Below are 115343 nucleotides of genomic sequence, written 5' to 3' on the forward strand. Positions count from 1 at the left end.
TGCGCAGGTCGGCGCGGTCGAACCATTCGCGGCGCTCTTCGGCCGACAACGAAAGCCATTCCTCGACGGTGTTCTGTTTGATCGGCAGCTGCTTCTTCAGCACGTCGAACATCGCCTGATAGCGATCGCGGAACGAGTCGAAGCGATAGCCCAGACGCAGCGCCTCTTTCGGGTCATCCAGGACGCTGGTGTCGGCCAGACCACGGCCCTTGAGCACTTCCAGCAAACCGTTGGGCATGATGCTGTCGAGGCCGGTGAGCTGCGCGTTGTTGCTGCCGCTGCGCAACAGTTTCAAGCCTTCCACCGCGCAGTTGTTGGACAGGAAGAAATAGTTGCCGTCATAGCTCCAGTGCATCTCGGCGGCATGTTCGACCACGCCTTCGATCTCGCTGCGTGACAGATTCAGCGGTACCGAGGCGAGGCTGCGCAGTTCGGTCTTGGTGTACTCGTCGATCACCTGCGCCAACGGCAGGACAAATAGCCGCGAAGGGTATTTGCCGACCAGTCCGTCCCAACTCGACAGCTGCACATCCCCCACGAAGGCGCGGTAGGACAGCACCAGATGTTGATCCAGATCGAGCCGGCAATCCGGGCCGCGCGGGCGCCCCGGTGCACAGATCACCAGCCGCAACATGCTGTGACCCCAGCGGCTGACCCAGTTCTGATTGGCCTCGGCCAGTAAGTAATCGACGGCGTAGACACGCTCCGGATCGACTTGTCCCAATGGTTGCTTGGCGAAGTCGTTGCCGGCGTTCAGAAACGCGAAGGTTTTGGCGCAAGTGTTCGGGGCAGGTGGCGCCCAGCCGAAGTGATCCTTGTAATAGCGATACAGCGCCGGGCGGCGGCAGGCGTAGCTCGGGTCGAGGAGAAAGTACTCCATGTTGACCGCGACGAACTCCTTGGGACTGGAGATTTCGTAGAGGTCGGGGCTGCGGGCAATCTGTCGGTTGTGTTGCTCACGCTCGCCGCGACGGCCGACGTATTGCTGCCAGCCGGCGAGGTCGAGCAATCGCGGGTCATCACTGAGGGTAAAGCGGCGCCCGTTCTGGCCACGGCATTCATCGGGAATGCCGATCAGCCCGGCACTGTTGAAGCGGCGGGTGCAGCGCTGGATCAGCGTGCGCTCGGCGTTTGGCCAGAGGCGCGCGCGGTCATAAATATGGGTGATTTCGTGCAGCACCGTGGCGAGCAGTTCCTGGCGCACCGTGCCGTGGGGGCGATTGGTCTTCTCTTTGGCCGCGCTGCCGTCGGTGAGGCTGGCGAGCAATTTGCGGTTCAGATCGAGTTCGGCGACCAGGGTTGCCTGGCCATAGGCATTGGCGGGCATGTCATCGGTCCAGCCGACATCAATGCGCCGATCCAGCCGCTCGATGAAGCTGGGCGGCAAGGCCTCCATGGCTTCATCGATCAGCGCCTGGCTGGCCTGTTGTTGGGCAGGGCTCAGACCGTCGGTCTTGAGCCGCAATTGCAGGCCGGCGTGGGCGCTGTTGCCAAGCAGCAACAACGCCCCGGCCAGTAGCCAGGCGCCAAGTGACTTCACAGTGCGAGGATGGCTTCGGCGAGAACCTGATCGCTGGCGTCGCGAGCTTCCGGCACGCGAGTGCGCAAGGTGTTGAGGGCGGCTTCCAGGTGCGCGCCACGGATATCACCGTTGCTGGCGACAAAGCTGGCGGCGTCGTCGTGGGCTTCGCGGATGATTTTCGAGTCGCGAATCGACGTGGTGGTATCGGACGTGAAATCGATGGTGCGCTGGGAGGCACGAACGATGATGTTACTGGTGGCTACCAGGGTGTGCGCCTGGGCCAGGTCGGCCAACAAAAACAGGCCAAGGGCGGCAGCAATCAGCGGGCTACGCATGGAACGACTCCGAAGGGCAATGTTAACAAGGGACTGAGATGACTATTGGACGAGAATTGCCTCTGCCAGTTCAAGGTCGCTGACATGAAGTTTCGGCCGGGTTTTACGCAGGTAGTGCAGTGCGGACTCCAGTCGAGCGCCGCGCAATTCACCGTCGCTGGCAACAAACACCGCCGCATCATCGTGGGCGACGAGCAGCAGTTTACGGTCGAACGGCGCGGAAGACACCATGCCGGTCGCCCAGACGCTTACCACGGTGTTTTGCGTGGAGATGTCGAAGGCGTTGGCCGAGGTCGTCCAGCAAGCAGTTAACAATACGGAAGGGATCAGGAATTTTTGAAGAAAAGGCATGGGACTCGGCAACTGTTGGCGAGCCGTAAGGCTAGCGCAACGCCCGGACTAGAGCCAGCGCCGAAATATCGGGACACGACCGGCGTGCCCCGCCATGCCGGACTGCTTAGATAGTCAGAATGGCCTGAGCCAGCTGAGCGTCGGTGGCCTGCAATTGTGGAGCCTGATGACGGATGTGTTCCAGCGCGCTTTCCAGTTTCACGCCGCGGATGTCGCCTTGGCTGGCGACGAAGCTGGCAGCGTCGTCACGGGCAGCGAGCACGATCTTGTCGTCACGGAAGGAAGAGGTGACGTCGGAAGTAGCGTCGGAGGAGGCTTTCAGGGCGCCGACAATCGAGTCGGTGGTCACGATGAAGCTGGTAGCGCTGGCGTTGGCAGCCACGGCCAACAAGGCAGCGGCGCTGAGCATGCGAAGACGGGTCATGGGATAACTCCTGTGGATAAACCGTATAGAGAGGTGGCTCGGTATCTGAGGAGTCAGACGCCATCGGCACAGCATTCGCCACGTACTGAATGGATATTAGGCCGGGATCAACACTTCGGACCAGTGTCTGGATAAAAAACATGTAAGAGCTGCCGAAGGTTGCGATCTTTTGATTGTGGTTTCAGGATCAAAAGATCGCAGCCTCCGGCAGCTCCTATTAATTGTACTGGTTCATATACTTGATTCAGAAACTGTACTTGTATTGGTTTTTGAATGTCCAAAACGACAAAACCCGTCGTGGTTTCCCACGACGGGTTTTGTTTTATTCAATTCGGGTTGCTGGCGGTGGGTCTAACGACCAGAGCCAGCGACGCTACTTAGCGCCAGAACGGCTTGCTCAGCTCTTCGTAGCGTTGTGCTTCGCTGATACCGGCGTCAGCCAGCAGACGCGAATCCAGACGGGCCAATTGGTGGCGGCTGGAGATGCGGCGCTGCCACAACATCAGGTTGGCGAGAACGCGCAGAGGCATGGAAGCCTGGGTTTTTGCAGCTTTGTCTTCGAAGAACAGTTCGGAACTGAGTGTACGTTCCATGGTTGACATCCTTCCGCTTGTGGCGGGATCAGGTAGTGGTTTGACTGGTGCCCATGATCCTCTCGTTTGCCTAGTCTCACTAGATACAGTTCAACTGTATTGTGAGTGACCAGTTAACTGTTTATAGAGGGTGTACGGGTCGAAATTGGGCAAACTGTACCTGTCCGCACTTAAGTGGTGCGTTTGTGCAGATTTCGGAAGGAAGTGTAGGTATTTACTGTAGGAAAAGACCGGTACAGCAGTACAGTTTTTGACGGTATCCAGAATCTCAGGGATGCCGTCGACGCAAACTGTGTTTGCGCCAACGGAACATCTGTGCGAATTACGCCGTCAGCATGCGCCCGGTTTCTTCCAGATTGATGTGCCAGCTCAACGCTTCACGCAGGATGTGCGGGGTGTGACCACCGATTGCACAGGCTGCGGTGAAGTAGTCATCCAGCGCTTGGCGAAAGTCCGGGTGCACACAGTTGTCGATGATCACCCGGGCCCGCTCGCGAGGCGCCAGGCCTCGCAGATCCGCCAGACCCACCTCTGTCACCAGAATGTCTACGTCATGTTCAGTGTGGTCAACGTGGCTGACCATCGGCACAACGCTGGAAATCGCGCCGCCCTTGGCGATCGACTTCGTCACGAACACCGCAAGATGCGCGTTACGCGCGAAATCGCCGGAGCCACCGATGCCGTTCATCATCCGCGTACCGCAGACGTGGGTAGAGTTGACGTTGCCGTAGATGTCGAACTCCAGCGCCGTGTTGATGCCGATGATACCCAGGCGCCGCACGACTTCCGGATGATTGGAAATCTCCTGCGGACGCAGCACCAATTTGTCTTTGTACTTCTCCAGGTTGCCGAACACGTCGGTGTTGCGCCGCTCCGACAGCGTGATCGAACTGCCCGAAGCGAAGCTCAGCTTGCCGGCATCGATCAGGTCGAACGTCGAATCCTGCAGCACTTCGGAGTACATGGTCAGGTCTTCGAACGGCGAGTCGATCAGGCCGCACATCACCGCGTTGGCGATGTTGCCGATCCCGGCCTGCAGCGGGCCGAGCTTGTTGGTCATGCGCCCGGCGTCGACTTCCTGCTTGAAGAAAGTGATCAAGTGATCGGCGATGGCATTGGTATCGACATCCGGCGACGACACAGTGGACGGCGAGTCCGGCTGCTGGGTGATGACGATCGCGACGATCTTCTCCGGCGGAATCGGGATCGCCGTGCTGCCGATGCGGTCGTCGACCTTCACCAGTGGAATCGGCGTGCGCGTCGGACGATACGTCGGGATATAGATGTCGTGCAGACCTTCGAGGTTGGCGTTATGCGCCAGATTGATCTCGACGATCACCTGTTTGGCGAAAATCGCGAAGCTTGCCGAGTTGCCCACCGAAGTGGTCGGCACGATATGCCCCTGCTCGGTGATGGCCACGGCTTCGATGACGGCGATGTCCGGCAACTTCAGTTGCTGGTTACGCAGTTGCTCGACCGTTTCCGACAAGTGCTGGTCGATGAACATCACTTGCCCGGCGTTGATCGCCTTGCGCAAGGTGCTGTCGACCTGGAACGGCATGCGCCGCGACAGCACGCCGGCTTCGGTCAGTTGCTTGTCGAGGTCGTTGCCCAGGCTGGCGCCGGTCATCAGGCTGATCTTCAGCGGCGTGACCTTTGCCCGCTCGGCCAGTGCATGAGGGACGGCCTTGGCTTCGCCGGCGCGGGTGAAGCCGCTCATGCCGACGGTCATGCCGTCCTCAATCAGAGCAGCTGCGTCGGCGGCGCTCATCACTTTGTCCAACAACGAAGGCAGGCGAATACGGTCACGGTACATGTATTTTTATCTCGGGCAGCGAGTAGCAGGATGCGCAGTCTAGTGAATTTGGCTGGTGCCTGTCCCGCTACCAAGGTCGCAAAAGAGGCGTCTATTGCGCGGGTTTCAAGTAAAACACCGTTACTTGATCTGCAACAACGCGGCATATTGTCCGACTGTTTGCGCAAATAAAAACGCCCCGACAGGTCGGGGCGTTTGGTTCAGCAGACGAAAATTACTCGACGGCTTTAACCATGTCTTCGATGACTTTCTTCGCGTCACCGAACACCATCATGGTCTTGTCCAGATAGAACAGTTCGTTGTCCAGACCGGCATAACCGCTGGCCATCGAGCGCTTGTTGACGATGATGGTCTTGGCCTTGAACGCTTCGAGAATCGGCATACCGGCAATCGGCGATTTCGGATCGTTCTTGGCGGCCGGGTTGACCACGTCGTTCGCGCCGAGCACCAGCACCACGTCGGCCTGACCGAACTCGGAGTTGATGTCTTCCATCTCGAACACCTGGTCGTACGGCACTTCGGCTTCGGCCAGCAGTACGTTCATGTGTCCAGGCATCCGCCCGGCCACTGGGTGGATCGCGTACTTCACGGTCACGCCACGGTGGGTCAGCTTCTCGGTCAGTTCTTTCAGCGCATGCTGTGCACGAGCCACCGCCAGGCCGTAGCCCGGCACAATGATCACGGTGTCGGCGTTGGTCAGCAGGAACGTCGCGTCGTCAGCCGAACCGGATTTCACCGGACGTGCTTCCTTCGCACCGGCCGGGCCAGCGTCCACCGTGTTGCCGAAACCGCCGAGCAGTACATTAAAGAAGGAACGGTTCATCGCCTTGCACATGATGTACGAGAGGATCGCACCGCTCGAACCCACCAGCGAACCGGCGATGATCAGCATCGAGTTGTTCAGCGAGAAACCGATACCCGCCGCTGCCCAACCGGAATAGCTGTTGAGCATCGACACCACCACCGGCATGTCAGCGCCGCCGATCGGGATGATGATCAGCACGCCCATCACGAACGCCAGCGCCAGCATCAGCGCGAACGCGGTGAGGTTGCCGGTGAACATAAAGGTCAAACCGAGTGCCAGTGTCGCCAGACCCAGTACCGCGTTCAGCTTGTGCTGACCGGTGAACTGTACCGGTGCACCCTGAAACAGGCGGAACTTGTACTTGCCCGAGAGCTTGCCGAAGGCGATCACCGAACCGGAGAACGTGATGGCACCAATGGCCGCGCCGAGGAACAGTTCCAGACGGTTGCCCGCCGGGATCGCGTCGCCCAGATGCTTGACGATGCCCAGCGACTGCGGCTCAACCACGGCGGCAATGGCAATGAACACCGCTGCCAGGCCGATCATGCTGTGCATGAAAGCGACCAGTTCCGGCATCTTGGTCATTTCAACGCGTTTGGCCATGATCGAACCGGCAGTGCCGCCGACCAGCAGGCCGACGATCACATAACCAATACCAGCAGTGGCCAGCTCAGCGCCGAGCTTATAGATGAGGCCCACAGTAGTGAGGATCGCCAGACCCATGCCGAGCATGCCGAACAGATTGCCACGGCGTGACGTGGTCGGGTGTGACAGGCCTTTGAGGGCCTGGATGAAACAGATCGACGCGATCAGATAAAGCGTCGTGACGAGATTCATGCTCATTACTTCGGCGCCTCTTCTTTTACTTTCGGGGCTTTCTTCTTGAACATCTCAAGCATGCGACGGGTGACCAGGAAGCCACCGAACACATTGACCGCGGCCAGCGCCACGGCGAGGGTGCCCATGGTCTTGCCCAGCGGAGTAACCGTCAGGGCAGCGGCCAGCATCGCGCCGACGATCACGATCGCCGAGATGGCGTTGGTCACGGCCATCAGCGGCGTGTGCAGTGCAGGTGTAACGTTCCAGACCACGTGATAACCGACATAAATCGCCAGCACGAAGATGATCAGGTTGTAGATACCGGGGGAGATAAGCTCTTCCATCGTCTGAATCCCTGCTTAGGCGTTTTTGCGGATGACTTGGCCGTCGCGGCACATCAGGCACGCGGCGACGATGTCGTCTTCGAGGTTGACGTCGAACTGGCCTTCTTTAGTGAAGACCAGCTTCAGGAAGTCCAGCAGGTTGCGTGCATACAGCGCCGAAGCGTCTGCAGCGACTTCACCGGCCAGATTGGTCGGACCGGCGATTGTCACGCCGTTCTCGATCACCACCTGATCGGCAACGGTCAGCGGGCAATTGCCACCCTGAGCCGCCGCGAGGTCGATGACCACCGAGCCCGGTTTCATTTGCGCCACGGTGTCCGCACTCAACAGCGTCGGTGCCTTGCGGCCCGGGATCAGCGCGGTAGTGATGACGATGTCAGCCTGCTTGGCGCGTTCATGCACGGCCTGGGCCTGACGCTGCATCCAGCTCGCCGGCATCGGCCGCGCGTAACCGCCGACACCGACGGCGCATTCGCGCTCTTCATCGGTCTCGTAAGGCACGTCGACGAACTTGGCGCCGAGGGATTCGATCTGTTCCTTCACCGCCGGACGCACGTCGGACGCTTCGATAACCGCACCCAGACGTTTCGCCGTAGCAATCGCCTGCAACCCGGCCACGCCTGCGCCGAGAATCAGCACGCGCGCCGCTTTCACAGTGCCCGCAGCAGTCATCAGCATCGGCATGAAGCGCGGATAGTAGTGAGCGGCCAGCAACACGGCCTTATAGCCAGCAATGTTCGCCTGGGACGACAACACATCGAGACTCTGCGCCCGCGAGGTGCGCGGCGCTGCTTCCAGGGCGAACGCGGTAATCCCGCACTCGGCCATTTTGGCGATGGTGTCGTTGTTGAACGGGTTGAGCATGCCAACCAGCACCGCACCGCGCTGGATCAGCGTCAGTTCGGCATCGCTTGGGGCGACCACTTTGAGAATCAGCTCGGCGCCAAACGCATCGTTGGCACTGCCAATAGTTGCGCCTGCCGCTTCATAAGCACTGTCGACAACGCTGGCTTTAACGCCGGCGCCGGTTTGCACAGTGACCTTATGACCTTGGCTGATCAGCTTTTTAATGGTTTCCGGGGTTGCAGCAACCCGTGTTTCACCGGTCTGGGTTTCGAGAGGAACACCAATGTGCACGTCAAATCTCCTGCGTGATCTTATTGAGTAAACCCAGGCACTTCGGATGGTGCTACTGGGGCGGCCGATCAGCACGATCCCGCTAAATCAGGGCGGGGCGCGGCATTTTGCAGGCGAACTTTATGCCCTTCAAGGGATTATGACGGGTGACGGAAAATTAACTACAAGTCATGCCGTGACCGAATGTCGCATGTGACCGGCTCAATCCCTTGCAGGCCGCGCCTTACAAGGATTCTGGACGAATTTTAAGATTTATCTCATCGGTGACGTGAATGGACCGTAATGAGTCGCGAATGAAGGCTCAAAGCCACGTCGGCAGGCGCTTGTGGGACGTCTGTACGACTTTCGGATACAGTCATTGAATATGCGACAAATACTTATATCTGTAGTGCTTCAGTTTTTCTGACTACGAGGTCAGTTATCCCTGTAAGCCTCTAGCCTTCTAGGCTGTAGCTCTGCGCCTGATTTACCAACCAGTCGCGAAATGCCTTAAGGGACGCCGATTCGACCTTTCGCTCGGGAATCATCAGGTAATACGCCTTGATGCTGGAGAGTGCCTGGGGGTTGGCAATCACCAGACGCTTCTCGGCCAATTCGCGCTGAATCAGGAACGGCGGGATCAGCGCAATGCCCATGTCGTGCATGGCCGCCTGGGCCAGCATGGAGAATAGTTCGTAGCGCGGCCCCGTCATGTCGCGAGGAATGCTCAGATGTTGCGAATTGAACCACTGACGCCAAGCGTAGGGGCGGGTGGTCTGCTGCAAGAGGGGCAGCTCGGCAATCTCTTGCGCTGTCAGCTTTATCGTGTTGCCGAGTAGGGCGGGGCTGCACACGGGCATCGGATTTTCACCCATCAGCCTGTGGGACTCGGTACCGGACCAATCGGCATCTCCGAAATAGATGGCGGCATCGAAGTCGGTGTCGGCGAAGAGGAAGGGGCGTGTGCGGTTAGTCAGGTTGACGGTGACTTCCGGATGTTTGAGCTGGAAATCTTTCAAGCGTGGCAACAGCCATTGGGTGCCGAAGGTTGGCACCACCGCCAGTTCGATCACATTGGCGCCTTGCTGACCCATCACTGACAGCGTGTCGCGTTCGACCGCATCGAGTTGAGTCGCCACCCGACGGCTGTAGGAAAGCCCTGCTTCGGTCAGCTTTACCCCGCGTCGCGAGCGTCGGAACAGTTCCACGCTGAGGAACTCCTCAAGGCTGGCGATCTGTCGGCAAATGGCGCCTTGGGTGAGGGAAAGTTCTTCGGCAGCCTTGGTAAAGCTTTCGTGACGAGCGGCAGCCTCAAAGCTTATCAGAGCAGTTGTGCTGGGGATCTTCCTGCGCATGTACGTCAACCTCACTAAAACATCGCTTAAAAGGCATTCGGCGCCGTTTCGGAGTGAGAAATTAGCACAACAGAATGCGAAATCCTCGTTTGCCGCGACCGCGAACCGCGCCTAGGATCAATGCCACGTCAATTCACCGATTTACGAGGGCACACTCATGGGCGGTAAAGCTAGCTTCAACTGGATCAATCCCCTGCTGCTGGATCAACAGCTCACCGAAGAAGAGCGCATGATCCGCGACACTGCCGAGCAGTTCGCTCAGCAGAAGCTTGCGCCGCGTGTGCTCGAAGCTTTCCGCCATGAGAAGACCGATCCGGCAATCTTCCGCGAGATGGGTGAAGTCGGCCTGTTGGGCGCAACCATTCCTGAACAGTACGGTGGCAGTGGCCTCAACTATGTCAGCTACGGCCTGATTGCCCGTGAAGTGGAGCGTGTCGACTCCGGCTATCGCTCGATGATGAGCGTGCAGTCGTCGCTGGTGATGGTGCCGATCAATGAATTCGGTACTGAAGCGCAGAAACAGAAGTACCTGCCGAAACTGGCTTCTGGCGAATGGATCGGCTGCTTCGGTTTGACCGAACCAAACCACGGTTCCGACCCGGGCGCGATGATTTCCCGTGCACGCAAAGTCGACGGTGGCTACAGCCTGACCGGCGCCAAGACGTGGATCACCAACAGCCCGATCGCCGATGTGTTCGTCGTTTGGGCCAAGGACGATGCTGGCGACATCCGTGGCTTCGTTCTGGAGAAAGGCTGGAAAGGCCTGAGCGCTCCGGCGATTCACGGCAAGGTCGGCCTGCGCGCTTCGATCACCGGTGAGATCGTCATGGACAACGTGTTCGTACCAGAAGAAAACATCTTCCCGGACGTACGTGGTCTGAAAGGTCCGTTCACCTGCCTCAACTCCGCACGTTACGGCATCTCTTGGGGTGCGTTGGGCGCTGCCGAGTTCTGCTGGCATACCGCACGCCAATACACTCTGGACCGCATGCAGTTCGGCCGTCCTTTGGCCGCTACTCAGCTGATCCAGAAAAAACTGGCGGACATGCAGACCGAGATCACTATGGCCCTGCAGGGTTGCCTGCGTCTGGGTCGCATGAAGGATGAAGGCACGGCTGCGGTCGAAATCACTTCGATCATGAAGCGCAACTCGTGCGGCAAGTCGCTGGATATCGCCCGCATGGCTCGCGACATGCTGGGCGGCAACGGTATCTCCGACGAGTTCGGCGTGGCCCGTCACCTGGTCAACCTGGAAGTGGTGAATACCTATGAAGGTACGCACGACGTCCACGCGCTGATCCTCGGTCGCGCACAAACAGGTCTGCAGGCGTTCTATTAATAGGAGAACGACCATGGGCGCGCTGTCGCATCTGCGGGTACTGGATTTATCGCGAGTGTTGGCCGGGCCATGGGCTGGGCAGATCCTCGCCGACCTTGGCGCCGAAGTGATCAAGGTCGAGCGCCCCGGCAATGGTGACGACACTCGCGCCTGGGGGCCGCCGTTCCTAAAGGACGCTTATGGTGAGAACACGTCGGAGGCGGCTTACTACCTGTCGGCCAATCGCAACAAGCAATCGGTGACCATCGACTTCACGCGTCCCGAGGGCCAAAAGCTTGTTCGCGAGCTCGCGGCCAAGTCGGACATCCTCATTGAGAACTTCAAGGTGGGTGGTTTGGCGGCTTATGGGTTGGACTATGAGTCGCTGAAGGCGATCAATCCGGATCTGATCTACTGCTCGATCACTGGCTTCGGTCAGACCGGACCCTATGCCAAGCGTGCCGGTTACGACTTCATGATCCAGGGGCTGGGTGGGCTGATGAGTCTGACCGGTCGGCCCGAAGGGGATGAGGGGGCCGGGCCGGTGAAGGTTGGTGTGGCGCTGACGGATATCCTGACCGGGCTGTATTCGACCGTGGCGATACTGGCGGCGCTGGCTCATCGTGATCACGACGGTGGTGGTCAGCACATTGATATGGCGTTGCTTGATGTGCAGGTAGCCTGCCTGGCTAATCAGGCGATGAACTACCTGACCACGGGCAATGCACCCAAGCGCCTGGGCAATGCGCATCCTAACATCGTGCCTTATCAGGACTTTCCTACGGCCGATGGCGATTTCATCCTTACCGTGGGTAATGACGGGCAGTTCCGCAAGTTTGCTGAAGTGGCGGGTCAGCCGCAGTGGGCTGATGATCCGCGCTTTACTACTAATAAGCTGCGGGTGGCGAATCGTGCAGTGCTGATTCCTCTGATTCGTCAGGCGACAGTCTTCAAGACCACGGCGGAGTGGGTAGCCCAGTTGGAGCAGGCGGGTGTGCCATGTGGCCCGATCAATGATCTGTCGCAGGTGTTCGAGGATCCGCAGGTGAAGGCGCGTGGGCTGGCAATAGAGTTGCCCCATGCGTTGGCGGGGATGGTGCCTCAGGTGGCGAGTCCTATTCGAATGTCGCAAACCCCTGTCGAGTATCGACTTGCGCCTCCTTTGCTGGGTGAACATACCTTGGAGGTTTTGCAGCGAGTCTTGGGTTTGGGCGCGGGTGCGGTGGCTGCACTGAAAGAGGATGGAGTGCTCTGAAGCTCCTTCTATATAGAAGGCTTAGCGTTCCCCTCTATATATGGGGGGGATTTGGTCGTTTCTTGATCGATCTGCAAGTAATTGAAAGAAAAGCGAAATTAGCTGTTGACGGCAGATTCCAGACGTCTATAATTCGCCCCACTTCCGGCGCAGTCGAAACGGAAAACTCCTTGAGATTCAATGAGTTAAGTAGGTTTCGAGAGCGGGTCGCTTCAGTTCATGGGAAGCCTGGAAGGAGTTGAAAGAGCGGTGATGTTTGGCTCTTTTAACGGTTCGATCTTCTCGGTCGAAAGCGGAGAAAAAGAGGTGTTGACAACAGCGAGTAACGCTGTAGAATTCGCCTCCCGCTAACGAGAGATCGGAAGCGCAAGTGGTTGAAGTTGTTGAAGAATTCTTCGAAAACTTCTGAAAATAATCACTTGACAGCAAATGAGGCTGCTGTAGAATGCGCGCCTCGGTTGAGACGAAAGATCTTAACCAACCGCTCTTTAACAACTGAATCAAGCAATTCGTGTGGGTGCTTGTGGAGTCAGACTGATAGTCAACAAGATTATCAGCATCACAAGTTACTCCGCGAGAAATCAAAGATGTAACCAACGATTGCTGAGCCAAGTTTAGGGTTTCTTAAAAACCCAAAGATGTTTGAACTGAAGAGTTTGATCATGGCTCAGATTGAACGCTGGCGGCAGGCCTAACACATGCAAGTCGAGCGGATGACAGGAGCTTGCTCCTGAATTCAGCGGCGGACGGGTGAGTAATGCCTAGGAATCTGCCTGGTAGTGGGGGACAACGTTTCGAAAGGAACGCTAATACCGCATACGTCCTACGGGAGAAAGCAGGGGACCTTCGGGCCTTGCGCTATCAGATGAGCCTAGGTCGGATTAGCTAGTTGGTGAGGTAATGGCTCACCAAGGCGACGATCCGTAACTGGTCTGAGAGGATGATCAGTCACACTGGAACTGAGACACGGTCCAGACTCCTACGGGAGGCAGCAGTGGGGAATATTGGACAATGGGCGAAAGCCTGATCCAGCCATGCCGCGTGTGTGAAGAAGGTCTTCGGATTGTAAAGCACTTTAAGTTGGGAGGAAGGGCATTAACCTAATACGTTAGTGTTTTGACGTTACCGACAGAATAAGCACCGGCTAACTCTGTGCCAGCAGCCGCGGTAATACAGAGGGTGCAAGCGTTAATCGGAATTACTGGGCGTAAAGCGCGCGTAGGTGGTTTGTTAAGTTGGATGTGAAATCCCCGGGCTCAACCTGGGAACTGCATTCAAAACTGACAAGCTAGAGTATGGTAGAGGGTGGTGGAATTTCCTGTGTAGCGGTGAAATGCGTAGATATAGGAAGGAACACCAGTGGCGAAGGCGACCACCTGGACTGATACTGACACTGAGGTGCGAAAGCGTGGGGAGCAAACAGGATTAGATACCCTGGTAGTCCACGCCGTAAACGATGTCAACTAGCCGTTGGGAGCCTTGAGCTCTTAGTGGCGCAGCTAACGCATTAAGTTGACCGCCTGGGGAGTACGGCCGCAAGGTTAAAACTCAAATGAATTGACGGGGGCCCGCACAAGCGGTGGAGCATGTGGTTTAATTCGAAGCAACGCGAAGAACCTTACCAGGCCTTGACATCCAATGAACTTTCCAGAGATGGATTGGTGCCTTCGGGAACATTGAGACAGGTGCTGCATGGCTGTCGTCAGCTCGTGTCGTGAGATGTTGGGTTAAGTCCCGTAACGAGCGCAACCCTTGTCCTTAGTTACCAGCACGTAATGGTGGGCACTCTAAGGAGACTGCCGGTGACAAACCGGAGGAAGGTGGGGATGACGTCAAGTCATCATGGCCCTTACGGCCTGGGCTACACACGTGCTACAATGGTCGGTACAAAGGGTTGCCAAGCCGCGAGGTGGAGCTAATCCCATAAAACCGATCGTAGTCCGGATCGCAGTCTGCAACTCGACTGCGTGAAGTCGGAATCGCTAGTAATCGTGAATCAGAATGTCACGGTGAATACGTTCCCGGGCCTTGTACACACCGCCCGTCACACCATGGGAGTGGGTTGCACCAGAAGTAGCTAGTCTAACCTTCGGGAGGACGGTTACCACGGTGTGATTCATGACTGGGGTGAAGTCGTAACAAGGTAGCCGTAGGGGAACCTGCGGCTGGATCACCTCCTTAATCGACGACATCAGCTGCTCCATGAGCTCCCACACGAATTGCTTGATTCATTGAAGAAGACGATAAGAAGCAGCCCGAAATTGGGTCTGTAGCTCAGTTGGTTAGAGCGCACCCCTGATAAGGGTGAGGTCGGCAGTTCGAATCTGCCCAGACCCACCAATTTTGTGTGGGAAACGCCTGTAGAAATACGGGGCCATAGCTCAGCTGGGAGAGCGCCTGCCTTGCACGCAGGAGGTCAACGGTTCGATCCCGTTTGGCTCCACCACTACTGCTTCTGACGTATGAAAGCTTAGAAATGAGCATTCCATTGAAAGATGGTGAATGTTGATTTCTAGTCTTTGATTAGATCGTTCTTTAAAAATTTGGGTATGTGATAGAAAGATAGACTGAACGTTACTTTCACTGGTAACGGATCAGGCTAAGGTAAAATTTGTGAGTTACTCTGAATTGAGTATTATCGAATTTTCGGCGAATGTCGTCTTCACAGTATAACCAGATTGCTTGGGGTTATATGGTCAAGTGAAGAAGCGCATACGGTGGATGCCTTGGCAGTCAGAGGCGATGAAAGACGTGGTAGCCTGCGAAAAGCTTCGGGGAGTCGGCAAACAGACTTTGATCCGGAGATGTCTGAATGGGGGAACCCAGCCATCATAAGATGGTTATCTTGTACTGAATACATAGGTGCAAGAGGCGAACCAGGGGAACTGAAACATCTAAGTACCCTGAGGAAAAGAAATCAACCGAGATTCCCTTAGTAGTGGCGAGCGAACGGGGACTAGCCCTTAAGTGGCTTTGAGATTAGCGGAACGCTCTGGAAAGTGCGGCCATAGTGGGTGATAGCCCTGTACGCGAAAATCTCTTGGTCATGAAATCGAGTAGGACGGAGCACGAGAAACTTTGTCTGAATATGGGGGGACCATCCTCCAAGGCTAAATACTACTGACTGACCGATAGTGAACTAGTACCGTGAGGGAAAGGCGAAAAGAACCCCGGAGAGGGGAGTGAAATAGATCCTGAAACCGTATGCGTACAAGCAGTGGGAGCCCACTTTGTTGGGTGACTGCGTACCTTTTGTATAATGGGTCAGCGACTTATTTTCAGTGGCGAGCTTAACCGAATAGGGGAGGCGTAGCGAAAGCGAGTCTTAATAGGGCGTCTAGTCGCTGGGAATAGACCCGAAACCGGGCGATCTATCCATGGGCAGGTTGAAGGTTGGGTAACACTAACTGGAGGACCGAACCGACTACCGTTGAAAAGTTAGCGGATGACCTGTGGATCGGAGTGAAAGGCTAATCAAGCTCGGAGATAGCTGGTTCTCCTCGAAAGCTATTTAGGTAGCGCCTCATGTATCACTGTAGGGGGTAGAGCACTGTTTCGGCTAGGGGGTCATCCCGACTTACCAAACCGATGCAAACTCCGAATACCTACAAGTGCCGAGCATGGGAGACACACGGCGGGTGCTAACGTCCGTCGTGAAAAGGGAAACAACCCAGACCGTCAGCTAAGGTCCCAAAGTTATGGTTAAGTGGGAAACGATGTGGGAAGGCTTAGACAGCTAGGAGGTTGGCTTAGAAGCAGCCACCCTTTAAAGAAAGCGTAATAGCTCACTAGTCGAGTCGGCCTGCGCGGAAGATGTAACGGGGCTCAAACCATACACCGAAGCTACGGGTATCATCTTAGGATGATGCGGTAGAGGAGCGTTCTGTAAGCCTGTGAAGGTGAGTTGAGAAGCTTGCTGGAGGTATCAGAAGTGCGAATGCTGACATGAGTAACGACAATGGGTGTGAAAAACACCCACGCCGAAAGACCAAGGTTTCCTGCGCAACGTTAATCGACGCAGGGTTAGTCGGTCCCTAAGGCGAGGCTGAAAAGCGTAGTCGATGGAAAACAGGTTAATATTCCTGTACTTCTGGTTATTGCGATGGAGGGACGGAGAAGGCTAGGCCAGCTTGGCGTTGGTTGTCCAAGTTTAAGGTGGTAGGCTGGAATCTTAGGTAAATCCGGGATTCTAAGGCCGAGAGCTGATGACGAGTTATCTTTTAGATGACGAAGTGGTTGATGCCATGCTTCCAAGAAAAGCTTCTAAGCTTCAGGTAACCAGGAACCGTACCCCAAACCGACACAGGTGGTTGGGTAGAGAATACCAAGGCGCTTGAGAGAACTCGGGTGAAGGAACTAGGCAAAATGGCACCGTAACTTCGGGAGAAGGTGCGCCGGTGAGGGTGAAGGACTTGCTCCGTAAGCTCATGCCGGTCGAAGATACCAGGCCGCTGCGACTGTTTATTAAAAACACAGCACTCTGCAAACACGAAAGTGGACGTATAGGGTGTGACGCCTGCCCGGTGCCGGAAGGTTAATTGATGGGGTTAGCTAACGCGAAGCTCTTGATCGAAGCCCCGGTAAACGGCGGCCGTAACTATAACGGTCCTAAGGTAGCGAAATTCCTTGTCGGGTAAGTTCCGACCTGCACGAATGGCGTAACGATGGCGGCGCTGTCTCCACCCGAGACTCAGTGAAATTGAAATCGCTGTGAAGATGCAGTGTATCCGCGGCTAGACGGAAAGACCCCGTGAACCTTTACTATAGCTTTGCACTGGACTTTGAATTTGCTTGTGTAGGATAGGTGGGAGGCTTTGAAGCGTGGACGCCAGTTCGCGTGGAGCCAACCTTGAAATACCACCCTGGCAACTTTGAGGTTCTAACTCAGGTCCGTTATCCGGATCGAGGACAGTGTATGGTGGGTAGTTTGACTGGGGCGGTCTCCTCCTAAAGAGTAACGGAGGAGTACGAAGGTGCGCTCAGACCGGTCGGAAATCGGTCGTAGAGTATAAAGGCAAAAGCGCGCTTGACTGCGAGACAGACACGTCGAGCAGGTACGAAAGTAGGTCTTAGTGATCCGGTGGTTCTGTATGGAAGGGCCATCGCTCAACGGATAAAAGGTACTCCGGGGATAACAGGCTGATACCGCCCAAGAGTTCATATCGACGGCGGTGTTTGGCACCTCGATGTCGGCTCATCACATCCTGGGGCTGAAGCCGGTCCCAAGGGTATGGCTGTTCGCCATTTAAAGTGGTACGCGAGCTGGGTTTAGAACGTCGTGAGACAGTTCGGTCCCTATCTGCCGTGGACGTTTGAGATTTGAGAGGGGCTGCTCCTAGTACGAGAGGACCGGAGTGGACGAACCTCTGGTGTTCCGGTTGTCACGCCAGTGGCATTGCCGGGTAGCTATGTTCGGGAAAGATAACCGCTGAAAGCATCTAAGCGGGAAACTTGCCTCAAGATGAGATCTCACTGGAACCTTGAGTTCCCTAAAGGGCCGTCGAAGACTACGACGTTGATAGGTTGGGTGTGTAAGCGCTGTGAGGCGTTGAGCTAACCAATACTAATTGCCCGTGAGGCTTGACCATATAACACCCAAGCAATTTGCGTCGAAAGGCCAGATTGCGGTGTGTGAAGACGAAACGAACCGAAAGTTCGATGTTCACAAACACCGAAAGCTGTCACATACCCAATTTGCTGAAGCGAGACCAACTGGTCACGACTCAGTACCCGAATTTCTTGACGACCATAGAGCGTTGGAACCACCTGATCCCATCCCGAACTCAGCAGTGAAACGATGCATCGCCGATGGTAGTGTGGGGTTTCCCCATGTGAGAGTAGGTCATCGTCAAGATTAAATTCCGAAACCCCAATTGCGAAAGCAGTTGGGGTTTTGTTTTAGTAGAAGTACCCGTTTTTGCTGTCTCGTCATCGTGTTGACGGGCCAGTTATAGAATTTCTTGACGACCATAGAGCGTTGGAACCACCTGATCCCATCCCGAACTCAGTAGTGAAACGATGCATCGCCGATGGTAGTGTGGGGTTTCCCCATGTGAGAGTAGGTCATCGTCAAGATTAAATTCCGAAACCCCTGTCTGCTAACGCAGACAGGGGTTTTGTTGTTTCAGAGCCATAAAAATCAAACTATCAAGCTACTTTGCGAGCCTTGCTGATACGTCAAGCCTGCCACTTGCGCCACCAGATGTAGACGCCAGTTCCCGATAAACCCGTTCTCCCAACGTTCCCTGCCCTGGCAATCGCCCATCCGTACCGTGAGAGAACAGCCAGCATTTGCCATGTGCTTCAGTGTCGTGCTGTCCAAATCCTGCGCCGTATAAGTTAAACGCCAGAATGCTCCCGTAATTCCGGCCAGCAATAAAAAACCCGCTGTGGCCAGCCCGATATAGCGATGTAACAAAATCAGAAATGCGCGCATGAAATTTCCCCCACAGATACGACAAAGCCAGCCCCTGAATATCAGGGGCTGGCTTTTTTATGCACAAGGCGTTGGGCTTAAAACTGGTAATTGACCGTGGCAGCGACGTTGCGCTCTTCGCCCATGTAGCAGAAATTCAGACTGGCACAGGAAGCCACGTAGGACTCGTTTGTCAGGTTGTTCGCGTTCAGGCGTACGTCAACGCCCTTCATGCCGACTTTGCCCAGGTCGTAGCCAATGGACGCGTCGAACAACGTGTAGGACGGCACCTTCATGGTGTTCTCCGCGTCCGCCCAGCTGTAGCCGACATAACGCACCCCGCCGCCCAAACGCAGACCATCGAGTGCCGCGCTGTCGAACTTATAGTCAGCCCACAACGACGCCATGTGCCGAGGCGCTTGGGTCGGTGAATTGCCTTTGTTCTCGATCACGTCGGTCGGGGTGCTCAGCGTGCTGACCATCGACTTCGAGTACTCGATATCAGTGAAGGTGTAACTGCCGAGGACTTTCAGGTTATCGGTCAGTTGCATGTGCGCTTCCAGTTCCAGACCCTGAGAGCGGACGGCTCCTACAGCGCGGTAGAAGTTTTCCTGCGGCAGTTTGGTCGCCAGGTTTTCCTGATCAATGTGGAACAGCGACGCGGTGAACAGGTCGTCAGTGCCCGGTGGCTGATACTTCAGACCCACTTCCCACTGCGTGCCATCAGTCGGAGCTAACGGATTGCCCGCGCTGTCGGCATAGGAGTTCGGGTTAAACGACTCGGAGTAGCTGATATAAGGCGCCAAGCCGTTATCGAACAGGTACAGCGCACCGGCGCGGCCAGTCAGCTTGGTGCGCTGGTCGTTGATTTCGGTGCCCTTGGGACGCCCGGCCTCGGCGATGCGGTTCTCGTCAGAGGTCTCAACCCAGTCCTGACGCAGACCCAGCGAGAAGCGCCACTTGTCCATCTCGATCAGGTCTTGCAGGTAAACGCCGGTTTGCTCCAGGCGACGTAGATAGCTGGTCTCGCCGTACATGTCGATCGCGGAGTTGCCATACACCGGATTGAACGCGTTGATGGGTGCGAGACCGCCGCTGGTCCAGTCGACCACAGTTTTGCGCCGCTGATAATCCGCCCCCATCAGCACTGTGTGCTTGGTCGCGCCGGTAAAAAATTCGGCCTGCAGCATGTTGTCGACGATAAAGGCATGCAGGCGCTCGTCACCGCCCGTGTAGTAGCGGTTCAACTCGTTGCTGGTCGGCGACGTCCAGCCATAGGCATAGACCTGATCCATGTTCACTTTGGAATCGAGATAACGGAAGTTCTGCCGCGCCGTGAAGACATCGTTGAAGCGATGTTCGAATTGATAACCGAACGATTGCTGATCACGGGAATAGCCATCAATGCTCGGCTCGCCCTCGAAGAAGTTCGGTGAAATCCGCTGACCATTACGCTGATGAATCGTACCGTCGGCGGGTACGCCACCGTGGTAGCCGCCATCCGGATCGTGTTGCAGATACGCCTGTAGCGTGAGCGAAGTGTCTTCACTGAAATCAATGCTGAGGGTCGGCGCGAGGGCGAAGCGCTTTTCCTTGTTGTGGTCGAATTGCGTGTCGGACTGATCCGACAGACCAGTCAGACGATAGGCGATGCGCTTGTCGTCATCGACCGGGCCGCTGAAGTCAAAACCGACACCGCGCTGGCCTTGCGTGCCGACCGTGGCTTGCACCTGGTGATACGCCTCGTACAACGGCTTTTTACTGGTCAGCGCCACCAGACCACCCGGCGAGCTGCGGCCGTAGAGCACCGACGACGGGCCTTTGAGAATATCCACGCGCTCAAGGAAATACGGATCGACCTGCATAGTGCTGTAGGTGCCGCTGTCGCCCATCGACTTGAGGCCGTCGAGGTAGATGTTATCCACCGAGCCGTCGTTGAAACCGCGCATCGCCACGTAGTCGTAACGGTGCGTGGCGCCATACGGGTTGGTCAGCACGCCCGGTGTGTAGCGCATCGTTTGCGAAACAGTTTGTGCGCCCTGGTCATCCATTTGCTCACGGGTGACCACAGACACGCTTTGCGACGTTTCACGCAACGCGGTACTGGTCTTGGTAGCGATCTGGCTGTGAGTGGCGTTGTAGCCGTCCATGCTGCCCAGCGCGTTGCCGAGCGCGAAGCCTTTGATGTCCGTGGTCGGCAAGGCCAGCGCTTCGGTTTCTGCGACCGAACGCAGAACATAGCTGCTGCCATCCTGACTGACCGCTTCGAGCTCCGAACCGCCGAGCAAATGGCTCAAGGCTTGATCGGTCGAATATTCGCCCTGTACCCCAGGGGATTGCCGTCCCTGAGTCTGCTGTGGGGTCATCGACAACGTGATGCCGGCCTGGCGCGCGAATTGATTCAGCGCATCACCCAGCGGCCCGGCGGCGATGTTGTAGCGATGGCTGACCTCATTGGCACCGGCAGTGGCGGCCAGGCTCAGGCTCGGTAGGACACCAACGCCCAACGCGGTGGAGAACAGTGCTGCCCGAACGGCGTGGCGCAGCAGACCCGATTCGGCAGTGGAATTCAGAGGGTTCTTACAGGTGGTACGGACAGTCATTTCAGGTTTCCGTAGGAAGTCGCGAAGGCTGAGTTGAAGTGCTTACTGACTAAGCCGGACTTGCTGCGAAAACCCGCCAAAAAAATTTCAGACCGCAGCTTCCAGAGTTACCCACCAGCGGCTGCGATAGCGCAGTTTCACCGGCAAGGTTTGCGGCAGGATCGCCAGCAGTTTGTCGGTGTCCTCCAGGCGGAATACGCCGGACAGGCGCAACTCAGCGACATCCGAGGCGCAGTTCAAAAAGCCCTGACGATAACGACCGACCTCACTGAGGAAATCGCCCAGACGCATATTGCGGGTGACGATCAAACCGTCGGCCCACGCGCCGACATCGATATTCAGCGGTGGCGCCGGACGCACGTGATGGTGATCGATCAGAAAACTCTGCCCGGCGAGCGCCTCGATCGAGGTACCGCCGGCGTAAATGGCGACGCGCCCACTGGTGACGCTCAGTCGCGTGCAATCGCTGTCCTGGCGTAAAACGAACCGCGCGCCCTGCGGCTCGTAAACGCCATGACGACTTTGCACGCGCAGCGGCCGTTCGAAGGGTGAGCCCTCATCCGCGCCGCCGCAGGTGACGATAATTTCGCCGCGGGTGAGTTTGATCAGCCGTTGCTGCGCGGTGTAATCCAGATCCACCGCACTGGCGGTGTTGAGTTCGATCCGCGTGCCGTCTGGCAACTGGAAACCGCGCCGCTCGCCCGTCGTGGTGGCGTATTCGGCGCTCCATTGCTGCCAGGCCGAGGTGTCCTTGGCCAGCCATGCCGCGGAGCCCAGCAACAATGCGCCAGACAACAGCTTCAATGCCTGGCGCCGGCCCAAGCCCTGCGCACTGTTTTCCAACGTATTCAACGCCACTTTCGCACCCGGCACCGCGCGCAGGTTGTGGCTCAATTCGGCTTGCAGCGACTGCACCCGTTGCCACGCCAGTTCATGTTCATGATGCTCGGCGCGCCATTGTTCGCACTGGCGGCTCAAGCGTGAATTACCGTGGTTGTTGCGCAGACGCAGCAGCCAGTGGATGGCCTGCTTGACCACCTGTTGCTGGGGCTCGGCACGGCGGGCGAGGGATACCTTGTCCACAGTCATCAGCCCTCGTACCGCAGCACATAGCAGTGATAGAGCGCATCGGCGACGTAGCGCTCGACCGAACGCAGCGACAATCCCATCTGCTCGGCGATCTGCTTGTGCGTCAAACCTTCGCACTGCGCCAGAAGAAACGCCTGACGCACTTTTGGCTTCAATCCTTCAAGCATGCGCGCGATGCTTTCCAGCAGTTCGATCACCAGCGCGCGGGCTTCGGCGCTCGGCGTTTCGGCTTCGGGAAGATGGGCGATGGTTTCCAGATACGCGCGTTCGATCTCTTCACGGCGCCAGTGGTCGATCACCAGGCCGCGCGCGATGGTACGCAGGAAGGCGCGAGGGGCCTTGAGTTCGAGACGTTCGGTGCGTTGCAGCAAGCGTACAAAAGTATCTTGCGCCAGATCCGCCGCATCGGCCGCGTTGCCGAGTCGCGCGCGCAGCCAGGCATTCAGCCAGCCGTGATGACTACTGTAAAGCGCCTGTACTGCAAACTCAGGTGAGGACATGAACGCGCCAGCTCAACGACACAAATGATAATTAGTCGCATTTTTATCAAGGGTAGGAAATTTTGCAACCTCCACTCGAATAACGCTCATAAAAAACACTGTGGCGAGCGCTCTGGCACGCCGTTCGGCGGGAATCCGGCATTAATGCCATCCATTTCCCACACAACCCTAAGATTTCTCCGAAGCGTGCCGAAAGACTGGTGAGACATGCGTGCACCAAAGTAGAGCGGCCATCAGAACGCTGCCTGCCAGCTATTGGACATTTGGAGCTACATGGAATGTTGCATCCCCGAACGCATACCCACTTTTGCATAAGAAGTCCCATGAAATGAATCTCAAGTTCAGCCATAAAATCCTGTTGGCCGCCTCGGGCGTCGTGGTCCTGGCTTTCGCTTTATTCACCCTCTACAACGACTATCTGCAGCGAAATACCATTCGCCAGAACCTCCAGTCCTCCGTGCAGCAGGCCGGCGATCTGACCGCCAGCAGCGTTCAGAACTGGATGAGCGGGCGGGTTCTGGTGCTGGAAAACCTCGCGCAGAACGTTGCCCATCAGGGCAAGGAAGCCGACTTCCCGGGCCTCGTTGATCAACCGGCCTTCACCTCGAACTTCCAGTTCACCTACGTCGGCCAGGCCAACGGTGTATTCACCCAGCGTCCAGACGCGAAGATGCCGGACGGTTACGACCCGCGTCAGCGCCCCTGGTACAAGCAAGCTGTCGTAGCCGACAAAACCATGCTGACGCCGCCGTACATGGCCGCCGTCGGCGGTCTGGTGGTGACCATTGCCATGCCGGTGAAGAAGAACGGCGAGCTGATTGGCGTGGTCGGCGGTGACCTGAGCCTTGAAACCCTGGTGAAGATCATCAACTCGGTGGACTTCGGTGGCATCGGCCATGCGTTTCTGGTCAGCGGTGACGGTCAGGTGATCGTCAGCCCGGACAAAGATCAGGTGATGAAGAATCTGAAGGACATCTACCCGAACTCCAGCGTCCGCATCGAGAAGGGCAACCAGAACGTGGTGCTCAACGGTCAGGAACGCATCCTGTCGTTCACCCCGGTCACCGGTCTGCCGAATGCCGAGTGGTACATCGGTCTGTCGATCGATCGCGACAAGGCCTACGCCGCACTCAGCCAGTTCCGTACTTCGGCGCTGATCGCCATGTTCGTGGCGGTGGGGGCAATTGCCGTGTTCCTGAGCCTTTTGATCACCGTGCTGATGCGTCCGCTGATCACCATGGGTCGCGCGATGCAGGACATCGCACAGGGCGAAGGCGATCTGACTCGTCGTCTGGCGGTCGAGAGCAAAGATGAATTCGGTGAATTGGGCAGCTCGTTCAACCAGTTCGTTGAGCGGATTCACGCATCGATTTCCGAAGTGTCTTCGGCGACCCGCCAGGTACATGATCTGTCGCAACGCGTGATGGCCTCGTCCAACGCTTCCATCGTCGGTTCGGACGAGCAAAGTGCGCGCACCAACAGCGTCGCCGCCGCGATCAACGAACTGGGTGCCGCCACTCAGGAAATCGCTCGCAACGCTGCCGATGCTTCGCAGCACGCCAGCGGCGCGAGTGAGCAGGCCGATGACGGTCGCCAGGTGGTGGAGCAAACCATTCTGGCGATGACCGAGTTGTCGCAGAAGATCAGCCTGTCGTGCACGCAGATCGAAACGCTGAACGCCAGCACCGACAACATCGGCCACATCCTCGATGTGATCAAAGGCATTTCGCAGCAGACCAACCTGTTGGCGCTCAATGCCGCCATTGAAGCAGCACGTGCCGGTGAAGCCGGACGTGGTTTTGCGGTAGTGGCGGACGAGGTGCGTAACCTCGCCCATCGTACCCAGGAATCGGCGGAAGAGATTCACAAGATGATCACTTCGTTGCAGGTCGGTTCGCGTGAGGCGGTGAGCACCATGAACGCCAGTCAGGCGTCCAGCGAGCAGAGCGTTGAAGTGGCCAACCAGGCCGGTTTGCGCCTGGTCAGCGTGACCCAGCGCATCGGCGAAATCGATGGCATGAACCAGTCGGTTGCGGCCGCGACTGAAGAGCAGACGGCGGTGGTGGAAACCCTCAACGTCGACGTTAACCAGATCAACATGTTGAACCAGCAGAGCGTGGCTAACCTCAACGAGACGTTGAAGGATTGTGATGCGTTGTCGCAACAGGCCAATCGCCTGAAGCAGTTGGTGGACAGCTTCAAGATCTGACCGCGTTATCGTTCATCGCGGGCAAGCCCGCTCCCACAGGTTTTTTGGCGAACACAACATTTGTGAACGACCTGGACCCTGTGGGAGCTAGCTTGCCAGCGATAGCGGTAGTTCACCCACCGCCCAACTTAAGCCTTAAACAAACAGCTTCAACACATTCCCCATCGCATCATCCGCAAACCCCTGTACAAAATCCTTGAACCCCGGCGACGCCTCCGCTCCTGCGTCGGCAGGCTCGGCAATGATCGTCCAGGTCGCCCGCGACTTTCCCTCACCCAGCGATTCAACCTTCATCGCCGCCCACAGATTGGCCACGCCCAGCGTGTTGTAGATCGTCGTCCAGGTCATGCTCCGCGCCTGCTCGTCGCGGGAGTTGAGTTGCTCGACCACCACGTTGCCATCCTTGAAAAATTTCTTGCGCAGCGAGGACACGCCCTCGCCGGTCATTTCGATGTGCGACAGCGCCGGAATGAAACGCTCGAATCCGCCGAAGTTGCCGACCACCGCCCAGACCTGCGTCGCGTCTGCTGGTACTTCAACCGAAGACATCACGTGGCAGCCGTGCGGGTTTTTGATCAGGGTGTCGGGTTGCAGAGTGTTCATGGTGTTGCTCCTTTTTGATGAATCAGATGAAGTTGATTTCTTTCAGGTAATCGCAGCCGCGGCGTAGTAGCGCCGGGGATTTTTCCGGGTAGTGCGCGCCCATCTGCTGCACGCCGGCTTGCGCGTTGGCGTGGCCGATCAGAGAGATGTCGCCGATGTCTTCTTCGAAGCCGTTGAGGTAGAAACCGAGCACGCCGAACAGCGCGTTGTCGGCGTCGACACGCCCCAGTTGTTGTTGCCAGTCGGCGACGCTGACCAGCGAGAACTCGCTGCCGGTGTCGCGGAAGGAGGCGACGTAGGCGTCCCAACTCAGGGGTTCGGGGTTGTGCAGGTTGAACACCGCCCGTTCGGGCGAATAACGGCTGGCGTGAAAGGCGATGAAGCGGGCGAGAAAGTCCACCGGCATCAGGTCGAAATTCAGTGCGAAGGCTGGCACCTGGCCGAGCTGAATCGAGCCTTTGAGCATCAGCATCAAGCGGTTTTTGTGCGGCTGGCAGACGCCGCTCAGGCTGTTGAAACTGATGTTGCCGGGGCGGTAAAGATTGACCCGTACACCAAGCGTCCGCGCCCGTTCGAGGATGCGTTCGCCGACCCATTTCGACAGGTTATAGCCATTGCGGATGTAGATCGGTGGCGTCGGCGCGGCAGGCAATTCCAGCACCCGACCGGCGTCGTCGACCGTGCTTGAAGCCGACAGTGTCGAGACAAAATTGAAGACCTTTTTGCTGCGCCCTTCACACAGGCGCAGCAGCTCGAAAATCGGCTCGACGTTGTCCGCTGCCAGCGACTCGTAATCGAGGACGTGATTGACGTTGGCCGCGTTGTGCACCAGTGCGCCGAACTCACGGTCCAGCCGCTGATAGTCGTCGTCCCCCAGCCCGAGTTGCGGACGCGTGATGTCTGCCGCGTACACCCGCACCCGACTCAGATCCAGATGTTCCAGGCGGTTTTCGCGCAGTGCCTGAGCGAAGCGCTGCGCCGCCGTTTGCCCGCCACCGTCGCGCACCAGGCACGCCACTTCACTGGCGCCCCAACCGAGCAGCGCCTCGACGATGTGCACGCCGACAAAACTGTTGGCGCCGGTGACGATCACCTTATGCACATCGCCCATGCGGCTGATTGGCAACGGTTCGATATCCAGCGCACGCTCGGCGTCGGCCATGGCTTGGCCACTGAGTACGGCGCTGTCGTCGGTACCGCGCACCAGTGTGGCGAGTTTGATGATGGTCGGCTGTTCGATGAAGCGATTGATCGAGATGCTGCGGCCAAACTCTTCACGCAAGCGCAGCAACATGCGCGACAGCAGAATCGAGTGACCGCCGAGATTGAAGAAGCTCTCGTCGGTGGAAATATCGCTGGTCGGCAGCTCCAGCAACTCCGCCCAGATCTCCAGCAGCAGCGCTTCGTCTTCATTGGTCGGCAGGCATTTCGGTCCGTTGTCCTGCACGCTCACCGGTAACGCCAGCAGCGCTTTTCGGTCGACCTTGCCATTGCTGGCGAACGGCATGCTCGGCAGCTCAGTCCACGCCACCGGTTGCATGTAGTCGGGTAAAAACTGCTGGGCGTGGGCTTTCAATGCGTCGCGGGCGGCGTCCGTTTGCGGCTGGGCGAGAAACGCCAGAATCCGTCGCTGACTGTCGATCACCACCGCCACCTGTCGGTACAACTGGCTCTCGCGCAGGCAGCGCTCTATCTCTTCCGGCTCGACCCGAAAGCCACGGATCTTCACCTGATTGTCGCGTCGCCCGCATAGCTCGATGCCGTGCTCGCCCCACTTGGCCATGTCGCCACTGCGGTAGGCGCGCAGTTGCTCGCCGCCCGGCAGGTTGAGGGTCAGATAACGCTCGGCGGTCTGCTGTGGATTGTTCAGGTAACCGAGGCAGACACCGGGCCCGACGATGAACAATTCACCGACGGTGTGCTCGCCCACCGGTTGCAGATCGTCATCGAGAATCAGCACCTGGCTGTTGGCAATCGGCGAGCCGAGCGTGCGGTTGCTGTCGCCGGTTGTGAGCTGCCGCGCGGTGATCAGCACCGTGGCTTCAGTGGGCCCATAGAGGTTGTGCAGTTTGCCTTGGCGGGTCAGTTGTTCGATGACGAACGGCTCGCAGACATCGCCGCCGGTCATCACCTGTTGCACGCCTTGCAGTTGATCCAGCGGCAGGATGCTCAACAGCGCCGGAGGCAGGAACGCGTGAGTCAGTTGTCGGCGGCGAATCAGTGCGACCAGTTGCAGCGGATCGCGCCGTTGCGTGTCGTCGGGCACCACCAGTTCGGCGCCTGCGAGCAAGGTCGGGAAAATGTCGATCAGCGACGAGTCGAAACTCAGCGAAGAGAATTGCAGTACCCGGCTCTTGGTATTGAGTTGCGTGTAGTCGGCGTACCACGCAGTGAAGTGCGCAAGGTTTGCCTGACTGAGCAACACACCCTTCGGATGTCCGGTGGTGCCCGAGGTGTAGAGCGCCATGCACGGCGCGTCGAGTTCGGGGCGCTGGCGCATCAACGGTTGCGCGAGGTTTGCGTCGGCCCTGTCGATGTGGCTGACATCCAGCCCCGGCATCGATTCGCTCAGCGGATGCAAACCGTCATGCAGCAACAGCAGCGCGCCAGCGTTTTGCAGGATGTATTGCTGGCGCTGCAACGGATGGCTGGGTTCCAGCGGCAGGTACACCGCCCCACTGCCGAGAATCGCCAGAATCGAGGCGAACAGCGCGGGGCTTTTCGGCAGACAAATGCCTACTACCCAAGGCTGCGGATGCTGGTCGAGCAGGGGCTGCAAGTGCTGTTGAATCGCCTGGCTGTGCGCATGCAACTGGCGATAGCTGACCGACTGCTCGAAGAGGTGCAGCGCAGGGCGATCGGCGTGGCGAATCAGGCTCTGTTGCAGACCTTCTATCAGCGGAGTTTGCGCCTGTTTCAGCAAGACCGGATTCGCGGTGGCGTTATGGCGATGAACGTAGGCAAGGCTGTCGAGAAACTGCAGGTTTTCCAGCCGCTCGAAATCCGGCGCCGTCACTGCAGCGGCATGCCGCAAGTATTCCGGGTCGCGGGAGTAGCGGCTGACCAGCAACGACACTTCGTCCACCACGTGCATCAGCACCCTTTGGCGCAATGCCTGCCCGTTGCCGGACGGCTCATCGCCAATCGGCACGCGGCTGATCAGTGACGAGCCGAGGAAGCACAACAGGTCGATCGACGGCAGACCTGCATTGCTCTGCGCTACTACACCCAAACGCAGATGCAGATGTGGGATTGCGCAGAAATCGCCGGCCGCGATGAAGCCATCGTCAATGATCAAATCCACTGTCGATTTCGCTGCGCCGCTGCGATCCAGTGAGTGGCCCTGCTGTTCAAGTTCCTGCGCCAGGTCGGTCATCGCCTGGCTGGCGCCAATCAATAAAATATCGAGACGTTTCATGTCGGCCTCCTCAAACCAGGTAGTCGCGCAAGGCGTGCTGCACACACGGTGTTTCGAGCAGCGAGCTGTTGTGGAAAAACTTGATGATGTTGCCCACCAGCGGGTGATGGCGATTGATCGGGAAGGCCAGACCGGCCATCTCTTCCTTGAGCAAAAGGCGCGTACCTTCGCTGACCGGCAGGGCATCGATCAGGCGTAAATCGAAGGATTTCTGGATGTCGTTGGTCAGGTAATGGCCGATGAACACCGGCAGAATCTTCGCGATGGCTTCTCGATCGGCCTCGCTCGCGGTGTGCCAATAGATGCGCACCATCCGCGCCCAGAAACTGGAATGACGACCCTCGTCGAGCAAGTGGTCGGCCATCAGGCCTTTGATCGACGGCTTGACCGTGTCGTCGCGGGCGAACGCCGCCACGTCGCCGGTCACGGTGTTCTCGGCGATGGCCACGCAGATCAGTTCCACGGCGCTGCGCAGATGTTCCGGCGCCAGCGCGACAGCGGCGGGAATCGCCCGGCTCAGTTCGATTTGATCCGGCAAGCGGATCGGCTCGATGCCGGTCATGGCCACCGTCTGCTGCATGAAATCCATCGCCACCAGCGCGTGGTAATCCTCGTCGACCACCACGGTCATCGCGTCATAACGACAGGCGAACGGGAATGCTACGGCGAAGCGGTTCTTGGCGATGCTGCGCGCGGTCTTGTCGACGATTTCGGTCTCGAAAATCACCACGTCGTTGATGAATTTGTAAAGCGTCTGCACCAAGGCGAAATCACGTTGCTGCGGGCATTCGCGCAGGAAGGTTTCGCTGAGCACCAGTGGTTGGCGACTGAGCGGATAGATCAGGCGCTCGTCGTTTTCTAGAACGCGGCGCGGGCGCGTGCGGATGGTCGCGCGGCTTTCCCAGACATCGGCAAAGGACTGATAGTCGGCGGCGTTCATTGGGCAACCTCCGCCAACGGCTCGCGCATGCTCACGCGCAGGCCGTCCCACAGGGCAATGCGGCTTTCGACGGCGGCGATGGCGCTGGCATAGACCTCGGCCTCGCGCTGCGGATCGCCATCGACCAAGCGCTCGAGCAACTGCTCCGCCGCCGGGCCGTGATCCTCGGAGTCGACCTCGATGTGCCGCTCCAGGTAATAGCGAAAGGTCGGCGCCTGTTCGATGCCGATGCCCCAGTCGTCGAGAATGCGCTGGAACATGGTCGGGATCACACTTTCGCGGCCATGCAGGAACGCGGCAGCAACGCTGTGCCCCGGTGCATGCAGAGCGGTGCGCAAGGTGTCACGGACGAATTGCGCGGCTGCCGGATCGACGTCGACACTTTGCAGCGCCACGTCATAACTCACGCCTTCCTTTTGCAGCGCGACGAAGCGTTCTGCCGCCGAGGTGCTGGCGCCGACTTCGCGCATGGCATCCAGATACAACTCGAAATGGCTGTAATGACCGTGGCTCAGGCGGTCGTCGGATTCCTCTCCGAGGACAATCTCGTTGATCAGGCGCGCAGCATGCGGATCACGCGGCGGCAGCCAGGGCAGACGAGTGCAGGTCAGTTCCTGTTGCAGGCGTTTGGTCAGTGACATGAAGTCCCACACGGCAAACACGTGGCTTTCCATGAAACGTCGCAAAACAGTCATTGAATCAATTTCGGCAAAAATCGGGTGAGCGCTGAGCTCGGCTTTTTTCAGGGCAAGTTGGTGCTTTGTATTAGGCATGACGGGGCTCTATCCTTGATATGAAATGGACAATACTTTGCAAGTGCGTAATCAATGGAACGTCGGCTCGTTATTCTTTCTACAGGCGAGCAATGACCTCATACAAACCAATGAAGTTGAACTGAATGTATGTGCAGTACAGCACGGTAGTCAGGCGAGGTCTCGCCATCTATTGGTCGCGCTGTCGGTCTATGTCCGCCAGGAGAAGAGATCTCAAGCTCGGCGGAGAAAAGCTAATACATCGGCAAATAACTTAACAAGTGTATTTTTAATTATTTTTAGTTGCTGTCTTTTTAAGCGTGAAAGTGTCCGATAAAACTCTTTGCACAAGTTTTATTGAGGCGAAGTTGCTCCTTTCAGTCAATAAAGACCAAAATCGAATAAACAGAGTGAATGCCTCACTCGAAGCAACTTTCTTAAAATTAATATCGAGTTATTTGAGGGGGACGAAAGGTGGCCTGGAACGGCGCCGATTCTTTCCTTTTCCCGTGACAAGGCTCCTTCCGTAGGTTCCTGTTGCGGGGACTGCACCCGCATTGCGGTGCGTCGCCCGTTCTTTATTGTTTTGGCCGTTCAAGACTGAGGGTAAATGGCCGCCACGGCTATTACCGATTCGTTCCGGTGAGGCGAACATATTTCGGGCCTGATAGGCGCAGGGAGGTTAGAGCGCAGGGGGGGATATGCCAGTGGATTCGAAGACGTAGGGAGGGGGATTTGTAAGCGGGTTATTCGCCGGGCAGACAGTTAAGTCCAGTCCCGGCGTGCAGAGTCAGCGTGCGGCCTTGCGGCTTAGCGCCGCCGGGCTGGCGAGATAACGGGTGATGACTTCAACACCGCGGTTGAGGTGCTGCTCAAGCAGTGCCACGGAGCGCTCGACATCGCGCTCGATCACCGCTTGCAGCATGGCGCGGTGGTCGTCCTGAGAAAGCTTGCCCAGGCCCATGGCCTCGAGGTTGAAGCGCAGGAAGCGCTCTTCTTCGTTGAGCCCGTCTTCGACCAGGCGCAATAGCCGCCGGTTGGGTGCCTTGCTGTACATCGCCATGTGCAACAAACGGTTGAGCCGGCCGATCTCCGTGTAATCGTGCTGAGTCTCGAGCTCATCGATATACCTGGCCGCCTGCTCGTGATCGGCAGCGGTCAGCAGCGGAATGGATTGGCGCATGGCTTCGGACTCGAGCAAAATCCGCAGCTCGTAGGTTTGCGTGGCATCACCCTGAATCAATGGCGCAACCACTGCGCCTTTGTGCGCGGTCACGCTCAGCAGCGCCTGCGCCTCAAGCTGACGCAAGGCTTCGCGCACGGGCATGCGGCTGACACCGAACAGATCGGCCAGATCCTGCTGGCGCAGGGCGGTGCCGCAGGGCAAACGACCATCAAGGATGGCGGCGCGCAAGGTTTCTTCGATGATCGAGCGAGCCAAGTGTGCAGGAATAGGCCCATCGACTTTAATGCTCTGTAGCGGTTTGGGCTTCTGTGTCACGACTACGCACCCTGTATGTCGACTGAATTTGGATCCAAATGACACTAGTGACTGCTCTACAGCTTGTCAAACCATGTAGAGGTTCAGTGCCTTTAAACAAGTTTAGCGCGGTCACGATGATCTCATGGTGCCATTGTTTTTTACCCGGCTAAGCTTCACCATCAAACGCTTTCCTTCCTGCCCCCTGGAAACCTGCTGTGGCGTTACGTTTCGCGATCCCTCGGACGCTGCGCTGGCTTGGCTGCGCACTGTTACTGGCCGGCGTCATGCTGGACGGTCTGCATGCCGATTGGGATTTTTCCGTGATCAGCCGCAAGGCCACGGCAATCTATGGACCGCTGGGCGCCGGCCAGCAGCGGATCGATGCCTGGCAAAATCTGTTGGCCACGCAGAAACAGGTCGGCGAAATTGAAAAACTCAAAGTGGTGAACCTGTTCTTCAACAAACAGGTGCGCTATGTCGAAGACATTGATCTGTGGCATGAGGTCGACTATTGGGAAACCCCGATCGAAGCACTGTGGAAGGGCGCCGGCGACTGCGAAGACTATGCAATCGCCAAGTATTTCAGCCTGCGCCACCTCGGTGTTTCCAGTGACAAGCTACGCATCACCTACGTCAAGGCACTGCGCCAGAACCGCGCGCACATGGTGCTGACGTACTATGCCACTCCCGATGCCATGCCGTTGGTGCTCGACAGCCTGATCGATCCGATTCAGCCTGCCTCCCAGCGAACCGATTTGCTGCCGGTCTACTCTTTCAATGCTGAAGGTTTGTATTTGCCGGGCGCCAAGGGCAACAAAAAGGTCGGCGACACCAAACGCCTGTCGCGCTGGCAGGATGTGCTGAAGAAAATGCAGGCCGAAGGTTTCGCGGTCGAAACGATTAACTAGGAGCACGCGCTCAGATGTCTTTGTTCAAACAGCTGTTGCTCGCTATCTGTCTGTTCCTGGTGGTCGCCTTCACCGGCAGCTTCATGGTCAGTCTGGAGAGCTCGCGTACCCAGTACGTCAACCAGTTGCGCTCTCACGCTCAGGACGCCGCCACGGCGCTGGCGTTGTCGCTGACGCCGAACATCGACGACCCGGCGATGGTCGAGCTGCTGGTCAGCTCGATTTTCGACAGCGGTTACTACGCGAGCATCCGTGTGGTCGATGTGAAGACCGACCAGACTATCGTCGAGCGCAACGGCGCCCCCACGGTGAGTAACGTGCCGGACTGGTTCGTCAAACTCATCGGTCTGGAGCCGGCCGGCGGCGACGCATTGGTCAGCCGCGGCTGGGAGCAGGCTGCGCGGGTCGAGGTGGTCAGCCACCCGATGTTTGCCGTGGCCAAGCTGTGGCAGAGCGCGTTGGGCAGCCTTGGCTGGTTGCTGATGTGTGGCGCCGTGAGTGCGGTGCTCGGCGCGCTGCTGCTGCGCCGGCAGTTGAAGCCGCTGGATTACATGGTCAAGCAGTCCCACGCCATCGCCCGGCGAGAATTTCTCAGCCTGCCGGACTTGCCGCGCACCCCTGAACTGCGCCGTGTGGTGCAAGCGATGAACCAGATGGTCGAGAAGCTCAAGGCGCTGTTTCAGGAGCAGGCCGAACGCAGCGAAAAGCTGCGCGCCGAGTCCTATCAGGACAACCTCACGGGGCTGGCCAACCGCCGTTATTTCGAGATGCAACTGAACAATCGCGTGAGCAACCCGGAGCAAGCCAGCTCGGGTTATCTGCTGCTGTTACGGGTCAAGGATCTGGCCGGGTTGAACCAGCGCCTGGGTGGTCAGCGCACCGATGAATTGTTGAAAGCGGTCGGCGAGCAATTGTCGCGCGAATGCGCCAAATACCCGGAAACCCAGAACCTCGTCACGCGTATTCGTGGCGGTGAGTTTGCCGTGCTGGCGCCGGGCCTAGTGCGTGAGGAAGCGCTGCAACTGGCGCAGAACCTCGACGGTGCCCTGAGCAGCCTGCACGCCACCGGCGCAACTGACGTGGCGGCGGTTGCTTCGATCGGTCTTGCACCGTTTGCACACGGCGATTCACCACAAGCGGTGCTCAGCCTAGGCGATCAGGCATTGGCCCAGGCCGAAGGGCAGGGCGAGCAGAACTGGGCGTGTATCGATCACAGTCTGACAGCCGATGTTGGCGACGATCACCATGCCTGGCATCGCTTGCTTGATCAGGCGTTGAGTCAGCAGCGCTTCGAGTTGTATTTCCAGCCAGTGGTGGCCGCGCAGGACACGCAACTGGTGCTGCATTACAAAGTGCTGTCGCGCTTGCTCGACGAGCAGGGCCAGACCGTCCCGGCCGGCCGTTTCCTGCCGTGGCTGGAGCGCTTCGGCTGGACCGCGCGGCTCGATCGCCTGATGCTGGAGCGAGTGCTTGAGCAGATGAAAGAACATGAGGATTCGCTGGCGCTGAACCTGTCTTCGGCAACGTTGGCGGACCCACAGGCATTGAACAAAATCTTCGAGATTTTGCGGATGCATTCCAACCTCGGCCCACGCCTGACCCTTGAGATCGGCGAGGAGCAATTGCCGGAACAAGCGGTGCTGGAGCAATTGACCCGGCGTCTGCGTGAACTGGGTTTCTCTCTGAGCCTGCAACGTTTCGGCGGACGCTTCAGCATGATCGGCAACCTGGCGCGGCTAGGGCTGGCGTACTTGAAGATCGATGGCAGCTACATTCGGGCAATTGATCAGGAGAGCGACAAGCGTCTGTTTATCGAAGCCATCCAGCGCGCGGCGCACAGCATTGATCTGCCGCTGATTGCCGAGCGGGTCGAGACGGAAGGGGAGTTGTCGGTGATTCGCGAGATGGGCTTGTATGGGGTTCAGGGGCAGTTGCTCGGTGAGCCCAAGCCTTGGAAGTAAATCTCAAGATTTGAAAGCGAAAAGATCGCAGCCTTCGGCAGCTCCTACATTGGAATGCGTTCCCTGTAGGAGCTGCCGAAGGCTGCGATCTTTTGCTTCTAAATCAAGCCGCCCTCATCCTCATCAATCAACTGGCTCAACCCGCCCAATGCCTCACGCGCCTGAGTCCGGTCCATCAGCTTGGCCTGGGCCGCTTCCGGCAGGTCGGTGACGCGGATCACCCCTTTGCTGGTCAACACCTGAATCAGGTCGTCGAGTACCCGAATCATCTCAAAGTCGCTCTGCTTGAGCTGTTTGAGGCTGTTTTCCACAGCTTCGTTGGCGTACCACGCCTGGATTTCATGGTGGTCGGCCGGCAGCGTTTCCGTGGCCTCGGCGTAGGCCGCAGCTTCCACGCGAATCAACTCACCTTGCGCATCGCGTTGCACGTAAAACATTGGGCATCCCTCAGATATGAACCAGCGTCATGCTGTCAGCAGCATAGCCAACTGCGCGCAAGTATGCGGTGCGGCGACCCAATCGTCACCGCTGCGGTCATCGCAAACGTGACGGCCGCCCCAGAAGGGCGGCCGTTTTGCACGCGGATCAGCTGTTGTTGTGGTCGACTTTGATGGTCGGGTCGCTGCCGGCAATCAGGTTGTGGATGTTGGCGCTCGACCAGTTGTTGCCTTCCAGTTTGATCGTCACGTCCGGCGTTGCTGCGGCAGCGTCACCGGAGTTGAACTTGCCTGCCGAGCTGACTTGCAGCGACGACGTGCCATCGACCGTGGTGATCTTCAGGAAGTTGTCGATGGTGCTGCCGGTTTCGCCCTGCAACAGATCACGCAAGTCGATACGGTCACCTTCGGCGGCTTTGAAGTCCTTGATCACGTCGTTGCCGGTATCACCCGACTTCCAGACGAAGGTGTCGGCACCGGAACCACCGATCAGGATGTCATTGCCCTGACCGCCCATCAGTGTGTCGTTGCCGGTGCCGCCCAGCAGGATGTCATTGCCTTTGCCGCCGTCGAGTACGTCATTGCCGCCCGAGCCGAACAGGATGTCATTGCCCGCGCCGCCCAACAGGGTGTCGTTGCCGTCATGCGAGCCGGATACATCGAACGCCTGATAGTGCTCGGTGATGTACTGGTGCACATTGCTGGTGCTGACTTTGCTGACCTCGACGCCGGTTTCCTTGGCGACGAACGCCTGCATTGCCTGGTAACCCTCGCCGGCAATGCCGTTGAAGCTGACCAGATCGCCGAACAGGATGTCGTTGCCGGCGCCACCGTTGACGGTGTCGTTGCCCGGCATCGTCGCTTCGGTGTGGCCGATGATCGAGTTGGCCAGATCCTTCGGATCGATGTTGGTCTGCGGCACGCCGTCCGAATCGTACGGTTTCAGGTCACTGAGGCTGACGCCGCTGTTAAGGCCGATGGCTTCGACGTTCGACAGGTTGCTGAGCAACGAGAAGCTGCTGGTCGAGTTACTGGTGGTGTACCAGTCGGTGCTGTTACCGCTACCTGCCAGGCCGGACAGCTCGTAAGTGCCGTCACCCTGAGCGTGTACGGTGCCCAGATTGGTGGTGGACCAGCCATAACGGTTGGAGTACGTCTGCAACTGGGCAAAGCCGCTGGAGTTGATGCTCAGGTAATGCGTGTTGTCGATGTAAGTGCTGAAGGTATCGCCCAGCTTGTAGTTGCTGGTCGTCACCACACTGTCGAACTTCACGCTGCCGTACAGCGTCGGATTGGTCTGCTCGCTGGCCTGGTAGTAAGTCGGTTGGCCGTCGGTGATGAAGTACGTGAGGTTCTTCGCGCCGGCGTTGGCCACTGCATCAGCACTCTGGAACCAGTTGGCTGTGGTTTTGAACACATCCTCGTAGTTGGTGCCGCCGCCGGACGTCATCGAGTCCAGCGCTGCCTTGAGCTGCGTCAGCGCATTTGGATCGTTAAGGTTCACCGACACCGATTTATTGACCTGGGTATCGAAATCCACCAGGAAGATGTTCACCGTGCCCGAGTTGCTGCCGCCCAGGCTCTGCTTGAGGGTGTTGAACACCGACGTCAGCGAGTCCTTCGCGGCGTTGAGCGAAGAGGTGCTCATACTGCCGGAGCTGTCGACCATGAACGCGATGTTGTAGTTGGTGCCCGGCACCACGGTCAGCCCGCCGATGTCGGCGACAACGATGTCGTTGCCGTCAGTACCGACGACAGTGTCGTCAGCCGACGTTGCGGTAATGGCGTTGTAGACCGCCGGCACCACGGTGACTGGAATGGTCGCGGTGCTGCTGGCCGAACCGCCCACGGCTTCGGTGGAGGTCGATGTCACGGTCAGGTTGAACTGGCCGTTGTAGTAGGTCGGCGGGGTCACGGTCAGGCTACCGAGGCTCCAACCGGTGACGTTGGCTTCGCCGTTGCTCGCGGTGACCGTGAAGCTATGGCCGGCGCCGTCGCTCAGTACCGAACCGACCGGCGCGCCGCTGATCTTCACGCTCAGGGTTTCCGAGCCGTCGGTGTCGGTCAGGGCGGTGTTGATCGCCGACAGTTTCACCGTGGTGCCTTCGGCGCCGGTGTTGAGCTTGTAGCCGTCGTAATAACCTTCGCCGTTAGTACCGTGCAGGTCGGAGACGGTCACGCCGGAATTCACCAGATCCTGCACGCCGGTGTAGATCGGCACGCCGGCGCTGCTCAGGTCGATCGGCGTGCTGCCGTTGACCGACAGGTTCACGTCATAGCTGCCTGGGCCGCTCTGGTTGTGGTGGTAGATGTCCAGCGTGTAGTAGCCGCTGGTGGTCGGGGTGAACGATCCGTTGATCGCGCCGCCCGCGCCCCAGGTACCCGACGCCACATTCTTGCCGCCAATGGTGATCAGCAGACTGTCATCGGCGATGCCGCTGAAAGTGTAGGTCTTGCCGGCTTCGAGGAAGATCAGGCCGGACGTCTTTGAAGCGGTGCCAGCGGTCACGCTGCCGTCGGACTGCACGTTGGTCACGCTGCCGCTGGAATTCGGCGTACCAGCGCCGTCGATCACGTTTTTCAGCGTGGTCGAATCTGCGCCGTTGCCGTTGGTGCCCAGGCCCGACAGGCCGGTCCAGACTTCCTTGATCAGCCCGGTCGACTTCACGCTGTTATCGGCAACGCCCAAGGTCGGGGCATCCGCCACTGGCGTGATGTCGATCTTCACGGTGCCGGTGTTGCCCAGCAATTGGCCGTCGGTTGGCTGGAACTTGATCTGCGCGTAGTCAGCCTGTTTGTTGCCAATGCCGGTGCCGCCGTAACCGTTCACACCCGACTCGTTGGCGTCCGGCATGAAACGCAGCTTGCCAGCGTCGATGTCAGCCTTGCTGAAGGTTTGGTTGTTGGCGACGTCTTTCCAGGTCGAACCGTCCAGGTACTGCAGTTTGCCTTCGCCCGGCAACTGAGTGATTTTCACCCCGAGGCTGCTGGCCGGGCTGTCGACGTCCGTCACACCAAAGGTCGACCAGCCGAGGATCAGCGGGGTGTCTTCAGTGCCGGTGACATTGATCGGCGCTGCAACCGGTGCATCGTTGACTGGCAGCACGTTGACCGTGGTGGTCGCGGTGTTGGAGTAGTTGCCGCCATCGGTCACGGTCACGGTGATGATGCGCGGCACCGTGCTCGGATCTTCACTGTTGTTGGTGAAGCTGATGTTCTTGATCGCCTGCATGTAATCGGCAAGCGTCGCGTTACCCGACAGAGTCAGGGTGACAGTGCCGTTGGTGCTGTTGGCATTGATCGTGATGCCGTTGACGCTGTTGCCCAGATTCAGCGCATCGCCGTCCTGACGGTTGGTCAGCACGACGGTGGCGCCGGTCAGCATGGTGCTGTCCGGATCGGTGATTCTGATATCGGTGTCGGCAATCGACACACCTGCGCCCGGAGTATTTTCGGTGAAAGTCACCTTGTAATCGGCCCCGGTTGCACCGCTGGAGTTGTTGGCGTCCAGATCGATAACCGGTGGCGCATCGTTGTCGATGATCGAGGTGCTGACGCTGCCATTGGTGGTGCTGACCGCCAGATTCTCGAAGTTGCCGCCAGTGGCCGTGTCGATCTTGACCACGAAGTTCTCGGTGCCTTCGGTGATCTTGTCATCGAGGGTCGCGACGTTGAACTGCGCGCTGCTGGCGCCGGCCGGGATCTTCACGGTGTACACGCCAGTGAAGTCCGAACCGTCGGCAGCGGTGCCGCTGTAGACGATTTTCAGGGTCACCTCGGTTTGCGCCGGGTGCGTCAGGCTGACGGTATAGCTGGCGGTCTGACCTTCCGTTACCGAGGTGCTGCCGGTGATGCTGGCAGTGGTGGTGTCGATGGTGTCGGTGACGCTGGTTACTGCTGGTGTTGTGCTTGGCACCAGGTTTTCGAAGTTGCCACCTGTGGCGTTGGTGATGGTTGCTTGCACGGAACCGGCGTCTTTGTAGACGTCATCGGATGGCGCAGGAATGGTCACGGTGCCGGTGGTCTTGCCAGCGTCGATGGTGATTACCGAGCCGTTGCTCAGGGTCACAGTCACCGGCGAGCCAGCGGCGTTGGTCAGCGTTGCGGTGTAGGTGATCTGGCCACCCTCGGCCACAGAACCGGTCGCGGTCAGCGACAGGTTGGTGGTGTCGACGGTGTCGGTCACGGTGGTGCTGACCGGGGTTTTGTCGGCTACGAGGTTTTCGTAGTTGCCACCGGTTACGTTGGTGATCGAGTTGGTCAGCGGGGTGTGACCGGTCAACGCGTCATTCGGCGCGGTTGTTGTTGCGGTGCCAGTAGTCTGGCCGACGCCGATGGTTATCGTCTGGCCGTTAGCCAAGGTCACGACAACTGGAGAACCGGTTACTGGAGCACCGACAGTTGCCGTGTAGACAACGTTGCCGCCCTCGGCTGCGGTTGTGGTCGCAGTGAGTTTTACGGTGGAGGTGTCGATGGTATCGGTAACGCTGGTGACCGCCGGAACAGTGCTTGGTACCAGGTTTTCGAAGTTGCCACCGGTGGCGTTGGTGATGGTTGCCTGCACGGAACCGGCGTCTTTGTAGACGTCATCGGATGGCGCAGGAATGGTCACGGTGCCAGTGGTTTTGCCAGCGTCGATGGTGATAACCGAGCCGTTGCTTAGGGTCACGGTGACTGGCGAGCCAGCGGCGTTGGTCAGGGTGGCGGTGTAAGTGATCTGGCCACCCTCGGCCACGGTGCCGGTCGCGGTCAGCGACAGGTTAGTGGTGTCGACGGTGTCGGTCACGGTTGTCGAAACCGGAGTCTTGTCGGCTACGAGGTTTTCGTAGTTGCCGCCAGTTACGTTGGTGATCGAGTTGGTGATCGGCGCGTGGCCAGTCAACGCATCGTTCGGCGCAACGAAGGTCGCGGTGCCGGTCGTCTGGCCGACGCCGATCGTAATCGTTTGACCGTTAGCCAGAGTCACGACGACAGGCGAGTCGGTGACAGGCGCGCCGACAGTCGCCGTGTAGACAACGTTGCCGCCCTCGGCTGCGGTTGTGGTCGCAGTGAGTTTGACGGTAGTAGTGTCGATGGTATCGGTAACGCTGGTGACCGCCGGAACAGTGCTTGGTACCAGGTTTTCGAAGTTGCCACCGGTAGCGTTGGTGATGGTTGCCTGCACGGAACCGGCGTCTTTGTAGACGTCATCGGATGGCGCAGGAATGGTCACGGTGCCAGTGGTTTTGCCAGCGTCGATGGTGATAACCGAGCCGTTGCTTAGGGTCACGGTGACTGGCGAGCCAGCGGCGTTGGTCAGGGTGGCGGTGTAAGTGATCTGGCCACCCTCGGCCACGCTGCCGGTCGCGGTCAGCGACAGGTTGGTGGTGTCGACGGTGTCGGTCACGGTTGTCGAAACCGGAGTCTTGTCGGCTACGAGGTTTTCGAAGTTGCCGCCGGTTACGTTGGTGATCGAGTTGGTGATCGGCGCGTGGCCAGTCAACGCATCGTTCGGCGCAACGAAGGTCGCGGTGCCAGTGGTCTGGCCGACGCCGATAGTAATCGTCTGACCGTTGGCCAGTGTCACGACGACAGGCGAGTCGGTGACTGGTGCTCCGACGGTAGCGGTGTAGACGACATTGCCGCCTTCAGCCGCTGTACCGGTGGCGGTCAGCTTCACCGTCGTGGTGTCGATGGTGTCGGTGACGCTGGTCACTGCTGGAACAGTGCTTGGTACCAGGTTTTCGAAGTTGCCACCGGTGGCGGTTTTGATCGTTGCCTGGACGGAACCGGCGTCTTTGTAGACGTCATCGGATGGCGCAGGAATGGTCACGGTGCCGGTGGTCTTGCCAGCGTCGATGGTGATTACCGAGCCGTTGCTCAGGGTCACAGTCACTGGCGAACCAGCGGCGTTGGTCAGAGTGGCGGTGTAGGTGATCTGGCCACCCTCGGCCACAGAACCGGTCGCCGTCAGCGACAGATTGGTGGTGTCGACGGTGTCGGTCACGGTGGTGCTGACCGGAGTTTTGTCGGCTACGAGGTTTTCGTAATTGCCGCCGGTTACGTCAGTGATTGCGTTAGTAATTGGCGCATGACCGGTCAACGCATCGTTCGGCGCGGTGAAGGTCACGGTGCCAGTGGTCTGGCCAACACCGATGGTGATGTTCTGACCGTTAGCCAGAGTCACGGTGACTGGCGAGCCAGTTACCGGGGCGCCAACAGTCGCGGTGTAAGTAACAGTGCCGCCTTCTGCCGCCGACACGGTCGCGGTCAATTTGACGGTCGACGTGTCGATGGTGTCGGTGACGTCGGTCACGGCTGGAACGGTGCTTGGCACCAGATTCTCGAAATTGCCGCCGGTGGCCGTGGCAATGGTCGCTTCGACTTTGCCGGCGTCTTTATAGACGTCATCGGTCGGCGCTGGAACGGTCACGGTGCCGGTCGTTTTGCCCACCTCGATGGTGATCACCGCGCCGTTGCTCAGGGTCACAGTCACCGGGGAGCCAGCGGCGTTAGTCAGCGTCGCGGTGTAAACAATCGAGCCGCCTTCAGCCACAGTGCCGGTCGCGGTCAGCGACAGGTTCGTGGTGTCAGCGACATCAGTCACAGTGGTCGAAACCGGCGTCTTGTCGGCCACGAGATCTTCGTAGTTGCCGCCGGAAACGCCTGTGATCGAGTTGGTCAGCGGTGCATTACCGGCCAGCGCATCGTTCGGCGCGGCAGCGGTTACGGTGCCGGTGGTCTGGCCAACAGCGATGGTGATGTTCTGACCATTGGCCAATGTCACGACAACTGGCGAGCCGGTCACTGGCGCGCCAACGGTGGCGGTGTAAGTGACGGTGCCGCCTTCAGCGACGGAAGTATCGGCAGTCAGTTTGACCGTCGAAGTATCAATGGTGTCGGTGACGTCAGTAACGGCTGGAACGGTGCTTGGCACCAGATTCTCGAAATTGCCGCCGGTGGCCGTGGCAATGGTCGCTTCGACTTTGCCGGCGTCTTTATAGACGTCATCGGTCGGAGCCGGAACGGTCACGGTGCCGGTCGTTTTGCCCGCCTCGATGGTGATCACCGCGCCGTTGCTCAGGGTCACAGTCACTGGCGAGCCGGCAGCGTTGGTCAGCGTCGCGGTGTAAACAATCGAGCCGCCTTCAGCCACAGTGCCGGTCGCGGTCAGCGACAGGTTGGTGGTGTCAGCGACGTCAGTCACGGTGGTGCTGACTGGGGTTTTGTCTGCGACGAGATTTTCGTAGTTGCCGCCGCTTACGTCAGTGATCGAGTTGGTGATCGGTGCATTACCGGTCAGCGCATCGTTCGGCGCGGCAGCGGTTACGGTGCCGGTGGTCTGGCCAACAGCGATGGTGATGTTCTGGCCGTTGGCCAGGGTTACGACAACTGGCGAACCAGTCACCGGGGCGCCAACGGTGGCGGTGTAAGTGACGGTGCCGCCTTCAGCGACGGAAGTATCGGCAGTCAGTTTGACCGTCGAAGTATCAATGGTGTCGGTGACGTCAGTAACGGCTGGAACGGTGCTTGGCACCAGATTCTCGAAATTGCCGCCGGTGGCCGTGGCAATGGTCGCTTCGACTTTGCCGGCGTCTTTATAGACGTCATCGGTCGGAGCCGGAACGGTCACGGTGCCGGTCGTTTTGCCCGCCTCGATGGTGATCACCGCGCCGTTGCTCAGGGTCACAGTCACTGGCGAGCCGGCAGCGTTGGTCAGCGTCGCGGTGTAAACAATCGAGCCGCCTTCAGCCACAGTGCCGGTCGCGGTCAGCGACAGGTTGGTGGTGTCAGCGACGTCAGTCACGGTGGTGCTGACTGGGGTTTTGTCTGCGACGAGATTTTCGTAGTTGCCGCCGCTTACGTCAGTGATCGAGTTGGTGATCGGTGCATTACCGGCCAGCGCATCGTTCGGCGCGGCAGCGGTTACGGTGCCGGTGGTCTGGCCAACAGCGATGGTGATGTTCTGACCATTGGCCAATGTCACGACAACCGGCGAACCAGTCACCGGGGCGCCAACGGTGGCGGTGTAAGTGACGGTGCCGCCTTCAGCCACCGAAGTATCGGCAGTCAGCTTCACGGTCGAGGTGTCGACGGTGTCAGTGACGTCGGTAACGGCCGGAAGAGTGCTCGGCACCAGGTTTTCGAAGTTGCCGCCGGTGGCGGTCGAAATGGTCGCCTCGACTTTACCGGCGTCTTTATAGACGTCATCGGTAGGAGCCGGAACGGTAACGGTACCGGTGGTTTTGCCAGCCTCAATGGTGATCACAGCGCCGTTGCTCAGGGTCACAGTCACCGGCGAGCCAGCGGCGTTAGTCAGAGTCGCGGTGTAGGTGATCTGGCCACCCTCGGCCACAGAACCGGTCGCGGTCAGTGAGAGATTGGTAGTGTCGACAGTGTCAGTGACGTTCGTCGAAACCGGCGTCTTGTCCGCCACCAGATCTTCGTAATTACCGCCGCTCACCTCAGTGATCGCGTTGGTAATCGGCGCATGACCCGCCAACGCGTCGTTTGGCGCAATGGTGGTCGCGGTGCCGGTAGTCTGGCCCACGCCGATGGTGATCGTCTGCCCGTTCGCCAGGGTCACGACAACTGGGGAACCGGTTACTGGAGCGCCGACAGTTGCGGTGTAAGTAACAGCGCCACCCTCAGCCGCCGACTCGGTCGCGGTGAGTTTGACGATAGTAGTGTCGATGGTATCGGTAACGTTGGTGACGGCCGGAACAGTGCTCGGCACCAGGTTTTCGAAGTTGCCGCCAGTTGCAGTCGAAATAGTCGCTTCGACTTTGCCCGCATCTTTGTAGACGTCATCGGTCGGAGCCGGAACGGTAACGGTACCGAACGTTTTGCCGGCATCAATGGTGATCACCGCGCCGTTCGACAGGGTCACGGTAACCGGAGTGCCGGCCGGGTTGGTCAGCGTAGCGGTGTAAACAATCGACCCACCTTCAGCCACCGAGTCGGTCGCGGTCAGGTTCAGGTTGGTGGTGTCGTTGGTGTCCGAAACCGCGGTGTCAGCGGGCTTGCCGTCGACAGCGAGTTTTTCATAGTTGCCGCCGGTGGCGCCGTCGATGGTCACGCTCAGCGAGCTGCCGCCCGCCAATGGGCTGTTCGGCGCGACGAAGTTTACGGTGCCGGTGGTTTCGCCCACGGCGATGGTGATGGTCTGGCCGTTGGACAGGGCCACCACGACTGGGGAGCCGGTCACCGGGGCGGTCACGGTCGCGGTGTAAACCACGGTTTCGCCTTCGGCGACGTTCGCGGTGGCGCTCAGCGACACGGTGGAGGTGTCGATGGTGTCGTTGACGGTGGTAACGGCCGGAACAGTGCTCGGCACCAGGTTTTCGAAGTTGCCGCCAGTAGCAGTCGAAATGGTCGCTTCAACTTTGCCGGCATCTTGGTAAACGTCATCGCTCGGCGCTGGAACGGTCACGGTACCAGTGGTTTTGCCCGCCTCGATGGTGATCACCGCGCCGTTCGACAGGGTCACGGTCACTGGCGAGCCAGCAGCGTTGGTCAGGGTCGCGGTGTAGGTGATCTGGCCGCCTTCATTTACCGAACCGGTTGCGCTCAGCGACAGGTTGGTGGTGTCGGTGGTGTCGGTCACGGTCGTGCTGACCGGGGTTTTGTCGGCCACCAGATTTTCGTAGTTACCGCCGCTCACGTCAGTGATCGCGTTGGTCAGCGGCGCATGACCGGTCAACGCATCGTTCGGTGCAGTCGTTGTCGCGGTGCCAGTGGTCTGGCCCACACCGATGGTGATCGTCTGGCCGTTGGCCAAGGTCACGACAACCGGCGAACCAGTGACTGGTGCGCCAACGGTAGCGGTATAGGTGACAGCGCCGCCTTCAGCCGCCGATTCGGTCGCGGTGAGTTTGACGGTCGAGGTGTCGATGGTGTCAGTAACGTCGGTCACGGCTGGTGTGGTGCTTGGAACCAGGTTCTCGAAGTTGCCGCCAGTCGCTTCCTTGATGGTGACTTCGACTTTGCCAGCGTCTTTGTAGACGTCATCGGATGGGGCCGGAACGGTCACGGTGCCGGTGGTTTTGCCTGCTTCGATGGTGATTACAGAGCCGTTGCTCAGAGTCACGGTCACTGGCGAGCCCGCAGCGTTGGTCAGGGTCGCGGTGTAGGTGATCTGGCCACCCTCGGCCACGGAGCCGGTCGCACTCAGCGACAGATTGGTGGTGTCGACCGTATCGGTCACCGAAGTCACGGCCGGCGATTTGTCCGCCACCAGATTTTCGTAGTTGCCGCCGCTGGTGCCGTCGATCTTCACGCTCAGGGTGTTGCCACCCGCGAGTGCATCGTTCGGTGCAGTGAAGTTGACGCTGCCGCTGCTGGCGCCGACCGGGATGGTGATGGTCTGTCCGTTGGACAGGGTCACGACAACCGGCGAACCCGTAACCGGCGCGGTGACGGACGCGGTGTAAACCACTACGCCACCTTCAACGGTGCTGGCCGTGGCGGTCAGCGATACGGTGCTGTTGTCGATGGTGTCGGTCACGTCGGTCACGGCCGGGGTCTTGTCGACCACCAGGTTCTCGAAGTTGCCGCCGGTAGTTTTGGTGATGCTCGCGTCGACTTTGCCGGCGTCCTTGTACACGTCATCGCCAGGTGCTGCGACGGTGGCGGTGCCGGTGGTGGCGCCTTTGGCGATGTTGATCACCGCGCCGTTGCTCAAGGTCACGGTCATGGCCGTGCCGGCTGCATTGGTCAGTGTGGCGGTGTAGATGATCGAGCCGCCCTCGGCGACCGAACCGGTCGCGCTCAGGCTGATATTGGTGGTGTCGACGGTGTCGGTGACGGTGGTGACCACCGCCGAACGGTTGGCATCGACCTGCTCGAAGTTGCCGCCGCTGTGGCTGGCAATCGCGGTCTGCACTTTGCCGCCATCGATATACGGCGTGTTCGCTGGCGCGGCGAAGTTCACCGATCCCTGAGTGGCGCCGGCAGCAATGTTGATGACTGCGCCGTTGGCCAGGGTCACGGTCATGGCGGTGCCGGCCGGGTTGCTCAGAGTCGCGGTGTAGGTGATCTGGCCACCTTCGCTGACGGTGTCGCTTGCGGTCAGGGTCAGGCTGGTCTTGTCGACGGTGTCATTGACGGTGGTGCTGACCGGCGTCTTGCTGACGTCGAGCTTCTCGAAGTTGCCGCCGCTTGCATCGGTCATGGTCACGGTGAGCTTGCTGACGTCTTTATAGACGTCATCGCTCGGTGCCGGAATGGTCACCGAACCCGTGGTTTTACCGGCCTCGATGGTGATGGTCTGGCCGTTGCTGAGGTTGACGGTTACCGGCGTTTGCGCGGCGTTGGTCAGGGTCGCGGTGTAGGTGATCGACGTGCCTTCGAGCACATAGCTTTCGGCGCTGAGGGTCAGGTGCGTAGTGTTGATCGTGTCGGCAACGTTGGTGACCGCAGGCGTGGTGCTCGGAACGAGGCTCTCGAAGTTGCCGCCGGTAGCGTCCTTGATGGTCACTTCGACTTTGCCGGCGTCTTTATAGACGTCATCGGCAGGTGCCGGAACAGTCACGGTGCCGGTGGTCTTGCCGGCGTCGATGGTGATGGTCGAGCCGTTGCTCAGGGTCACGGTTACCGGGGTGCCGGCCGGGTTGTTCAAGGTCGCGGTGTAGACGATCTGCCCGCCTTCGTTGACGTTACCGGTGGCGGTCAGCGAAACGGTGGTGGTGTCGACGGTGTCGGTCACGGTGGTGCTGACCGGGGTTTTGTCAGCGACCAGATTTTCGTAGTTGCCGCCGGTTACGTTGGTGATCGAGTTGGTCAGCGGTGTATGGCCGGCCAATACATCGTTCGGTGCGGTAGCGGTCGCAGTGCCTGTGGTCTGGCCCACAGCAATGGTGATGCTCTGGCCGTTGGCCAGGGTCACCACGACAGGTGAACCCGTCACTGGCGCGCCGACGGTAGCGGTGTAGATGACGCTGCCACCTTCAGCCGCGGTTTCGCTGGCGGTCAGTTTGACGGTGGTGGTGTCGACGGTATCGGTCACGTCGGTGACGGCCGCAACGTTGCTCGGCACCAGGTTCTCGAAGTTGCCGCCGGTAGCGTCCTTGATGGTCACTTCGACTTTGCCGGCGTCCTTGTAGACGTCATCGGCTGGCGCTGGAACGGTCACGGTGCCGGTGGTCTTACCCGCCTCAATGGTGATTACCGAGCCGTTGCTCAGAGTCACAGTCACTGGCGAACCAGCGGCGTTTGTAAGGGTGGCGGTGTAGGTGATCTGGCCACCCTCGGCCACAGAGCCGGTCGCACTCAGCGACAGGTTGGTGGTGTCCGCTACGTCAGTCACGGTGGTGCTGACTGGAGTTTTGTCGGCCACGAGGTTTTCGTAGTTGCCGCCGGTTACGTTGGTGATCGAGTTGGTCAGCGGTGCATGACCGGTCAATGCATCGTTCGGGGCAGTCGTTGTCGCGGTACCGGAGGTCTGGCCAACACCGATGGTGATGGTCTGGCCGTTAGCCAGGGTCACGGTCACTGGAGAACCTGTCACCGGTGCACCGACAGTCGCGGTGTAAGTGACGGTGCCACCTTCAGCAGCGGACTCGGTCGCAGTCAGTTTGACGGTCGAAGTGTCGACGGTGTCGGTAATGTCAGTGACGGCTGGAACGGTGCTCGGCACCAGGTTCTCGAAATTGCCGCCAGTAGCCGTGGCAATGGTCGCTTCGACTTTGCCAGCGTCTATATAGACGTCATCGGCAGGCGCCGGAACGGTCACGGTGCCGGTGGTCTTACCGGCATCAATGGTGATCACGGCACCGTTCGACAGGGTCACGGTGACTGGCGAGCCAGCAGCGTTGGTCAGGGTCGCGGTGTAAGTGATCTGGCCGCCTTCATTTACCGAACCGGTGGCGCTGAGCGACAGGTTGGTGGTGTCGGTGGTGTCAGTCACGGTGGTGCTGACCGGGGTTTTGTCCGCTACGAGGTTCTCGTAGTTGCCGCCCGTCACGTTGGTGATCGAGTTGGTGACCGGAGCCTGCCCAATCAATGCATCGTTCGGTGCAGTGAAGGTCACGGTGCCAGTGGTCTGGCCGACAGCGATGGTGATGTTCTGGCCGTTGGCCAGGGTCACCACGACCGGCGAGCCAGTTACCGGCGCGCCAACGGTGGCGGTGTAGGTGACGATGCCACCTTCAGCGATCAAGGTGTCGGCAGTCAGTTTTACGGTCGAGGTATCGACGGTGTCGGTAATGTCAGTGACGGCTGGAACGGTGCTCGGCACCAGGTTCTCGAAATTGCCGCCAGTAGCCGTTGCAATGGTCGCTTCGACTTTGCCAGCGTCTATATAGACGTCATCGGCAGGCGCCGGAACGGTCACGGTGCCGGTGGTTTTGCCAGCGTCGATGGTGATGACGGCGCCGTTCGACAGGGTCACGGTCACTGGCGAGCCAGCGGCGTTGGTCAGTGTTGCGGTGTAGGTGATCTGGCCACCCTCAGCCACAGATCCGGTTGCACTCAACGACAGGTTGGTGGTGTCCGCGACGTCAGTCACGGTAGTCGAAACCGGCGTCTTGTCGGCCACGAGGTCTTCGTAGTTGCCGCCGGAAACGCCTGTGATCGAGTTGGTCAGCGGTGCATTACCGACCAGCGCATCGTTCGGCGCGGCAGCGGTCACGGTGCCAGTGGTCTGGCCGACAGCGATGGTGATGCTCTGACCGTTGGCCAGGGTCACGACAACCGGCGAGCCGGTCACTGGCGCGCCAATGGTGGCGGTGTAAGTGACGGTGCCACCTTCAGCCACCGAAGTATCGGCGGTTAGTTTTACGGTCGAAGTGTCGACGGTGTCAGTGACTTCGGTCACCGCTGGCGTGGTACTCGGGACAAGATTCTCGAAATTGCCGCCGGTAGCAGTGGTAATGGTTGCTTCGACTTGGCCGGCGTCTTTATAGACGTCATCGGCAGGCGCCGGAACCGTCACGGTGCCGGTGGTTTTACCAGCGTCGATGGTGATGACGGCGCCGTTCGACAGGGTCACGGTCACTGGCGTGCCAGCCGGATTGGTCAGGGTCGCTGTGTAGACGATCGAACCACCTTCAGCCACCGTGCCGGTGGCGCTGAGGCTCAGGCCGGTGTTGTCGACCGAGTCGGTGATGGTAGTCACTGCTGGCGTCGGGTTCGGTACCAGGTTTTCGAAGTTGCCGCCGGTAGCGCCAGTGATGGTGGTACTGACGGTGCTGCCATTGTTATAGACGTCGTTGGCCGGGGTCGGCACGTTGACGGTGCCAGTGGTCTGGCCCGCGCCGATGGTGATGGTCGAGCCGTTCGACAGGGTGACGGTGACCGGTGTTTGCGCCGGGTTGGTCAGAGTCGCGGTGTAGGTGATCTGGCCGCCCTCGACGACACTGCCGGTCGCGGTCAGGGTCAGGCCGGTGTTGTCGACCGAGTCGGTAATGGTGGTCACTGCTGGCGTCGGGTTCGGCACCAGGTTTTCGAAGTTGCCGCCGGTAGCGCCGGTGATGGTGGTGCTGACGGTGCTGCCATTGTTGTAGACGTCATTGGCCGGGGTCGGCACGTTGACGGTGCCGGTGGTCTGACCCGCGCCAATGGTGATGGTCGAGCCGTTCGACAGGGTGACGGTGACCGGTGTTTGCGCCGGGTTGGTCAGAGTCGCGGTGTAGGTGATCTGGCCGCCTTCGGTGACGCTGCCGGTTGCGGTCAGGGTCAGGCCGGTGTTGTCGATCGAGTCAGTGATGGTGGTCACTGCTGGCGTCGGGTTAGGCACCAGGTTTTCGAAATTGCCGCCGGTAGCGCCAGTGATGGTGGTACTGACGGTGCTGCCATTGTTATAGACGTCGTTGGCCGGGGTCGGCACGTTGACGGTGCCAGTGGTCTGGCCCGCGCCGATGGTGATGGTCGAGCCGTTCGACAGGGTGACGGTGACCGGTGTTTGCGCCGGGTTGGTCAGGGTCGCGGTGTAGGTGATCTGGCCGCCCTCGACGACACTGCCGGTCGCGGTCAGGGTCAGGCCGGTGTTGTCGACCGAGTCGGTAATGGTGGTCACTGCTGGCGTCGGGTTCGGCACCAGGTTTTCGAAATTGCCGCCGGTAGCGCCAGTGATGGTGGTGCTGACGGTGCTGCCGTTGTTATAGACGTCGTTGGCCGGGGTCGGCACGTTGACGGTGCCAGTGGTCTGGCCCGCGCCGATGGTGATGGTCGAGCCGTTCGACAGGGTGACGGTGACCGGTGTTTGCGCCGGGTTGGTCAGGGTCGCGGTGTAGGTGATCAGGCCGCCTTCGGTGACGTTCGGCGCCGTCGTCAGAGTGACGGTGGTGGTGTCGATGGTGTCGGTAACCTGAGTCGTGGCCGGTGTGGTCGGCGGCGTCACGGTGATGCCGTTGCCGCCGGTGGTGCCGGTGACGGTCACGTCGATCTGGGTCGGGTCGTTATAAACCGAGTCGTTCGGTGCCAGCGGTACGTTGACGGTACCGGTGGTCGAGCCGGCCGGAATCACAATCACCGAGCCGTTGGACAGGGTGATGGTCAGGTCGGTGAGCGGCGCCTGGGTCAGGGTCGCGGTGTACACCAGCACGCCGCCGGCTTCGGTGATGGTCGGTGTGGCGCTGAGGCTCAGGGTCGAATCACGCAGGGCATTCGTCGTGGTGTCAGTGGTCTGGCCGCCGGTGATGTTCTGTGCAGCCTGACCGGCCGAATTGATGCCCGCCGTCGGGAAACCAATAGTCGGATCAACGCGACCCGCCGTGGCGTCGAGCATCACGAAACTATGACCGCCACCGGCAGCACCACCCGTACCTGCGGCGCTTGGGCCGGCAGCCGTGGCGTCGAGTGCGGTAGTCGGGTCGACACCGGCGGCGATGGCCTGCTGCAGTTCTTCTACAGACGGCGCAGCCTGCGCGGTGGCTTCGGCCAAGTCAGTGCTTGAGTCGGGCGCGCTGGCGCTCCATTGGGTATCGCGACCCAGATCCAGCGTGCGGCCATCAGCCAATTCCAGCGACACGGCGCCCGAAAGACCAGTGTCGATCTGATCGCCGACATACAGTCGATCGCCTTCAACGAGTATGCGGCGTACGCCCTCTGGGGACACCACGAATACCTGACCGACAATGCTTTTGACGATGGCAACAACACTGCTCATTGAAGACTCTCCGGGTGTCACGTTCAGTTGACTTCCATGGACCTGAAGGCATGGATGCCAATTCAGTCTGGACGTACTTTAAAAATTTGCGATACAAGATTGACGCTGTTTTTCGTCAATAATTTGGCTATATTCTTTCGCTATTAACTTTATGCCAAACTATTGACCTTCTGGGTGCCATCCTAAACAATCGTCCCACTAATGTCACATTGATATTCCGCGGCGACCTGTCCTTTTGCGTGTGAACCAGTTCCTGTTTTGAACTTTCCGACATACGGTCAATCCAGTCGCCAATCATCCGACGCTGCAGCACGTTTAGCTGTGATTCAAGACAAGAAGTTCTGGGAAATTTTTACCATGCGTTCGCAATTGCTCAAGGCCATACCCTTCGCCCTCGCCGCGTCTTTCGTACAAGCACAATCCTTACCAGAAGCCATGCAGCAGGCATTGGATGTCCATCCGGAAATCCAGGCAGGGGTCAACAGTCGTTTGGCCGCGGATTATCAATTAAGAGCAGCAAAAGGTGGATACCTGCCCAAGGTCGATCTGCTGGGCGGTTATGGCCGTGAAGGCACCGACAGCGTAACCACCCGCGCCAACGGCGGAGGCAATCACTGGGAGACTTTGAACCGTAGCGAGTCAAGTTTACGTCTCTCGCAAATGGTTTTTGACGGTTTTGCGACCTCCAGCGAAGTTGGGCGTCAACAAGCCACCGTTAACTCCCGCGCCTACTCTTTGCTGGGTACTTCCGAGCGCACCGGACTGACAGTTGCCCAGGTTTATCTGGATGTACTGACCCGTCGTGAATTCGTGCGTCTGGCCGAGGACAACCTCAAGAGCCACCAGCGCATTTACGACCAGATCCAGTTGCGCACCCAGCGTGGCGTCGGCAGTGGCGCCGACCTCGATCAGGCCGAAGCGCGGATGGCCCAGGCGCGCAATAACCTGATCACCGAGCAGACCAACCTCGCCGACTCGGAAACTAATTTCCTCAGCGCCGTTGGCCAGATGCCTGATCAGCTGGAGCGTCCGGCGCCGTTCATGGCGATGATGCCGGCCAACCTCAATGAAGCGCGTCAGCAGATGGTGGAAAACAGCCCGATCCTGCGTTCGGCCGAGTCCGACATCGCCGCTGCCGAGAAGCAGTACGAAACCGCGAAGTCGACGTTCTACCCGCGTTTCGACGCTGAACTGGGCCGCACCGCCGACAACGATCTGGACGGTCAGAACGGCCACAGCAACGAATGGCAGGCCATGTTGCGCATGCGCTTCAACCTCTATTCGGGCGGCAGCAACAAGGCCGATCTGGAATCCAAGTCGTACCTGTCGAACCAGGCGCTGGACATCCGCAACAACGCCCTGCGTCAGTTGAACGAAGAACTTGGCTTGGCCTGGAATGCCCTGAACAACGCCAACGCTCAGGTGCCGATCGCGCAGCAGTACGTCGATCACAGCACCTCGGTGCGCACCGCTTACCAGCGTCAGTTCAGCCTCGGCGAGCGTACCCTGCTCGATTTGCTCGACAGCGAAAACGAGTTGTTCACCGCTTCGCGGCGTTTGGCTGAAATCAAAAACATTCAGTTATTTACTCAGTATCGAATCAAGGCGACCATGGGCGAGTTGCTCAGAAGCCAGGGAGTGGTCGCGCCGTTGGCATCCGTTGTGCAGAACGACGTGAAGCCCAAGGTTCAGCTGCCTGGGATGAATTGAGTTATCCCTTTCAACTGTTAAAGAGTGTCGAGCGTGGAATCAGAAGTCAGTCGAGTTCATCTCAGTCATGATCCACGCGCGTTGCACGACGATCCGTTACTGGACGGTCTGCTCGCCCTTTGCATGCTGCACCAGAAGCCCGCCAGCGCGGCGATGCTGACCACCGGCCTGCCGCTGCCCAAACAACGTCTGAGTGTCGAGTTGCTGCCCCGTGCGGCGGCTCGCGCGGGCCTACAAGGTCGGGTGTTGCAGCGCAAACTGGAAGAGATTCCATCGATTGCCATGCCCGCGTTGTTGTTGCTCAAGGACGGCCGCAGTGCCGTGCTGCTCGGCTGGCAAGGTGACAACGAAGCGCGAGTGCTGCTCAGCGAAAGCGACGGCGGCGAATCCGTGGTCAGCCGCGAACTGCTGGCCGACGACTACACCGGCAAGGTCTTCTTCGCCCAGCCGCAGCATAAATTCGACGTCAACCACGGCACGCTGATCCCGCGTGCGCGCTCGTGGTTCCGCGACACCCTCAAGCGTTCGCGCTGGCTGTATGCCGACGCAATCGCCGCCAGTTTCCTGATCAACATCATCGCCATGGCCGCGCCGCTGTTCGTGATGAACGTCTACGACCGCGTCGTGCCGAACCAGGCCGAAGCGACCCTCTGGGTGCTCGCGCTGGGCATCACTGGCGCGTACATGTTCGACCTGATCCTCAAGAGCTTGCGCAGCCTGTGCCTGGATCTGGCCGGGAAGAAAACCGACCTGATCATCTCCGCTACGCTGTTCGAGCGCATCGTTGGCATGTCGATGAAGTATCGCCCGGCACGGGTCGGCAGCTTCGCGCAGAACATCCATGAGTTTCAGAGCCTGCGCGATTTCCTCGCCTCCTTGACCCTTACCAGCCTGATCGACCTGCCGTTCACCATCCTGATCTTCATCGTCATCGCCATTCTCGGCGGGCATCTGGTGTGGATTCCGGTGCTGGCATTCCCGATTGCGCTGTTGATTGGCTACGCCTTGCAGAAGCCGCTGGTGGCAACCATGGAGCGCACCATGGCCCTCGGTGCCGAGCGTCAGTCGAGCCTGATCGAAACCCTCGCCGGCCTCGATGCAGTCAAGGTCAATAACGCCGAAAGTGAGCGTCAGTACCAGTGGGAGCAAACCATCGGCACCCTCAGCCGCCTTGAGCTGCGGGTGAAAATGCTTTCCGGTCTGGCGATGAACATCACCTTGCTGATTCAGCAACTGGCCGGGGTGATCATGATCGTCTTCGGTGTGTACCAGATCATCGCCGGCAACCTGAGCATGGGTGGTCTGATCGCCTGCTACATGCTCAGTGGACGCGCACTCAGCCCGCTGGCCTCGCTGTCGGGCTTGCTGACCCGCTATCAGCAGGCGCGAGTGACCATGACGTCGGTAGACCAGATGATGGAGCTGCCGCAGGAGCGCAATTTCGAAGAGCGCCCGCTGAGCCGCAAGGTCCTGCAAGGCGCCATCGAGTGCCGTCAACTCAACTTCACCTACCCGGAGCAGCAAAACCCGGCGTTGAAGAACATCAACCTGGTGATTCGTCCCGGCGAGAAAATCGGCATCATCGGCCGCAGCGGCTCGGGCAAGAGCTCGCTCGCCAAACTGCTGGTTGGCCTCTATCAGCCGGACGACGGCGCGTTGCTGGTGGACGGCGTTGATATCCGCCAGATCGACGTCAGCGAGTTGCGCTACAACATCGGCTACGTGCCGCAGGACATCCAGCTACTGGCCGGCACCCTGCGTGACAACCTGGTTTCCGGCGCGCGTTATGTCGAAGACGAGCTCGTGCTGCAAGCCGCCGAACTGGCCGGTGTCCACGAATTCGCCCGCCTGCACCCGCAAGGCTACGAACTGCAAGTGGGCGAGCGCGGGCAAAACCTGTCCGGCGGTCAGCGCCAGAACGTCGCGTTGGCCCGTGCGCTGTTGCTCAATCCGCCGATCCTGCTGATGGACGAACCGACCAGCGCGATGGACAACACCGGCGAAGAACGCCTCAAGCAACGCCTCGCAGCGGTGATTGAAAACAAGACCGTGGTGCTCGTCACGCACCGTGCCTCCCTGTTGTCGCTGGTGGATCGTCTGTTGGTGATCGATCGCGGGCAGATTCTCGCCGACGGCCCGAAAGCTGCGGTGATGGAAGCATTGAAGAAGGGGCAGATCAGTGTTGCTTAAGTCGGGTTTCAAGGATTCGATCCGTCGCTACTTCAAAGGCACTGCATCGCTGCAGGGCCAGCCGCTGCCAGAGGTCAACAAGGCGCTGATCGAGGACGCCCCGCGCGTCGTGCGCCTGACCATCTGGGCGATCATCGGCTTCTTCGTATTCCTCATGCTCTGGGCCAACTTCGCCGTGATCGACGAAGTGACCAAGGGCGACGGCAAGGCGATTCCGTCGTCGAAGATCCAGAAAATCCAGAACCTTGAGGGCGGGATCGTTTCCGAACTGTTCGTCAAGGAAGGCCAGATCGTTGAGGCTGGCGCACCGCTGATTCGCCTCGATGACACGCGATTTGCCTCTAACGTCGGCGAAACCGAGGCTGATCGGCAGTCGATGCTGCTGCGCGTTGAGCGCCTGAGCGCCGAGGTCGATGACCGCCCGCTGAATTTCCCGGAAGACGTGGTCAAGGCTGTTCCCGTCCAGGCGAAAAGTGAAGAATCGTTGTACATCAGCCGTCGTCAGCAACTGCACGACGAGATCGGTGGCTTGCAGGAGCAGTTGATCCAGCGTCAGCAAGAGCTGCGCGAGTTCAGCTCCAAGCAGGCGCAGTACCGTCAGCAGCTGAGTTTGCAGCGTCAGGAAATCAACATGTCCGAGCCGCTGGTGGCGCAGGGCGCGGTGTCCCCGGTTGAAGTGCTGCGCCTCAAGCGTGCCGAAGTGGAAACCCGTGGTCAGCTCGACGCCACCACATTGGCAATTCCACGCGCCGAGTCGGCGATCAAGGAAGTGCAGCGCAAGGTTGATGAGACACGCGGCAAATTCCGCAGCGAAGCGCTCACTCAGTTGAACGAAGCGCGCACCGATCTGAACAAGGCTCAGGCCACTGGCAAGGCCCTGGAAGACCGCGTCAGCCGTACGCTGGTGACATCGCCGGTGCGCGGCATCGTCAACAAGTTGCTGGTCAACACCATCGGCGGCGTGATTCAGCCGGGCAGCGACATGGTCGAAATCGTGCCGCTGGATGACACCTTGCTGGTCGAAGCCAAGATCCGCCCGCAGGACATCGCGTTCCTGCATCCGGGGCAGGAAGCGATAGTGAAATTCACCGCGTATGACTACACCATTTACGGCGGTCTGAAAGCCCAGCTGGAGCAGATCGGCGCCGACACCATCACCGACGAAGACAAGAAAACCACGTACTACATCATCAAGGTGCGTACCGAACGCAGCCACTTGGGCACCGATGAGAAGCCGTTGTTGATCATCCCGGGCATGGTGGCGTCGGTGGATATCATTACCGGCAAGAAGTCGGTGTTGAGCTACCTGCTCAAGCCGATCATTCGCGCGCGGGCCGAGGCGTTGCACGAGCGCTAGATCTTTATTGGCCTTATCGTCCTCATCGCTGGCAAGCCAGCTCCCACATGTTCAGAAGTCGAACACATAATCGTGTTTCAACCGAGAACCCTGTGGGAGCTGGCTTGCCAGCGATGGCGTCAGTGAAATCGCCACATTTCACCCAGAAGTGACACAAAACGTCACTCACCACCCAGTCCATTCCTCACCAATCGCCATATCGTTATTCGCTAACGGTATTTAATTTCCGATTCTTATAGCTTTAAAGTCATTTCCCTGCGTACCTGCCGACCAATCGGCGCGCCGCACGACCTGAACCAACACGCAATCCAGCGTGAGTTTCTGATCGACGTGCGCGCCCTGTGAGCGTGCCGTGCGTGGGAGATTATTGATGTCCGCAGCCACTGCCTCTTCTAGCGCCGCGACCGCCGCGCCGCAAATTTTCGACATTCGCCCGTTCAGCGGTGCCGTCGGCGCCGAGATCATTGGCCTTGACCTGACCCGCCCGATCAATGATCAGGACTTCGCCCGCATTCACCGTGCGCATCTGGATCACCACGTCGTGGTCTTTCGCGACCAGCACATCACCCCTCAGCAACAAATCGACTTCAGTCGCCGCTTCGGCGTGTTGCAGATCCACGTGCTCAAACAGTTCCTGCTGGCCAATCACCCGGAAATCCTCATCGTTTCCAACATCGTCGAGAACGGCCAGAACATCGGTCTGGGCGATGCCGGCAAGTTCTGGCACTCGGACCTTTCCTATAAAGAACTGCCAAGCCTCGGCTCGATGCTGCACGCGCAGGAATTGCCGTCCGAGGGCGGCGACACCTTGTTTGCCGATATGCACAAGGCCTGGGACAGCCTGCCCGACGCGCTGCGCAAAGCGGTCGAGGGGCGCTTCGCTGCGCATTCCTACACCGCGCGTTACAGCGAAACCAAATTCGAAGGCAACTGGCGCCCGACTCTGACCCCGGAGCAACTCGCCCAAGTCGCGGAAGTGGTGCACCCGGTGGTGCGCACTCACCCGGAAAACGCTCGCAAGGCGTTGTTCGTCAGCGAGGGCTTCACCACGCGCATCGTCGGCCTGCCGGAAGACGAGAGCAAACAGCTGCTTGCCGAGCTTTATGCCCATAGCGTGCTGCCGCCAAACATCTACCGCCACCAATGGCAGCCCCACGACTTGGTGTTCTGGGACAACCGTTCGCTGATCCATCTCGCCGCCGGTTGCCCCGCGCACCTGCGCCGCAAGCTGTATCGCACGACCATCCAGGGCGACGCGCCTTTCTGATTTGCCGGAGATTCGATCATGTCCAAACGTCTTCCATTCGCCCCGTTGGCCGCCGCCATTGGCCTCGGCTTCAGTCTGATCGCCGGTAGTCTGGTGGCGCCGGCCGTGGCCCACGCCGAAGGCGAAATTCGCATCGCCGAGCAGTTCGGCATTGTCTATTTATTGCTCAATGTGGTGCGCGATCAGGGCCTGATCGAGAAGTACGGCAAGCAGGAAGGCCTCGATATCAAGGTCGACTGGACGCAGCTGTCCGGTGGCGCGGCGGTCAACGATGCGCTGCTGTCCGGCTCCATCGATATTGCCGGCGCCGGCGTCGGGCCGTTGCTGACCATTTGGGATCGCACCCACGGCAAGCAGAACGTCAAAGCCGTGGCTTCGCTGGGCAACTTCCCTTACTACCTGGTGAGCAACAATCCCAAGGTGAAAACCATTGTCGATTTCACCGAGAAGGACCGCATCGCAGTGCCGGCGGTTGGCGTTTCCGTGCAGTCGCGCTTCCTGCAATACGCGGCTGCCAGGCAGTGGGGCGACAAGGAATTCAATCGCCTCGATAAATACACCATCGCCGTTCCGCACCCGGACGCAACGGCAGCGTTGATCGCTGGCGGCACCGAGCTGACCGGACACTTTTCCAACCCGCCGTTCCAGGATCAGGCGCTGGAAAACCCCAACGTGCATGTCGTGTTGAATACCTATGACCTGCTCGGCCCGAACTCGCCGACCGTGCTGTTCGCCACCGAGAAATTCCGCAACGAAAACCCGAAAACCTACAAAGCCTTCGTCGAAGCGCTGACCGAAGCCGCGCAATTCGCCCAGAACGATAAAGGCGCGGCAGCCGACACTTACATCCGCGTGACCAAAGCCAAAATCGATCGTGTAGCCCTGCTGAAAATCATCGATAACCCCCAGTTTGAATTCAGCGTTACGCCGAAAAATACTTATCCACTGGCCGAATTCCTCTACCGCGTCGGTGCGATCAAAAACAAACCGGAATCGTGGAAGGATTACTTCTTCCAGGACGCCAAACCGTTGCAAGGGAGCTGACCGAATGAACGCCCCTTTGCAAGGCCACGTGGCCAGCAACCCGATCGCCAGCACGCAAGCGCTGCTGGCGGTGGACCAGGTCAGCCTCGAATACCGCACGCCGCAACGTGTTGTGCGAGCCACCCATCAAGTCAGTTTCGACGTCGATCAGCAGGATCGCTTCGTATTGCTTGGCCCGTCCGGCTGCGGCAAATCCACACTGCTCAAAGCCGTCGGCGGTTTTATCCAGCCGTGCGAAGGCGAGATACGCTTGCAAGGTCAGCGAGTCGATGCGCCCGGCCCAGACCGGATCGTGGTGTTCCAGGAATTCGATCAACTGCCGCCATGGAAAACCGTCAAACAGAACGTGATGTTTCCGCTGCTGGCCTCGCGAACCCTGAAGAAAAAAGACGCCGAAGAACGTGCGCTGCACTATCTGGAAAAGGTCGGTCTGGCGGCGTTCGCCGATGCCTACCCGCACACCTTGTCCGGCGGCATGAAAGCGCGCGTGGCGATTGCCCGAGCACTGGCGATGCAACCGAAAATCCTCCTGATGGACGAGCCGTTCGCCGCACTGGATGCGCTGACCCGCCGCAAAATGCAGGAGGAATTGCTACTGCTTTGGGAGGAAGTGCGTTTCACCTTGCTGTTCGTCACCCACTCGATTGAAGAGGCGCTGGTGGTCGGCAATCGCATTCTATTGCTGTCGCCGCATCCGGGGCGGGTGAGGGCGGAGGTGCACAGCCATCAATACAACCTGCAAAGCCTTGGCGGTGTGGCGTTTCAGGAATCGGCACGGCGCATTCATCGGCTGTTGTTCGATGAGGGCCAGTCGCCGGAGACCGAGTTCGAGCACGACTTCAACGACATTCGCATCGCTTATTGAGCGCTTCCCGAGGATTGCCCGATGAGCCATTCATCATCCGTACGACAAGAGTTTGAAACCGTTTTGGAGCCGCTGACCAGCGTGCCGGTCGAGCGCGAATTACCCCTCGGCCAACGCGTGTGGCAACAGGGTTGGCTGCGTAAAAGCCTGATCCTGATCGTGCTCGCGGTGTTGTGGGAAATTGTTGCCCGAGTGCAGAACAACGATCTGCTGCTGCCCGGTTTCGTGCAGACCAGCCATGCGCTGTACGACGGCCTGCTCAGCGGCGAGTTGCTGGGCAAGGTGTGGATATCTTTGGTGGTGCTGATCAAGGGCTATCTGATCGGCATCGTGCTGGCCTTCGCCCTGACCACTTTGGCGGTTTCGACGCAACTGGGTCGCGATCTGCTCAGTACGCTGACGTCGATGTTCAACCCGCTGCCGGCGATTGCGTTGCTGCCGCTGGCGTTGCTGTGGTTTGGGCTGGGACAGAACAGCCTGATTTTCGTGCTGGTGCACTCGGTGTTGTGGGCGCTGGCGCTCAACACTTATGCGGGGTTTCTTGGTGTTTCGGAGACCTTGCGCATGGCCGGTCGAAATTACGGTCTGAAGGGTATGCGTTTTGTCCTGTTCATCCTGATTCCGGCGGCGCTGCCGTCGATTCTCGCCGGGTTGAAAATCGGCTGGGCGTTCGCCTGGCGCACCTTGATCGCGGCTGAACTGGTATTCGGCGCGACCAGTGGCAAGGGTGGATTGGGTTGGTACATTTTTCAGAATCGTAATGAGCTGTACACCGACAAAGTGTTTGCCGGGTTGGCAGTGGTGATCCTGATCGGCTTGCTGGTGGAGAATCTGGTATTCGATACGCTGGAGCGGGTGACCGTGAAGCGCTGGGGCATGCAGCGCTGAAAATCAAAAGATCGCAGCCTTCGGCAGCTCCTACATGGGTTTGACGGTTCCTTTGTAGGAGCTGCCGAAGGCTGCAATCTTTTGATCTGCTAGCATTGCGCCCAGATCAATCCAGATCAGCCAAGGGTGCTCAGCATGCAACTCCCGGACATGAACCTTCTGGTCGCCCTCGACGCCTTGCTCGACGAGGGCAGCGTGGTCGGGGCCGCGCGGCGGATGAACCTTAGTCCGGCCGCGATGAGCCGAACCCTGACGCGAATTCGCGAAGCCATCGGCGATCCGATCCTCGTGCGCGCTGGCCGTGGTCTGGTGCCGACGCCCAAGGCATTGGAATTGCGCGAGCAGGTGCGTGATGTCGTCGAGCAGGCGGCGCTGCTGTTCCGCTCGGCTGATGACGTGGAGCTGGGCACTTTGCGCCGCCGTTTCAGCATTCGCGCCAATGACTTCTTCATCGGCGTTTATGGCGGCAAGCTCTTCGACACGCTGGATCAGATGGCGCCGCACTGCGAATTGCGCTTCGTTCCGGAAGGCGATGGCGACGATGAGGCGCTGCGTGAAGGACGCATCGACCTGAGCGTCAGCAACACCCGGCCGATCACCCCGGAAGTGAAAGTGCAAAATCTGTTCTCCACACACTTCGTCGGGCTGGTGCGCGAGGATCATCCCTTGCTCGATGGCGAAATAACCGCTGAGCGCTATGCCGGGTTTTCCCATATCAGCATGTCCCGCCGGGGCATCGCCCGTGGCCCCATCGATACGGCGCTGAATGCGCTGGGGCTGGAGCGGCGGGTGGCGGTGATCGCGCCGAGTTTCCATGCGGCGATGTTCGCTTTGCCGGACTCTGACCTGATCCTGCCGGTGCCTAAAGAGGCACTGTTGAGCGTGAGGCGCCTGGGATTGAAATTGCGCTCGTTCGACCTGCCGATTCCGTTGCCGACGCTGATGCTGACCCAGGCCTGGCACCCGCGTTTCGACAAGGATCCGGCGCACCGCTGGCTGCGAGAAACCCTCAAGAGTTGCTGCGATGAGACGTGGCTCGCAGCCCAACCTTGAAGAGCAAAAGATCGCAGCCTCCGGCAGCTCCTACATTGAAATGCATTCCCCTGTAGGAGCTGCCGAAGGCTGCGATCTTTTGATCTTCCATAGTTGTGTCTGACGCACTTATAACCTGCCAATAAGTCAATTTTCGTCAGCACTAAGCCCGACTAAGATGCTCCGGTATTTCCACCCCCGGAGTTTTCATTCATGACATCCCTGACGGTCCCGGCATCTATCGCCGCGGCCAGCCCGGCGACGGCGGTCACGCCCCCGGTGTTCGGGGCGCGGATCATCATCGGGCTGGTCGGCGTGCTGCTGGCGGTGCTGGTGTCGGGCCTCAACGAGATGGTGACTAAGGTCGCCCTGGCCGACATTCGCGGCGCACTGAATATCGGTTACGACGAAGGCACCTGGCTGGTTGCCAGTTACACCGCCACCTCCGTCGCGGCCATGGCCTTCGCGCCGTGGTGCTCGGTGACCTTCTCGTTGCGCCGTTTCACCCTCTGCGCGATCAGCCTGTTCACCTTGCTTGGGTTGCTATGTCCATTCGCCCCGAATTACGAAAGCCTGCTGCTGATGCGCACCTTGCAAGGGTTGGCGGGCGGCGCGTTGCCGCCGATGCTGATGACTGTTGCGCTGCGCTTCCTGCCGGCCAATTTCAAACTCTATGGCCTGGCCGGTTACGCGCTGACAGCAACCTTCGGCCCGGGCCTCGGCACACCGCTGGCCGGGTTGTGGACCGAGTACGTCGGCTGGCAATGGACGTTCTGGCAAATCATCGTGCCGTGCCTGATCGCCATGGTGATGGTGGCGTACGGCATCCCGCAGGATCCACTGCGCCTTGAACGTCTCAAGGCGTTTAACTGGAAGGGTCTGCTGCTGGGCTTTCCGGCGATCTGCATGTTGGTGATCGGCCTGTTGCAGGGCAATCGGCTGGACTGGTTCGAGTCGAACCTGATCAGCGCGTTGCTGATCTCGGGGTCGCTGCTGCTGGTGGCGTTTTTGATCAACGAGTGGTCGCAGCCGATTCCGTTTTTCAAGTTGCAGATGCTCGGTATCCGCAACCTGGCGTTCGCGCTGATGACCTTGGCTGGCGTGTTGATCGTGCTGCAAGCCGTGGTGTTGATTCCGTCGAGCTATCTGGCGCAAGTGCAGGGTTATCGCCCGGTGCAAACCGCGCCGATCATGCTGATCGCGGCGTTGCCGCAGTTGATCGCGCTGCCGCTGGTGGCGGCCCTGTGCAACCTGCGCTGGGTCGACTGCCGTTGGGTTCTGGGGATCGGTTTGAGCATGCTGACGCTGTCCTGTCTGGGCGGGTCGCTGCTGACTTCGGAGTGGATTCGCGACAATTTCTATGTCCTGCAATGGCTGCAGATTTTTGGCCAGCCGATGTCGGTGCTGCCGCTGCTGATGCTATCGACCGGCAGCATCCAGCCCATGGACGGGCCGTTTGCCTCGGCATGGTTCAACACTGTGAAAGGCTTGGCGGCGGTGGTCGCCACGGGCGTGATCGAAGCGCTGACCACATCGCGTCTGCATTTTCACTCGACCATGCTGGTCGACAGCCTCGGCAATTCGCCTCTGGCCGACCGCAGCGATCCGGGCCTCGCCCATCGCCTCCACGAACAAGCGGTGGTGCTGACGTCTTCCGATCTCTACGTGTGCATGGCGGGCGTCGCGGTGACGCTGATCCTGCTGATTTTCTGGCTGCCGACGCGGATCTTTCCACCGCGCGCGCCGACCTGATTGCTGTACTGAAAATGAAGGTTTCCATGACGACTCAAGCAAAGCAAAAACTCGCGGTGGCTGTGGCGGCCGCGTTGGCTGTTGGCGTGCTGGTGTACCTGGCAATGCCCGGCCTGTTTGGCAAACGTACGCAGCAGAACACTAACGACGCGTTCGTTTCCGCCGACTACACGCTGGTGGTCCCGCGTGTGGCCGGGTTCATCAAGGAAGTGCTGGTGGAAGACAACCAGCAAGTGAAGGCGGGGCAGTTGCTGGCGTTGATCGATGATCGCGATTTGCGCGCTTCTGCCGAGGCGGCGGATGCGCAAACCCTGGTCGCCCGGGCGCAGTTGCAGAACGCCAAGGCGACGCTGGAGCGTCAGACTTCGGTGATCGCTCAGGCGCAAGCTTCGGTGGTGTCGGCCAAGGCTGAAATGGCCTTCGCCAAGCAGGAATTGAATCGCTACAACCACCTCGCCGGTGTGGGTGCTGGCACGGTGCAAAACGCACAACAGGCGCGAACCCGCATCGATCAGGCCACTGCGCACCTCGACACGGCCACCGCGAAACTGGCGGCGGAGCGTAAGCAGGTCGACATTCTCAGTGCCCAGCGAGATGCCGCTGAAGGCAGTTTGAAACACGCGCAAGCGGCGTTGGAAATCGCCAGTTTCGAGCTGTCTTACACGCGCATTACCGCGCCGCAGGACGGCATGGTCGGCGAGCGTGCCGTGCGTGTCGGCGCTTATGTGACGCCGGGCAGCAAACTGCTGGCGGTGGTGCCGTTGAAGCAGGCTTATGTGGTCGCCAATTTTCAGGAGACACAACTGACCGATGTGCAGCCGGGGCAGGAAGTGCAGGTGCGCGTTGATAGCCTGGGTGGCGAAGCGCTGACCGGCCGCGTCGAAAGCATCGCCCCGGCCACCGGCGTGACGTTCGCGGCGGTGAAACCGGACAACGCCACGGGTAACTTCACCAAGGTTGTGCAGCGGATTCCGGTGAAGATCTTGCTTGAGCCGGGTCAGCCATTGGCCGATCGGCTGCGGGTAGGGATGTCGGTGGAGGCGAGTATTGATACGCGCACGTCGGCGACTTCGGTGCGTGAGGTGACTCAGCGATGATGTTCGTTGAATCGACTGGCCCAATCGCTGCGATGCGGCGATCCGACAAGCCAGCTTCCACAGGAATTTTGAAGGCTGTGCAACTTAATCACTCCAGACACAGTTCCCTGTGGGAGCTGGCTTGCCAGCGATTGGGCCAGTGGCAGCAACTCACCTTCGGTGCCTTGCTCACTGTCAGCCTCACCGCCTGCACCGTCGGCCCAGATTTCCAAAAACCCGAAGCCACGCAAATCGCCAACTGGGCCAAGCCATCCCAATCCGCCCCCAGCCAAGCTGTCAGCGAGCCCCTCAACGAGCGCTGGTGGGAAGTCTTCAACGACCCGCAACTGTCGGCCCTGACCCAGCGCGCCGTGCGCAGCAACCTCGACCTGCAACTGGCCAGCAGCCGTCTGCAACAGAGCCGTGCCGCACGTCAGGTCATCACTGCCGAGCGCTACCCGACTACCGCCGCCACCGGCAGTTACGGGCGCAAACGCAACAGCGGCGAAGGCCTGAACGACCCGTCCGGGCACAACGGCGATTCCGCCTTCAACCTGTGGGACGCCGGTTTCTCCGCCTCGTGGGAACTGGATTTCTGGGGCCGCGTGCGCCGCGAAACCGAAGCCGCCGACGCCAACCTCGAAGTAGCTGAAAACGACCGTCGCGGCGTGCTATTGGCGGTGCTCGCCGACACTGCGCAGAACTACATCCAGCTGCGCGGCGTACAGAACACTCGCGCCGTCACCGAGCAGAATCTCGATGTCGCCCGCCACAGCCTCAAGCTCTCGCAGCTGCGTCTCAACGATGGCGTGGCGACCGATCTGGACGTCGCCGAAGCCGCTGCGCAAGTCGCCGCCATCGAGTCGCGCTTGCCTGCACTCGAACAGCGCCAATCGCAACTGATCAACGCGATCAGCCTGTTGATGGGCGAGCCACCACAGGCTCTTGATAAAGAATTATCCACAGACGCCGCGGTGCCACAGTCGCCGCTGAAAGTTGCTATTGGCCTGCCGTCGCAACTGGCTGAGCGCCGGCCGGACATCCGCCAAGCCGAAGCACGACTGCATGCCGCCACCGCCAACATCGGTGTGGCCAAGGGTGATTTCTATCCGCGCATCACCCTGTCCGGAAACCTCGGTTCGCAAGCGATGCAGCTCAGTGATTTCGGCTCGTGGGGCTCGCGTGCGTTCGGCGTCGGCCCGCAGTTCAGTCTGCCGCTGTTCGATGGCGGCCGCCTGCGCGGCGTATTGCAGTTACGCGAAGCCCAGCAACAGGAAGCAGCGATCGGCTATCAGCAGACCGTGCTGCGTGCCTGGCACGAAATCGACGATCAACTGACCGCCTACAACGCCAGCCAACGCCGCCGCGACAGCCTCGCCGAGGCCGTACGCCAGAACCAGATCGCCCTGCGCACCGCGCAACAGCAATACGTCGAAGGCGTGGCCGACTTCGTCAATGTGCTTACTGTGCAAGGTGCGTTGCTCGCAACGCAGGAGCAGTGGGTGGAGAGTTCGACCGGGGTTTCGCTGGCGATGGTCGGGTTGTATCGGGCGTTGGGTGGGGGATGGGAGTCGGTGTATCCCGCAGAAGTTGTTACCAATAATCCGGCTTGATCGCGGGCTTTTTGTGGGTTGCCACCCGGTCTGCGAATTGGTGCAGTAATAGCTCTTCAGTGGTGATGAGCCTTCGTAGCCAATGCGAGTGTTCTTTCAGAGAGCCGGGAGGGGGGCGGGTAGATCCGGTTCGATGAGGAAGAACGACCCCAATGGTGATATCAGGAAAGTCTTCACGTAACGCTTTCAAAACCGGCGTCATATCAGTGTCGCCGGTTACCAGGACAATTTGCTCAATGCGCTGGTCCGTACAGAGCGCACGTTGTCGGCTAGCGGTGCGATACATGCTGATTGCGATATGAACGTCGGTTTCTTTTTCTTCCAGTTTCCAGATATCGACTTTGTCTTGGCGCGAGGCCTGCGTATTCCGATCAATAAACCTTGGCGCTTTAGCGGGCTCCAGCTGATGTCGACCAAAATGCACGGTGATATTGGTAGTTCTCAGGGCTCTTACATAGGTATCTTGAGCCTCTTTGGATACCCGCCCGCGCGTGGCCAGTTGGGGCTTGATGGGAGAGGTGAAGTAATCAACCGAAACGACTGAACTTTGCGGATTTTCAACGTGTGCAATGTGCGTCAGCAGGCTTTTCAGGTTCAGCCATTTGTAAGGCGTGCCAGCCAGTAATCCGTAGAAAACGTTATAGCCATCGACAAAGAACGCAGTGCGCACAAAGATATTCCTCAGAAACGAAAAAACCGGCCTGGGCCGGTTTTTTCATCCCCAACTGCCAGCGAACTGAATCGCTACGTACGGGGTTGAGTAAGGCAATCCTAGAGTGAGTACGTCATGTGGGTCAACCCACCATGTGATCTTCAACTCGCTCAGTCGGGATTTAACCAGCGCCGGTCGCTCAGTTTTGTTGGGTTTCCTCGGTAATGGTCAAGTCATTCGAGAGGCTCTGTATGAGCAGTTGTTACATCGGAGACTTCGTTCGCCTATGTTTGTCGCTACTTTCACTTTCGGAGAGAGTAGCTTCCTGGATCTCTGTAGGAAAATACGGTCGGACTACACTCATGTAACAAGTTGATGGCAACTTTGTTAGATCGGCTATTTTTGAAACATTACATTTCAGAGCCTTGATGACTTCCTTCCCTCGCCACAGGAATTGCTTCAGGATTTTCCCGACAAGTCCGCCATGCCCTTGAGCAATTCAATCGGTAACGGAAAGACAATCGTCGAACTCTTGTCGCCAGCAATCGAGGACAAGGTCTGCATGTAGCGCAGTTGCATCGCACCGGGCTGGCGGCCGAGCATTTCGGCGGCCTGCATGAGCTTTTCCGAGGCCTGCAGTTCGCCTTCGGCGTGGATTACCTTGGCCCGCCGCTCACGTTCGGCCTCGGCTTGTTTGGCGATGGCGCGCACCATCGACTCATTCAGGTCGACGTGTTTGATCTCGACATTGGCGACCTTGATGCCCCAGGCATCGGTTTGCGCGTCGAGCACTTGCTGGATGTCGATGTTCAACTGCTCGCGCTCGGCCAGCAGTTCATCCAGTTCATGTTTGCCGAGCACGGCGCGCAGCGTGGTCTGCGCCAGTTGGCTGGTGGCGGAGAGGAAATCTTCGACCTGAATAATGGCCTTCTGCGGGTCGAGCACACGGAAATACAGCACTGCGTTGACCTTCACCGAAACGTTGTCGCGGGTAATCACGTCCTGCGGCGGCACATCGAGAACCACGGTGCGCAGGTCGACCCGAACCATTAGCTGCACCACCGGAATCAACAGGATCAGCCCCGGGCCTTTGACCTGCCAGAAACGCCCGAGCTGAAATACCACGCCGCGCTCGTATTCACGCAGGATGCGAAACGTCGATCCGGCCAGGACGATCACCAACAACAGCAGCGCAACAAAACCGATTTGCAGACCCATGATCACTCTCCGTGTTGAGCCGCGTCAGTCGCGCTGACTTGCAGCAGTAAGCCGTTTCGCCCGACCACGCGTACCGATTGCCCTGTGTGCAGTGGTGTGGTGCTGAGCACCTGCCAATGTTCGCCTTGCAGTTGCACCCAGCCGTTATGCGCATTTTGCGCGTGCACAGTGGTCACTGCCGTGACGCTGCCCACCAGCCCGGCGTCGCCACTGACTGCGTGTCGCGGCCGGGTCCTCAAGGCGCGGATGATCAACGCAAGCAAGAGCAGGGCGCTGATCAGGCCTAGGCCGATCATCATGGGCACCGGCAAGTCGGCGTTGCCCAGAATCAGCGCGCCGATGACGAACATGATGATCCCGCCCAGGCCGATCACGCCGTAATTGGGCAGCGCGGCTTCGGCAATCAGAAAAACGATGCCGAGGGTGATCAGCCACAGGCCGACCGGGCTCATGGGCGGTAATGAGGTGTCGGCGGCGAAGGCGAACCCACTCAGCAGGAGTAACCAGACAAACGCACAACATCGGCTGTTCACGTGATCCTCCGCGACAGGTGGTTCTTTCAGTCTAGTTGAGCCTCGCGCTGGCTGAATGTTGATCAATGTGCGGATGTGTCCGGTGAGCGGATTTCCCTTCGTCTGCAACCTGCCGAACTAGACTCAAAGACACGGCAACAACCCTCCAGCGCAACTCCGAGGTGCATCATGCGAATGGCCAAAAAGGTGCAAAGCAGCCTGAACCGGGCGCATTGCGAATATGACATCGTCGCCCACCGCCACTCGTCCAGCAGCCTGGAGACCGCGCGGGTTAGCGGGGTGGCTGCCGAACGGGTAGCGAAATCGGTCATCCTCGACGATCACCATGGGCATTACCTGATGGCCGTGCTGCCAGCCAGCCGCCACCTGGATTTGAGCAAGGTGCGCAACTCTGGTGAATGGCAACTCACCCGCGAAAGCAATCTGGCGCACATATTCGATGACTGTGAACGCGGCGCGGTGCCGCCGCTGGGGGATTCCTACGGGTTGGACATGGTCATCGACCCTCTGCTGACCCGGCAGAAAGACATCTACCTGGAGGCGGGCAACCACAACTACCTGCTGCACATGAGCATGCCCGAGTATTTGAAAATGGTGCCGCATGCGCAGGTGCGGGAGTTGAGTCATTAGGTTTAGTGGCGTTCGTGCAGACGCCTTCGCGAGCAAGCTCGCTCCCACAGGAGATTGAGTTCAACCTGTGGGAGCAAGCCTGCTCGCGAAAATTCTTCCACTCACCGCGTCATCCAAGGAATTCATCAATGGAAAATCCAAACCACAGCCTCCCATCGCTATTCAAACAACTGGGCCTGGACAACGACCCGGTCAGCATCGACCAATTCATCGCCACCCATTCCCCACTCAAACCAGAGCTGCATCTGGCGGACGCGTTTTTCTGGAGCGAAAGCCAGGCGGAGTTTTTGCGGGACGAGATTCTCGATGATGCGGACTGGGCGGAAGTGGTGGATCAGTTGAATGTGTTGTTGCGGAAGGGGCGGCAGGGATGACTGAATGATGACCGCTTGTAGCCTTATCGTTTTTACGATTGTCTGTGATCTAAAACTGGACCAATATAACGACCTCAAATGAGGTCTTAATTATGCAAAACGTTCTGGCCGATATGGCTGTCAGTGTTTCCGAGCTGAAGAAAAACCCATCTGCAGTACTGAGCGGCGCCCATGGTGGAGCGGTGGCCGTTCTGAACCACAATCGCGTCATGGGCTACATGGTGCCAGCTGATGTTTACGAGGCAATGATGGAGCGGCTCGATGATCTGGAGTTGGCTGAAATCGTGCGTGCCCGCAGCCATGAGACACCCGTACCGGTAAGCCTGGATGACCTATAAGCTCGAATTTTTGCCATCTGCTCATAAAGAGTGGAACAAGCTCGGTCATACGCTTCGAGATCAATTCAAAAAGAAACTCGCCGAAAGATTGATGCTGCCAAGAGTATCGGCTGATGCGCTCCACGGAATGACTGATTGCTACAAAATCAAACTCAAGGCATCTGGTTACCGTTTGGTTTATCAAGTAATCGAAGAGCGCGTCGTCGTTTCTGTCGTTGCGGTAGGCAAACGCGAGCGCAGCAATGTGTATGAAAATGCAAAAAAACGCTGAGTACATCCAGCCAATCCATTTCTCCATGGCTGAACGGTCAATTTGTTTCAAAACTTGACTGAATTTCCCCTCCAATGCGATATTGATAGTTAGCAAACTAACAGTGTGCATTTCCCCGTGCCAAATTCCCTCGACGCTCTCCAAATGAACATCAGCAGTGCCATGGTGGTGGCCGCCAGGCATTGGCGGAAGATCTGCCAGACCACGCTGGTCAACTATGGAATCTCCGAAGCCTGCGCCGTCCCGTTGTTGATGATCGGGCGGTTGGGCGAAGGTGTGCGTCAGGTGCAAGTGGCGCAGGCGGCCGGGATGGAGAGTCCGTCGCTGGTGCGACTGCTTGATCAGTTGTGCCACTCCGGTTACGTCTGCCGCACTGAAGACACACAGGATCGCCGCGCCAAGTGCCTGAGCCTGACCGACGCCGGTCGTGAGCTGGTGCAAGCGGTGGAGGTCGAATTGGTGCGTCTGCGTCACGAAGTACTCGAAGGCATCGACCAGAGTGATCTGGAGGCTACGCTTCGAGTACTCAGAGCTTTTGAGGCGGCAAATCCGCCCGTGGTGGTTAATTCTTGAACGGTTTTTTCACTGGCATTCCGCCGGCCCGTGACTGGTTCTACGGGATCCGCACGTTTGCCGCGTCGATGCTCGCGCTGTACATCGCCATGCTCATGCAAATGCCGCGTCCCTATTGGGCGATGGCCACGGTGTACATCGTTTCCAGCCCATTTCTCGGTCCGACCAGTTCCAAGGCGCTGTACCGCGCCATCGGTACTTTTCTCGGTGCGGCGGCGGCGGTGTTTTTTGTGCCAATGTTCGTCCAGAGCCCTTTTGTGCTGGTGGTAGTCATCGCCTTGTGGACGGGGATTTTGCTGTTCCTGTCGCTGCATTTACGCACCGCCAACAGTTACGCATTGATGTTGGCCGGTTACACGCTGCCGCTGATTGCCTTGCCGGTGGTGGATAACCCGCTGGCGGTGTGGGACGTGGCGGAAGCGCGTACCGAAGAGATTTTCCTCGGCATTGCCGTCGCTGCCGTCGTGGGTGCGATGTTCTGGCCACGTCGCCTTGCGCCGGTGTTCAACGACGCCGTGGGCAAATGGTTCGCCGACGCGTCGACCTACAGCCTGAAATTTCTCAGCCGCGACGTGCAGCCCGAAGAAGTCACTGCTTTACGCATGGCGATGGTCGCCAGTTTCAATAGTCTCGAACTGATGATCGGCCAGTTGCCCCACGAAGGCTCGCGGCCGCAAACCGTGCGCAATACCAAAGAGCTGCGCGGGCGGATGATCCACCTGCTGCCGGTGATCGATGCCCTCGAAGACTCGCTCTACGCCCTCGAACGGCGCACCCCGGAGCTGGTGGAAAAATTCGCACCGCTGCTGGCCGCGACCCGTGAATGGCTCGACCACAACGACGCCGATCTCGACCGCTGGCAGGCACTCAAAGATCAGCTCGAAGCCTTGCAGCCAAGCGCCGAAGCACTTGAAGACCGCAAGCAATTACTGTTTTCCAACGCGATTTATCGCCTCGGCGAATTCATCGATTTGTGGCAAGACTGCCGCAGTCTGCAAGATGCGATTCTCTGCGAGCGCCAGGACAGCTGGCGCGCGGTTTATCGCCACTGGCGCCTCGGTCGTCTGACGCCATTTATCGACCGTGGGCTGATGCTCTATTCGGTGGCGTCGACCATTCTGGCGATCATCGTCGCCTCGGTGCTGTGGATTCTGCTCGGCTGGCCGGATGGCGGCAGTGCGGTGATTCTGGCGGCAGTCGCGTGCAGCTTCTTCGCCTCGATGGACGACCCGGCGCCGCAGATTTACCGGTTCTTTTTCTGGACCGGCATGTCGGTGCTGTTCGCCAGCCTGTATCTGTTTTTGATTCTGCCGAACCTGCACGATTTTCCGATGCTGGTGTTGGCGTTTGCCATCCCGTTTATCTGCGTTGGCACCCTGACGGTGCAGCCGCGTTTCTACCTCGGCATGCTGCTGACGCTGGTCAACACCTCGTCGTTCATCAGTATTCAGGGGGCTTACGATGCAGACTTTTTTGCCTTCGTGAACTCCAATCTGGCGGGACCGATCGGCCTGTTGTTCGCGTTCATCTGGACGCTGGTGGCGCGTCCGTTTGGTGCCGAGTTGGCAGCCAAACGGCTTACCCGGTTCAATTGGAAAGACATTGTCGACATGACCGAACCGGCCAACCTTGCTGAACACCGCAAGCTGGGCGTGCAGTTGCTTGATCGGCTGATGCAGCACCTGCCGCGTCTGGCGCTGACTGGCCAGGACACCGGCATTGCCATGCGTGAAGTACGAGTGGGCCTGAACCTGCTCGACTTGCTTGCCTACACCCCGCGGATGACCGGCGTACCCAAGGCACTGTTGCAGCAAGTGGTAAGCGAGGTCGGCGGGTATTTCCGCGCTTGCCTCAAGGCTGGTGAACGTCTGCCGGCGCCGAGCCCTTTGCTGATGACCCTGGACCGCACCCGCCGTGCGCTCAATGGCCACGGCGACGAAGAAACCCGGCTACACCTGTTGCACGCCCTGAGCGGTTTGCGTCTGGCATTGCTGCCCGGCGTTGAATTCGTTTCCAGCGCCGAGCCCGAAGAACCGCTGCCCGATGGAGCGCCCCTATGATCGGTGATCTGGACATCAGCGGCATTTTCCTGCCGACCTTGCTGGTGTTGATGGGCATCACTTATGTGCTGTTTTTGCTGGTGCATGCCGTGCTCACGCGCGTGCACTTTTACCGTCTGGTCTGGCACCGGGCATTGTTCAACGTGGCGCTCTACGCCGTACTTCTGTACGGCGTGGACTCACTCAGTCGATACCTGATGACATGAAAAAACCGTTTTTGACCATCGGTCGCGTGGTACTGACCCTGCTGATCGTGACTTTTGCCGTTGTCCTCGTCTGGCGCATGGTGATGTATTACATGTTCGCGCCGTGGACCCGCGACGGCCACATTCGCGCCGACATCATCCAGATCGCCCCGGACGTTTCCGGGCTGATCCAGCAGGTCGAGGTGAAGGATAACCAGTTGATCAAGCGCGGCCAGGTGCTGTTCAGCATCGACCAGGACCGCTTCAAACTGGCGCTGCGTCAGGCTAAAGCCGCGGTCGCGGATCGCGAAGAAACCCTGGCGCAAGCGCAACGTGAAGCCAAGCGAAACCGTGGGTTGGGTAATCTGGTGCCGGCCGAGCAACTGGAAGCGAGCCAGTCGCGCGTCGCCCGTGCGCAATCGGCGCTGGCCGAAGCGTTGGTGACGGTGGACAGCGCTCAGCTCAACCTTGATCGCTCGGTGATCCGCAGTCCGGTGGATGGCTACGTCAACGACCGCGCGCCGCGTCCTCAGGAATTCGTCACCGCCGGGCGTCCGGTGCTGTCGCTGGTCGACAGCAATTCCTTCCACATCGACGGCTATTTCGAAGAGACCAAACTCGACGGCATTCATGTCGGCCAGTCGGTGGATATCCGTGTGATTGGCGACCGTGCGCGGCTGCGCGGGCATGTCGAAAGCATCGTCGCCGGCATCGAAGACCGCGACCGCAGCAGCGGCAGCAATCTTCTGCCGAACGTCAACCCGGCGTTCAGTTGGGTGCGACTGGCGCAGCGGATTCCGGTGCGCATTGCCTTCGACGAGGTGCCGGCAGACTTCCGCATGATCGCCGGGCGGACCGCCACGGTGTCGATCATTGACGACAGGAAACAGGAGCCCGAGCAATGAACAAGGCCCTGATGATCGCCGGGTTGGGCGTGATGCTCTCGGCCTGTCAGATGGTCGGGCCGGATTACCAGGTGCCCGATGAGGCGGCTGTTCAGCGCAAAGACATTCAGGGCGAACTGGCGGTGGCTGGCAAACCTGTGGTGTCGGCGCCAGTGCCGGCTGACTGGTGGCGCCTTTATAAGGACCCACGTCTGGATCAACTGGTGCAGCAGGCCATGGCCTCCAACACGGATCTGCGCGTGGCGGCAGCGAACCTGTCGCGGGCTCGTGCGCAGGTCGATGAGGCCGAAGCCGCGGGTGGCTGGAGCGCTGGTGTAAAAATGGGCGCGCAGCGATTGCAGGAATCCGGTCAGGCGTTCCTGCTGCCGGAAAAAGTCCCGGTCGATAACGTCGGCGATATCGGCATCAGCGCTTCTTATCAATTCGATCTGTGGGGCACCTTGCAACGCGGCATCGAAGGTGCGAAGGCCAACGCCGATGCGACCCAGGCGGCAGCGGATACCGCGCGGATCACTTTGGTGGCTGACGTGGTTCGCGCCTATACCCAGGTGTGTGCAGCGAATGAGGAGCGAGAAATCGCAGAGCATTCTCTCGATCTGCAAGCGCAAAGCACCACGCTGACCCAACGCTTGCGTGATGCCGGACGTGGCGACGAAACCCAGGTCACCCGCTCGCAAACCCAATTCAAATCTCTGCGCGCTGACCTGCCACGTTACGAAGCGGCGCGTCAGGCTGGGTTGTTTCGTCTGTCGATGCTGCTGGCCAAACCCGTTGATCAATTGCCGACGGGCACAACGACCTGCGCCGAGCTACCGAAAATCGCGCAATTGGTGCCGGTCGGTGATGGCGCCGCGTTGCTCAAGCGCCGCCCTGATATTCGCCAGGCCGAACGGCGGCTGGCTGCTTCGACCGCCGGGATCGGTGTCGCCACCGGCGAGTTGTACCCGGACATCAGCATTGGCGCGACGATTGGCACCGTCGGTCTTATCGACGATTTGGGCGATCCATCGACCAACCGTTGGGGCTTCGGCCCGTCGCTGAGCTGGAAGGTGCCGACCAACGGCGCCCGTGCGCGCATTCGCGAAGCCGAAGCGGCGACACAAGGCGCACTGGCGCATTTCGACGGCGTGGTGCTCAACGCCATTCGCGAAACCCAAACGGGGCTGGCTCAGTACACTTCCTTGTTGCAGCGCCGTGATGCACTGGCCGATGCCGAGCAATCGGCGAAACTGGCTGCAGACCAGACGCACCGTTTCTTTCAGGCCGGCCGCGAGTCGTTCCTCGCCGACCTGCAAGCAACACGCACCTACACCGATGTCACCGCGCAACTGGCCGCTGCCAACACTCAAGTCGCCATGAGCCAGATCGATTTGTTCCTCGCCCTCGGCGGCGGTTGGGAAAGCGGACGAACGCAAGCCTCAAGCCCGAGCAAACCCTGACGCCGTAGCTATGCTTGAAGTGTTGAAAGGGCGCCCCGTGCAAAGCGTCCCTTCAGCGCACATTGCTAGCGCTGGTCTAGGGGAAACCAATAATGAAAAACCCTTACGCTCTCGGCTTCTGGTGCTCGTTGGTAGCGCTGGTGCTGCTTTCGGCCACCTATTTTTACGGCATCATGCTGGCCCACCAGATCGACAAGGCGATGATTTTCCTCGACAGCGCTGTGGCGTTGATCGCGGTGATGGCAATCGTCGTGGTGGCCTGGGCGTCTCTGCAGGTTCAGCGGGTCAAGAAGCGACAGCTTGAACGAGGCAAGACCCTGGTGCTGATCTGGGACACCAAAGTCGCCCTGCGCCGGGTCGAAACCGTGTTCGACCGGTATTTCTGGGGCAGCTACTGGCAACCGGGGCGTACCTTCGCCGAGGTCATGGGCGAACTCACCGGCACGCCGCTGGAAAAAAGCCTCGAAGCGCTGAAGAAGCAATGCCTGGAACTCGACAAGCAGTTCGACGATGAGGGCTGGCATTGGCTGAACAATGCCCGTGAACTGTCCGATGTCGCCACGGCCATGGCCCGCGAACGCTATCAACTGGATTACTGCGATCCGCGCGCCGATGGCCCGAGTGGCGCGGTGATCGATCGGGATTTTGAAGTGCTGGTGTATACCTGGACAGCGCGGTTGAAGAGCTTTGATCATCAGTTGGATGAGATCGAGGTTCAGTATTCCTGATCTCCTTTGAATCAACGGGCCTCATCGCTGGCAAGCCAGCTCCCACAGGTTTTTGTGGTGTTCACAAGTTTTGTGATCACCCAAGACTCTGTGGGAGCTGGCTTGCCAGCGATGGCGTCTGCAAAAACAGCGAAACTCTTCCAGCCTGTCGACTGTCCACACTCCCCATAGACACTCTTTCACCTTTAAACATTGGGCCGTATCCCGTGCCCAGTGCTAATCTCCACCGCTAATTCAAGCGGAGTCGAGCCGTAACCCGGTCACGGGTTCAGGGAAGACGACCACACTTTCAGCCACGGAAATCGATCAGGTCATTCATGAATAAATCAGCAGGCGTGCTACTCGGAATTGTTGTTGCTATCGGTGCGATCAGCGCAGGCGGGGCCTGGTACACCGGGACCAAGATCGAAGGCGTACTGAACAACGCCGTCACCAACGCCAACAAAGAACTGCAAACCGCGATGGCCGGCTCCAATGGCACTGCGTCGCTGGAACTGGTGTCGCTGGAGCGCCACACGTTCACCAGCACCGCGCACTATCGCCTCAAAGGTGAAGGTGAGTTGTTTGGCGATGCGCCGGTCGAGCTGCTGTTTGTCGACCACATCGAGCACGGGCCGCTGCCGTTCTCGCGTCTGGTGTCGCTGAAGTGGCTGCCGGTCATGGCCACCAGCAATTACGAGCTGGAAAAGAACCCGGCCACCGAAAAATGGTTCGCCGCGACCAAGGGCGCAGCACCGCTCAAAGGCGTGACCAACATTGGCTACGACGAATCCACCACCAGCACCATCGACCTGCTGCCACTGGAAACCGCACTGGATGCGCAATCGAGCCTGAAATTCTCCGGCCTGACCATGAATATTTCCGCCAGCGCCCAAGCGCAAAAGGTCAAGGCTGACGGTTACATGGACAGCCTGAAACTGGTCACCGTGGCTGAAGACCAGGCGCCCGTGCAGATCGAACTCAATGGTCTGACCCTGGCCAGCAACCTCGCCAAGAGCAGCTTCGGCTACTACACCGGCGCCAACACTCTGGAACTGACCAACAGCAAAACCACCTTCGGCACCAAGCAATCGGTGCTCGGCGTGAAGGGCTTCGAGATGAAGAACCTCACCGAAGAAAGCGGCAGTAATGCGTCCGGTCGCGCCGATTACAAGGTTGAAGAAGTCACCCTCAACGACAAGAAAATCGGTTCCGCCAACCTGGCATTCAGCCTGAAGAACCTCGACATTCCGTCGACAATGTCGCTGATGCAGATCTATCAGACCAAATTGCAGCCTTACGAAAAAGCCGCTGCCGAAGCTGCAGAAGCAGGTTTGCCGGCGCCGGAACTGAACCTCACCGAAGCCGAATCGGCTCAGGTCAAAGCCGACCTGCAGAAGCTGCTGGCGGCCGGTCCGCAAGTGGCGCTGGAGAACCTCTCGCTGAAAACCGCCAATGGTGAAAGTCGCGCCAATCTGGTGATCGACCTGACCAAGCCGCAATCGATGGACCTGCCACCGGATCAACTGGGCAAACAGCTGATCGCGTTGCTCGATCTCAACATCGTCGTGTCCAAGCCAATGCTGATCGATCTGCTCAGCGTCCAGGCGCAGCTTGATGGTCAGACCGACGCCAAAGCTATCGTCGATCAGGCCAGCGGTGCGGCCGACATGTTCTCGGGCATGGCCGTCGGTTCGCAGTTGGCGACCGTGGATGGCACCAATGTCGTGACCAAGCTGCATTACGCCGCCAATCAGGTGGAATTCAACGGCCAGAAAATGACCGTCGAGCAGTTTGTCGCCTTCCTGATGAACAAGTTCGCGGGCGTCTCGCAAGTGCAGTAATACTGCGCCATTAACAGCAAACGCCCGGCCTCTGTCTTGCACAGACGCCGGGCGTTTTGCTGTCTGGTGTTCGGGTTTTCAGCGCTCCTGCCAAGCCGCCATCACGATTCTGAACAATTATTGTGTTCCGGATTTTGCTCAGCGCTTGCGTGCAAACTGCCTGACTAAGCTTGGCCGAGCGTTGTTGGCTCGGCTCCGTTACGAATGGGCAAGGAGGGCATTGAGACCCGGCTAGCCATGTAAGGATGCTGACGAATGCCGCGTATTGATGTTCCCGTATTGCATCGTGGTTTACGCCCTTTGTTCCGCGTAGCGCTGTGCAGCCAATTACTTTGGCCGGCACTCGCGTTTGCCGATACACCCTATGATCAGATGGTGCGCGACGCCCGTGCCGGGCAAACCACGCCTGCGCTGACGGTGCTGCGTCAGGTGCCGCCGGGTCAGGCGACCACCGGACAGATCAGCGATCACCTGCAAATTGCCAGTTGGGCCGGGCTCGACGCCGAAGTGGTGCAGGTCTATGAAACCCAGGGCCGTTCCCGCGTGCTGCCGATTCAGGCGCTGACGGCCACTGCTCGCGCCTACCGCAACCTCAAACGTTGGGATCAGGCGACACAGGTCTATAACAAGGCCTTGGCGCTGGAGCCGGACAACGCCGACCTGCAACTGGGTCTGGCCCTGACTCAGGCTGACGCCGGCCAACCCGATCAAGCCGTAACTCGCGCCAAAGCGCTGGTCGCCGCCAAGCCTGATGATCCTTCGCGCCGTTTGGCATTGGGCTACGCGCTTAGCCGTGCCGGCAAGCAATATGACGCCTTGTTCGAATACGATCAGGCCTTCATTCGCGCAGGCAAAAAACCGGAAGTCGCCCGCGAATACGTGGTCGCGCTGCAAAAGGCGCGTCTGCCTGAACCGGCACTGCGCCTGGCCCATCAGCGTCCGGGGCTGATCGATCCGGTCACCCTGCGCCGCCTCGAAGGCGATCTGGCTGCCGAACGCGTGCGCCTCGCTGAACTCGCGACTCGCAGCGAAAAAGAACGCTACGTGATCGCCGACCGTGCCTTGGCCGATTACGACAAACTGCTCGCCACCTGGACGCCCGACGCCAGCGCCAAAGACGACGTGACCCGCTGGCGCATCGACCGCATGGGCGCGCTCAAGGCCCGGGCGCGTACCGCCGACATCATCAGCGAATACCAGAAACTGCAAGCCGAAGGCGTGAAGATTCCCACCTACGCCCAGCGCTGGGTGGCCGCAGCCTATCTGGACCAGCGCGAGCCAGAAATAGCCTCTGATCTGTATCGCCAAGTGCTGTCGGCGCCGGACGCCGATGTCGGTGATCGTCTGGAAGACACCACTGCGCTGTACTACTCGCTGCTTGAAAGTGACCGCGCCGACGAAGCGCGCAAAGTCGCCGAAGACTTGGCCAAGTCCCAGCGCCCACGCGTTGAACTCAAGGGCTTGCCAATAGGCAACCCAAACGATGAATGGATGGACGCCCAGCAACTCGCAGCGCAGGCCGGTACCTATGGCTCCGACCTGCCCCATGGCGAAGAGCGTTTGCAGACGCTGGTCGATCAGGCGCCGGGCAACGTCGGTTTGCGCCTGGCTCAAGCCGACCTGTACCTGGCCCGCAACTGGCCACGTCGCGCTGAAATCCAGCTCAAGGACACCGAAAGCATGGTGCCGCGCGACATGGGCCTGGAAGTTGCTCAGGCCCGCACCGCCATGCAGTTGCAGGAATGGCGGCAGATGGATGCGCTGACCGACGATGTGGTCGCGCGTTATCCGGACAACCGTCAGGTGCAGCGTCTGGCCCGTGAGCGTGAAGTCCACGACATGTCCGAACTGCGCGTCGAAGCCTACGGCGGCAAGGCCAATGGCGGTAGCGGCGGCGATGGCGGCGCGGTCAGTGGCAGTCGCGATTTCGGCATCCAGACTACGTTGTACAGCCCGCCGATCGATGAAGACTGGCGCGTGTTCGCCGGTGCCGGTTATGCCACTGGCGACTTCGCCGAAGGCACCGGCCACCACCGTTTTCAACGCGTCGGTCTGGAGCGTCGCACCCGCGACATGACCCTCGAAGCCGAAATCTCCAATCACGATTATGGCTTCGGCGACAAACAGGGTGCGCGACTGGCGATCGCCCGCGACATCAATGACAACTGGCAGTACGGCGGCAGCCTCGAATACCTCTCGGCGGAGACGCCGTTGCGCGCGCTCAACAGCGACATCAAGGCCAACGGTGGCAGCGGGTTTATCCGCTGGCGCGCCAACGAAAGCCGCGAGTGGCGGCTGTCGGTGAGCCCGTCGCACTTCAGTGATGGCAACAACCGCGTCGAAGCCTTGCTCACCGGACGCGAAGGCGTCTACAGCGCGCCGAACGTGCAAGTCGATGCGGGCCTGGAAGTCGGCACCAGCCACAACTCCAAATCCGATGACGTGCCGTACTTCAACCCCAAATCCGACTTCAGTGTGATGCCGCTGATCAACGTCAATCACGTGCTCTACCACCGTTACGAAACCTCCTGGAGCCAGCAGTTCCAGGCGGGTGCGGGTACGTACAGCCAGCGTAATCACGGCACCGGCGGCATGGCGTTGCTCGGCTACGGCCAGCGTTATGCCTGGAACGACGTGTTCGAGGTGGGCGGTTTGTTCAGTGTGATCAACCGGCCCTATGACGGCGATCGGGAGACCGATCTGCGTCTGCTCGTCGACCTCACTTTCCGCTTCTAGAAGAGTTTGAAGATGCCTTTTATTTCGCGTTTCATCCTTCTGCTGGGAGCGCTGCTGGTCAGCGCTTGCGCCCAGCAAGCCCCGGCCTTCACACCGCCCTCCGAGCGCCCGGTGGCGGCCAGTGAAAAACCGTGGCCGAAGAATCACGTGCTCGGCATCGCTTATCACGATGTCGAAGATCTTGATCCCGATCAGGCCGTGGTGGCGGTGCGCACCGAGCGCATGATCGAACAGCTCGCCTGGCTGCGGGAGAACAACTACAAACCGGTCACGGTCGACCAGATCATGGCCGCACGCAAGGGCGGACCAGAGTTGCCGGCGAAGGCGATTCTGCTCAGTTTCGACGACGGATATTCAAGCTTTTACACCCGCGTGCTCCCAGTGTTGCGCGCCTATAACTGGCACGCGTTGCTGGCGCCGGTCGGCAGCTGGATCGACACGCCGCTGAACCAGCCAGTGGATTTTGCCGGTACGCCGCGAGCGCGCTCCGACTTCCTGACCTGGGAGCAGGTACGCGAGATCTCCAGGTCCGGGCTGGTGGAAATCGCCGCCCACACCGATGCCAACCACAAAGGCATCCTCGCCAACCCGCAAGGCAACCTGCAGCCTGCTGCCGCGACCCGCCGTTACGATCCGCTGACCAAACGCTATGAGTCCGAGGCCGATTTTCAGGCGCGGATTCGCAACGACGTCAGCAACATCTCGGAAAAAATCCGCAAGGCCACCGGTTACAAACCGCGGGTCTGGGTCTGGCCATATGGCGCGGCGGACGGCACTTCGCTGACCGTGGTGGGTGAGGAGGGCTATGAAATGGCCCTGACCCTCGATGACGGTCTCGACGCCCTCGACAACCTGATGAGCAGCCCGCGCTTCCTCGTTGCGTCCGATCCTGACGGCACGCATTTCGCCAACAGCATTGTCTCGGCGCAGGCGGATTTCGCCATGCGCGTGGTGCACGTGGATCTGGACAACGTCTACGACCCGGACCCGGTGCAGCAGGACATCAACCTCGGCAAACTGGTGCAGCGCATGGCCGACATGGGTGCCAACACCGTATTCCTGCAAGCCTTCGCCGATCCGCAGGGCGACGGTCTGGTGCACTCACTGTACTTCCCCAACCGCCACTTGCCGGTGCGCGCGGATATTTTCGACCGCGTGGCCTGGCAACTGCGTACCCGTGCCCACGTCAAAGTCTTCGCCTGGATGCCGGTGCTGAGTTTTGCTCTCGATTCGAAATTGCCGCGCGTCATGCGCTGGGATCCGGAAACCGGTGCCACCTCGGTCGCTCCTGATCAGTACAAACGGCTGTCGCCGTTCGATCCGGAAGTACGGCGAATCATTGGTGAAATCTACGAAGACGTGGCGCGCCTGACCTCGGTCGACGGCATCCTTTACCACGACGATGCCGTGTTCTCGGACTTCGAAGACGCCGGCCCACAAGCATTGAAGGTGTACGCCGCAAACGGCTTGCCGGGTTCGATCGCAGCACTGCGTGATGACCCGGCGGCAATGCAGCGCTGGACGCGCTTCAAGAGTCGTTACCTGATCGATTTCACCAACGAACTCACCGCCAAAGTCCGCGCCATTCGAGGGCCGCAAGTGCAGACCGCGCGCAACATCTTCGCCGAGCCGATGCTCAATCCACACAGCGAAGAATGGTATGCACAGAACCTCGATGACTTCCTCGCGACCTACGACTGGACGGCGCCGATGGCCATGCCGCTGATGGAAAAACAGACTCAGGAACAGTCCGGCCCATGGCTGGAAACGCTGGTGCAAACCGTCAGCAAACGCCCCGGCGCGCTGAACCGCACGGTATTCGAATTGCAGGCCCGCGACTGGACGAAAAAGGATCAGGCCGACATCGATGGCGCGCATCTGGCGGATTGGATGGGCCGCCTCAAGCGTCAGGGCGCGACCAGTTTCGGCTACTACCCGGACAACTTCCTCGACAACCTGCCGGACCTGAAAACCGTACGGCCTGCACTCTCCAACAAATGGAACCCATGACATGCTGGATAGACTGTTAGCCCTGCTTGTTCTGGCGCTCGTCCTCGGCGTACCGCTGGGGTTGATCTTCCTGGTCACCGGGCAGTTCCTGATGGACTTCGTGTTTTTCTACCCGTTGTTCATGTCTGGCTTGTGGATTGCCGGTGGCCTGTATTTCTGGCTGCACTGGGAGCGGCACTGGCCGTGGAAGGACGACACGCTGCCGCCGTCACTGGCAGGCGAGCCGCTGATCTCGATCCTGATCCCTTGCTACAACGAAGGCGACAACGCCGCCGACACCATCCATGCGGCGCTGGCCCAGCATTACCCGAACATCGAAGTCATCGCGATCAACGACGGCTCCAAGGACAACACCGCCGAAGTGCTCGACCGGCTGGCCAAGGAAGACCCACGGCTGCGGGTCCTGCACCTGGCGGAAAACCAGGGCAAGGCTGTCGCCCTGCGTATGGGCGCGATTGCCGCGCGCAGTGAATATCTGGTGTGCATCGACGGCGACGCGCTGCTGGCGCCGAACACGGCGGCCTATCTGGTCGCGCCGATGCTCGACAACGCACGGCTTGGCGCGGTGACCGGCAACCCGCGGATTCGTACGCGTTCGACGCTGGTCGGACGGGTGCAGGTCGGCGAGTTCTCATCGATCATCGGGCTGATCAAACGCACTCAGCGCGTGTTCGGGCGGATCTTCACCGTGTCCGGTGTCATCGTCGCGTTCCGCCGCTCTGCACTGAACCGGGTGGGCTACTGGAGCCCGGACATGATCACCGAAGACATCGACATCAGCTGGAAGCTGCAACTCGACCACTGGAGCATTTTCTACGAGCCCCGCGCCCTGTGCTGGATTCTGATGCCGGAAACCCTCGGCGGCCTGTGGACGCAGCGGTTGCGCTGGGCACAGGGTGGCGCCGAAGTGCTGTTCAAGAACATTCGCGGCATCTGGCAGTACCGCCATCGTTACCTGTGGCCGCTGCTGTTCGAATACTGCCTGTCGACCGGTTGGGCGTTCACCTTCCTGCTGTCGGTGATTTTCTGGGGCGTCGGCAAATTTGTGGTCATGCCAGAAGCCATCGCGGTGGACCACCTGATGCCGCCGGCATTTACCGGGTTGCTGCTGGCGTTCGTGTGTCTGGTGCAGTTTGCGGTCAGCATCGTCATCGACCGCCGCTATGAACCGGGGCTGGGCCGGACGATGTTCTGGGTGATCTGGTACCCGCTGGTGTTCTGGTTGATCAGTCTGCTGACCACGCTGGTCAGTTTCCCCAAGGTGCTGTTCGGCCAGCATCAGAAACGTGCGCGTTGGGTCAGTCCTGATCGGGGCATCAAACCGATCGGCGACGACGAAGAGGAAGTCATCAAATGAAAATCATCCGGACCCGCCAGCGGCCAATCCTGGTCGTGATCGACGTTATCCTCACCGTGCTGGCCTGGGTCGGCCTGCTGTTTCTGCTGATGCGCGGGCTATGGCCGCTGATAGAAACCCACGCCGGCGCGCCGCGCATCGACAGCTCGGCGTTCGATGCGCTGGGCACGTTGCAGATTTACCTGTGGATCGCTGTGGTCAACGCCGTGATCCTGATTGCATGGGCGCGTTATCAACAGCGCAAAAGCAGAAGCTTCGCTCAGCGTCGTTTGCCGTCACCGGTGATCGACGATGCAGGGCTGAGCAAGAGCTTCAAACTCTGCGATGACCGTCTGCAAAAACTGCGCACCCCCGGGGTGATGACCATCCACAACGATCAGGAAGGTGACATCAGTCATGTGGTGACGCATTTCTGGCCAGTGACACAAGCGCAATTGCCATCGCCACTGGCGCCGCTGGAACATCCGCGGGTGATCTTCTTGCACGCCGAGGATGACGACAACCGCGAGCCGCTGACCCGATAAATGAACTTAGGGTCCTGTAGGAGCTGCCGCAGGCTGCGATCTTTTGATCTTTTTAACGTCAAAAGATCGCAGCCTGCGGCAGCTCCTACACGGGATTGGTGTTTACTCGCGGATCAGTTTCCAGGCAACGTCCATCGGCAACGGCTGCTTCAAGCGCTCAGCCAGTATCGCCATCGCCCGTTCTTTTTCGCAGGCCACTGCCGCGACAACGATACCGTTTTTGCCGAACAGGCCGATGAAGGGCGGCTGCTCGGGTTCACCCATGAATTCGATCTCATCCCATTGCTCGGCATGGCCGAGGTATTCGTAGTTCTTGCCGAAGTGCCACGTCCAGAAAAACGGCACATCAAGGTAATGCTCGTCGCCACCGAGCATGTTGGCGGCGGCAATTCGCGCGTGTTGCTGGGCCAGGCGCCAGTGTTCGATGCGCTGTGGCTGGCCGCTCAGCGGGAACGTGGCGATATCGCCGATGGCCCACAGACCTTCTTCCACACGCATGCCCGCATCGACGCGCAGAGATTGATCCTCATCCCTCGGCAGTGACGCAAAAGCTTCGGTGGCGGGATGTACGCCGACGCCGGCCAGCACCAGATCCGCCGAAAGTCGCAAACCATTGTCCAGTAGCACCGCCTCGACTTTACCGCTGCCGGTGATCTCCTGCGCCTCATGCGCGGTGATGAACTTCACGCCGTTTTCTTCGTGCAAGGCGCGGATGGCTTTGCCCACAGCGTCGCCGAACTGAGCGGCGAAAGGGATCGCGTGGCGAGCGAGTACTGTGACGTCGAGGCCGTGCTGGCGCAGGGCCGAGGCACATTCGAGAGCGATGAAGCTGTCGCCGATAATCACTGCGCGTTGATCGGGTGCGGCGGCGTTCATGATCTGTTCGGCCTGGGTTTTTGAACGCAGGACGAAGACTTGCGGCAGTTCGGCGCCGGGCAGTTCCAGAGGGTTGGGCTCGCCGCCGGTGGCCAGCACGGCGGCGGCATAACTCACCGTGTTGCCATCGCTTAAATGAATAGTTTTCGCTTGCGCATCGAGTGAGGTGATTTCCCCTTGGAGGCGTTCGATACGTTGCTCTCTATAAAAAGCTTCATCACGCAACGCCGGGATTTCTTCTGACGGCATCTCGCCAGCGAGGACGAATTTGCTCAGCACCGTGCGGTCGTACCCGGCATCGGGCTCGCGGTCGATCATTGTGATGCGGCCGCCAAAACCCTTTTCTCGCAGCGCCGCCGCACACGCGGTGCCTGCGGCACCCGCACCGACAATCACGAACGTGCGTGTATCGTCAGCTGGCGGGATGTGCGGATCGGCAATCGGCTGGTCATCCACCCAAACCTCATCGTCACGCAGCTCCAGCGGATAACGCTTGAGGCTGTCGAGGGCTGGCGGCTCGCACAGCGCACCGTCTTCGGCGCGGAAAGTCGCCTTGTGCCACGGGCAGATCAGCCGTCCATGACACAACGCACCGTCAGCCAAAGGCGCGCCGGCATGCGGGCATTCACCCTGAAACGCTCGTAATTCGCCGGCGGCACGCAGCAGCACAATCTTGCAGTCGCCGATTTTCACTTCCAGACCACGATCTTCAGGAACATCGGCGAAACGGGCGACACGGTGCAGAGACATGTTCGGCTTCCTCGCGGGCATTTCTCTTACGAGTTTGCGGCGCAGTGCGAGGTTCAGCCATTTGCTACTGCCAAGGCACGAACGGTACAGCTATAGTTTGCAAGCCGACGACGGCCCCACTGCACAAGGTGCTCCCGGAATGACCCGATTGACCTCTCTCAACCCTTGGCTGGCGGCCATTGCCGTCGCACTTTGCGTGCAGTTTCCGGCGCAGGCCCAGGAGCGCTTCACCCTGAGCATCCCGGGAGTGTCCGATAATCGTCTGTTCACTTCGGCCGCGGCCAGCGATGCGGCCGGTTGCGGCGGCAAGAACCAGTCACCCGCGCTGAGCTGGAACGCCGGCCCTACCGGAACCCTGAGCTACGCGATTGTCATGCACGACCCGGACGGTCAGAAAGGCCTGGGCGTCGATCACTGGATTCACTACGGCATCAAGCCGACGACTCACCAGATTGCTGCGGGTGTCGGTGCCAAATCCGCTTTCGAAGGCGTCGGCGGCACCAACAGCAAGGGCAACACTCATTACATGGGGCCGTGCCCACCGGTCGGCGACAGCGCGCATCACTACATCATCCAGCTCTACGCGCTGGATCTGGCCCCGGACGCCTTGCCTGCCGGTCTGACCCGTGCCGAACTGATGGAAAAAATCAAAGGCCACGTGCTGCGCAACAGCAGTGCGGTGCGGCGTTATCACCGCTGAAAATTTTTTCAGTCGCGTTTAACCCGAACTGAAAGGGCTGCCCGTCTCAGTGGATGAATGATCAATTTCATCCCGAGGTCAGCCCCCATGTCTCTTCCTCTTTTGCGTCCTGTAGTGGTCGGTATTTTGCTGGCCATCGGCGGTTGCGGTGTCTCTTCCAAACCTGATTCCGCTGCTGCACCGGCTCAGACTGAAGCCGTTGTGCAACATGAAGTGATCATGGCTGACGGTGCCATGGCCAAGCGCAGCGCGCGTCCGGCACCCATTGCCAGTTTTGCCGCAATGCCTGCCAGGGAAAGTTATCCACAAGGCTATCTCGACGAGCAGCGCGAGCAATATCAGGCGCTTGCCGACAATCCGATCCACAGCGTCGCCGAAACGCCGGTTTCGACCTTCAGCGCCGACGTGGATACCGGCGCCTATGCCAACGTTCGCCGCTTGCTCAATCAGGGACGCCTGCCACCGGAAGGCGCGGTGCGGCTGGAGGAAATGGTCAATTACTTCCCCTACGACTACGCATTGCCCAGCGATGGCTCACCTTTTGGCGTAACCACCGAACTGGCAGCATCGCCGTGGAACCCGCACACGCGTTTACTGCGCATCGGCATCAAGGCTTCTGACCGCGCGGTTGCGCAATTGGCCCCGGCCAATCTGGTTTTTCTGGTCGACGTGTCCGGTTCGATGGATCGCCGCGAAGGGTTGCCGATGGTCAAAAGCACGCTGAAACTGCTGGTTGATCAATTGCGTGATCAGGATCGGGTTTCGCTGGTGGTGTATGCCGGCGAATCCAGAGTGGTGCTTGAGCCCACATCCGGACGAGAAAAAGCGAAGATTCGTACAGCCATCGAGCAACTAACTGCGGGCGGCTCCACTGCCGGTGCGTCCGGCATCGAACTGGCCTACCAAATGGCACAACAGGGGTTTATCGCCAAAGGCATCAACCGCATCCTGCTGGCCACCGACGGCGACTTCAACGTCGGCGTCAGCGACTTCGACAGCCTTAAACAAATGGCTGTGGATAAACGTAAAACCGGTATTTCCCTGACCACCCTGGGTTTTGGTGTGGATAACTACAATGAACACTTGATGGAACAACTGGCCGATGCCGGCGATGGCAACTACGCCTACATCGACAACCTGCGCGAGGCGCGCAAAGTGCTGGTGGATCAACTCGGCTCGACGCTCACCGTGGTGGCGAAAAACGTCAAATTGCAGGTGGAGTTCAATCCCGCGCAAGTCAGCGAGTATCGCCTGCTCGGCTACGAAAACCGTGCGTTGAAGCGTGAGGATTTCAGTAATGACAAAGTCGATGCTGGCGAAATCGGCGCAGGACACACGGTGACGGCGTTGTATGAAATTGTTCCGGCAGGCGAGAAGGGCTGGCTGGAACCGCTTCGCTACGGTAAATCGAGTGCGGCTGTTTCCGAGAAGAATGGGGAGTTGGCAATGCTGCGTGTGCGATATCAACAGCCTGAAGGTGGGAAAAGTCTGCTGATCGAGCGGCCGATTGCCAATCAGGTTGTGCCAGCCAGCGAGGATTTGCGTTTTGCTGCGGCGGTCGCCGCGTTTTCCCAGCAACTCAAGGACGGTCGTTATACCGGCGATTTCAACCTGAAGGACACCGAAGCGCTGGCCCGTGGTGCCCGTGGCGATGACCGTTTTGGTCTTCGCAACGAGTTTGTGCAACTGGTCGAACTGGCGCAGAGCCTGCGCAACTCCACCGCATCGAATGCACTGCCCACTGAGCGACGGATTGAATAGTGAGTCGTCTGAAAGGCTTCATCAGTCAGCTGTTTGCTTCGCCGGACAGCCCCACCGCCAGCAGCGATGAATCGCTGTTGGCGCGTTATCGCGAGGGCGACGGCGCGGCGTTCGAGATCTTGTACGCCCGCCACCGTCAGGGTTTGTATCGGTTTCTGCTCGGTTTGAGTGGCAAACCCGAACTGGCTGACGAAGTCTTTCAGGAAACCTGGCTGAGCCTGATCCGCAGCGGCAGTCAGCCACAAGGTCGAGCGACATTTCGTACATGGCTGTTCCAGATTGCCCGTAACCGTCTGATCGACCATTGGCGCAAACATGGCGCCCGGCAACCGCTGCACGACAGTTACGATGAACAAATCCACGCGATCAGCGATGAAGCCACCGATCCCGAACAACTGCTGAGTCTCAGTCGCGACAGTCAGCGCCTGGAAAACGCCCTGCAATCGCTGCCCACCGATCAACGCGAAGTGTTCCTGCTGCGCGCCCACGGCGACCTCGACCTGGCGCAAATCGCCAGCCTCACCGAAACGCCGCTGGAAACCGTCAAAAGCCGCTTGCGCTACGCCCAGCACAAACTGCGTCGGCTGCTGGCCGAGGAGGTACTGACATGAACGACGCCCGCCAGACACCCGAAGATCCGGTCATTAAACATGTGCGCGAACAGCACAACGCTGAACCGCCAACGCACCTTGATGCGTTCATCCTCAATGCTGCCCTGCGCGAAGGCCCGGCGGTTAAGCCAAGCCTGTGGCAACGCTGGCTCGACGCTTGCCGCAAACCGCGCTGGCAAGTCGCATTCGCCAGCCTCGTAGGCGTGGCCCTGATGCTGTCGTTGGTGCAACGCGCGCCCGAGCCGCAGCAGCAATTCGACTTTGCGCCCGCCGCCAAACCCGCCGCGCCACTGGCGCGTAAACAAGCGCCCGAAGCATTGAGCGCCCCGGCAGGCGCCATGTCCGCACCCGCGCCGATGGCAGAAATGGCCGCGCCGATGCAAAGCGAATCGATCCAGGCCGACGAAGCCAAAGTCAGCAAACGCGCCGCCGCCCCGGCCAACGGCCTCGACGAACAACTGCGCGAAGTCCTGCGCCTGCGCGAATCCGGCCAAGCACAAGCCGCCGACAGCCTGTTCAACAACCTGCACAAACGCTACCCAAACGCCGACCTCGACGCCCGGCTCAAACAAATCCAGAAGAACTGACCGCCCTGTTCGCCCAGCCATTTGGCATTGCCCCGCAAAAACGCGCACTATCGGGCCATAGCTGAAGCGCTGGAGAACACCGTGGCACCAAAAATCGACCGTATCGCCCAACTCCTCAATTGCCCGCAAAAGGGCGAAGAGATGCGGCGCGCGATTACCGAAGCGCGTAAGGAATTTCTGCTGAGCCAGCAGGAAGAGGATGTGCTTCAGGAAGAGGACGTTTTTGAGGAGGAGGTTGAAGGGGAAGACGAGGAGGATGAGGATTACGATGAGTTTGATTGGACGACGGAGTAGTGCCGGTTCGCCAGACTTACACTTTATAAGTAACCAAGCTGCTCGTTGACCCTGATCTCAAAAAAAGAGCACTATAAAGTACATTTTTATGTACCTTTGGAGGCTCTATGGAGCAGTTGCTCGCTAACCGCTCGGTAAGTATCACCGAATTGAAACGCAGCCCCAGCACTGTGATCGAGCAGGCCGGGTTGGAGCCTATCGCCGTTCTCAACCATAATCGTCCCGCCGCCTATTTGTTGGCTCACGCGACGTATCAGGAGCTGCTGGATCGCTTGCGAGCCGCTGAATTGCGCGAGGCGATTGCCGCAAGTCGTAATGACCATCGTCAGGCGGTAGCTTCAGACACTGTTTTTGCCGAGCTCGATGCGCTGATTGATGATGTAGAGTCTGAGCAGAATCGTGTATGAGGCGGCTGTTATTTTCCGCACTCGCCCGTGAGGATCTTCAGCAGATTACCCGCTACATTGCTCGTGACAATCCCGGACGGGCTCGGAGCTTCATTGGTGAGTTGCGTGTTCGTTGTGATCAGTTGGTCAGCCAGCCGAATCAAGGAATATCCCGAGATGAAGCTGCCAAAGGGCTGAAAATGATCGCCCACGGTCGATACCTGATTTTTTACTCACTTATAGAGAGCGATGTTCAGGTAGAGCGGGTTCTGCATAGTGCGCGCGACATTGCTCGACTGTTTGATTCCGATAACCTGGATCGCCAGCCTCAATAGTTAAATACAGTCGCCCACAAAAAAGCCCCGGACCATCACAGTCCGGGGCTTTTTCATTTCTATTCATGGTGCACCAGGCGGGATTCGAACCCACGACCACTGCCTTCGGAGGGCAGTACTCTATCCAGCTGAGCTACTGGTGCAGCGGGCGACATCATACCTAGGTCGGCTCGGGGCGTCCATGCTGCGTTTCGGCACCTATTGTCAGTGCGCGTGTCGGAATAAAACGCTGCATTCCATAAAGCGGTAACGTCCTGCAAAACCCTCGCTTGGCGCTTTCGCAGGGCTGTTCTATGGTTTTCCTGCGGCAGGGGCTTTTTGTGCGTTGATCTGAAAATTTCCACAAACACGCCGTTTTTGTTCTTTTTTTCGAACGCCCTATTGTCCTTTAACCCCTTTGCTCCTACGATCCGTTTGAGATTTCAAACGCCCGTTGATTGGGTGTTGAAGCGCAGGTGTTCCGAAGCGTGCACTATTCTTGCGCCTCACCCGGTCACTGATTTCCCTGACGGCAGCCTTGCGAGGCGCCTTTCTACAATCATAATTTGCTCCGCGCAGGCCGCGGTGCTGTTAAGGAAAGCCGACATGCAGCTTAAAGACACCCAGTTGTTCCGCCAGCAAGCCTTCATTGATGGCGCTTGGGTCGATGCGGACAACGGTCAGACGATCAAGGTCAATAACCCGGCAACTGGCGAAATCCTCGGCACCGTGCCGAAGATGGGTGCTGCCGAAACCCGCCGTGCCATTGAAGCCGCTGACAAAGCGCTGCCGGCCTGGCGTGCATTGACCGCCAAGGATCGTGCGAACAAGCTGCGTCGCTGGTTCGAACTGATCATCGAGAACCAGGACGACCTCGCTCGCCTGATGACGCTCGAGCAGGGCAAGCCGCTGGCCGAAGCCAAGGGCGAAATCGTTTACGCCGCTTCGTTCATCGAATGGTTCGCCGAAGAAGCCAAGCGCATCTACGGTGACGTGATTCCGGGTCACCAGCCAGACAAGCGTCTGATCGTTATCAAGCAGCCAATCGGCGTTACTGCGGCCATCACCCCGTGGAACTTCCCGGCAGCGATGATCACCCGTAAGGCTGGCCCTGCACTGGCTGCCGGTTGCACCATGGTGCTCAAGCCAGCTTCGCAAACTCCATTCTCCGCATTCGCTCTGGCTGAACTGGCTCAGCGTGCCGGCATTCCTGCTGGCGTGTTCAGCGTGGTGTCCGGCAGCGCCGGCGACATTGGCAGCGAGCTGACCAGCAACCCGATCGTGCGCAAACTGTCCTTCACCGGCTCGACCGAAATCGGCCGTCAGCTGATGGCTGAATGCGCCAAGGACATCAAGAAAGTTTCGCTGGAACTGGGCGGCAACGCTCCGTTCATCGTGTTCGACGATGCGGACCTGGATAAGGCCGTCGAAGGCGCGATCATTTCCAAATACCGTAACAACGGTCAGACCTGCGTCTGCGCCAACCGTCTGTACATTCAGGATTCGGTCTACGATGCGTTCGCCGAGAAACTGAAAGTGGCTGTAGCCAAACTGAAGATCGGCAACGGTCTGGAAGACGGCACCACCACTGGTCCGCTGATCGACGAAAAAGCCGTGGCCAAGGTGCAAGAGCACATCGCTGACGCTGTAGCCAAAGGCGCAACCGTATTGGCTGGCGGCAAGCAAATGGAAGGCAACTTCTTCGAGCCGACCATCCTGACCAACGTGCCGAAAAACGCGGCAGTGGCCAAGGAAGAAACCTTCGGCCCACTGGCGCCGTTGTTCCGTTTCAAAGACGAAGCCGAAGTGATCGCAATGTCTAACGACACCGAGTTCGGTCTGGCTTCGTACTTCTATGCTCGCGATCTGGGCCGTGTGTTCCGTGTGGCTGAAGCTCTGGAATACGGCATGGTTGGCGTCAACACCGGGCTGATCTCCAACGAAGTCGCACCGTTCGGCGGTATCAAGGCTTCGGGCCTAGGCCGTGAAGGCTCCAAGTACGGCATCGAAGATTACCTGGAAATCAAATACCTCTGCCTGGGCATCTAAGCCGGGGAAAGGGATCGCTGCAAACGCAAAGGGCACGAGAGCGCTGTCCCTTTGCGTGTTTCAAACCGGAATTTTCTCTGCGGCCGGGAACGCCGTGGCAGTCGATCATCGCATGCTGCCACCGTCGCTTCCTCCCGCTTAATCCTTGAACCACGCCGCCCGATGAGCGGCGAATGAGGACTGTAATGAGCAAGACTAACGCTGAACTGATGGCCCGCCGTAACGCTGCTGTACCTCGTGGTGTTGGCCAGATTCACCCGATCTTCGCCGAATCCGCGAAGAACGCTACCGTGACTGACGTTGAAGGTCGTGAATTCATCGACTTCGCCGGCGGTATCGCCGTGCTGAACACCGGCCACGTGCACCCGAAAATCATCGCTGCCGTGACCGAACAGCTGAACAAGCTGACTCACACCTGCTTCCAGGTGCTGGCCTACGAGCCGTACGTTGAGCTGTGTGAAAAAATCAACGCCAAGGTGCCTGGTGATTTCGCCAAGAAAACCCTGCTGGTCACCACCGGTTCCGAAGCGGTGGAAAACGCCGTGAAAATCGCTCGTGCTGCCACTGGCCGTGCTGGCGTGATCGCCTTCACCGGCGCTTACCACGGTCGCACCATGATGACTCTGGGCCTGACCGGTAAAGTCGTGCCTTACTCGGCCGGCATGGGCCTGATGCCTGGTGGCATCTTCCGCGCGCTTTACCCGAACGAACTGCACGGCGTGAGCATCGACGACTCGATCGCTTCCATCGAACGCATTTTCAAGAATGACGCCGAGCCGAAAGACATCGCCGCGATCATCATCGAGCCTGTACAGGGCGAAGGTGGTTTCTACGTCGCGCCGAAGGAATTCATGAAGCGTCTGCGTGCCCTGTGCGACCAGCACGGCATCCTGCTGATTGCTGACGAAGTGCAAACCGGCGCTGGCCGTACCGGTACGTTCTTCGCCATGGAACAGATGGGCGTTGCTGCCGACCTGACCACCTTCGCCAAATCCATTGCAGGCGGTTTCCCGCTGGCCGGTGTGTGTGGCAAGGCTGAATACATGGACGCCATCGCACCAGGCGGCCTGGGCGGCACTTACGCCGGTAGCCCGATCGCTTGCGCCGCTGCTCTGGCCGTGATGGAAGTGTTTGAAGAAGAACACCTGCTGGACCGCTGCAAGGCTGTCGGCGAGCGTCTGGTCACCGGCCTCAAAGCCATCCAGGCCAAGTACCCGGTGATCGGCGAAGTCCGTGCTTTGGGCGCGATGATTGCCGTTGAGCTGTTCGAAAACGGCGACAGTCACAAGCCGAACGCTGCCGCTGTAGCGTCCGTTGTGGCCAAGGCTCGCGACAAGGGCCTGATCCTGCTGTCCTGCGGCACCTACGGCAACGTGCTGCGCGTACTCGTACCGCTGACCTCGCCGGACGAGCAACTGGACCAAGGTCTGGCGATCATCGAAGAGTGCTTCTCCGAGCTCTGATCACCCAGTGTGACCTGATCGACAAAAAACCCGCTTCGGCGGGTTTTTTTATGCCCCTGAAACACATCGCCTGCTTTAGCGCTGTATCGAATGGCCATCATTGGCTAAGGTTCAGGCATTGCAAGGGAGAGCGTGCATGACTGCCGTTGATTTACCCGCCGTACCCCGAGTGCTGATTGCCGAAGCTGATCCGTGGTCCCGGGACCTGCTCAAACAAGTGTTGCTGAACGTGCGTTGTGATGCGCGGTTGGACCTGTGTGCCGATGGCAAGCAAGCGATGGCGATGCTCAGTGAAGTGCCGTACGACCTGGCCATCGTCGATTGGGAATTACCCGGCGTCGATGGTTTGAATGTGTTGCGCAGTGTGCGTCAGCGCAAACGTAATCCACCGCTGCCGTTCATTTTGATGAGCAGCCGCAACGACAGTGCCAGCGTGCGTGAAGCCATACTGCTGGCGCCGACGGCGTACCTGACCAAACCGCTGAACATGGAAAGCCTGACCGAGCGTTTGCAGGGTTTGCTGCTGAATGCCGGGGAAGAAGTGTTCTGTGAGGTGCCAGCGCTGGCGCCCGGCATGACCTTGTCGGTATTCCTTGAGCGACGCCGTGAGCAGGCCGACGGCGCGCCGTTGATGACGGATGTGCAGGTCGCGGTCAAGCGCAGCCTCAATCCTGGTGGTCTCGATCTGACGGTGCTGCAACAGGAAATTCGTACCGATCCGCAGATTACAGCGGTATTGATTGCGGCGGCCAACAGCGCCGCGCAACACCATGGCGCACCGGTGCAAACTGTGGCTCAGGCACTGCAGCGGCTTGGCACGGGGCAAAGCATGAATCTGATTCTGGGGCTGGCGCTCAAACGCAGCGCCCGGCTTAGCGACCCATGTCTGGCGGACTACGCCGAACGTTATTGGGGGCTGTCGCTGCACACCGCTGAATACGCGCGCACGCTGGCGCGGTTGCTCGATCTGGATCAGGAGCGGTGCTATTGCGCGGGCATGCTGCATCGTCTGGGTGATCTGGCGTTGCTGCGCTGTTTGCAAGAATGGAAACAGGCGGGCGGTGAGCTGGACGATCTGGAGGAAGTGGGTGAAGCGTTGGCGCAATTTGGCGCGGCGTATGGTTCTGCGCTGCGCACCCGTTGGCGACTGCCGCTGGAACTGCGTGAGTTGATTGCCTCGGTCTACCAGCTCGGCGGCGGGGTGTATTCCCGCGAGGCGCTGGTGATGAACATGGCGGCGCAAATGGCTCGCCTGACCGAGCATGAAGGTATCGAGGCGTTGGCGAAGAGCCGGACGGCGCGGTTGCTCAAGATCGGTTTGCCGGAGTTGATGCGGATGCGTAAATAGCCAGATTCCAATGTAGGAACTGCGGCACGCTGCGATCTTTTGATCCTGATCTTTAAAGTCAAAAGATCGCAGCGTGCCGCAGCTCCTACAGGGGATTTGGTTGGGCTTGAGCCAAAGGTTCAGCCGGAGATAATCCGGTTCTTGCCCTGACGCTTGGCTTCATACATCGCCGTATCCGCCCGGGCGAACAGGCTGTCGAGGCTTTCGTCGCTGTCGGTGAGGCTGGTCAGGCCCTGGCTGACGGTGATGCCGAACGTCTGGCCGTCATGGCTGAAGCTCAAACGCTGAATCTCCTGTTGCAGCCGCTCGGCGACTTGCATGGCCATGTCGGGAGCGCAGCCGGGGAACACCGCGGCAAATTCTTCACCGCCTATTCGCCCGAACAAATCTCCCCGTCGCAACGAGGCGCGTCCACATACGGCAATGGCTTGCAGCACGCTGTCGCCTTGAGGGTGGCCGTAGGTGTCGTTGATCATTTTGAAGTCATCGATATCCAACAGCAGAAACGCCAGTGGCGAGCCTTGCAGCCGCGCCTCTTCGAACTCGCGATTGGCGCATTCGAAAAAATGCCGGCGGTTGCTGCTCTGGGTCAACACATCGGTGGTGGCCAGACGTTGCAGCTCGGTTTCCATCTGCTTTTTATCGGTGATGTCTTCAGCGATGCCGACGATGATCACCGGTTGCCCGGGCTCGTCCTGACGATTGATGAAGCATTTGTCGCTGAGCCAGCGCACCTGCCCGTCAGCGGCGATGATCCGGTACTCGCGATCTTCCACGGCGCCTTTGTGCAGGACTTCGGCGAGGCTGCGTTCAGCGTAATCCAGATCGTCGGGATAGATGCTGTCGCGCCACTGGTTGTAGTCAGCCAGCAAAAGCCCTGCCGAGCGACCGAAAATCCGCTCATAGGCCGGGCTGACGTACAGCACCTGGCGGGTTTCCCAGTTGAATGCCCAAAGCACGGCGTTGACACTGACCAGCAGCGAGCTGAACAGCTGTTCGCGTTCGCTCAGACGAGCGACTTCGCCCTGGGCGTGCATCAATGCCATGAGTGTTTGCGCGGCCTCGGGCCACTGCGGGAGGGATGAGTCTTTTTGGTTGTTGTTGACCATCGGCACAGTTCTCAGAGGGCGTGCCGCGTCGACAACAACGGCCACACCTAAGCCCGCCGGAATGGCGAAGTCTTTGAGATAGGGGATTTTCGGCGAAGTTCCCAACGGTAGTGGGGTTCTGCTAGGCGGTAAGGATGACGCGGTCCCTCAATGAAAACGCGTCGTCTGGTTTTGCGACTGCTGCGCAGCCGATCGGGGATAAATCCCCTCGCCACAGGGGATCCCATTGTTACCCGTCAGGTGGTGGCTGGGCGCAACGAGTAGGTTTTCAACTGGTCGGCAAACTCGCGCAGGGACTGAATACCGCTGGCTTCCGCCTCGTGAATCCACTCTTTGATGGCGGCGAGCATATCGTGGCCATTGGAGCTGGTCTTGACCCAGATCTGCTGCAGGGCCAGGCGTTTTTCGTAAATGACCTTCAGCGCCTGGCTGTGCTCGAGCATGCTCTGGATGCGCGCGTGGTGGCGATCTTCCAGCAGGCTGGTTTCCCGCGAGAGCAGGCGTTTGGCGCGGTGGAACTGGTGACGCACCGAGTGATCGACTTTGGCCAACTCCTGCTTGACCAGCGGGCCGATGACCAGTTTGCGGTACTGGGCCATGATCTGGAAGCGGTTGTTGAGGATCGCCATGGCGGTGTCCATGTCCAGATTGCCTTTGCCTTCGACGCGGTGGGCGATCGGCGCTACACGTTGCACCTTGGCCAGACGAAAGAAGCTGAAGACTTTGATCCATGCCCAGCCAAGGTCGAATTCCCACTTCTTCACCGACAGCTTGGCCGAGTTAGGGTAGGTGTGATGGTTGTTATGCAGTTCTTCGCCGCCGATCAGGATGCCCCAAGGCACCAGATTGGTTGCCGCGTCGCGGCATTCGAAGTTGCGATAACCGACCGCATGGCCCAGACCGTTGATGACGCCGGCGGCCCACACCGGGATCCACATCATCTGGATCGCCCAGATGGTGATGCCGATGGTGCCGAACAGCAGCAGGTCGATGACGCCCATGATTGCCACGCCCAACAGCGGGTAACGGCTGTAGACGTTGCGCTCGATCCAGTCTTCGGGGCAGTTCTTGCCGTAGATGCGCAGGGTTTCCGGGTTCTGGGCTTCGGCGCGGTACAGCTCGGCGCCGGTACGCAGTACCGTGGACAAACCCTTGATGACCGGGCTGTGCGGGTCATCTTCGGTTTCGCATTTGGCGTGGTGCTTACGGTGGATGGCGGTCCACTCGCGGGTGTTCTGCGCCGTGGTCAGCCACAGCCAGAAACGGAAAAAGTGCTTCAGGCCGGCATTCAGCTCCAGGGAGCGATGGGCCGAGTAGCGGTGCAGATAGACCGTGACGCCGACAATCGTCACGTGGGTCATCAGCAAGGTGACCGCGACCAGAGACCAGGCCGACAAGCCAAGAAAACCTTCGTACCACATAGGCTATAGGGCCCTCGATAAAGATAAAAACAGCCGATGCATTATCACTAAGCACACAGATAAAACCAGTCACGCTTTCAGATAAGAGTTAGCTGGATGTTTCCTGACCTATAATCCCACTTTTTTGTAGGGACATGGATGGCCTAATGCCTGACACTTATCGCGATGCCTTGCGTGCAGCGCTGCTCTATCTCGTACTCGCGGCGGTCTGGCTGCAAGGTACTGGCTATTTATTAAACAATTTCTTCGATAACCCGGTCCAACTCGCACGATGGCAACTGATCAACGGTTATGTCTTCGCGGCGGTCAGTGCCGGGCTGATTTTTCTGGCGCGGGCGCGGTTGTATGAGTTTCTAGGGATCGGTGCGAGGTTGCGTGAACGTCACGCTGACCGGGAGCGCTTGCGGCAGGCAGCGGCCGTGTTCGATTGCACCCGCGAAGGCGTTTTGGTCACCAGCCATCAAGGGCTGATCGTGCACGTCAATCGTGCGTTTATCGAGATCACCGGTTATCTGCGCGAAGAAGTGCTCGGCCAACAACCCAGTCTGTTCAAGTCCGGCCATCATCCGCCGGGCTTCTATCAGGCGATGTTCGCCACGCTCGAATCGCAAGGCGAGTGGAGCGGCGAGATCTGGAACCGCCGCAAAAGCGGGGAGATTTATCCCCAATGGCAAACCATCCGCGTCATTCATGATGATCAGGGGCGGATCAGTCATTACGTGGCGGTGTTTTCCGATATCAGTGCGATCAAGCATTCCGAGCATGAGCTTCAGCACCTTGCCCACCACGATCCGCTGACCGATCTGCCCAACCGTCTGTTATTCAGCGATCGTACCGAACAGGCCCTGGCATCGGCGCAGGTCCATAAGCGCGGCTGTGCGCTGCTGTTGCTCGATCTGGATCACTTCAAGATGATCAACGACAGCCTCGGGCACAACGTTGGCGATCGTTTGCTCAAAGCGGTGGCGACCCGTTTGCGGGAGCTGTTTGGGCCCGGCGTCACCGTGGCGCGGCTTGGTGGTGATGAATTCGCGGTATTGGCAGAAAGTTGTCCACAGCCCGGCCAGGCGGCGGCGTGCGCCCAGCGCATTCTCGATGCACTGAAGGAGCCGGTCGGCATCGACGGCGATGAGTTGTTCATCAACGCCAGTGTCGGCATAAGCCTGTTCCCCAGCGATGCGCTCAGCGCCGGCCAGCTGTTGCGCAATGCCGATGCGGCGCTGTTCAAGGCCAAGAGTAGCGGGCGCAACGGTTATGCCTTGTACACCGAAGAGCTCACCGCTCACGCCCAGAAACGGGTCGAAATCGCCTTCGAACTGCGCCGTGCGCTGGAGCAACAGGAGTTGCGGGTCTATTACCAACCGGTGCATGACCTTAAAACCAGTCGCCTGATCGGCGTTGAAGCCTTGGTGCGCTGGCAGCATCCGCAGCGCGGACTGGTGTCGCCGGCAGAATTCATCCCGATCGCCGAGCGCACCGGGTTAATCGCCGAGATCGATGCCTGGGTGATGCAGCAGGCTTGCCAGCAGATGTGCCAGTGGCAGCAGGCCGGGGTGGTATTGGCGTTTGTGGCTGTGAACGTGTCGTCGCGGTTGTTTGCCCGGCGTGAGCTGTATCAGCAGGTGGCGCAGGTGCTGCGCGAGACCGGGCTGGATCCGGCGTATCTGGAACTGGAAGTGACCGAAAGCGCGGTGATGGACGATCCGGAGGTGGCGCTGGAGCAGATGCATCGCTTGCGTGAATTGGGTATTCGTCTGGCCATCGATGATTTCGGCACCGGCTATTCGTCGTTGCTGCGGCTCAAGCGCTTGCCGGTGCAAAAGCTCAAGATTGATCAGGGATTTGTTGCCGGTTTGCCGTGGGACGAGGATGACGCGGCGATTGTCCGGGTGATCATCGCGCTGGCGCAGAGTATGGGCATGCAGGTGCATGCCGAAGGGATCGAGCAGGTTGAGCAAGCGGCGTTTTTGCTGGAGCAGGAATGTGATCTGGGGCAGGGATATTGGTTTGGGCGGCCGGTGCCGGCACAGGAGATAGATTGGGCGAGAAAACCGGTGATTGGTTAAAAGATCAAAAGATCGCAGTCTGCGGCAGCTCCTACACGATCCATGTAGGAGCTGCCGAAGGCTGCGATCTTTTGCTCCGCCAACGCGCAACCCCTTGCCCCGCCACATAATGTTTTCTGGTTATATAAACATTCTTAAATAGTCTTTTTAAGAATATCTGCGCCTCTCTTATATTGCTCCCATGCCGAACGCAGTGCCGCCCACTGCCAGGCCTATCCCATTCAAAGGAGCAGCACCATGAGCGCATCCCTTCGCAGCGTTGACGGTCAGGACGAAAGCACCATCTTGCGTGAAATCCAGAGCGCCCTGCGCGATCTGCGGTTTGGCGCGGTGGAGATCACTGTGCACAACGCTCAAGTCGTGCAGATCGAACGCAAAGAGAAATTCCGTTTGCAGCAGCCCGGTAAACAACCTGGCTAAAAGATCGCAGCCTGCGGCAGCTCCTACAGGGGGCTGTGTGTAGGAGCTGCCGAAGGCTGCGATCTTTTATCCATGGGCAACCTGATTCCAGCAGTACATAAGAAAAAGCCACCACCAGAATTCCAGGAGCTTTCACCATGTCGTCGATTCGCCGTTACGCTTTGGCCGCCCTGGCCAGCGCTGTGTTTGCCGGTTCCGCGTTTGCCAAGGATTACGAACTGCTCAACGTGTCGTACGACCCGACGCGCGAGCTGTATCAGGACTATAACGCTGAGTTCATCAAGTTCTGGCAGAAAGATCACGCTGGCGACACCGTGAAAATCCAGCAATCCCACGGTGGTTCGGGCAAGCAAGGCCGCGCAGTGATCGACGGCTTGCGTGCCGACGTCGTGACCCTGGCGCTGGCCGGCGACATCGACGAAATCGCCAAACTCGGCAAGACCCTGCCAGCCGACTGGCAGAAGCGTCTGCCGGAAGCGAGCACGCCGTATACCTCGACCATCGTGTTCCTGGTGCGCAAGGGCAACCCGAAAGGCATCAAGGACTGGGGCGATCTGGTCAAGAACGACGTCTCGGTGATCACCCCGAACCCGAAAACCTCCGGCGGTGCGCGCTGGAACTTCCTCGCCGCGTGGGCCTATGGCCTGAAAGCCAACGGCGGTGACGAAGGCAAAGCCAAGGAATACGTACAGACCCTGTTCAAGCACGTGCCGATTCTCGACACCGGTGCTCGCGGTTCGACCATCACTTTCGTCAACAACGGTCAGGGTGACGTGTTGCTGGCCTGGGAAAACGAAGCGTTCCTGGCGCTGAAAGAAGACGGCGGCGCCGACAAGTTCGACATCGTCGTGCCTTCGCTGTCGATCCTCGCTGAACCACCGGTGGCCGTGGTCGACAAGAACGCCGAGAAGAAGGGCAACGAGCAGATCGCCGAAGCGTATCTGAAGCACCTGTACAGCCCGGCCGGTCAGGAAATCGCCGCGAAGAACTTCTATCGTCCACGTGACAAGGACGTGGCCGCCAAGTACGCCCAGCAGTTCCCGAAACTGGAGCTGGTGACCATCGACAAGGACTTCGGCGGCTGGAAATCCGCGCAGCCGAAATTCTTCAATGACGGTGGCGTGTTCGACCAGATTTATCAGGCGCAGTAATCTCACTCTAACCAGCCTGATGTTTGGGCACATGACATGTGGGGGCGAGCTTTTGTGGTGAGGGGATTTATCCCCGACCGGCTGCGAAGCAGTCGCAAAACCCTGGTATGCGGTGTATTTGAAACACCGCATTTTCTGGTTTTGGGGCAGCTTCGCTGCCCATCGGGGATAAATCCCCTCACCACAGGGTTCGCTCCCACATTGATGCGTTTTTAACCAGGGACTTTTATGTCGCGTCGTATCTCCCCCGTCATACCCGGCTTCGGGCTGACGCTGGGTTACACCTTGGTGTACCTCAGTCTGATTGTGCTTATCCCGCTGGCGGCGATGTTCGTCCACGCCTCGCAGCTCACTTGGGAACAGTTCTGGACGATCATCTCCGCCCCACGCGTGCTGGCAGCCTTGAAGCTGAGTTTCGGCACCGCGCTGTGCGCTGCGATCATCAACGGCATCATCGGCACATTGCTGGCGTGGGTGCTGGTGCGCTACACCTTCCCCGGGCGCAAGATCATCGACGCGATGATCGATCTGCCGTTCGCCTTGCCAACAGCCGTCGCTGGTATCGCGCTGACCGCGCTGTACGCGCCGGCCGGCCTGGTCGGCCAGTTCGCCGCCGATCTCGGTTTCAAAATCGCCTACACCCCGCTGGGTATCACCCTCGCGCTGACCTTTGTGACGCTGCCGTTCGTGGTGCGTACGGTGCAACCGGTGCTGGCCGACATTCCCCGTGAAGTCGAAGAAGCCGCAGCGTGCCTTGGCGCGAAACCATGGCAGGTGTTCCGTCACATCCTGGTGCCGGCATTGCTGCCCGCCTGGCTGACCGGGTTTGCCCTGGCTTTTGCTCGCGGTGTCGGCGAGTACGGTTCGGTGATTTTCATCGCCGGCAACATGCCGATGAAAACCGAGATCCTGCCGCTGCTGATCATGGTCAAACTCGACCAATACGATTACACCGGCGCCACTGCCATCGGCGTGCTGATGCTGGTGGTTTCCTTTGTCCTGTTGCTGCTGATCAACTTGCTGCAGCGGCGCATCGAAACCCCATAAGGAGGCGCGAACATGTCCCAATCGTCTATTGCGGCCGCTTCCTCGGCCAACGCTGCACGCCGTGGCAGTGCCACGTCGCGCAGAATCCTGATTGGCCTTGGCTGGCTGATCTTTTTCCTGTTTCTGTTGCTGCCGTTGTTCATCGTGGTGTCGCAGGGTTTGAAGAACGGCCTTGGCGCATTCTTCACCGCGATCTTTGAACCGGATGCACTCTCGGCACTGAAGCTCACCGTGTTCGCCGTGCTGATTTCGGTGCCGCTCAATCTTGTGTTCGGCGTCAGCGCCGCATGGTGCGTGAGCAAGTACTCGTTCCGCGGCAAGAGCATGCTGGTGACGCTGATCGACCTGCCGTTCTCGGTGTCGCCGGTGATCGCCGGTCTGGTCTACGTACTGATGTTCGGCGCCCAGGGCTTCTTCGGGCCGTGGCTGCAGGATCACGACATCCAGATCGTCTTCGCCCTGCCGGGCATTGTGTTAGCGACGATTTTCGTCACCGTGCCATTCGTGGCTCGCGAGCTGATCCCGCTGATGCAGGAACAAGGCACTCAGGAAGAGGAAGCCGCGCGTCTGCTCGGCGCTAACGGCTGGCAGATGTTCTGGCATGTCACCGTGCCCAACATCAAGTGGGGCCTGATTTATGGCGTGGTGCTGTGTACCGCGCGGGCCATGGGGGAGTTCGGTGCGGTGTCGGTGGTATCCGGGCACATTCGCGGGGTGACCAACACCTTGCCGTTGCACGTCGAGATCCTCTACAACGAATACAACCACGTGGCCGCGTTCGCCGTGGCGAGCCTGTTGCTGATCCTGGCGCTCTTCATCCTGCTGCTCAAGCAGTGGAGCGAAAACCGTATCAACCGCCTGCGCGCCAGCGCCGCGGAGGAATAATTCATGTCGATCGAAGTGCGTAACGTCAGCAAGAATTTCAACGCGTTCAAGGCGCTGGACAACATCAGCCTGGATATCCACAGCGGTGAGCTGGTGGCGCTGCTCGGCCCGTCCGGCTGCGGCAAGACCACCTTGCTGCGCATTATTGCCGGTCTGGAAACCCCGGATCAGGGCAACATCGTGTTCCACGGTGAAGACGTATCCGGCCACGACGTGCGTGATCGCAACGTCGGTTTTGTGTTCCAGCACTACGCGCTGTTCCGCCACATGACCGTGTTCGACAACGTCGCCTTCGGCCTGCGCATGAAGCCGAAAAACCAGCGCCCGAGCGAAAGCCAGATCGCGACCAAGGTTCATGAGTTGTTGAACATGGTGCAACTGGACTGGCTGTCGGATCGCTACCCGGAGCAACTGTCCGGTGGCCAGCGCCAACGTATCGCCCTGGCCCGTGCCTTGGCGGTTGAGCCGAAAGTGCTGCTGCTCGACGAACCGTTCGGCGCCCTCGACGCCAAGGTGCGTAAAGAGCTGCGCCGCTGGCTGGCTCGCCTGCACGAAGACATCAACCTGACCTCGGTGTTTGTGACCCACGACCAGGAAGAAGCGATGGAAGTCGCTGACCGTATCGTGGTGATGAACAAGGGTGTGATCGAGCAGATCGGCTCACCGGGTGACGTCTACGAAAACCCGGCCAGTGATTTCGTTTATCACTTCCTCGGCGACTCGAACCGCTTGCTGTTGAGCGATGACAATCACGTGCTGTTCCGTCCGCACGAAGTGTCGTTGTCGAAGCATGAGCTGGAAGATCACCATCCCGCTGAGGTGCGCGATATCCGGCCGCTGGGCGCGACCACGCGAGTGACGTTGAAGGTTGAGGGGCAGACTGATTTGATCGAAGCCGAAGTGGTGAAGGATCACGACAGCCTGATTGGCTTGGCCAAAGGTGAGACGTTGTTCTTCAAACCCAAGGTCTGGCAGAAAGTCGCCAGCCTTTAAGATCAAAAGATCGCTGCCTGCGGCAGCTCCTACAGGGGTTCGGCATCAACCGAAATTCTGTAGGAGCTGCCGCAGGCTGCGATCTTTTAAAGCGGCCTAAACCGCCGCTTTGCTGTTCGGATTAACCCGCACCACCCCCGCCCGCGCCTCGATCTGCTCTTTCAACTCATGCCGCATCCCAAGCATGAACGCCAGCTCCGCCACCACGAACAACGGCCCGACAATCAGCCCGCTGACGTCATCGACAAACGCCGGTTTGCGCCCCTCGTAGTGATGGCCGACAAACTGGATCACCCAGCCAATCACAAACATCGCCAGACCGCTGCTCAGCCAGACCATGGTGCTCTGTTGCGCCAGGACATGTCCGGCCCAGACGGAAAGCCCCATCAGCACTGTCATCAGTACGCCGAGTTGCAACTCCAGGCGTAGGTAAAACCACGCCGAGGCCAGCGCAACCAGGACGGCTGGAGATATCCACAACCCGCCCAGCGACCATTCCGGACGCGACAACAAAACCGCGACCGCCACCACAATCAGTGGAATACCGATAAAGTGGCTGGCAATGTTGCGTGGGTCGCGGTGGTAAGCGGCGTATTGGCTCAAATGATCGACGAGGCTTTTCATTGTTGTTCCTCCTGTAGGGTGATCGCAGCATGCGCCGGGATCGGCGCTTATTCTGTCAGGCAGGCGACAGTTAGGAGTATTGATGGATAAGCGTTCACAACTGATGACCGGGCAGTGGTTCAGTCATTTACCTGCGTCCTTTCAGGATAGTCTGCTGGCGGCTGCGCGGGAGCGGCGGCTGACGGCGGGGCAGCGCTTGTTTCAGCGTGGCGATCCGCCCTGCGGTCTTTACGCGGTACTCGATGGCGCTGTGCGCATCGGCGCGGTGAGCGAGCAGGGCAAGGAAGCGTTATTGAGTCTGGTGGAAGCGCCGCACTGGTTTGGGGAAATCTGCCTGTTCGACGGACAGCCGCGTACCCATGACGCCTATGCGGTCGGGCCGTGCACGCTGTTGAATATCCCGCAAGCGACACTGCTCAAACTGCTCGACGAACAGCCGGTGTACTGGCGGCATCTGGCGCTGTTGATGAGCCACAAGTTGCGCCTGACTTTCATCAATCTCGAACAGCTCAGCCTGCTGCCGGCTCCGGCGCGGCTGGCTCATCGCTTGCTGATGATCGCCGAAGGCTATGGCGAAATCGACGCGCCCCGCCGGGTGCTGCAACTGCCGCAGGAGCAGTTGGCCTCGATGCTGTCGCTGTCGCGGCAGACCACCAATCAGATCCTCAAGGACTTGCAGGGGCAGGGGATTATTGGCTTGGGGTATGGCGAGATCGAGATCCTTGATGCCGTACGGTTGCGAGCGCTGGCCATGCTCCAATGAGTTCACGCAGATCCAATGTAGGAGTGAGCCTGCTCGCGATAACAATCTGTCAGTTAACAAATGCGTGACTGATAAACCGCTATCGCGAGCAGGCTCACTCCTACAGTTGTTGTGTGTAATGCTTAAGAACCGCGATAGGTCGAGAAGCCGTACGGGCTCAGCAGCAGCGGGATGTGGTAATGCTGATCGGTCTGCTTCACTTCAAAGATCACCGGGATTTCCGGAAAGAACGTGTCGTGTTTCACCTTCTTGAAATACTCGCCGGTCTTGAACACCACCCGGTATTCGCCCGCTTCAAAAGGCTGTTTGGCCGGGAACAGTTCGGCAATGCGCCCTTGCTCATTGGTGGTGCCTTGGGCCAGCGGCTGCCAGTTCTGACCGACGTGTTTCTCCAGCGTCACGTTGATGCCGGGCGACGGCAGGCCGTTTTCCAGGTTGAGCACGTGCACGCTCAGCGGGTTGCCGGCGGCCAGCGCCAGGCTTGAAAACGCACTCAGGCCGAGGGCGGCGAAGGTCATGCGCAGGGTGGTCATGATGAATCTCCTTATTGGGAACGGGTGATGGACAGACCGGCCTTGTCGGCGGCCCGGGTCGCACAGGTTTCGTCTTGCTCGCCACCGCCGGAACCGGCCACGCCCATGGCGCCGACCAATTCATTAGCGGCGAATAGCGGAATGCCGCCGCCGAGCAACAGCAATTCGTCGAGGGTGTTGAGGTTGGCGGTTTCCGGATTGCTGCGGGCGCGCTCGGCGAACAGGCGCGTTGGGGTTTTCGTCGATAACGCCGTATACGCTTTGCGTTGGCTGGCGACGGTGTTATGTGGCCCGACACCATCGCCACGCAGGGTCACCAGCAAGTTGCCGCCCCGGTCGAGCACCGACACCGTGCCGGTGCAATTACTCATCGCCGCGTCGGCCAGCAGGCGCGCAGTTTTCAGATCGAGGTCAGCGTGGCGCGGCAGTTCAGCAGCAGCGAAAGCGCTGGCGCTGACGCCAAGGGCCAGGCTCGCAACGAGGTATTTGAAGGTCATGGACAGGCTCCGGGTTGAATGTCGCCACCTTAGCCGCCGCACTTCGTCAGAACCTCGTCAGTCGGATTACAAGTTTGTAATAGGCAACGTTGCCGAAGACGCCTAGCCTGTGCGTCTGAACAATCGAGGTGTGCCATGCGTTTGCTGGTCGTAGAAGATGAAGCCAAAACCGCGAATTTCCTCGCCAAAGGCCTGGGCGAGTCGGGTTTTGCCGTGGACGTGGCGCTCAATGGCCTTGATGGGCGCTATTTCATCGAGCAGCAGGAATATGACCTGATCATCCTCGACGTGATGCTGCCGGGCCTCAATGGCTGGCAATTGTTGCAACTGATCCGTCAGCGCGGCGCCACCCCAGTGCTGTTCCTCACCGCCAAGGACGCCATTGAAGATCGCGTGCGTGGTCTCGAACTCGGCGCCGATGACTACTTGCTCAAACCCTTCGCCTTCGCCGAACTGCTCGCGCGCGTACGCACCCTGTTGCGTCGCGGGCCAATGCGCGAGGCCGAGTCGTACAGCATTGCCGATCTGGAGATCGACGTATTACGCCGTCGTGTCAGCCGCGGCGGCCAGCGCATCGCCCTGACCAACAAGGAATTCGCGTTGCTGCAATTGCTCGCCAGCCGCCAGGGCGAAGTGTTGTCGCGCACTCTGATCGCCTCGCAGGTGTGGAACCTGAATTTCGACAGCGACACCAACATGGTTGAAGTCGCGGTACGACGCTTGCGCTCGAAAGTCGATGACCCGTTCATGCCGAAACTGATTCACACCGTGCGCGGCGTCGGGTATCAACTGGAAGCGCCCGACGATGCGCTCTAGGTCGATTGCCTGGCGCCTGGCGCTGGCATTCGCGATGGTCTGCGCTTTGGTACTGGGCGCAATTGGCGTGTTTCTCTACCGCTCGCTCGCCGCAGAAATCGCCTACCGCGATGACTTGGCATTGCTAGGCCGACTGGAACAGGTGCGCGCCTTGCTCGCCGACAGCGACAGCCTCGACGCCTTGCAGGCGCGGCCGCGGCTGTATCAGAACATGCTCGGCAATCTCGACAGTTTGCTGCTGGTGCGCCGCACTGATGGATCAAATGTGATTGCGATCAACCCGCGCCAGCGAACGCTTCCAGCGCTGAACTCAATCGCGCGCGATCAGCCGCCGCAACGTCGCGACGTGATGACCTGGCAGGCGCCCGACGGTGCCGAAGTGGCGCTGCTGTCCGGCGAAGCTCAGGGGCCGAACGGCGAATCCCTGACCGTGATTGCCGGCAAAGTGTTAAACGAACGCGAGCAGATGCTCGCCAGTTACCGGATGCGGCTGTACGTCGCGATTGGACTGGGTGCATTGCTGGCGTTTGCGTTGGGGCTGGTGCTGCTGCGCCGTGGCCTCAAACCGTTACGACAATTGAGCGAAGCAATGCGCGGCATTGACCTGCGCAGTCTCGATCAGCGCTTGCCTGCCGCCGGCACGCCTGCGGAACTGCTTGAGCCGGTAAACGCGCTGAACGGCATGCTCGCGCGGCTGGAGGACAGCTTCCAGCGCCTGTCGCAGTTCTCCGCCGACCTCGCTCACGAAATCCGCACGCCGCTGCACACCTTGCTCGCCAGCAATGGCCAGGCGCTGAACCACCCGCGCAGCACGGCGGAGTATCAGGAAGTACTGGCCTCGAATATGGAGGAGTTCGAGCGGCTCAAACGCATGGCGGAAAATCTGATGTTCCTCGCCCGTGCCGAACAGGCGGAGCGTGCGCTCGATTTGCGCACGCTGGATCTGGCTGACATCGGCGATGAGCTGTGTGATTACTTCGAAGCCTTGGCCGACGATCGTGGGATTCACTTGAGAAACACCTTCAGTGGGCAATTGTTTGCCGACCAGCAACTGCTGCAACGCGCCCTCGGCAACCTGTTGGCCAACGCGGTGCGCCACGCTGACGTCGGCTCGGTCATCAGCTTGCGCCAGCGCGATGAGCCGGGCATGTGCTGGTTGCAGGTGAACAACTACGGCCCGGCCATCGCGCCTGAACATTTGGGCAAACTGTTCGACCGCTTCTACCGCGTCGACCCGGCCCGCGCTGAACCGGGTGATTCCGGCGGGTTAGGTCTGGCGATCGTGCAGTCGATCATGCAATTGCATGGTGGGCAGGTGCGGGTAAGCAGTGATTCGTCGGGTACTGTATTTGAGCTCGGGTTTGTCAGCAGCCGATAAGCCCTCCGCCCATAACGTCTCATCTAAGCTAAACTCTTTCTGAATATGCATTGAATGCGATGCATATAATGCCTATTTAGCTTTATTGCATCGTAAATAATGCAGGAATAAACAATGGAAGAGCTTGGCGAATTAATTAGAACCCTGCGTAAATCACACAAGCTCTCGCAGCAGGCGCTGGCGCAACGGTATGGAATGAGCCGCTCTACGATCTCGGGGATTGAAAACAATACGGTCTCTGAAATCGGTCTACGCAAGGTCGAGGCGATCCTCAATGGTTTCGGCTATGAGCTGAAGGCGGTACCTCTGCAAGCGCAGCGCCCCACGCTCGACTCGTTGCAAAGGGTAAATTTCCATGACTGATTCGACAGATCGATTACAAATTACCGTTGCCGATAGGTCAGTCGGGACGCTCGGTAGGGGGCAGGCCGGCATGGATAGCGTGTTCAGCTATCGCGAGGACATCACCGATCAAAATGCAGTTTCGCTGACCATGCCGACCCGTCTGGAAAGCTACGGCTGGGAGCGCGGCATTCATCCTGTTTTCGAGATGAATCTGCCGGAAGGGGCGCTGCGCGATGAACTGGTCCGGCGCTTCAGCAAAGCGGTTCGTGGCTTCGACGATTTTTCCTTGCTCGCGATCGTGGGGCCGCATCAGCTTGGACGGCTAGCGATTTCCAGTAAGTCGACAGTAGATCGTCAGCCTGAAACTGCGCTGGCAGATCTTCTGGTGCACGACGGTGCGCAAGGTTTGTTCGAGGACTTGTTGCAAACGTACGGCCAATATTCTGGCGTCTCAGGCGTGCAGCCTAAAGTCCTGGTTCGCGACAGCGCAGCCGCTGTTGATCGGCTGACTCACCGGGGCTCCACGCATCTGGTCAAAGCCTTCCGCCCCGAAGAGTTTCCTGAACTGGCAACCAACGAGTATTTCTGTATGCGCGCTGCAGCGCTGAGCGGGCTTGAAGTGCCAAAATTTGAACTGAGTGAGCGGGGCAAATTTTTGGTGGTGGAGCGTTTTGACCTGAGTGATCGTGGCTATCTGGGTTTTGAAGATTTCTGCGTGCTCAACGGCTGGGCTTCGAAAGCCAAGTACGATGGTTCTTACGAAGGCGCTGCCCGGCAGATCAAGGCCTATGTTTCGCCGGCGCTGTTGAGCCAGGCACTGGAAGCTTTTTTCAAGATAGTGGCGTTGTCGGCGGGGCTGAAAAATGGCGATGCGCACCTGAAAAACTTCGGTGTGCTGTATGACAATTGCGGCGCGCAGGCTTCAATCCGGCTCGCCCCGGCGTACGACATCATCACTACATCGGTATACATCAAGAATGACAGCTTGGCCTTGCTGCTGGGGGGATCAAAAGCCTGGCCTAAAAACAAGGTGCTTATGCGTTTTGGTCGCACGGCGTGCAACCTTACAGAAGGACGCTGCAACGAGCTGCTGCAACAGGTGGTTCAGGGCATGCAGTTGGCAATGGACGAAATGGCTGACCACATGCGAACTCATCAGCCATTCGCTGAAGTGGGGGCGGCGATGATCGAACAGTGGAAATCAGGCATGGAGCGCAGTCTGATCAAGGGCTAGGGCGATTAACGCCGGATCAACGCAACTGATCCCGAAACTGCCCTGGTGTCAGCCCCGTCCAGCGTTTGAACGCGCGGCTGAAGCTGCTGGTGTCGGCAAATCCCAGTAGATAACTGACTTCACTCAATGAGCACTGCGGATCACGCAGGTGCAGCAGCGCGAGGTTTTCGCGGCTTTCGTTGAGCAGCGTGTCGAAGCGGCAGCCTTCATCAGCCAAGTGCCGTTGCAGGCTGCGCAAACTCAAATGTAAAGCCTGGGCGATGCGTTCGGCGCTGGGCTCGCCTTCCGGTAGTTGCTCCTCAATGGCGTCGCGAACTTTGCGTTCCCAGGTCAGCGGTTTGAGCTGAGCCATGGTGCGCTTGAGCACGGCCTCGTTGTGTTCCGCCAGTTCGGGGTTGGCGTCGTCGAGATGGCTGTCGAAGTCGTTGAGGGCGAACTCCAGACGATCTTCGACCGAGGCGAAATGCACCGGGGCGCGGAAGACTTTGTGCCATTGATGAACATCGAGCGGTTCCGGGCGCCGCAGGTAAACGGCCAGCGGTGCGTAATCACGGCCGAGGCGATTGCGGCAGGTGCGCACGTAGATCGCGGCGAAGGCGTCGATGGCTTCGAAGGCTGGCGCTGGATTGCCTGCGGGAATTTTCAGACGGAACAGATAGCGGTCCTCGCTGCGGCTCAGGTCCAGCTCAAGTGCATCGCTGACCACCGGGTGATAGCGCACGATACGCTCGAACACTTCGCGCAAACTGCCACTGGCCACCAGCGCGTAACCCAGCGCATGGAACGTGGTCGGGCTGACGAACCGCGACACACGCAGACCAATCGCCGGATCGCCGCTGGCCTGCACGGCTAGCTGCCACAGGCGCGTGGTGGCGGACAGGGGATAGCGGGCGTTGGGGTCTTCCATCAGTTGTGGATCGAGCCCGGCCTGTTGGCACAGGTCAGTACTGTCCAGCCCCAGCGCGTCGAGTTGCTTGCGCAGGGCACGGGTCCAACTGGCGAGGGAGGTCGGTTCCTTCATGCTGATTGGCGCTTCCGGTCAACAGGTTGGCGTTCTCGGCTACCGTCATTGCATACATCACAACGCAAGATACGCACATCTTAAACCCGAGGATGGAAGCATGGACGGTACTTCTGCAAGCCCCCAGCGACACAATGCGGCGCAGCGATCAGCGCATATTCGCCAAGTGGTGCTGGCCAAAGGCATGGAATTGCGTGAGCGCTACCCGATTCTCAAGCATCAGGATGCGCTGGGTGCGGGAATTCTGACCTTTGCCTTGGCCGGGATGATCGGTTCGGCGGCGCTGTACATCACTGGCCATATGGCCTGGTGGGTGTGCCTGCTGCTCAACGCGTTTTTCGCGTCGTTGACCCATGAGCTGGAGCACGACCTGATCCACAGCATGTATTTCCGCAAACAACGCGTGCCGCACAACCTGATGATGGGCCTGGTTTGGCTGGCACGGCCGAGCACGATCAATCCGTGGATTCGCCGGCATCTGCACCTCAATCACCACAAGGTTTCGGGCACTGAAACCGACATGGAAGAACGCGCAATCACCAACGGCGAACCGTGGGGTTTTGCGCGTCTGCTGATGGTCGGCGACAACATGATGTCGGCCTTCATCCGCTTGTTGCGGGCGCCGACCTGGGCGCATAAGTGGAGCATTCTGAAACGGGTTTTCAAGGTTTACGCGCCGCTGGCGCTGCTGCATTGGGGGGCGTGGTATGTGTTTCTCGGCTTTCATGCGGCCAATGGCATCGCCTATCTGTCGGGCGCGTCGATTGAGTGGTCGACGACCACACTTTCGGTGATGCAGGTGATCGATATCGCTGCCGTGGTGATCATTGGCCCGAACGTGTTGCGCACGTTCTGCCTGCATTTCATCAGTTCGAACATGCATTACTACGGGGATGTCGAGCCGGGCAATGTGATGCAGCAATGTCAGGTGTTGAACCCTTGGTGGCTGTGGCCGTTGCAGGCGTTCTGCTTCAACTTCGGCAGCAGCCACGGCATTCATCATTTTGTGGTGAAGGAGCCGTTTTACATTCGCCAGATGACCGTGCCGGTGGCGCATAAGGTGATGCGGGAGATGGGCGTGCGGTTTAATGATTTTGGCACGTTCGGGCGGGCGAACCGGTTTGTGCGGCGGGATGAAGTGGTGAGTGAAGAAGTGCGTACAGCCCGGGCCTGACCGCTGAATTCAAGGGCCTCTTCGCTGGCAAGCCAGCTCCCACAGGTTTTTGTGTGGTTCATGAAATTTTTGAACTACATCGCCCCCTTTGGGAGCTGGCTTGCCAGCGATAGCTATAGCTCAGGCAACTTCAATCCGGCCGAAATGGCGAAGCACTCAAAATCCCCGCCCTCGTTACTCACCATACTGCCGCAGCCAGACCATGAATCTCCCCAGATCACTTCCCAGGTGATAACGCTGCTGTGGCGCGGCTGGTGAATACGGAGTGTTTGCTGGCCTCAAAGGGCGCCAAGCGGACGGCATCGAGAATCGATTTCGTACTGTACAAGGTGTGGTATGAAATAAGTACAGTTGCTAGTTCCAGCAGTGCGGTGTGATGTACGAAAAATGCAAACGCCAGAATTTCTCGCGTTCCTCATCGATGAATCCATAGCGCAATTTTTAGTGTAGTCAGCTTCTGCGTGTTCGCCCGCGGTACTTGCGGGTGCACGTGGCGGTCAAGCAGGCTGATGTAGTCTAGGTCGGCTGGGTCAGCGTGCTCGTCGATTTCAAAATTCATCAAACCGAAACCAAATTCGCGCGAAATGTTTACACGAGGGACACATCATGACGCTCCTGCCATTTCCGCTGAGATATATCTAAAGCGCGGTGATCTGGCTACGCGTTAACAGCATTTACGATTTTCCGGGGCCGTCTCCTTGGCAGGGTGCGGCCCTTTTTTTATGCCCGATTTTATCCAGCACCCAATCCCCTGTAGGAGCTGCCGAAGGCTGCGATCTTTGGATTCTGCTTTAAAGATCAATATCAAGGGATCGCAGCCTGCGGCAGCTCCTACACAGAACACTTCATATTCTTTTTGAGTCTTAATAAATAGCTTCTTATTCCTTAAAGAATATAAATCCCATCCCTATACTCGATCAGGAACAGACACGCAGGAGTGCTCCCCCATGCGCAACGAATCAATTCGCTACCTGATTGTGCCGGGCTGGCAAGGATCGCCAGAAGATCATTGGCAAACCCACTGGCAGAACAGCCTGCCAAACAGCGCGCGGGTGGAGCAGGCCGATTGGCTGACCCCGCGCCGTGAGGACTGGGTCGCCGCACTGGCTGAGGCGATTGCTGCCGACAGCACGCCGGTGATCCTCATCGCGCACAGCCTTGGTTGCATCACCGTGGCTCATTGGGCGGCGACTGCCCCCGTGCACTACCTGCGTCAGGTGCGCGGTGCCTTGCTGGTTGCGCCTGCGGATGTCGAGCGCCCCGCGTGCGCGCCGGCGCTGCGCAATTTTGCGCCGATTCCCAGCGATCTGCTGCCGTTCCCGAGCCAGGTCGTCAGCTCCGACAACGACGCCGCCGTCAGTGCGCCGCGAGCTCTGGAGCTGGCACGCAACTGGGGTGCCGAGGCGGGGATTCTTGCCGGTGCCGGGCATATCAATGTGAAGTCCGGGCATCAGCGTTGGGAGCAGGGTTTTGCCTACCTCTATCGCCTGCAAAACCGTATGGAACACCACGCCCGACGTCGCGCCTGATTCTTTTATTTCTTTAAACGCCCCCGTCTGCCGGCGGTTGTGGGCGGGAGTCTGCCATGAGTTTTGAAACTTTCGGTCAGCCGCTGCTGACCTTTCCCGATGCGGAAAAAAGCCCCTTAAGCATCCGCGCCAAAGCGCTGGTGTTCGTCGATCCGCGCTCGCGTCAGTTGCGTGAAGAGCTTGAGCAGTTAGCGCCACGATCAATATCAGTGCTGATCCGTGGCGAAACCGGTACCGGTAAGGAACTGCTCGCCCGGCACATCCACCGCGCCAGTGATCGCAGCGGTCTGTTCGTCTCGGTCAATTGCGGCGCGATCAGCCCGACTTACGCCGATGCCGAGCTGTTCGGCTACGCCGCCGGCAGCTACACCGGCTCGGCCAGCAGTCGCGCGGGATGGTTCGGTTCGGCCAATGGCGGCACCCTGTACCTCGATGAAATCGGCGACTTGCCGCTGCCGATCCAGATCAAATTGCTCTCTGCTCTGGAGAACCACGAGGTCACTCGTGTCGGCGCGCATCAACCGAGCCCGGTGGATGTGCGCCTGGTCGCGGCGACCAGCATCGACCTGGCGCAAGCGGTGGACGCTGGT

General features: G+C 59.2%; 86 protein-coding genes, 3 tRNA genes, 4 rRNA genes and 2 pseudogenes (2 of these 95 cut by a window edge). 63 read left to right on the top strand and 32 right to left on the bottom strand.

The features are described from left to right. The 10 genes from ACA061_RS00545 to ACA061_RS00590 all read right to left on the bottom strand — a co-directional run. Positions 1–1540, bottom strand: partial view of a DUF7844 domain-containing protein gene (locus tag ACA061_RS00545; protein WP_497300378.1) — the 5' portion only. Its footprint begins 422 nt before the window's first position; 1540 of the gene's 1962 nt are visible here — the first part of the coding sequence; its start codon is at positions 1538–1540; its stop codon lies off the left edge, out of view. Then, complete coding sequence (locus ACA061_RS00550) at positions 1537–1857, bottom strand: DUF2388 domain-containing protein (RefSeq protein WP_042557003.1); 321 nt, start codon at positions 1855–1857, stop codon at positions 1537–1539. Before ACA061_RS00550 ends, ACA061_RS00545 begins: the two co-directional genes overlap by 4 nt. A 42-nt stretch (positions 1858–1899) precedes the next feature. After that, positions 1900–2208 (bottom strand): DUF2388 domain-containing protein, encoded by a 309-nt coding sequence (locus ACA061_RS00555; RefSeq protein WP_150605122.1) that lies wholly within the window; start codon positions 2206–2208, stop codon positions 1900–1902. Positions 2209–2314: 106 nt separating this feature from the next. Next, positions 2315–2632 (bottom strand): DUF2388 domain-containing protein, encoded by a 318-nt coding sequence (locus ACA061_RS00560; RefSeq protein WP_150605123.1) that lies wholly within the window; start codon positions 2630–2632, stop codon positions 2315–2317. Between the two features lie 377 nt (positions 2633–3009). After that, the gene (locus ACA061_RS00565; RefSeq protein WP_009041553.1) at positions 3010–3225 is read right to left on the bottom strand and encodes a DUF1127 domain-containing protein; all 216 of its coding nucleotides are present in this window, start codon (positions 3223–3225) and stop codon (positions 3010–3012) included. A gap of 322 nt (positions 3226–3547) precedes the next feature. Further along, positions 3548–5041 (bottom strand): succinyl-CoA:acetate CoA-transferase ScpC, encoded by a 1494-nt coding sequence (gene scpC / locus ACA061_RS00570; RefSeq protein ID WP_210553213.1) that lies wholly within the window; start codon positions 5039–5041, stop codon positions 3548–3550. Positions 5042–5255: 214 nt separating this feature from the next. Continuing rightward, on the bottom strand, positions 5256–6689 hold the full coding sequence (locus ACA061_RS00575; RefSeq protein ID WP_210553212.1) for an NAD(P)(+) transhydrogenase (Re/Si-specific) subunit beta: 1434 nt from the start codon (positions 6687–6689) through the stop codon (positions 5256–5258). Further along, entirely contained in the window at positions 6689–7009 is a 321-nt protein-coding gene (locus ACA061_RS00580) for an NAD(P) transhydrogenase subunit alpha part 2 (protein WP_003187417.1), read from the bottom strand. The genes ACA061_RS00575 and ACA061_RS00580 overlap by 1 nt, the downstream gene beginning before the upstream one ends. Positions 7010–7024: 15 nt before the next feature. After that, positions 7025–8146, bottom strand: a complete 1122-nt coding sequence (locus ACA061_RS00585; protein ID WP_497300379.1) for a Re/Si-specific NAD(P)(+) transhydrogenase subunit alpha — start codon at positions 8144–8146, stop codon at positions 7025–7027. 434 nt (positions 8147–8580) lie between these two features. Further along, a complete protein-coding gene (locus ACA061_RS00590) occupies positions 8581–9480 on the bottom strand; it encodes a LysR family transcriptional regulator (protein WP_150617034.1) in 900 nt (299 codons plus the stop codon). A 157-nt stretch (positions 9481–9637) separates the two neighbouring features. On the opposite strand from ACA061_RS00590, the gene ACA061_RS00595 reads away from it, so the two are divergent. The 8 genes from ACA061_RS00595 to rrf (ACA061_RS00630) all read left to right on the top strand — a co-directional run bounded on the left by ACA061_RS00595 (position 9638) and on the right by rrf (ACA061_RS00630) (position 18128). Beyond that, positions 9638–10819: an acyl-CoA dehydrogenase gene (locus ACA061_RS00595; RefSeq protein ID WP_497300380.1), complete on the top strand. Its 1182-nt coding sequence runs from the start codon at positions 9638–9640 to the stop codon at positions 10817–10819. 13 nt (positions 10820–10832) lie between these two features. Continuing rightward, positions 10833–12053 carry a CaiB/BaiF CoA transferase family protein gene (locus ACA061_RS00600; protein WP_150617036.1) on the top strand — a complete coding sequence of 407 codons (1221 nt, stop codon included), beginning with the start codon at positions 10833–10835 and terminating at the stop codon, positions 12051–12053. 644 nt (positions 12054–12697) lie between these two features. Further along, positions 12698–14234, top strand: a 16S ribosomal RNA gene (locus tag ACA061_RS00605). Between the two features lie 82 nt (positions 14235–14316). After that, positions 14317–14393: transfer RNA gene (locus ACA061_RS00610), tRNA-Ile, on the top strand. Positions 14394–14423: 30 nt separating this feature from the next. Continuing rightward, positions 14424–14499, top strand: a tRNA-Ala gene (locus ACA061_RS00615). A gap of 248 nt (positions 14500–14747) precedes the next feature. Continuing rightward, a 23S ribosomal RNA gene (locus ACA061_RS00620) occupies positions 14748–17641 on the top strand. A 150-nt stretch (positions 17642–17791) separates the two neighbouring features. Further along, positions 17792–17907 (top strand): 5S ribosomal RNA (gene rrf / locus ACA061_RS00625). 105 nt (positions 17908–18012) lie between these two features. Continuing rightward, positions 18013–18128: ribosomal RNA gene (gene rrf / locus ACA061_RS00630) — 5S ribosomal RNA — on the top strand. Together the 16S, 23S and 5S rRNA genes with 2 tRNA genes alongside form the textbook arrangement of a ribosomal RNA operon. Positions 18129–18405: 277 nt before the next feature. Here the strand turns inward: rrf (ACA061_RS00630) and ACA061_RS00635 are convergent. The 4 genes and pseudogenes from ACA061_RS00635 to ACA061_RS00650 all read right to left on the bottom strand — a co-directional run. After that, positions 18406–18489: pseudogene (locus ACA061_RS00635) on the bottom strand (hypothetical protein); the annotation flags it as partial. Between the two features lie 77 nt (positions 18490–18566). Next, the gene (locus tag ACA061_RS00640) at positions 18567–21071 is read right to left on the bottom strand and encodes a TonB-dependent siderophore receptor (RefSeq protein WP_497300381.1); all 2505 of its coding nucleotides are present in this window, start codon (positions 21069–21071) and stop codon (positions 18567–18569) included. An 87-nt stretch (positions 21072–21158) separates the two neighbouring features. Beyond that, the gene (locus ACA061_RS00645; RefSeq protein WP_497300382.1) at positions 21159–22160 is read right to left on the bottom strand and encodes a FecR domain-containing protein; all 1002 of its coding nucleotides are present in this window, start codon (positions 22158–22160) and stop codon (positions 21159–21161) included. Further along, a complete protein-coding gene (locus ACA061_RS00650) occupies positions 22160–22660 on the bottom strand; it encodes a sigma-70 family RNA polymerase sigma factor (protein ID WP_150605468.1) in 501 nt (166 codons plus the stop codon). Before ACA061_RS00650 ends, ACA061_RS00645 begins: the two co-directional genes overlap by 1 nt. 328 nt (positions 22661–22988) lie before the next feature. Between ACA061_RS00650 and ACA061_RS00655 the strand changes: the two are divergent. Both ACA061_RS00655 and ACA061_RS00660 read left to right on the top strand, forming a co-directional pair. Next, a pseudogene (locus ACA061_RS00655) lies at positions 22989–24014 on the top strand (HAMP domain-containing protein); the annotation flags it as partial. Between the two features lie 69 nt (positions 24015–24083). Then, positions 24084–24869, top strand: coding sequence for a methyl-accepting chemotaxis protein (locus ACA061_RS00660; RefSeq protein WP_371262348.1), 786 nt, complete (start codon positions 24084–24086; stop codon positions 24867–24869). A 135-nt stretch (positions 24870–25004) separates the two neighbouring features. Here the strand turns inward: ACA061_RS00660 and ACA061_RS00665 are convergent, their stop codons facing one another. The 5 genes from ACA061_RS00665 to ACA061_RS00685 all read right to left on the bottom strand — a co-directional run bounded on the left by ACA061_RS00665 (position 25005) and on the right by ACA061_RS00685 (position 32083). Next, positions 25005–25472, bottom strand: coding sequence for an SRPBCC family protein (locus tag ACA061_RS00665; RefSeq protein WP_497300383.1), 468 nt, complete (start codon positions 25470–25472; stop codon positions 25005–25007). Positions 25473–25494: 22 nt separating this feature from the next. After that, complete coding sequence (locus ACA061_RS00670; protein ID WP_497300384.1) at positions 25495–28890, bottom strand: amino acid adenylation domain-containing protein; 3396 nt, start codon at positions 28888–28890, stop codon at positions 25495–25497. A gap of 10 nt (positions 28891–28900) precedes the next feature. Beyond that, positions 28901–29830: a diiron oxygenase gene (locus tag ACA061_RS00675; RefSeq protein ID WP_497300385.1), complete on the bottom strand. Its 930-nt coding sequence runs from the start codon at positions 29828–29830 to the stop codon at positions 28901–28903. Next, on the bottom strand, positions 29827–30603 hold the full coding sequence (locus ACA061_RS00680) for a DUF3050 domain-containing protein (protein WP_210701294.1): 777 nt from the start codon (positions 30601–30603) through the stop codon (positions 29827–29829). The genes ACA061_RS00675 and ACA061_RS00680 overlap by 4 nt, the downstream gene beginning before the upstream one ends. 769 nt (positions 30604–31372) lie before the next feature. After that, entirely contained in the window at positions 31373–32083 is a 711-nt protein-coding gene (locus tag ACA061_RS00685; RefSeq protein WP_150605462.1) for a GntR family transcriptional regulator, read from the bottom strand. Between the two features lie 197 nt (positions 32084–32280). Here ACA061_RS00685 and lapG point away from each other — a divergent pair, with 197 nt between their 5' ends. Both lapG and lapD read left to right on the top strand, forming a co-directional pair. Next, complete coding sequence (gene lapG, locus ACA061_RS00690) at positions 32281–32973, top strand: cysteine protease LapG (RefSeq protein WP_497300386.1); 693 nt, start codon at positions 32281–32283, stop codon at positions 32971–32973. A 14-nt stretch (positions 32974–32987) separates the two neighbouring features. Next, entirely contained in the window at positions 32988–34934 is a 1947-nt protein-coding gene (gene lapD, locus ACA061_RS00695; protein WP_497300387.1) for a cyclic di-GMP receptor LapD, read from the top strand. Between the two features lie 98 nt (positions 34935–35032). Here the strand turns inward: lapD and ACA061_RS00700 are convergent, their stop codons facing one another. Then, positions 35033–35371 (bottom strand): hypothetical protein, encoded by a 339-nt coding sequence (locus tag ACA061_RS00700; RefSeq protein ID WP_042557024.1) that lies wholly within the window; start codon positions 35369–35371, stop codon positions 35033–35035. 148 nt (positions 35372–35519) lie between these two features. Next, positions 35520–51458 carry a LapA family giant adhesin gene (locus tag ACA061_RS00705; RefSeq protein ID WP_497300388.1) on the bottom strand — a complete coding sequence of 5313 codons (15939 nt, stop codon included), beginning with the start codon at positions 51456–51458 and terminating at the stop codon, positions 35520–35522. Positions 51459–51815: 357 nt separating this feature from the next. Here ACA061_RS00705 and ACA061_RS00710 point away from each other — a divergent pair, with 357 nt between their 5' ends. The 11 genes from ACA061_RS00710 to ACA061_RS00760 all read left to right on the top strand — a co-directional run bounded on the left by ACA061_RS00710 (position 51816) and on the right by ACA061_RS00760 (position 66252). Continuing rightward, positions 51816–53168, top strand: coding sequence for a TolC family outer membrane protein (locus ACA061_RS00710; RefSeq protein ID WP_150603984.1), 1353 nt, complete (start codon positions 51816–51818; stop codon positions 53166–53168). A 33-nt stretch (positions 53169–53201) separates the two neighbouring features. After that, positions 53202–55358: a type I secretion system permease/ATPase gene (locus ACA061_RS00715; RefSeq protein WP_210554440.1), complete on the top strand. Its 2157-nt coding sequence runs from the start codon at positions 53202–53204 to the stop codon at positions 55356–55358. Further along, positions 55348–56715 carry an HlyD family type I secretion periplasmic adaptor subunit gene (locus tag ACA061_RS00720; RefSeq protein ID WP_150603983.1) on the top strand — a complete coding sequence of 456 codons (1368 nt, stop codon included), beginning with the start codon at positions 55348–55350 and terminating at the stop codon, positions 56713–56715. The genes ACA061_RS00715 and ACA061_RS00720 overlap by 11 nt, the downstream gene beginning before the upstream one ends. 370 nt (positions 56716–57085) lie before the next feature. Then, complete coding sequence (locus ACA061_RS00725; protein WP_497300389.1) at positions 57086–57982, top strand: TauD/TfdA dioxygenase family protein; 897 nt, start codon at positions 57086–57088, stop codon at positions 57980–57982. A gap of 18 nt (positions 57983–58000) precedes the next feature. Continuing rightward, positions 58001–59026, top strand: a complete 1026-nt coding sequence (locus ACA061_RS00730; protein ID WP_497300390.1) for an ABC transporter substrate-binding protein — start codon at positions 58001–58003, stop codon at positions 59024–59026. 4 nt (positions 59027–59030) lie between these two features. Then, on the top strand, positions 59031–59891 hold the full coding sequence (locus ACA061_RS00735; protein ID WP_497300391.1) for an ABC transporter ATP-binding protein: 861 nt from the start codon (positions 59031–59033) through the stop codon (positions 59889–59891). A gap of 21 nt (positions 59892–59912) precedes the next feature. Continuing rightward, positions 59913–60779, top strand: a complete 867-nt coding sequence (locus ACA061_RS00740; RefSeq protein ID WP_497300392.1) for an ABC transporter permease — start codon at positions 59913–59915, stop codon at positions 60777–60779. A 135-nt stretch (positions 60780–60914) separates the two neighbouring features. Next, positions 60915–61832, top strand: coding sequence for a LysR family transcriptional regulator (locus ACA061_RS00745; protein ID WP_150603978.1), 918 nt, complete (start codon positions 60915–60917; stop codon positions 61830–61832). A gap of 192 nt (positions 61833–62024) precedes the next feature. Continuing rightward, positions 62025–63563 (top strand): MFS transporter, encoded by a 1539-nt coding sequence (locus ACA061_RS00750; protein ID WP_497300393.1) that lies wholly within the window; start codon positions 62025–62027, stop codon positions 63561–63563. A gap of 26 nt (positions 63564–63589) precedes the next feature. After that, the gene (locus ACA061_RS00755) at positions 63590–64660 is read left to right on the top strand and encodes an HlyD family secretion protein (protein WP_150618381.1); all 1071 of its coding nucleotides are present in this window, start codon (positions 63590–63592) and stop codon (positions 64658–64660) included. Then, positions 64657–66252, top strand: coding sequence for an efflux transporter outer membrane subunit (locus ACA061_RS00760; RefSeq protein ID WP_497300394.1), 1596 nt, complete (start codon positions 64657–64659; stop codon positions 66250–66252). Before ACA061_RS00755 ends, ACA061_RS00760 begins: the two co-directional genes overlap by 4 nt. Here ACA061_RS00760 and ACA061_RS00765 read toward each other — a convergent pair. The 3 genes from ACA061_RS00765 to ACA061_RS00775 form a co-directional block, all read right to left on the bottom strand. Beyond that, positions 66233–66922, bottom strand: coding sequence for an NYN domain-containing protein (locus ACA061_RS00765; RefSeq protein WP_497300395.1), 690 nt, complete (start codon positions 66920–66922; stop codon positions 66233–66235). The genes ACA061_RS00760 and ACA061_RS00765 overlap by 20 nt on opposite strands. A gap of 441 nt (positions 66923–67363) precedes the next feature. Continuing rightward, a complete protein-coding gene (locus tag ACA061_RS00770) occupies positions 67364–68122 on the bottom strand; it encodes a slipin family protein (protein ID WP_497300396.1) in 759 nt (252 codons plus the stop codon). A 2-nt stretch (positions 68123–68124) separates the two neighbouring features. Then, positions 68125–68655: an NfeD family protein gene (locus tag ACA061_RS00775; RefSeq protein ID WP_497300397.1), complete on the bottom strand. Its 531-nt coding sequence runs from the start codon at positions 68653–68655 to the stop codon at positions 68125–68127. Positions 68656–68823: 168 nt separating this feature from the next. Here ACA061_RS00775 and ACA061_RS00780 point away from each other — a divergent pair, with 168 nt between their 5' ends. From ACA061_RS00780 to pgaD, 15 genes are all read left to right on the top strand, one after another. Further along, a complete protein-coding gene (locus ACA061_RS00780; protein WP_150618383.1) occupies positions 68824–69285 on the top strand; it encodes an aminoacyl-tRNA deacylase in 462 nt (153 codons plus the stop codon). 128 nt (positions 69286–69413) lie between these two features. Next, on the top strand, positions 69414–69659 hold the full coding sequence (locus tag ACA061_RS00785) for a DUF2789 domain-containing protein (RefSeq protein WP_150593777.1): 246 nt from the start codon (positions 69414–69416) through the stop codon (positions 69657–69659). A 92-nt stretch (positions 69660–69751) separates the two neighbouring features. Further along, entirely contained in the window at positions 69752–69997 is a 246-nt protein-coding gene (locus tag ACA061_RS00790; RefSeq protein ID WP_150603970.1) for a type II toxin-antitoxin system Phd/YefM family antitoxin, read from the top strand. Then, complete coding sequence (locus ACA061_RS00795; RefSeq protein ID WP_150603969.1) at positions 69987–70268, top strand: type II toxin-antitoxin system RelE family toxin; 282 nt, start codon at positions 69987–69989, stop codon at positions 70266–70268. The genes ACA061_RS00790 and ACA061_RS00795 overlap by 11 nt, the downstream gene beginning before the upstream one ends. 144 nt (positions 70269–70412) lie before the next feature. Next, positions 70413–70841 (top strand): MarR family winged helix-turn-helix transcriptional regulator, encoded by a 429-nt coding sequence (locus ACA061_RS00800; RefSeq protein ID WP_497300398.1) that lies wholly within the window; start codon positions 70413–70415, stop codon positions 70839–70841. Next, on the top strand, positions 70838–72901 hold the full coding sequence (locus tag ACA061_RS00805; protein ID WP_497300399.1) for an FUSC family protein: 2064 nt from the start codon (positions 70838–70840) through the stop codon (positions 72899–72901). Before ACA061_RS00800 ends, ACA061_RS00805 begins: the two co-directional genes overlap by 4 nt. Continuing rightward, entirely contained in the window at positions 72898–73107 is a 210-nt protein-coding gene (locus tag ACA061_RS00810) for a DUF1656 domain-containing protein (protein WP_007917703.1), read from the top strand. Before ACA061_RS00805 ends, ACA061_RS00810 begins: the two co-directional genes overlap by 4 nt. After that, positions 73104–73991, top strand: coding sequence for an efflux RND transporter periplasmic adaptor subunit (locus ACA061_RS00815; RefSeq protein ID WP_047299245.1), 888 nt, complete (start codon positions 73104–73106; stop codon positions 73989–73991). The genes ACA061_RS00810 and ACA061_RS00815 overlap by 4 nt, the downstream gene beginning before the upstream one ends. Next, positions 73988–75430: an efflux transporter outer membrane subunit gene (locus ACA061_RS00820; protein ID WP_497300400.1), complete on the top strand. Its 1443-nt coding sequence runs from the start codon at positions 73988–73990 to the stop codon at positions 75428–75430. Before ACA061_RS00815 ends, ACA061_RS00820 begins: the two co-directional genes overlap by 4 nt. Before the next feature lie 92 nt (positions 75431–75522). Next, entirely contained in the window at positions 75523–76158 is a 636-nt protein-coding gene (locus ACA061_RS00825) for an NADH:ubiquinone oxidoreductase subunit N (RefSeq protein ID WP_497300401.1), read from the top strand. 317 nt (positions 76159–76475) lie between these two features. Continuing rightward, positions 76476–77981, top strand: coding sequence for a YdgA family protein (locus tag ACA061_RS00830; RefSeq protein WP_497300402.1), 1506 nt, complete (start codon positions 76476–76478; stop codon positions 77979–77981). A gap of 255 nt (positions 77982–78236) precedes the next feature. Continuing rightward, a complete protein-coding gene (gene pgaA, locus ACA061_RS00835; protein WP_497300403.1) occupies positions 78237–80717 on the top strand; it encodes a poly-beta-1,6 N-acetyl-D-glucosamine export porin PgaA in 2481 nt (826 codons plus the stop codon). 12 nt (positions 80718–80729) lie between these two features. Further along, positions 80730–82727 (top strand): poly-beta-1,6-N-acetyl-D-glucosamine N-deacetylase PgaB, encoded by a 1998-nt coding sequence (gene pgaB, locus ACA061_RS00840; protein WP_497300404.1) that lies wholly within the window; start codon positions 80730–80732, stop codon positions 82725–82727. A 1-nt stretch (position 82728) separates the two neighbouring features. After that, positions 82729–84084, top strand: a complete 1356-nt coding sequence (gene pgaC, locus ACA061_RS00845) for a poly-beta-1,6-N-acetyl-D-glucosamine synthase (protein WP_497300405.1) — start codon at positions 82729–82731, stop codon at positions 84082–84084. Beyond that, positions 84081–84608 (top strand): poly-beta-1,6-N-acetyl-D-glucosamine biosynthesis protein PgaD, encoded by a 528-nt coding sequence (gene pgaD, locus ACA061_RS00850; RefSeq protein WP_150603962.1) that lies wholly within the window; start codon positions 84081–84083, stop codon positions 84606–84608. The genes pgaC and pgaD overlap by 4 nt, the downstream gene beginning before the upstream one ends. A 102-nt stretch (positions 84609–84710) precedes the next feature. On the opposite strand, the gene ACA061_RS00855 is transcribed toward pgaD, so the two are convergent. Next, positions 84711–86234 carry an FAD-dependent oxidoreductase gene (locus tag ACA061_RS00855; protein ID WP_497300406.1) on the bottom strand — a complete coding sequence of 508 codons (1524 nt, stop codon included), beginning with the start codon at positions 86232–86234 and terminating at the stop codon, positions 84711–84713. Between the two features lie 139 nt (positions 86235–86373). Here ACA061_RS00855 and ACA061_RS00860 point away from each other — a divergent pair, with 139 nt between their 5' ends. The 7 genes from ACA061_RS00860 to ACA061_RS00890 all read left to right on the top strand — a co-directional run bounded on the left by ACA061_RS00860 (position 86374) and on the right by ACA061_RS00890 (position 90908). Beyond that, a complete protein-coding gene (locus tag ACA061_RS00860; protein ID WP_150603960.1) occupies positions 86374–86934 on the top strand; it encodes a YbhB/YbcL family Raf kinase inhibitor-like protein in 561 nt (186 codons plus the stop codon). 87 nt (positions 86935–87021) lie between these two features. Further along, on the top strand, positions 87022–88695 hold the full coding sequence (locus ACA061_RS00865) for a vWA domain-containing protein (protein WP_497300407.1): 1674 nt from the start codon (positions 87022–87024) through the stop codon (positions 88693–88695). Between the two features lie 29 nt (positions 88696–88724). Continuing rightward, the gene (locus tag ACA061_RS00870; RefSeq protein WP_210701305.1) at positions 88725–89306 is read left to right on the top strand and encodes an RNA polymerase sigma factor; all 582 of its coding nucleotides are present in this window, start codon (positions 88725–88727) and stop codon (positions 89304–89306) included. Further along, the gene (locus tag ACA061_RS00875; RefSeq protein ID WP_210701283.1) at positions 89303–89893 is read left to right on the top strand and encodes a hypothetical protein; all 591 of its coding nucleotides are present in this window, start codon (positions 89303–89305) and stop codon (positions 89891–89893) included. Before ACA061_RS00870 ends, ACA061_RS00875 begins: the two co-directional genes overlap by 4 nt. Before the next feature lie 21 nt (positions 89894–89914). Next, positions 89915–90187, top strand: a complete 273-nt coding sequence (locus tag ACA061_RS00880; RefSeq protein ID WP_210701282.1) for a hypothetical protein — start codon at positions 89915–89917, stop codon at positions 90185–90187. A gap of 107 nt (positions 90188–90294) precedes the next feature. After that, positions 90295–90594: a type II toxin-antitoxin system Phd/YefM family antitoxin gene (locus ACA061_RS00885; RefSeq protein ID WP_150618399.1), complete on the top strand. Its 300-nt coding sequence runs from the start codon at positions 90295–90297 to the stop codon at positions 90592–90594. After that, the gene (locus ACA061_RS00890) at positions 90591–90908 is read left to right on the top strand and encodes a type II toxin-antitoxin system RelE/ParE family toxin (protein ID WP_210701281.1); all 318 of its coding nucleotides are present in this window, start codon (positions 90591–90593) and stop codon (positions 90906–90908) included. The genes ACA061_RS00885 and ACA061_RS00890 overlap by 4 nt, the downstream gene beginning before the upstream one ends. Positions 90909–90974: 66 nt before the next feature. On the opposite strand, the gene ACA061_RS00895 is transcribed toward ACA061_RS00890, so the two are convergent. Further along, positions 90975–91051: transfer RNA gene (locus tag ACA061_RS00895), tRNA-Arg, on the bottom strand. A 442-nt stretch (positions 91052–91493) separates the two neighbouring features. Here ACA061_RS00895 and gabD point away from each other — a divergent pair. The 3 genes from gabD (at position 91494) to ACA061_RS00910 (ending at position 95747) form a co-directional block, all read left to right on the top strand. Then, positions 91494–92936, top strand: a complete 1443-nt coding sequence (gene gabD, locus ACA061_RS00900) for an NADP-dependent succinate-semialdehyde dehydrogenase (protein WP_042557069.1) — start codon at positions 91494–91496, stop codon at positions 92934–92936. A gap of 185 nt (positions 92937–93121) precedes the next feature. Beyond that, on the top strand, positions 93122–94399 hold the full coding sequence (gene gabT, locus ACA061_RS00905; RefSeq protein WP_150603954.1) for a 4-aminobutyrate--2-oxoglutarate transaminase: 1278 nt from the start codon (positions 93122–93124) through the stop codon (positions 94397–94399). A 136-nt stretch (positions 94400–94535) separates the two neighbouring features. Further along, positions 94536–95747 (top strand): response regulator, encoded by a 1212-nt coding sequence (locus ACA061_RS00910; protein WP_150603953.1) that lies wholly within the window; start codon positions 94536–94538, stop codon positions 95745–95747. A gap of 119 nt (positions 95748–95866) precedes the next feature. Here the strand turns inward: ACA061_RS00910 and ACA061_RS00915 are convergent, their stop codons facing one another. Both ACA061_RS00915 and desA read right to left on the bottom strand, forming a co-directional pair. Then, on the bottom strand, positions 95867–96856 hold the full coding sequence (locus ACA061_RS00915) for a GGDEF domain-containing protein (protein ID WP_210554414.1): 990 nt from the start codon (positions 96854–96856) through the stop codon (positions 95867–95869). Between the two features lie 236 nt (positions 96857–97092). After that, complete coding sequence (gene desA, locus ACA061_RS00920) at positions 97093–98277, bottom strand: delta-9 fatty acid desaturase DesA (RefSeq protein WP_150603951.1); 1185 nt, start codon at positions 98275–98277, stop codon at positions 97093–97095. A 146-nt stretch (positions 98278–98423) separates the two neighbouring features. Between desA and dibA the strand changes: the two genes are divergently transcribed. The 6 genes from dibA (at position 98424) to ACA061_RS00950 (ending at position 104839) form a co-directional block, all read left to right on the top strand. Beyond that, a complete protein-coding gene (gene dibA / locus ACA061_RS00925; protein WP_150618402.1) occupies positions 98424–100343 on the top strand; it encodes a phosphodiesterase DibA in 1920 nt (639 codons plus the stop codon). A gap of 237 nt (positions 100344–100580) precedes the next feature. Further along, on the top strand, positions 100581–100763 hold the full coding sequence (gene oscA / locus ACA061_RS00930) for a sulfur starvation response protein OscA (protein ID WP_007917682.1): 183 nt from the start codon (positions 100581–100583) through the stop codon (positions 100761–100763). A 137-nt stretch (positions 100764–100900) separates the two neighbouring features. Next, positions 100901–101914, top strand: coding sequence for a sulfate ABC transporter substrate-binding protein (locus ACA061_RS00935; RefSeq protein WP_497300408.1), 1014 nt, complete (start codon positions 100901–100903; stop codon positions 101912–101914). 228 nt (positions 101915–102142) lie between these two features. Then, entirely contained in the window at positions 102143–102961 is an 819-nt protein-coding gene (gene cysT, locus ACA061_RS00940) for a sulfate ABC transporter permease subunit CysT (protein WP_210701277.1), read from the top strand. 12 nt (positions 102962–102973) lie between these two features. Further along, entirely contained in the window at positions 102974–103846 is an 873-nt protein-coding gene (cysW, locus tag ACA061_RS00945; protein WP_042557077.1) for a sulfate ABC transporter permease subunit CysW, read from the top strand. Positions 103847–103849: 3 nt separating this feature from the next. After that, positions 103850–104839: a sulfate/molybdate ABC transporter ATP-binding protein gene (locus ACA061_RS00950; RefSeq protein ID WP_497300409.1), complete on the top strand. Its 990-nt coding sequence runs from the start codon at positions 103850–103852 to the stop codon at positions 104837–104839. A gap of 96 nt (positions 104840–104935) precedes the next feature. Here the strand turns inward: ACA061_RS00950 and ACA061_RS00955 are convergent, their stop codons facing one another. Continuing rightward, positions 104936–105463, bottom strand: coding sequence for an Mpo1 family 2-hydroxy fatty acid dioxygenase (locus ACA061_RS00955; RefSeq protein WP_497300410.1), 528 nt, complete (start codon positions 105461–105463; stop codon positions 104936–104938). A gap of 82 nt (positions 105464–105545) precedes the next feature. Between ACA061_RS00955 and ACA061_RS00960 the strand changes: the two genes are divergently transcribed. Further along, the gene (locus tag ACA061_RS00960; protein ID WP_497300411.1) at positions 105546–106226 is read left to right on the top strand and encodes a Crp/Fnr family transcriptional regulator; all 681 of its coding nucleotides are present in this window, start codon (positions 105546–105548) and stop codon (positions 106224–106226) included. A 122-nt stretch (positions 106227–106348) separates the two neighbouring features. Here the strand turns inward: ACA061_RS00960 and uraH are convergent, their stop codons facing one another. Then, positions 106349–106759, bottom strand: coding sequence for a hydroxyisourate hydrolase (gene uraH, locus ACA061_RS00965; protein ID WP_150603945.1), 411 nt, complete (start codon positions 106757–106759; stop codon positions 106349–106351). Positions 106760–106770: 11 nt separating this feature from the next. Then, on the bottom strand, positions 106771–107256 hold the full coding sequence (locus ACA061_RS00970) for a GlcG/HbpS family heme-binding protein (protein ID WP_150618406.1): 486 nt from the start codon (positions 107254–107256) through the stop codon (positions 106771–106773). Between the two features lie 135 nt (positions 107257–107391). Between ACA061_RS00970 and ACA061_RS00975 the strand changes: the two genes are divergently transcribed. From ACA061_RS00975 to ACA061_RS00990, 4 genes are all read left to right on the top strand, one after another. Then, positions 107392–108072 carry a heavy metal response regulator transcription factor gene (locus tag ACA061_RS00975; RefSeq protein ID WP_042557086.1) on the top strand — a complete coding sequence of 227 codons (681 nt, stop codon included), beginning with the start codon at positions 107392–107394 and terminating at the stop codon, positions 108070–108072. Then, positions 108062–109450: a heavy metal sensor histidine kinase gene (locus tag ACA061_RS00980; RefSeq protein WP_150603943.1), complete on the top strand. Its 1389-nt coding sequence runs from the start codon at positions 108062–108064 to the stop codon at positions 109448–109450. The genes ACA061_RS00975 and ACA061_RS00980 overlap by 11 nt, the downstream gene beginning before the upstream one ends. 114 nt (positions 109451–109564) lie before the next feature. After that, positions 109565–109813 (top strand): helix-turn-helix domain-containing protein, encoded by a 249-nt coding sequence (locus tag ACA061_RS00985; protein ID WP_497300412.1) that lies wholly within the window; start codon positions 109565–109567, stop codon positions 109811–109813. Further along, on the top strand, positions 109806–111029 hold the full coding sequence (locus tag ACA061_RS00990) for a type II toxin-antitoxin system HipA family toxin (protein ID WP_150603941.1): 1224 nt from the start codon (positions 109806–109808) through the stop codon (positions 111027–111029). The genes ACA061_RS00985 and ACA061_RS00990 overlap by 8 nt, the downstream gene beginning before the upstream one ends. A 16-nt stretch (positions 111030–111045) precedes the next feature. Here ACA061_RS00990 and ACA061_RS00995 read toward each other — a convergent pair whose 3' ends face one another. After that, on the bottom strand, positions 111046–112050 hold the full coding sequence (locus ACA061_RS00995) for an AraC family transcriptional regulator (protein ID WP_497300413.1): 1005 nt from the start codon (positions 112048–112050) through the stop codon (positions 111046–111048). 100 nt (positions 112051–112150) lie between these two features. On the opposite strand from ACA061_RS00995, the gene ACA061_RS01000 reads away from it, so the two are divergent. From ACA061_RS01000 to ACA061_RS01015, 4 genes are all read left to right on the top strand, one after another. After that, the gene (locus ACA061_RS01000; RefSeq protein ID WP_497300414.1) at positions 112151–113224 is read left to right on the top strand and encodes a fatty acid desaturase; all 1074 of its coding nucleotides are present in this window, start codon (positions 112151–112153) and stop codon (positions 113222–113224) included. A 60-nt stretch (positions 113225–113284) separates the two neighbouring features. Beyond that, positions 113285–113482: a hypothetical protein gene (locus ACA061_RS01005; protein ID WP_497300415.1), complete on the top strand. Its 198-nt coding sequence runs from the start codon at positions 113285–113287 to the stop codon at positions 113480–113482. Positions 113483–114171: 689 nt separating this feature from the next. Continuing rightward, complete coding sequence (locus ACA061_RS01010) at positions 114172–114753, top strand: alpha/beta hydrolase (protein ID WP_497300416.1); 582 nt, start codon at positions 114172–114174, stop codon at positions 114751–114753. A 56-nt stretch (positions 114754–114809) separates the two neighbouring features. Then, positions 114810–115343: the 5' portion of a sigma 54-interacting transcriptional regulator gene (locus ACA061_RS01015; protein ID WP_497300417.1), read on the top strand. The gene runs 387 nt beyond the window's last position; the window shows 534 of its 921 coding nt (coding positions 1–534); the start codon lies at positions 114810–114812; its stop codon lies off the right edge, out of view.

It is taken from the genome of Pseudomonas sp. LBUM1668, assembly GCF_059695715.1.

What these genes read in the sequence shown, in the direction of transcription:
- ACA061_RS00750 (WP_497300393.1), top strand. Translation starts at nt 62,025, where the DNA reads ATGACATCCCTGACGGTCCCGGCATCTATCGCCGCGGCCAGCCCGGCG.
- cysT (WP_210701277.1), top strand. Translation starts at nt 102,143, where the DNA reads ATGTCGCGTCGTATCTCCCCCGTCATACCCGGCTTCGGGCTGACGCTG.
- ACA061_RS00760 (WP_497300394.1), top strand. Translation starts at nt 64,657, where the DNA reads ATGATGTTCGTTGAATCGACTGGCCCAATCGCTGCGATGCGGCGATCC.
- ACA061_RS00565 (WP_009041553.1), bottom strand. Translation starts at nt 3,225, where the DNA reads ATGGAACGTACACTCAGTTCCGAACTGTTCTTCGAAGACAAAGCTGCA.
- ACA061_RS00665 (WP_497300383.1), bottom strand. Translation starts at nt 25,472, where the DNA reads ATGAACACTCTGCAACCCGACACCCTGATCAAAAACCCGCACGGCTGC.
- oscA (WP_007917682.1), top strand. Translation starts at nt 100,581, where the DNA reads ATGAGCGCATCCCTTCGCAGCGTTGACGGTCAGGACGAAAGCACCATC.
- ACA061_RS00980 (WP_150603943.1), top strand. Translation starts at nt 108,062, where the DNA reads ATGCGCTCTAGGTCGATTGCCTGGCGCCTGGCGCTGGCATTCGCGATG.
- ACA061_RS00770 (WP_497300396.1), bottom strand. Translation starts at nt 68,122, where the DNA reads ATGGGTCTGCAAATCGGTTTTGTTGCGCTGCTGTTGTTGGTGATCGTC.
- ACA061_RS00740 (WP_497300392.1), top strand. Translation starts at nt 59,913, where the DNA reads ATGAGCCATTCATCATCCGTACGACAAGAGTTTGAAACCGTTTTGGAG.
- ACA061_RS00885 (WP_150618399.1), top strand. Translation starts at nt 90,295, where the DNA reads ATGGAGCAGTTGCTCGCTAACCGCTCGGTAAGTATCACCGAATTGAAA.
- gabD (WP_042557069.1), top strand. Translation starts at nt 91,494, where the DNA reads ATGCAGCTTAAAGACACCCAGTTGTTCCGCCAGCAAGCCTTCATTGAT.
- dibA (WP_150618402.1), top strand. Translation starts at nt 98,424, where the DNA reads ATGCCTGACACTTATCGCGATGCCTTGCGTGCAGCGCTGCTCTATCTC.
- ACA061_RS01010 (WP_497300416.1), top strand. Translation starts at nt 114,172, where the DNA reads ATGCGCAACGAATCAATTCGCTACCTGATTGTGCCGGGCTGGCAAGGA.
- ACA061_RS00875 (WP_210701283.1), top strand. Translation starts at nt 89,303, where the DNA reads ATGAACGACGCCCGCCAGACACCCGAAGATCCGGTCATTAAACATGTG.
- pgaB (WP_497300404.1), top strand. Translation starts at nt 80,730, where the DNA reads ATGCCTTTTATTTCGCGTTTCATCCTTCTGCTGGGAGCGCTGCTGGTC.
- ACA061_RS00815 (WP_047299245.1), top strand. Translation starts at nt 73,104, where the DNA reads ATGAAAAAACCGTTTTTGACCATCGGTCGCGTGGTACTGACCCTGCTG.
- ACA061_RS00745 (WP_150603978.1), top strand. Translation starts at nt 60,915, where the DNA reads ATGCAACTCCCGGACATGAACCTTCTGGTCGCCCTCGACGCCTTGCTC.
- ACA061_RS00910 (WP_150603953.1), top strand. Translation starts at nt 94,536, where the DNA reads ATGACTGCCGTTGATTTACCCGCCGTACCCCGAGTGCTGATTGCCGAA.
- pgaC (WP_497300405.1), top strand. Translation starts at nt 82,729, where the DNA reads ATGCTGGATAGACTGTTAGCCCTGCTTGTTCTGGCGCTCGTCCTCGGC.
- pgaD (WP_150603962.1), top strand. Translation starts at nt 84,081, where the DNA reads ATGAAAATCATCCGGACCCGCCAGCGGCCAATCCTGGTCGTGATCGAC.
- ACA061_RS00830 (WP_497300402.1), top strand. Translation starts at nt 76,476, where the DNA reads ATGAATAAATCAGCAGGCGTGCTACTCGGAATTGTTGTTGCTATCGGT.
- ACA061_RS00785 (WP_150593777.1), top strand. Translation starts at nt 69,414, where the DNA reads ATGGAAAATCCAAACCACAGCCTCCCATCGCTATTCAAACAACTGGGC.
- ACA061_RS00755 (WP_150618381.1), top strand. Translation starts at nt 63,590, where the DNA reads ATGACGACTCAAGCAAAGCAAAAACTCGCGGTGGCTGTGGCGGCCGCG.
- ACA061_RS00890 (WP_210701281.1), top strand. Translation starts at nt 90,591, where the DNA reads ATGAGGCGGCTGTTATTTTCCGCACTCGCCCGTGAGGATCTTCAGCAG.
- ACA061_RS01000 (WP_497300414.1), top strand. Translation starts at nt 112,151, where the DNA reads ATGGACGGTACTTCTGCAAGCCCCCAGCGACACAATGCGGCGCAGCGA.
- ACA061_RS00975 (WP_042557086.1), top strand. Translation starts at nt 107,392, where the DNA reads ATGCGTTTGCTGGTCGTAGAAGATGAAGCCAAAACCGCGAATTTCCTC.
- ACA061_RS00780 (WP_150618383.1), top strand. Translation starts at nt 68,824, where the DNA reads ATGCGAATGGCCAAAAAGGTGCAAAGCAGCCTGAACCGGGCGCATTGC.
- uraH (WP_150603945.1), bottom strand. Translation starts at nt 106,759, where the DNA reads ATGACCACCCTGCGCATGACCTTCGCCGCCCTCGGCCTGAGTGCGTTT.
- ACA061_RS00555 (WP_150605122.1), bottom strand. Translation starts at nt 2,208, where the DNA reads ATGCCTTTTCTTCAAAAATTCCTGATCCCTTCCGTATTGTTAACTGCT.
- ACA061_RS00640 (WP_497300381.1), bottom strand. Translation starts at nt 21,071, where the DNA reads ATGACTGTCCGTACCACCTGTAAGAACCCTCTGAATTCCACTGCCGAA.
- ACA061_RS00700 (WP_042557024.1), bottom strand. Translation starts at nt 35,371, where the DNA reads ATGTTTTACGTGCAACGCGATGCGCAAGGTGAGTTGATTCGCGTGGAA.
- ACA061_RS00670 (WP_497300384.1), bottom strand. Translation starts at nt 28,890, where the DNA reads ATGAAACGTCTCGATATTTTATTGATTGGCGCCAGCCAGGCGATGACC.
- desA (WP_150603951.1), bottom strand. Translation starts at nt 98,277, where the DNA reads ATGTGGTACGAAGGTTTTCTTGGCTTGTCGGCCTGGTCTCTGGTCGCG.
- ACA061_RS00590 (WP_150617034.1), bottom strand. Translation starts at nt 9,480, where the DNA reads ATGCGCAGGAAGATCCCCAGCACAACTGCTCTGATAAGCTTTGAGGCT.
- ACA061_RS00580 (WP_003187417.1), bottom strand. Translation starts at nt 7,009, where the DNA reads ATGGAAGAGCTTATCTCCCCCGGTATCTACAACCTGATCATCTTCGTG.
- ACA061_RS00725 (WP_497300389.1), top strand. Translation starts at nt 57,086, where the DNA reads ATGTCCGCAGCCACTGCCTCTTCTAGCGCCGCGACCGCCGCGCCGCAA.
- ACA061_RS00800 (WP_497300398.1), top strand. Translation starts at nt 70,413, where the DNA reads ATGAACATCAGCAGTGCCATGGTGGTGGCCGCCAGGCATTGGCGGAAG.
- ACA061_RS00825 (WP_497300401.1), top strand. Translation starts at nt 75,523, where the DNA reads ATGAAAAACCCTTACGCTCTCGGCTTCTGGTGCTCGTTGGTAGCGCTG.
- ACA061_RS00990 (WP_150603941.1), top strand. Translation starts at nt 109,806, where the DNA reads ATGACTGATTCGACAGATCGATTACAAATTACCGTTGCCGATAGGTCA.
- gabT (WP_150603954.1), top strand. Translation starts at nt 93,122, where the DNA reads ATGAGCAAGACTAACGCTGAACTGATGGCCCGCCGTAACGCTGCTGTA.
- ACA061_RS00660 (WP_371262348.1), top strand. Translation starts at nt 24,084, where the DNA reads ATGGCCTCGTCCAACGCTTCCATCGTCGGTTCGGACGAGCAAAGTGCG.
- ACA061_RS00600 (WP_150617036.1), top strand. Translation starts at nt 10,833, where the DNA reads ATGGGCGCGCTGTCGCATCTGCGGGTACTGGATTTATCGCGAGTGTTG.
- ACA061_RS00735 (WP_497300391.1), top strand. Translation starts at nt 59,031, where the DNA reads ATGAACGCCCCTTTGCAAGGCCACGTGGCCAGCAACCCGATCGCCAGC.
- ACA061_RS00710 (WP_150603984.1), top strand. Translation starts at nt 51,816, where the DNA reads ATGCGTTCGCAATTGCTCAAGGCCATACCCTTCGCCCTCGCCGCGTCT.
- pgaA (WP_497300403.1), top strand. Translation starts at nt 78,237, where the DNA reads ATGCCGCGTATTGATGTTCCCGTATTGCATCGTGGTTTACGCCCTTTG.
- ACA061_RS00955 (WP_497300410.1), bottom strand. Translation starts at nt 105,463, where the DNA reads ATGAAAAGCCTCGTCGATCATTTGAGCCAATACGCCGCTTACCACCGC.
- ACA061_RS00705 (WP_497300388.1), bottom strand. Translation starts at nt 51,458, where the DNA reads ATGAGCAGTGTTGTTGCCATCGTCAAAAGCATTGTCGGTCAGGTATTC.
- ACA061_RS00680 (WP_210701294.1), bottom strand. Translation starts at nt 30,603, where the DNA reads ATGCCTAATACAAAGCACCAACTTGCCCTGAAAAAAGCCGAGCTCAGC.
- ACA061_RS00855 (WP_497300406.1), bottom strand. Translation starts at nt 86,234, where the DNA reads ATGTCTCTGCACCGTGTCGCCCGTTTCGCCGATGTTCCTGAAGATCGT.
- ACA061_RS00915 (WP_210554414.1), bottom strand. Translation starts at nt 96,856, where the DNA reads ATGGTCAACAACAACCAAAAAGACTCATCCCTCCCGCAGTGGCCCGAG.
- ACA061_RS00995 (WP_497300413.1), bottom strand. Translation starts at nt 112,050, where the DNA reads ATGAAGGAACCGACCTCCCTCGCCAGTTGGACCCGTGCCCTGCGCAAG.
- ACA061_RS00645 (WP_497300382.1), bottom strand. Translation starts at nt 22,160, where the DNA reads ATGACTGTGGACAAGGTATCCCTCGCCCGCCGTGCCGAGCCCCAGCAA.
- ACA061_RS00960 (WP_497300411.1), top strand. Translation starts at nt 105,546, where the DNA reads ATGGATAAGCGTTCACAACTGATGACCGGGCAGTGGTTCAGTCATTTA.
- ACA061_RS00790 (WP_150603970.1), top strand. Translation starts at nt 69,752, where the DNA reads ATGCAAAACGTTCTGGCCGATATGGCTGTCAGTGTTTCCGAGCTGAAG.
- cysW (WP_042557077.1), top strand. Translation starts at nt 102,974, where the DNA reads ATGTCCCAATCGTCTATTGCGGCCGCTTCCTCGGCCAACGCTGCACGC.
- ACA061_RS00675 (WP_497300385.1), bottom strand. Translation starts at nt 29,830, where the DNA reads ATGAACGCCGCCGACTATCAGTCCTTTGCCGATGTCTGGGAAAGCCGC.
- ACA061_RS00730 (WP_497300390.1), top strand. Translation starts at nt 58,001, where the DNA reads ATGTCCAAACGTCTTCCATTCGCCCCGTTGGCCGCCGCCATTGGCCTC.
- ACA061_RS00950 (WP_497300409.1), top strand. Translation starts at nt 103,850, where the DNA reads ATGTCGATCGAAGTGCGTAACGTCAGCAAGAATTTCAACGCGTTCAAG.
- ACA061_RS00935 (WP_497300408.1), top strand. Translation starts at nt 100,901, where the DNA reads ATGTCGTCGATTCGCCGTTACGCTTTGGCCGCCCTGGCCAGCGCTGTG.
- ACA061_RS01005 (WP_497300415.1), top strand. Translation starts at nt 113,285, where the DNA reads ATGAAATTTTTGAACTACATCGCCCCCTTTGGGAGCTGGCTTGCCAGC.
- ACA061_RS00560 (WP_150605123.1), bottom strand. Translation starts at nt 2,632, where the DNA reads ATGACCCGTCTTCGCATGCTCAGCGCCGCTGCCTTGTTGGCCGTGGCT.
- ACA061_RS00985 (WP_497300412.1), top strand. Translation starts at nt 109,565, where the DNA reads ATGGAAGAGCTTGGCGAATTAATTAGAACCCTGCGTAAATCACACAAG.
- ACA061_RS00650 (WP_150605468.1), bottom strand. Translation starts at nt 22,660, where the DNA reads ATGTCCTCACCTGAGTTTGCAGTACAGGCGCTTTACAGTAGTCATCAC.
- ACA061_RS00820 (WP_497300400.1), top strand. Translation starts at nt 73,988, where the DNA reads ATGAACAAGGCCCTGATGATCGCCGGGTTGGGCGTGATGCTCTCGGCC.
- ACA061_RS00595 (WP_497300380.1), top strand. Translation starts at nt 9,638, where the DNA reads ATGGGCGGTAAAGCTAGCTTCAACTGGATCAATCCCCTGCTGCTGGAT.
- ACA061_RS00795 (WP_150603969.1), top strand. Translation starts at nt 69,987, where the DNA reads ATGACCTATAAGCTCGAATTTTTGCCATCTGCTCATAAAGAGTGGAAC.
- ACA061_RS00865 (WP_497300407.1), top strand. Translation starts at nt 87,022, where the DNA reads ATGTCTCTTCCTCTTTTGCGTCCTGTAGTGGTCGGTATTTTGCTGGCC.
- ACA061_RS00810 (WP_007917703.1), top strand. Translation starts at nt 72,898, where the DNA reads ATGATCGGTGATCTGGACATCAGCGGCATTTTCCTGCCGACCTTGCTG.
- ACA061_RS00970 (WP_150618406.1), bottom strand. Translation starts at nt 107,256, where the DNA reads ATGACCTTCAAATACCTCGTTGCGAGCCTGGCCCTTGGCGTCAGCGCC.
- ACA061_RS00860 (WP_150603960.1), top strand. Translation starts at nt 86,374, where the DNA reads ATGACCCGATTGACCTCTCTCAACCCTTGGCTGGCGGCCATTGCCGTC.
- ACA061_RS00550 (WP_042557003.1), bottom strand. Translation starts at nt 1,857, where the DNA reads ATGCGTAGCCCGCTGATTGCTGCCGCCCTTGGCCTGTTTTTGTTGGCC.
- scpC (WP_210553213.1), bottom strand. Translation starts at nt 5,041, where the DNA reads ATGTACCGTGACCGTATTCGCCTGCCTTCGTTGTTGGACAAAGTGATG.
- lapD (WP_497300387.1), top strand. Translation starts at nt 32,988, where the DNA reads ATGTCTTTGTTCAAACAGCTGTTGCTCGCTATCTGTCTGTTCCTGGTG.
- ACA061_RS00575 (WP_210553212.1), bottom strand. Translation starts at nt 6,689, where the DNA reads ATGAGCATGAATCTCGTCACGACGCTTTATCTGATCGCGTCGATCTGT.